Source organism: Agrobacterium sp. 22-3639C2 (assembly GCF_053522105.1).
This window is the reverse complement of the sequence record NZ_JBNWDB010000008.1, coordinates 57,672-173,014: the sequence shown is the minus strand read 5'-3', so window position 1 is coordinate 173,014 and position 115,343 is coordinate 57,672. Positions and strand designations below refer to the sequence as shown.

The 115,343-nt window shown below is 54.6% G+C and carries 100 protein-coding genes and 1 pseudogene (2 of these 101 cut by a window edge); 51 read left to right on the top strand and 50 right to left on the bottom strand.

The genetic code is table 11. The annotated features are described in order from the left end of the window. A protein-coding gene (locus ACQZ6D_RS26960; RefSeq protein WP_045023278.1) for a hypothetical protein crosses the window boundary here: on the bottom strand, positions 1-35 show its 5' portion. The gene continues 208 nt to the left of window position 1, outside the view; 35 of the gene's 243 nt are visible here — the first part of the coding sequence; the start codon lies at positions 33-35; the stop codon falls past the left edge of the window. A 439-nt stretch (positions 36-474) separates the two neighbouring features. Beyond that, a complete protein-coding gene (tzs, locus tag ACQZ6D_RS26955; RefSeq protein WP_010974913.1) occupies positions 475-1,206 on the bottom strand; it encodes a (dimethylallyl)adenosine tRNA methylthiotransferase in 732 nt (243 codons plus the stop codon). A gap of 835 nt (positions 1,207-2,041) precedes the next feature. Between tzs and virA the strand changes: the two genes are divergently transcribed. From virA to virG, 13 genes are all read left to right on the top strand, one after another. Then, positions 2,042-4,543 carry a two-component system sensor kinase VirA gene (gene virA / locus ACQZ6D_RS26950; RefSeq protein ID WP_045231713.1) on the top strand — a complete coding sequence of 834 codons (2,502 nt, stop codon included), beginning with the start codon at positions 2,042-2,044 and terminating at the stop codon, positions 4,541-4,543. A gap of 544 nt (positions 4,544-5,087) precedes the next feature. After that, positions 5,088-5,825 (top strand): type IV secretion system lytic transglycosylase VirB1, encoded by a 738-nt coding sequence (locus tag ACQZ6D_RS26945; RefSeq protein WP_045231712.1) that lies wholly within the window; start codon positions 5,088-5,090, stop codon positions 5,823-5,825. Then, on the top strand, positions 5,825-6,190 hold the full coding sequence (gene virB2 / locus ACQZ6D_RS26940; protein WP_010891502.1) for a pilin major subunit VirB2: 366 nt from the start codon (positions 5,825-5,827) through the stop codon (positions 6,188-6,190). Before ACQZ6D_RS26945 ends, virB2 begins: the two co-directional genes overlap by 1 nt. Then, positions 6,190-6,516, top strand: a complete 327-nt coding sequence (locus ACQZ6D_RS26935; protein ID WP_010891501.1) for a type IV secretion system protein VirB3 — start codon at positions 6,190-6,192, stop codon at positions 6,514-6,516. Before virB2 ends, ACQZ6D_RS26935 begins: the two co-directional genes overlap by 1 nt. Next, positions 6,516-8,885: a type IV secretion/conjugal transfer ATPase VirB4 gene (virB4, locus tag ACQZ6D_RS26930; protein ID WP_045231711.1), complete on the top strand. Its 2,370-nt coding sequence runs from the start codon at positions 6,516-6,518 to the stop codon at positions 8,883-8,885. Before ACQZ6D_RS26935 ends, virB4 begins: the two co-directional genes overlap by 1 nt. Positions 8,886-8,901: 16 nt before the next feature. Further along, complete coding sequence (gene virB5, locus ACQZ6D_RS26925; protein ID WP_010891499.1) at positions 8,902-9,564, top strand: pilin minor subunit VirB5; 663 nt, start codon at positions 8,902-8,904, stop codon at positions 9,562-9,564. 100 nt (positions 9,565-9,664) lie between these two features. Next, complete coding sequence (locus ACQZ6D_RS26920; protein ID WP_010891498.1) at positions 9,665-10,552, top strand: type IV secretion system protein; 888 nt, start codon at positions 9,665-9,667, stop codon at positions 10,550-10,552. A gap of 34 nt (positions 10,553-10,586) precedes the next feature. Beyond that, the gene (locus ACQZ6D_RS26915) at positions 10,587-10,754 is read left to right on the top strand and encodes a type IV secretion system lipoprotein VirB7 (protein ID WP_010891497.1); all 168 of its coding nucleotides are present in this window, start codon (positions 10,587-10,589) and stop codon (positions 10,752-10,754) included. Continuing rightward, a complete protein-coding gene (locus ACQZ6D_RS26910; RefSeq protein WP_010891496.1) occupies positions 10,741-11,454 on the top strand; it encodes a type IV secretion system protein VirB8 in 714 nt (237 codons plus the stop codon). The genes ACQZ6D_RS26915 and ACQZ6D_RS26910 overlap by 14 nt, the downstream gene beginning before the upstream one ends. Next, a complete protein-coding gene (gene virB9, locus ACQZ6D_RS26905; RefSeq protein WP_010891495.1) occupies positions 11,451-12,332 on the top strand; it encodes a P-type conjugative transfer protein VirB9 in 882 nt (293 codons plus the stop codon). Before ACQZ6D_RS26910 ends, virB9 begins: the two co-directional genes overlap by 4 nt. Beyond that, the gene (virB10, locus tag ACQZ6D_RS26900) at positions 12,329-13,462 is read left to right on the top strand and encodes a type IV secretion system protein VirB10 (protein WP_045231710.1); all 1,134 of its coding nucleotides are present in this window, start codon (positions 12,329-12,331) and stop codon (positions 13,460-13,462) included. The genes virB9 and virB10 overlap by 4 nt, the downstream gene beginning before the upstream one ends. A 40-nt stretch (positions 13,463-13,502) precedes the next feature. Next, entirely contained in the window at positions 13,503-14,537 is a 1,035-nt protein-coding gene (gene virB11 / locus ACQZ6D_RS26895; protein WP_010891493.1) for a P-type DNA transfer ATPase VirB11, read from the top strand. A 218-nt stretch (positions 14,538-14,755) separates the two neighbouring features. After that, on the top strand, positions 14,756-15,517 hold the full coding sequence (gene virG, locus ACQZ6D_RS26890) for a two-component system response regulator VirG (protein ID WP_010891492.1): 762 nt from the start codon (positions 14,756-14,758) through the stop codon (positions 15,515-15,517). A gap of 141 nt (positions 15,518-15,658) precedes the next feature. On the opposite strand, the gene ACQZ6D_RS26885 is transcribed toward virG, so the two are convergent. Beyond that, positions 15,659-16,267, bottom strand: coding sequence for a conjugal transfer protein VirC2 (locus tag ACQZ6D_RS26885; protein ID WP_045023999.1), 609 nt, complete (start codon positions 16,265-16,267; stop codon positions 15,659-15,661). A 2-nt stretch (positions 16,268-16,269) separates the two neighbouring features. Then, positions 16,270-16,965: a conjugal transfer ATPase VirC1 gene (locus tag ACQZ6D_RS26880; protein ID WP_010891490.1), complete on the bottom strand. Its 696-nt coding sequence runs from the start codon at positions 16,963-16,965 to the stop codon at positions 16,270-16,272. Between the two features lie 270 nt (positions 16,966-17,235). Here ACQZ6D_RS26880 and virD1 point away from each other — a divergent pair, with 270 nt between their 5' ends. The 9 genes from virD1 (at position 17,236) to ACQZ6D_RS26835 (ending at position 31,335) form a co-directional block, all read left to right on the top strand. Then, the gene (virD1, locus tag ACQZ6D_RS26875) at positions 17,236-17,679 is read left to right on the top strand and encodes a T-DNA border endonuclease subunit VirD1 (RefSeq protein ID WP_010891489.1); all 444 of its coding nucleotides are present in this window, start codon (positions 17,236-17,238) and stop codon (positions 17,677-17,679) included. A gap of 33 nt (positions 17,680-17,712) precedes the next feature. Beyond that, positions 17,713-19,056 (top strand): T-DNA border endonuclease VirD2, encoded by a 1,344-nt coding sequence (locus ACQZ6D_RS26870; RefSeq protein WP_045231709.1) that lies wholly within the window; start codon positions 17,713-17,715, stop codon positions 19,054-19,056. A gap of 302 nt (positions 19,057-19,358) precedes the next feature. After that, a complete protein-coding gene (locus tag ACQZ6D_RS26865) occupies positions 19,359-21,092 on the top strand; it encodes a protein virD3 (RefSeq protein WP_234903668.1) in 1,734 nt (577 codons plus the stop codon). A gap of 73 nt (positions 21,093-21,165) precedes the next feature. Further along, positions 21,166-23,172, top strand: coding sequence for a type IV secretion system ATPase VirD4 (gene virD4, locus ACQZ6D_RS26860; protein WP_045231707.1), 2,007 nt, complete (start codon positions 21,166-21,168; stop codon positions 23,170-23,172). A 111-nt stretch (positions 23,173-23,283) separates the two neighbouring features. Then, positions 23,284-25,809 carry a virA/G regulated protein gene (locus ACQZ6D_RS26855; RefSeq protein WP_045024003.1) on the top strand — a complete coding sequence of 842 codons (2,526 nt, stop codon included), beginning with the start codon at positions 23,284-23,286 and terminating at the stop codon, positions 25,807-25,809. A gap of 1,162 nt (positions 25,810-26,971) precedes the next feature. Next, positions 26,972-27,223, top strand: a complete 252-nt coding sequence (gene virE3 / locus ACQZ6D_RS26850; protein WP_010974776.1) for a type IV secretion system virulence effector VirE3 — start codon at positions 26,972-26,974, stop codon at positions 27,221-27,223. Positions 27,224-27,338: 115 nt separating this feature from the next. Beyond that, positions 27,339-27,530: a type IV secretion system effector chaperone VirE1 gene (gene virE1 / locus ACQZ6D_RS26845; protein WP_010891482.1), complete on the top strand. Its 192-nt coding sequence runs from the start codon at positions 27,339-27,341 to the stop codon at positions 27,528-27,530. Between the two features lie 13 nt (positions 27,531-27,543). Then, entirely contained in the window at positions 27,544-29,214 is a 1,671-nt protein-coding gene (locus ACQZ6D_RS26840; protein ID WP_045024005.1) for a type IV secretion system single-stranded DNA binding effector VirE2, read from the top strand. A gap of 66 nt (positions 29,215-29,280) precedes the next feature. Continuing rightward, a complete protein-coding gene (locus tag ACQZ6D_RS26835) occupies positions 29,281-31,335 on the top strand; it encodes a virA/G regulated protein (protein WP_045231705.1) in 2,055 nt (684 codons plus the stop codon). 510 nt (positions 31,336-31,845) lie between these two features. On the opposite strand, the gene ACQZ6D_RS26830 is transcribed toward ACQZ6D_RS26835, so the two are convergent. The 6 genes and pseudogenes from ACQZ6D_RS26830 to ACQZ6D_RS26805 form a co-directional block, all read right to left on the bottom strand. Next, complete coding sequence (locus ACQZ6D_RS26830; protein WP_421721600.1) at positions 31,846-32,529, bottom strand: autoinducer binding domain-containing protein; 684 nt, start codon at positions 32,527-32,529, stop codon at positions 31,846-31,848. Positions 32,530-32,600: 71 nt separating this feature from the next. Further along, a pseudogene (locus ACQZ6D_RS26825) lies at positions 32,601-33,236 on the bottom strand (sugar phosphate isomerase/epimerase family protein); the annotation flags it as partial. A 23-nt stretch (positions 33,237-33,259) separates the two neighbouring features. Beyond that, entirely contained in the window at positions 33,260-33,787 is a 528-nt protein-coding gene (locus tag ACQZ6D_RS26820) for an NUDIX hydrolase (protein WP_045231704.1), read from the bottom strand. A 36-nt stretch (positions 33,788-33,823) separates the two neighbouring features. Further along, positions 33,824-34,279 (bottom strand): inositol monophosphatase family protein, encoded by a 456-nt coding sequence (locus ACQZ6D_RS26815; RefSeq protein WP_045231761.1) that lies wholly within the window; start codon positions 34,277-34,279, stop codon positions 33,824-33,826. Then, the gene (locus ACQZ6D_RS26810; protein ID WP_010974926.1) at positions 34,272-34,556 is read right to left on the bottom strand and encodes an agrocinopine phosphodiesterase; all 285 of its coding nucleotides are present in this window, start codon (positions 34,554-34,556) and stop codon (positions 34,272-34,274) included. Before ACQZ6D_RS26810 ends, ACQZ6D_RS26815 begins: the two co-directional genes overlap by 8 nt. An 864-nt stretch (positions 34,557-35,420) precedes the next feature. Then, a complete protein-coding gene (locus ACQZ6D_RS26805) occupies positions 35,421-36,686 on the bottom strand; it encodes a glycerophosphodiester phosphodiesterase family protein (protein WP_045231703.1) in 1,266 nt (421 codons plus the stop codon). A gap of 771 nt (positions 36,687-37,457) precedes the next feature. Here ACQZ6D_RS26805 and ACQZ6D_RS26800 point away from each other — a divergent pair. After that, entirely contained in the window at positions 37,458-38,123 is a 666-nt protein-coding gene (locus tag ACQZ6D_RS26800) for a RolB family protein (protein ID WP_233283094.1), read from the top strand. A gap of 455 nt (positions 38,124-38,578) precedes the next feature. Here ACQZ6D_RS26800 and ACQZ6D_RS26795 read toward each other — a convergent pair whose 3' ends face one another. Beyond that, entirely contained in the window at positions 38,579-40,150 is a 1,572-nt protein-coding gene (locus ACQZ6D_RS26795) for a hypothetical protein (RefSeq protein WP_045231702.1), read from the bottom strand. Between the two features lie 1,054 nt (positions 40,151-41,204). Between ACQZ6D_RS26795 and ACQZ6D_RS26790 the strand changes: the two genes are divergently transcribed. From ACQZ6D_RS26790 to ACQZ6D_RS26780, 3 genes are all read left to right on the top strand, one after another. Further along, positions 41,205-41,921 carry a RolB family protein gene (locus ACQZ6D_RS26790; protein ID WP_045231701.1) on the top strand — a complete coding sequence of 239 codons (717 nt, stop codon included), beginning with the start codon at positions 41,205-41,207 and terminating at the stop codon, positions 41,919-41,921. 706 nt (positions 41,922-42,627) lie between these two features. Next, positions 42,628-43,323 (top strand): RolB family protein, encoded by a 696-nt coding sequence (locus tag ACQZ6D_RS26785; protein ID WP_010974818.1) that lies wholly within the window; start codon positions 42,628-42,630, stop codon positions 43,321-43,323. A 478-nt stretch (positions 43,324-43,801) separates the two neighbouring features. Next, positions 43,802-44,746: a RolB family protein gene (locus ACQZ6D_RS26780; protein WP_065687545.1), complete on the top strand. Its 945-nt coding sequence runs from the start codon at positions 43,802-43,804 to the stop codon at positions 44,744-44,746. An 814-nt stretch (positions 44,747-45,560) separates the two neighbouring features. Here ACQZ6D_RS26780 and ACQZ6D_RS26775 read toward each other — a convergent pair. Continuing rightward, entirely contained in the window at positions 45,561-46,490 is a 930-nt protein-coding gene (locus ACQZ6D_RS26775; protein WP_233278963.1) for an SDR family NAD(P)-dependent oxidoreductase, read from the bottom strand. A 237-nt stretch (positions 46,491-46,727) separates the two neighbouring features. Continuing rightward, positions 46,728-47,834: a glycerophosphodiester phosphodiesterase family protein gene (locus ACQZ6D_RS26770; RefSeq protein WP_045231699.1), complete on the bottom strand. Its 1,107-nt coding sequence runs from the start codon at positions 47,832-47,834 to the stop codon at positions 46,728-46,730. Positions 47,835-48,598: 764 nt separating this feature from the next. On the opposite strand from ACQZ6D_RS26770, the gene ACQZ6D_RS26765 reads away from it, so the two are divergent. Beyond that, positions 48,599-49,282 (top strand): RolB family protein, encoded by a 684-nt coding sequence (locus tag ACQZ6D_RS26765; RefSeq protein ID WP_081880123.1) that lies wholly within the window; start codon positions 48,599-48,601, stop codon positions 49,280-49,282. Between the two features lie 508 nt (positions 49,283-49,790). Here the strand turns inward: ACQZ6D_RS26765 and iaaH are convergent. Then, a complete protein-coding gene (iaaH, locus tag ACQZ6D_RS26760; protein ID WP_045231698.1) occupies positions 49,791-51,194 on the bottom strand; it encodes an indoleacetamide hydrolase in 1,404 nt (467 codons plus the stop codon). 339 nt (positions 51,195-51,533) lie between these two features. Here iaaH and ACQZ6D_RS26755 point away from each other — a divergent pair, with 339 nt between their 5' ends. Both ACQZ6D_RS26755 and ipt read left to right on the top strand, forming a co-directional pair. Further along, complete coding sequence (locus ACQZ6D_RS26755; RefSeq protein WP_045231697.1) at positions 51,534-53,801, top strand: FAD-dependent oxidoreductase; 2,268 nt, start codon at positions 51,534-51,536, stop codon at positions 53,799-53,801. Positions 53,802-54,503: 702 nt separating this feature from the next. Then, positions 54,504-55,223, top strand: a complete 720-nt coding sequence (gene ipt / locus ACQZ6D_RS26750) for an adenylate dimethylallyltransferase Ipt (RefSeq protein WP_032489582.1) — start codon at positions 54,504-54,506, stop codon at positions 55,221-55,223. A gap of 499 nt (positions 55,224-55,722) precedes the next feature. On the opposite strand, the gene ACQZ6D_RS26745 is transcribed toward ipt, so the two are convergent. Further along, positions 55,723-56,355 carry a RolB family protein gene (locus ACQZ6D_RS26745; RefSeq protein ID WP_045231696.1) on the bottom strand — a complete coding sequence of 211 codons (633 nt, stop codon included), beginning with the start codon at positions 56,353-56,355 and terminating at the stop codon, positions 55,723-55,725. 437 nt (positions 56,356-56,792) lie between these two features. Between ACQZ6D_RS26745 and ACQZ6D_RS26740 the strand changes: the two genes are divergently transcribed. Beyond that, positions 56,793-57,488: a RolB family protein gene (locus ACQZ6D_RS26740; protein WP_080803222.1), complete on the top strand. Its 696-nt coding sequence runs from the start codon at positions 56,793-56,795 to the stop codon at positions 57,486-57,488. A 424-nt stretch (positions 57,489-57,912) separates the two neighbouring features. Here the strand turns inward: ACQZ6D_RS26740 and nos are convergent, their stop codons facing one another. From nos to ACQZ6D_RS26705, 7 genes are all read right to left on the bottom strand, one after another. Further along, entirely contained in the window at positions 57,913-59,151 is a 1,239-nt protein-coding gene (gene nos / locus ACQZ6D_RS26735; protein WP_045231695.1) for a D-nopaline dehydrogenase, read from the bottom strand. A gap of 505 nt (positions 59,152-59,656) precedes the next feature. Then, entirely contained in the window at positions 59,657-60,721 is a 1,065-nt protein-coding gene (locus ACQZ6D_RS26730; RefSeq protein ID WP_045231694.1) for an ornithine cyclodeaminase, read from the bottom strand. Between the two features lie 47 nt (positions 60,722-60,768). Next, entirely contained in the window at positions 60,769-61,851 is a 1,083-nt protein-coding gene (locus ACQZ6D_RS26725) for an NAD/NADP octopine/nopaline dehydrogenase family protein (protein WP_045231693.1), read from the bottom strand. A gap of 75 nt (positions 61,852-61,926) precedes the next feature. Further along, positions 61,927-62,883, bottom strand: a complete 957-nt coding sequence (gene rocF / locus ACQZ6D_RS26720; protein ID WP_080803215.1) for an arginase — start codon at positions 62,881-62,883, stop codon at positions 61,927-61,929. Between the two features lie 47 nt (positions 62,884-62,930). Next, a complete protein-coding gene (locus ACQZ6D_RS26715) occupies positions 62,931-64,349 on the bottom strand; it encodes an FAD/NAD(P)-dependent oxidoreductase (protein ID WP_045231692.1) in 1,419 nt (472 codons plus the stop codon). Next, positions 64,346-64,639: a (2Fe-2S)-binding protein gene (locus ACQZ6D_RS26710; protein WP_045231691.1), complete on the bottom strand. Its 294-nt coding sequence runs from the start codon at positions 64,637-64,639 to the stop codon at positions 64,346-64,348. The genes ACQZ6D_RS26715 and ACQZ6D_RS26710 overlap by 4 nt, the downstream gene beginning before the upstream one ends. Continuing rightward, complete coding sequence (locus ACQZ6D_RS26705; RefSeq protein ID WP_045231690.1) at positions 64,636-65,754, bottom strand: NAD(P)/FAD-dependent oxidoreductase; 1,119 nt, start codon at positions 65,752-65,754, stop codon at positions 64,636-64,638. Before ACQZ6D_RS26705 ends, ACQZ6D_RS26710 begins: the two co-directional genes overlap by 4 nt. Positions 65,755-66,356: 602 nt before the next feature. Here ACQZ6D_RS26705 and ACQZ6D_RS26700 point away from each other — a divergent pair. Together ACQZ6D_RS26700 and ACQZ6D_RS26695 are read left to right on the top strand one after the other, a co-directional pair. Further along, positions 66,357-68,393: a hydantoinase/oxoprolinase family protein gene (locus ACQZ6D_RS26700; protein ID WP_045231689.1), complete on the top strand. Its 2,037-nt coding sequence runs from the start codon at positions 66,357-66,359 to the stop codon at positions 68,391-68,393. Positions 68,394-68,396: 3 nt separating this feature from the next. Then, a complete protein-coding gene (locus ACQZ6D_RS26695; protein ID WP_012654954.1) occupies positions 68,397-70,352 on the top strand; it encodes a hydantoinase B/oxoprolinase family protein in 1,956 nt (651 codons plus the stop codon). Between the two features lie 118 nt (positions 70,353-70,470). On the opposite strand, the gene ACQZ6D_RS26690 is transcribed toward ACQZ6D_RS26695, so the two are convergent. The 5 genes from ACQZ6D_RS26690 to nocP form a co-directional block, all read right to left on the bottom strand. Beyond that, entirely contained in the window at positions 70,471-71,391 is a 921-nt protein-coding gene (locus ACQZ6D_RS26690; RefSeq protein WP_012654955.1) for a LysR family transcriptional regulator, read from the bottom strand. Between the two features lie 114 nt (positions 71,392-71,505). Further along, the gene (gene nocM / locus ACQZ6D_RS26685) at positions 71,506-72,231 is read right to left on the bottom strand and encodes a nopaline ABC transporter permease NocM (RefSeq protein ID WP_012654956.1); all 726 of its coding nucleotides are present in this window, start codon (positions 72,229-72,231) and stop codon (positions 71,506-71,508) included. A gap of 1 nt (position 72,232) precedes the next feature. Then, positions 72,233-72,943 carry a nopaline ABC transporter permease NocQ gene (gene nocQ, locus ACQZ6D_RS26680; RefSeq protein ID WP_012654957.1) on the bottom strand — a complete coding sequence of 237 codons (711 nt, stop codon included), beginning with the start codon at positions 72,941-72,943 and terminating at the stop codon, positions 72,233-72,235. Positions 72,944-73,015: 72 nt separating this feature from the next. Further along, positions 73,016-73,867 carry a nopaline ABC transporter substrate-binding protein NocT gene (gene nocT, locus ACQZ6D_RS26675; RefSeq protein WP_012654958.1) on the bottom strand — a complete coding sequence of 284 codons (852 nt, stop codon included), beginning with the start codon at positions 73,865-73,867 and terminating at the stop codon, positions 73,016-73,018. Between the two features lie 65 nt (positions 73,868-73,932). Continuing rightward, positions 73,933-74,706, bottom strand: coding sequence for a nopaline ABC transporter ATP-binding protein NocP (gene nocP, locus ACQZ6D_RS26670; RefSeq protein WP_012654959.1), 774 nt, complete (start codon positions 74,704-74,706; stop codon positions 73,933-73,935). A 253-nt stretch (positions 74,707-74,959) separates the two neighbouring features. Here nocP and ACQZ6D_RS26665 point away from each other — a divergent pair, with 253 nt between their 5' ends. Continuing rightward, positions 74,960-75,862 (top strand): LysR family transcriptional regulator, encoded by a 903-nt coding sequence (locus ACQZ6D_RS26665; RefSeq protein WP_041723969.1) that lies wholly within the window; start codon positions 74,960-74,962, stop codon positions 75,860-75,862. A gap of 231 nt (positions 75,863-76,093) precedes the next feature. On the opposite strand, the gene trbI is transcribed toward ACQZ6D_RS26665, so the two are convergent. The 12 genes from trbI to traI are packed head-to-tail and all read right to left on the bottom strand — an operon-like array spanning position 76,094 to position 86,399. Next, positions 76,094-77,404, bottom strand: a complete 1,311-nt coding sequence (gene trbI, locus ACQZ6D_RS26660) for an IncP-type conjugal transfer protein TrbI (protein WP_012654961.1) — start codon at positions 77,402-77,404, stop codon at positions 76,094-76,096. 12 nt (positions 77,405-77,416) lie between these two features. Beyond that, a complete protein-coding gene (gene trbH / locus ACQZ6D_RS26655) occupies positions 77,417-77,893 on the bottom strand; it encodes a conjugal transfer protein TrbH (protein ID WP_012654962.1) in 477 nt (158 codons plus the stop codon). Further along, the gene (gene trbG / locus ACQZ6D_RS26650) at positions 77,893-78,747 is read right to left on the bottom strand and encodes a P-type conjugative transfer protein TrbG (protein WP_041724026.1); all 855 of its coding nucleotides are present in this window, start codon (positions 78,745-78,747) and stop codon (positions 77,893-77,895) included. Before trbG ends, trbH begins: the two co-directional genes overlap by 1 nt. A gap of 17 nt (positions 78,748-78,764) precedes the next feature. Continuing rightward, positions 78,765-79,427 carry a conjugal transfer protein TrbF gene (locus ACQZ6D_RS26645; RefSeq protein ID WP_012654964.1) on the bottom strand — a complete coding sequence of 221 codons (663 nt, stop codon included), beginning with the start codon at positions 79,425-79,427 and terminating at the stop codon, positions 78,765-78,767. Positions 79,428-79,441: 14 nt separating this feature from the next. Further along, positions 79,442-80,638, bottom strand: coding sequence for a P-type conjugative transfer protein TrbL (gene trbL / locus ACQZ6D_RS26640; RefSeq protein WP_012654965.1), 1,197 nt, complete (start codon positions 80,636-80,638; stop codon positions 79,442-79,444). Next, positions 80,632-80,850 carry an entry exclusion protein TrbK gene (gene trbK, locus ACQZ6D_RS26635; protein ID WP_012654966.1) on the bottom strand — a complete coding sequence of 73 codons (219 nt, stop codon included), beginning with the start codon at positions 80,848-80,850 and terminating at the stop codon, positions 80,632-80,634. The genes trbL and trbK overlap by 7 nt, the downstream gene beginning before the upstream one ends. Next, positions 80,847-81,656, bottom strand: a complete 810-nt coding sequence (gene trbJ, locus ACQZ6D_RS26630) for a P-type conjugative transfer protein TrbJ (protein WP_012654967.1) — start codon at positions 81,654-81,656, stop codon at positions 80,847-80,849. The genes trbK and trbJ overlap by 4 nt, the downstream gene beginning before the upstream one ends. Then, positions 81,628-84,096 carry a conjugal transfer protein TrbE gene (locus ACQZ6D_RS26625; protein WP_012654968.1) on the bottom strand — a complete coding sequence of 823 codons (2,469 nt, stop codon included), beginning with the start codon at positions 84,094-84,096 and terminating at the stop codon, positions 81,628-81,630. The genes trbJ and ACQZ6D_RS26625 overlap by 29 nt, the downstream gene beginning before the upstream one ends. A 10-nt stretch (positions 84,097-84,106) precedes the next feature. Next, positions 84,107-84,406, bottom strand: a complete 300-nt coding sequence (locus tag ACQZ6D_RS26620) for a conjugal transfer protein TrbD (protein ID WP_012654969.1) — start codon at positions 84,404-84,406, stop codon at positions 84,107-84,109. Continuing rightward, a complete protein-coding gene (trbC, locus tag ACQZ6D_RS26615) occupies positions 84,399-84,806 on the bottom strand; it encodes a conjugal transfer pilin TrbC (protein ID WP_012654970.1) in 408 nt (135 codons plus the stop codon). The genes ACQZ6D_RS26620 and trbC overlap by 8 nt, the downstream gene beginning before the upstream one ends. After that, positions 84,796-85,767, bottom strand: coding sequence for a P-type conjugative transfer ATPase TrbB (gene trbB / locus ACQZ6D_RS26610; RefSeq protein WP_012654971.1), 972 nt, complete (start codon positions 85,765-85,767; stop codon positions 84,796-84,798). Before trbB ends, trbC begins: the two co-directional genes overlap by 11 nt. Then, entirely contained in the window at positions 85,764-86,399 is a 636-nt protein-coding gene (traI, locus tag ACQZ6D_RS26605) for an acyl-homoserine-lactone synthase (protein ID WP_041723972.1), read from the bottom strand. Before traI ends, trbB begins: the two co-directional genes overlap by 4 nt. 363 nt (positions 86,400-86,762) lie before the next feature. On the opposite strand from traI, the gene repA reads away from it, so the two are divergent. The 3 genes from repA (at position 86,763) to repC (ending at position 90,754) form a co-directional block, all read left to right on the top strand. Further along, on the top strand, positions 86,763-87,980 hold the full coding sequence (repA, locus tag ACQZ6D_RS26600) for a plasmid partitioning protein RepA (protein WP_041724029.1): 1,218 nt from the start codon (positions 86,763-86,765) through the stop codon (positions 87,978-87,980). Between the two features lie 229 nt (positions 87,981-88,209). Then, positions 88,210-89,220, top strand: a complete 1,011-nt coding sequence (gene repB, locus ACQZ6D_RS26595; RefSeq protein WP_012654974.1) for a plasmid partitioning protein RepB — start codon at positions 88,210-88,212, stop codon at positions 89,218-89,220. A gap of 214 nt (positions 89,221-89,434) precedes the next feature. Continuing rightward, complete coding sequence (repC, locus tag ACQZ6D_RS26590) at positions 89,435-90,754, top strand: plasmid replication protein RepC (RefSeq protein WP_012654975.1); 1,320 nt, start codon at positions 89,435-89,437, stop codon at positions 90,752-90,754. Between the two features lie 8 nt (positions 90,755-90,762). Here the strand turns inward: repC and ACQZ6D_RS26585 are convergent, their stop codons facing one another. Continuing rightward, positions 90,763-91,704, bottom strand: a complete 942-nt coding sequence (locus tag ACQZ6D_RS26585; RefSeq protein WP_045231688.1) for a recombinase family protein — start codon at positions 91,702-91,704, stop codon at positions 90,763-90,765. Positions 91,705-91,986: 282 nt separating this feature from the next. Between ACQZ6D_RS26585 and ACQZ6D_RS26580 the strand changes: the two genes are divergently transcribed. Beyond that, positions 91,987-93,096 carry an RHE_PE00001 family protein gene (locus ACQZ6D_RS26580; protein WP_045231687.1) on the top strand — a complete coding sequence of 370 codons (1,110 nt, stop codon included), beginning with the start codon at positions 91,987-91,989 and terminating at the stop codon, positions 93,094-93,096. 180 nt (positions 93,097-93,276) lie between these two features. On the opposite strand, the gene ACQZ6D_RS26575 is transcribed toward ACQZ6D_RS26580, so the two are convergent. Beyond that, positions 93,277-95,787: a DEAD/DEAH box helicase gene (locus ACQZ6D_RS26575; RefSeq protein WP_045023411.1), complete on the bottom strand. Its 2,511-nt coding sequence runs from the start codon at positions 95,785-95,787 to the stop codon at positions 93,277-93,279. Positions 95,788-95,989: 202 nt separating this feature from the next. Further along, positions 95,990-97,177 carry a hypothetical protein gene (locus ACQZ6D_RS26570; protein WP_045023413.1) on the bottom strand — a complete coding sequence of 396 codons (1,188 nt, stop codon included), beginning with the start codon at positions 97,175-97,177 and terminating at the stop codon, positions 95,990-95,992. Positions 97,178-97,410: 233 nt separating this feature from the next. Between ACQZ6D_RS26570 and ACQZ6D_RS26565 the strand changes: the two genes are divergently transcribed. The 4 genes from ACQZ6D_RS26565 to ACQZ6D_RS26550 all read left to right on the top strand — a co-directional run bounded on the left by ACQZ6D_RS26565 (position 97,411) and on the right by ACQZ6D_RS26550 (position 100,214). Continuing rightward, positions 97,411-98,127, top strand: coding sequence for an antitoxin Xre/MbcA/ParS-like domain-containing protein (locus ACQZ6D_RS26565; RefSeq protein ID WP_045023415.1), 717 nt, complete (start codon positions 97,411-97,413; stop codon positions 98,125-98,127). 92 nt (positions 98,128-98,219) lie between these two features. Further along, positions 98,220-98,720: an RES family NAD+ phosphorylase gene (locus tag ACQZ6D_RS26560; RefSeq protein ID WP_234903667.1), complete on the top strand. Its 501-nt coding sequence runs from the start codon at positions 98,220-98,222 to the stop codon at positions 98,718-98,720. A 2-nt stretch (positions 98,721-98,722) separates the two neighbouring features. Continuing rightward, a complete protein-coding gene (locus tag ACQZ6D_RS26555) occupies positions 98,723-99,715 on the top strand; it encodes a hypothetical protein (protein WP_045231686.1) in 993 nt (330 codons plus the stop codon). 97 nt (positions 99,716-99,812) lie between these two features. Then, positions 99,813-100,214 (top strand): hypothetical protein, encoded by a 402-nt coding sequence (locus ACQZ6D_RS26550; protein ID WP_012654983.1) that lies wholly within the window; start codon positions 99,813-99,815, stop codon positions 100,212-100,214. Between the two features lie 28 nt (positions 100,215-100,242). On the opposite strand, the gene ACQZ6D_RS26545 is transcribed toward ACQZ6D_RS26550, so the two are convergent. Genes ACQZ6D_RS26545 through ACQZ6D_RS26535 form a run of 3 tightly spaced genes read right to left on the bottom strand, consistent with a single transcriptional unit; the run spans position 100,243 to position 101,854 of the window. Continuing rightward, positions 100,243-100,635, bottom strand: coding sequence for a hypothetical protein (locus ACQZ6D_RS26545; protein ID WP_045231685.1), 393 nt, complete (start codon positions 100,633-100,635; stop codon positions 100,243-100,245). 3 nt (positions 100,636-100,638) lie between these two features. Then, on the bottom strand, positions 100,639-100,932 hold the full coding sequence (locus ACQZ6D_RS26540) for a hypothetical protein (RefSeq protein WP_045231684.1): 294 nt from the start codon (positions 100,930-100,932) through the stop codon (positions 100,639-100,641). Positions 100,933-100,957: 25 nt separating this feature from the next. Continuing rightward, on the bottom strand, positions 100,958-101,854 hold the full coding sequence (locus ACQZ6D_RS26535) for a LysR substrate-binding domain-containing protein (protein ID WP_045023424.1): 897 nt from the start codon (positions 101,852-101,854) through the stop codon (positions 100,958-100,960). 117 nt (positions 101,855-101,971) lie between these two features. Here ACQZ6D_RS26535 and ACQZ6D_RS26530 point away from each other — a divergent pair, with 117 nt between their 5' ends. From ACQZ6D_RS26530 to ACQZ6D_RS26485, 10 genes are all read left to right on the top strand, one after another. Beyond that, positions 101,972-102,844, top strand: a complete 873-nt coding sequence (locus tag ACQZ6D_RS26530; protein WP_045231683.1) for a PhzF family phenazine biosynthesis protein — start codon at positions 101,972-101,974, stop codon at positions 102,842-102,844. A gap of 554 nt (positions 102,845-103,398) precedes the next feature. Beyond that, positions 103,399-104,223 carry an ABC transporter permease gene (locus tag ACQZ6D_RS26525; RefSeq protein WP_233278968.1) on the top strand — a complete coding sequence of 275 codons (825 nt, stop codon included), beginning with the start codon at positions 103,399-103,401 and terminating at the stop codon, positions 104,221-104,223. Between the two features lie 8 nt (positions 104,224-104,231). Then, positions 104,232-105,023: an ABC transporter ATP-binding protein gene (locus ACQZ6D_RS26520; RefSeq protein WP_172691133.1), complete on the top strand. Its 792-nt coding sequence runs from the start codon at positions 104,232-104,234 to the stop codon at positions 105,021-105,023. A gap of 26 nt (positions 105,024-105,049) precedes the next feature. Continuing rightward, positions 105,050-106,009, top strand: coding sequence for an aliphatic sulfonate ABC transporter substrate-binding protein (locus ACQZ6D_RS26515; RefSeq protein ID WP_045231682.1), 960 nt, complete (start codon positions 105,050-105,052; stop codon positions 106,007-106,009). 203 nt (positions 106,010-106,212) lie between these two features. Next, positions 106,213-107,094, top strand: coding sequence for an LLM class flavin-dependent oxidoreductase (locus tag ACQZ6D_RS26510; protein ID WP_045231680.1), 882 nt, complete (start codon positions 106,213-106,215; stop codon positions 107,092-107,094). After that, positions 107,091-108,338 carry an LLM class flavin-dependent oxidoreductase gene (locus ACQZ6D_RS26505; RefSeq protein ID WP_045231679.1) on the top strand — a complete coding sequence of 416 codons (1,248 nt, stop codon included), beginning with the start codon at positions 107,091-107,093 and terminating at the stop codon, positions 108,336-108,338. Before ACQZ6D_RS26510 ends, ACQZ6D_RS26505 begins: the two co-directional genes overlap by 4 nt. Continuing rightward, entirely contained in the window at positions 108,335-108,487 is a 153-nt protein-coding gene (locus ACQZ6D_RS26500) for a hypothetical protein (RefSeq protein WP_154965369.1), read from the top strand. The genes ACQZ6D_RS26505 and ACQZ6D_RS26500 overlap by 4 nt, the downstream gene beginning before the upstream one ends. Continuing rightward, positions 108,484-109,254, top strand: a complete 771-nt coding sequence (locus ACQZ6D_RS26495) for an SDR family NAD(P)-dependent oxidoreductase (protein WP_012654998.1) — start codon at positions 108,484-108,486, stop codon at positions 109,252-109,254. The genes ACQZ6D_RS26500 and ACQZ6D_RS26495 overlap by 4 nt, the downstream gene beginning before the upstream one ends. A gap of 159 nt (positions 109,255-109,413) precedes the next feature. Continuing rightward, positions 109,414-109,866: a GMC family oxidoreductase N-terminal domain-containing protein gene (locus ACQZ6D_RS26490; protein WP_448742103.1), complete on the top strand. Its 453-nt coding sequence runs from the start codon at positions 109,414-109,416 to the stop codon at positions 109,864-109,866. Continuing rightward, a complete protein-coding gene (locus tag ACQZ6D_RS26485) occupies positions 109,863-111,047 on the top strand; it encodes a GMC family oxidoreductase (protein ID WP_448742104.1) in 1,185 nt (394 codons plus the stop codon). Before ACQZ6D_RS26490 ends, ACQZ6D_RS26485 begins: the two co-directional genes overlap by 4 nt. A gap of 134 nt (positions 111,048-111,181) precedes the next feature. Here ACQZ6D_RS26485 and ACQZ6D_RS26480 read toward each other — a convergent pair whose 3' ends face one another. The 5 genes from ACQZ6D_RS26480 to ACQZ6D_RS26460 form a co-directional block, all read right to left on the bottom strand. After that, on the bottom strand, positions 111,182-112,078 hold the full coding sequence (locus ACQZ6D_RS26480; protein ID WP_049783284.1) for a haloalkane dehalogenase: 897 nt from the start codon (positions 112,076-112,078) through the stop codon (positions 111,182-111,184). A 14-nt stretch (positions 112,079-112,092) separates the two neighbouring features. Next, positions 112,093-112,716 (bottom strand): peroxidase-related enzyme, encoded by a 624-nt coding sequence (locus ACQZ6D_RS26475; protein WP_052816127.1) that lies wholly within the window; start codon positions 112,714-112,716, stop codon positions 112,093-112,095. Positions 112,717-112,855: 139 nt separating this feature from the next. Next, positions 112,856-114,061, bottom strand: a complete 1,206-nt coding sequence (locus tag ACQZ6D_RS26470; RefSeq protein ID WP_010974857.1) for an acyl-CoA dehydrogenase family protein — start codon at positions 114,059-114,061, stop codon at positions 112,856-112,858. Between the two features lie 53 nt (positions 114,062-114,114). Next, positions 114,115-114,684 carry a peroxidase-related enzyme gene (locus tag ACQZ6D_RS26465; RefSeq protein WP_010974858.1) on the bottom strand — a complete coding sequence of 190 codons (570 nt, stop codon included), beginning with the start codon at positions 114,682-114,684 and terminating at the stop codon, positions 114,115-114,117. Positions 114,685-114,840: 156 nt separating this feature from the next. Then, a protein-coding gene (locus ACQZ6D_RS26460; RefSeq protein ID WP_010974859.1) for an ABC transporter permease crosses the window boundary here: on the bottom strand, positions 114,841-115,343 show its 3' portion. The gene runs 532 nt beyond the window's last position; 503 of the gene's 1,035 nt are visible here — the last part of the coding sequence; its start codon lies off the right edge, out of view; the stop codon is at positions 114,841-114,843.

Here is a 115,343-nt window from a genome sequence, read left to right as displayed (position 1 = left end):
CCCAGGCGCTTATCTGATTTCTTTTGGTGCCCCATGTCATCGTACTCCTTATGTAAGCTTACCGACGATATGTGCAGTCCATCAGCAGTATAATGATTACAGGAGACCAAAGATTGGTTTCAAATGTAACCGAATAAGCCTGCTGTACGTAATGGCAATCGGTCGATATCAGTCGGCACAGCCACTCGTCTTGCTGAGATGCAATGTCGACGTGTAACCAAAATGACTTTGATGGAAGTCGACTTTGAAGCCTGACCGACGCCGGCTAATCGAAATCTGCAACTGCTGGAACTCGGAAGCGGCCAAATCCCTCGAGGACCGAGCGCCGGCCGAGGTGCTTCGAAAGAAATCACTTATTCAAATAAGATGTGCGAATAGCTTTGGCGCGCCGCATGTCGCGCTTGGAGGTGACGCCGACCGATGCTGCGCCGCCGATGGCCATCCAACGCGCAGGTCAAATGATGAAGCGGCGAATCACCGAATTCGCGTCAGCGTGACCGGGCAAACAGGCTGTCCTGCGCCATCTTCTGGCCACTGAGGAAAATCGCGCTCCTGCGAGAGCGCATGTTCAAGATATTCATTAGCTATGGCCTCTATGAGCTCTACGTGCCGCCCTGCATCAATATTTGGCAACTGGCTGATTGCGAGATCGTGTTTGCGCGCAAAACGAATTGCGCAGCGATATCCGTCGATATCTTCCAAAATCGGTCGAGCGGCAGGGTAGTTCCAGAGTTCCGCCAACTCCTCCAACAACGAGGGGCGATCTTCCCGGATGGCAAACATTTCCGCAACGCGTTGCTTGGCTCGGGTGAGAAAGGCGTCCGAATCCCCAAGACGTAGCCGCTTGACATGCCATTGAAAACCCGATCTCCAAAACGGACTTTTAGCCATGCAATTGAGAAGCGAAATCGACCCGCCCTCGAGAATAAGACCCTCTTCGGACTTCCGCCAATCCACTTCGAATATGAGTCGACGATGGGCACTCTCAGCGTCAAGGATGCCCTCGGTGAGGGGGCGGGAATCCAAATATATTCTCCGCGTTGATTGCAATTCCGATTCCAAAGGTCTTCCGCTACCTGTCGCGATTTGAGGACAGCATTGCACACGATCAAGGGCAACCACCGGCCACCCGGTTTCTTGTGCGATTTGGATCGCCATGTCCGTTTTGCCGCTGCAAGTCGGTCCGTAGATGAGATGGAGTAACATGTGCGCCTCATATAAATTTAATGGGATATCCCATCTGTTCCAAACCAGATTTTTCAATTCGGATTATGATGTTTTACTGCATGATTTTTACCAGCTTTACGCAATCTGCTGAACTAATATCGCGCTACATTTGTAATCGTACATTTTTGACGTTGCCGGCTCATTCGGCCATGAGAGTTTCCATCCCGTTGTCCTCCTGAACAATTGAGGAGTTTGGCCCCGACACCTGCTTATGGTGAATGCAGCGGACCCCGTTAACGCAACGTCGAAAAGCGGATAGGCGATTTGAGTAGGGAAGCCACATCGGCCGCGCGGTATGCTCCGTCAGCACCTGACAGTTCGTGTTGCAGCTTTGCTTGGTCACTGAAACGAAAAATGCCGCTGAAGAATATTTAACGGATATGCACACGAAAAAGCCGGTTGGGTCTCATATGCGCTGACGTCCTGGCTTCGTTTCGAAGCCGACAGCCTCTAAGGTGGTACGAACACAGACCTAATATCCGCTAGTGTCCGCGGCAGCCGCCACGGCAGTTCTCGCTGCGCATAGCATAGCAACTTGCCCTGTCGACGCATGATCAGCCATATTGTTAATGTCGACGATTTCATTTTTCTCGGTGCAAACGGCGACATCCCGACCATATCGATCCTACCAGCCACCGCGCGGAGTCAAAGAACACCTCGGCAACCGGAAACATCCATTGGAATGCCGAGGCTGTGTTTCATTTGAAACACACTGAGTCGACGTTTGTTGCTTCAAACCCATTTACAAACCCTACTGTGCGGCCTAAGGGCCACCGGGGTGGGACTGAGCGCTGGTACGAGGACGTAAGTGCGGATGAATGGAAGGTATTCACCGTCTCGGCAAGATTTCAAGACAGGCGCCAAGCCTTGGTCTATCCTGGCCTTGGTAGTTGCTGCAATGATTTTTGCCTTGATGGCGATTACGTCTTGGCAGGACAATGAAACCAATCGGGCGATCCTGACCCAATTGCGAGCTATTAACATCGACAGTGCTTCGCTGCAGCGGGATGTACTCCGCGCGGAAGCGGGTGTGGTGGCGAACTACCGGCCCATTATCTCCAGGTTGGGAGCTTTGCGGAAGAACCTGGAAAATTTGAAGCGACTATTTAAACAATCTCATCTTGTGATCGGCAATGATTTCTCTCAACTGCTCGACAAGCTAAAGGTGTCCGTGGATACGACCGACGCGGCCGTTGCAGCCTTCGGAGCGCAAAACGTGCTCCTGCAAGATTCGCTTGCCAGCTTCACTCGCGCGCTTAGTATTCTTCCCAAAATGTCGTCGACGGATCAGACGGTCGAAAATTCGAACGAATTGGGCAGCCTGATGCTGCAGTTTGTGCGTCAGCCAAGCCCAACACTCTCGTTGGAGATCAGTCACGAACTCGACATGCTCCAAAAAGCTAGCGGTGGGGCTGAAGTTCCTATCCGTATACTTGCACGCGAGGGTCGCGTCATCTTGTCGCTTTTGCCCCGTGTGAACGATGCCGTAAACATGATTCAGACCTCCGACACCGCTGAAATTGCCGAAAGATTGGAGCGCAAGTGTTTGGAGGCCTATAGCTTGCAAAGCGTGAGGGAGCAGCGGGCACGGATCTTCTTGGGTTCCGTTTCGGTGGGCCTTTGCATCTACATCATCTCACTGGTCTATAGGCTGCGTCGGAAAACGGCTTGGTTAACGCGGCGTTTGGATTACGAAGAGGTAATCAAAGAGATTGGGGTTTGTTTCGAGGGGCGAGGGGCCACAGCGTCGTCCCTCAATTCGTCCGCGCAAGCTGCGCTTGGAATTATTCAACGCTTCTTTAATGCGGAATCGTGTGCACTAGCATTGGTGGACCATGGTGACAGGTGGGCTGTCGAAAGTTTCGCTGCGAAGCTGCCTGAGCCCGTCTGGGAGGACCTCGCGCTACGCGAGATGGTTTCTCTTGCCAGAGCGGATGAGCGTGCGTCAGTATTCCGCATCATGTCGACGCGAAAGGTCAGCTGCCTTCCTCCGGAGACTCCGGGCGTTTCTATGCTGCTGGCACACAAATCTACGGATCAACTGATAGCGATTTGTTCCCTCGGTTACCAGGGCTATCGTCTGAAATCTTGTCCAGGCGAAGTTCAGCTTCTTGAACTCGCCACCGCCTGCCTCTGCCACTATATCGATGTTCGGCGTAAGCAGACCGAATGCGATATTCTGGAGAGGCGATTAGAGCATGCGGAACGTCTTCAGGCAGTTGGTACACTTGCTGGTGGAATAGCGCATGAGTTCAACAACATTTTGGGAGCAATCCTCGGGTACGCTGAAATGGCGCAAAACATGCTGCGTCGGTCATCTGTCACCCGAAGACACATTGACCAAATTATTTCGTCGGGTGACAGAGCCAGGCTCATTATCGATCAGATCTTGACTCTAAGTCGAAAACTAGAACGCGTGACAAAGCCGTTCAGTGTCTCCGAACTCGTAATGGAAATTGCTCCCTTATTGCGTGTTGCATTGCAGCGCAACATCGAGCTGAAGTTCAAGTTTGACGACAAGAAGAGCGTAGTCGAAGGAAGCCCGCTAGAGGTTCAGCAGATGCTGATGAATCTTTGCAAGAACGCTTCCCAGGCGTTTACCGCCGATGGTCAAATCGACATCATCGTTAGCCGAATTTTTGTATCTCGACAGAAAGTACTGGCGCATGGTGTTATGCCAGCTGGCGACTATGTTCTTCTTTCTGTCAGCGACGACGGTGAAGGCATTGCCGAAACTGTGCTCCCCCACATTTTTGAGCCTTTCTTTACAACACGCTCTTGCAGCGGCGGCACGGGTCTAGGTCTTGCTGCCGTGCACGGTCATGTCAGCGCGCTTGCAGGATATATTGACGTTACTTCAGCCGTAGGGCGAGGGACGCGCTTCGACATTTATCTACCTCCTTCCTCGAAGAAGCCCGTCAGCCCGGACGCGTTTTTTGGGCCCTGTAAAACACCGCGAGGCAACGGAGAAATTGTGGCATTGATTGAGCCAGATCCTGTCTTGCGGGAGGTGTACGAAGACAAGATCGCCGCTCTGGGCTATGAGCCGGTGGGCTTTAAGACATGTGCAGACCTTTGCAATTGGATATCAAAAGGCAAGCAAGCCGATCTGGTTCTAGTTGACCAATCGTCTCTTCCCGAGAATCAGAGTGCTACTGCTTTGCACGCAGCCTTCAAGACGGCGTCCATCATCATTGGAGGAAGTGATCTTAAAATGTCACTTTCCAGCGATGACATGACGTCCGCGCTTTTTCTGCCCAAACCTATATCCTCCAGGACGATGGCCTACGCGATTCGTACCAAGATCAAAGCCTAGAGTTGAGGATGTTTTTCAGGAGACTCGACCAGGGTAATCAGCACGTCTGTTCGGCGCGCCTATAGCTATGGTTTCTCGCAATCGCTTTGGGCAGTCGGTTGTGGCGGTGCGTCTTCTGAGACCCGAAGGTTGGCGATTATCTGCTGGAGGTCTTCGATACCGTCTTCGAAGAACAAGACATATGTTCGCTGAGCTCGGACATAGGATAGTCGGCATAGGCGGATACCCTCGCCACGCAAATGGCGCGATCGACACCCTGATCGGAGCCTGCGAAGTGCCACAGTTTATTGAAACCATCCCCCGTTCATTCCGCCCTGGAATTTCACTTCGACGGCATTCTAGATCCTCGCCGTTGTCTTAGAGAGCCATCTTTCGTCGCCGCACCCTTAAGTGCATGGAAAGCCGTTTTCGCTTCAAATGAAATCGAAAAGAAGAAAACAAAAATCCTAGAGTAACCGACCCTCCCGATAATCGTGAACATCAGATGACAGCATTTCTTCCGACCGAAGTGGCTGTGTTGGTTATGAGCTTGGGGAGATGGGGAATGTTGAAGGCAACAGGGCCGCTGTCGATTATCTTACTGGCCTCCACGTGCCCGTCGAGCGGTGCTGCCCCACTTTCATTTGCTGAGTTCAATAATTTTGCACGCGAATGCGCTCCATCCGTTGCTCCATCTACGCTTGCAGCGATCGCTCAGGTCGAAAGTCGCTTTGATCCGCTTGCTGTGCATGACAATACCACCGGCGAAACGCTTCACTGGCAGAACCAGGCTCAAGCAACGCAAGTCGTGATGGACCGTCTCGAAGCACGGCATTCGCTGGATGTTGGGCTCATGCAGATCAATTCCCGGAATTTTTCCGTGCTCGGTCTGACACCTGACGGAGCCCTTCAACCTTGCACGTCATTATCTGTCGCCGCAAACTTGCTTGGGAGCCGCTACGCTGGCGGCAACACGGCTGACGACGAGCAATTGTCGCTTCGTCGGGCAATCTCCGCCTATAACACCGGTGATTTTACGCACGGCTTCGCGAACGGCTACGTGCGAAAAGTTGAAACGGCCGCTCAACAGCTCGTCCCCCCGTTAACCGCGCGTCCAAAAGATGATCGTGAGAAGCCGGGATCCGAGGAAACATGGGATGTTTGGGGGGCATATAAGCGTCGTTCCCCGGAGGGCGGATCTGGCGGATCATCCGGTCCGCCTCCGCCGCCAGACGAGGACAACCGCAAATCCGAAGACGACGATCAACTCTTGTTCGACTTAAATCAAGGAGGTCCGCAATAATGCGATGCTTTGAAAGATACCGTGTACATCTGAATCGCCTCTCGCTCTCGAACGCGGTGATGCGCATGGTATCCGGCTATGCGCCGAGCGTGGTCGGTGCAATGGGGTGGAGCATTTTCTCCTCTGGGCCGGCCGCGGCCCAATCTGCAGGTGGCGGCACTGACCCAGCCACAATGGTTAACAACATATGCACGTTTATCCTTGGTCCGTTCGGCCAGTCACTCGCTGTTCTTGGCATCGTGGCCATCGGAATCTCCTGGATGTTCGGTCGCGCTTCACTCGGTCTCGTTGCCGGCGTCGTCGGCGGCATTGTCATCATGTTTGGAGCCAGCTTCCTGGGCAAAACGCTGACTGGAGGTGGCTAATGAATGATCGTCTGGAAGAAGCAACCCTTTACTTGGCGGCGACACGGCCCGCATTGTTTCTTGGCGTGCCGCTGACGTTGGCGGGGCTACTCGTGATGTTTGCCGGCTTTGTCATCGTCATCGTTCAGAACCCGCTGTACGAAGTCGTTCTCGTGCCCTTGTGGTTCGGAGCGCGGCTTGTGGTGGAACGAGACTATAACGCGGCCAGCGTCGTTCTTCTTTTTTTGCAGACGGCGGGAAGGAGCGTTGATGGTCTGATTTGGGGCGGCGCAAGCGTTAGCCCAAATCCAATCAAGGTTCCCGCGCGAGGGAGAGGAATGGCGTAATGCTCGGAGCAAGTGGCACAACCGAAAGGTCTGGCGAGGTCTATCTACCCTACGTCGGGCACCTCAGCGACCAGATTGTCCTTCTAGAAGATGGATCGATCATGACGATGGCGCACGTAAGTGGCATGGCCTTCGAACTCGAAGATGCCGAAATGCGCAATGCACGTTGCCGTGCATTTAATACGCTCTTGCGCAATATCGCTGATGATCATGTGTCAATATATGCTCACCTCGTACGTCATGACGATGTGCCGCCGTCACCCGCGCGACATTTCCGCAGCGCTTTTTCCGCCAGTCTGAGCGAAGCTTTTGAGGAGCGCGTTCTCTCCGGCAAACTCCTTCGCAATGACCACTTCCTTACGCTGATCGTGTCTCCCCGGGCCGCGCTTGGCAAAGTGAGGAGAAGGTTCACCAAACGCTACAGACAAAAAGAAAACGATCTCACAGCTCAAACCAGGAACCTGGAAGATCTCTGGCATCTTGTCGCTGGCGCTCTCGAAGCGTACGGCCTGCGTCGTCTTGGTATTCGTGAGAAGCAAGATGTGCTTTTTACGGAGGTTGGAGAAGCTCTGCGGCTGATAATGACTGGTCGATTCACGCCGGTTCCCGTCGTTAGCGGTTCGCTCGGCGCCTCGATCTATACCGACCGAGTTATTTGCGGCAAGCGGGGACTCGAGATCCGAACACCAAAAGATAGTTATGTGGGATCTATTTACTCGTTTCGCGAATACCCCGCAACGACGCGACCGGGTATGCTCAACGTGCTACTGTCTCTCGATTTTCCGCTTGTTCTGACGCAGAGCTTCTCGTTTCTGACTCGCTCGCAAGCCCACTCGAAGCTCAGCCTCAAGTCCAGCCAAATGTTGAGTTCTGGCGACAAAGCCGTCACCCAAATCAGCAGATTATCCGAGGCGGAGGACGCACTAGCGAGCAACGAATTCGTTATGGGGGCGCATCATTTGAGTCTTTGCATATATGCAAATGATCTCAATAGTCTTGCAGATAGAGGTGCCCGCGCCCGGACGCGATTGGCGGATGCGGGAGCTGTTGTTGTCCAAGAGGGCATCGGCATGGAGGCGGCTTATTGGTCGCAGCTGCCAGGCAACTATAAGTGGCGCACGCGTCCGGGAGCGATCACATCGCGCAACTTCGCTGGTTTAGTCTCATTCGAGAATTTTCCCGAGGGATCCGGCTCAGGTCACTGGGGCAACGCGATTGCGCGCTTTCGTACCAATGGTGGAACCCCTTTCGACTACATCCCGCACGAGCACGATGTCGGCATGACGGCGATATTCGGTCCCATCGGGAGGGGTAAAACGACGCTCATGACCTTTATCCTCGCGATGCTCGAGCAGAGCATGGTCGACCGCGCGGGTGCGGTTGTCCTCTTCGACAAGGACCGCGGCAGTGAGCTGCTGGTTCGCGCCACCGGGGGAACATATTTGGCGCTCCGTAGAGGAGCGCCGAGCGGATTGGCGCCATTGCGTGGCCTGGAAAATACAGCGGCTTCACATGATTTTCTGCGCGAATGGATCGTGGCGCTCATTGAGAGCGATGGCCGTGGAGGAATATCCCCCGAGGAAAATCGCCGTCTGGTGCGGGGTATCCATCGGCAGCTCTCGTTTGATCCCCACATGCGCTCAATCGCGGGGTTACGCGAATTTTTGTTGCATGGACCCGCCGAAGGGGCGGGAGCGAGACTCCAACGCTGGTGCCGTGGCAATGCACTAGGCTGGGCGTTCGACGGCGAGCTCGACGAAGTAAAGTTGGATCCTTCGATTACTGGTTTCGACATGACGCATCTTCTCGAATATGAGGAAGTATGCGCTGCCGCCGCAGCATATCTTCTGCACCGCATTGGAGCCATGGTTGACGGCCGTCGGTTTGTGATGAGTTGCGATGAGTTTCGCGCCTATTTGCTAAATCCTAAATTTGCGGCGGTCGTCGACAAGTTCCTGCTTACTGTCCGCAAAAACAATGGGATGCTGATACTGGCAACGCAGCAACCTGAGCATGTCCTGGAATCGCAGCTAGGCGCCAGTCTCGTCGCGCAATGTATGACGAAGATTTTCTATCCTTCACCCACGGCAGATCGATCGGCTTACATCGATGGACTGAAATGTACTGAAAAGGAATTTCAGGCGATCCGTGAAGACATGGCAGTAGGTAGCCGGAAGTTTCTGCTTAAACGAGAAAGCGGAAGCGTCGTCTGCGAATTCGATCTGCGGGAAATGCGCGAATATGTCGCCGTACTTTCGGGGCGCGCCAACACGGTGCGCTTCGCGGATCAGCTTCGCAAAGTACAGGGGGACAACCCATCAGCCTGGCTCAGCGAATTTATGGCTCGTTACCACGAGGCAAAAGATTGATCAAAGGTGGGGAACTATGAAGATCATGCAACTTGTTGCTGCGGCCATGGCCGTCAGCCTTCTTTCGGTCGGGCCCGCGCGGGCGCAGTTCGTTGTCAGCGATCCGGCGACGGAAGCTGAGACGCTGGCGACGGCGCTCGAGACTGCGGCAAATCTCGAACAGACCATAACGATGGTGGCGATGTTAACCTCGGCTTATGGCGTCACCGGCCTACTAACTTCGCTCAACCAAAAAAATCAGTATCCCTCGACCAGGGACTTGGACACGGAAATGTTTTCGCCGCGAATGCCAATGTCGACCACGGCACGTGCGATCACCACCGATACAGATCGCGCCGTAGTTGGTGGCGACGCTGAAGCGGATCTGTTGCGATCGCAGATCACCGGTTCCGCAAATAGCGCGGGCATTGCGGCTGACAACCTGGAGACGATGGACAAACGCTTAACAGCGAATGCCGAGACCTCGACACAGCTTTCTCGCTCTCGCAATATCATGCAGGCAACCGTTACCAACGGTTTGCTTCTCAAGCAGATCCATGACGCAATGATTCAAAATGTACAGGCGACCAGCTTGTTAACGATGACCACCGCGCAGGCTGGCCTTCATGAGGCGGAAGAGGCGGCCGCTCAACGTAAGGAGCATCAAAAGACTGCGGTCATCTTTGGGGCCGTCCCCTGAGACTGGGCGACTTATTCGTGCCGCCCATCTGCACATTTCAGGATGCGAGTTCATTGTATCCGACATTCTGCGACAAGCCAGTCAAGGTCAGGTCCAAACGATGAATTTCACGATCCCGGCGCCGTTTACGGCCATTCATACGATCTTCGATCTAGCCTTTACGACAAGCCTGGACACAATGCTTGGGACGATCCAAGAGGCGGTGAGCGCGCCATTGGTCGCCTGCGTCACTCTTTGGATTATCGTTCAGGGTATTCTGGTCATGCGTGGCGAAATCGACACGCGCGGCGGTATCACTCGGGTGATCACGGTCACCGTCGTTGTTGCCCTTGTCGTCGGGCAGGCCAACTACCACGACTATGTGGTTTCAGTCTTTGAAGAGACGATTCCAAACTTTATTCAGCAGTTTAGTGGCAGCGGCCTGCCTCTGCAGACCATTCCCGCTCAGCTCGATACAATGTTCGCCCTAACCCAGGCTGCATTTCAGAGAATTGCATCTGAAATCGGCCCGATGAATGACCAGGACATCCTTGCTTTCCAGGGGGCTCAGTGGGTCTTTTATGGCACGCTCTGGTCTGCCTTCGGAATCTACGACGCCGTCGGAATTCTCACGAAAGTGCTTCTGGCGATCGGCCCTTTGATCCTCACGGGATATATCTTTGATCGCACGCGCGACATCGCGGCAAAGTGGATCGGGCAACTTATCACCTATGGTCTCCTACTTCTCCTGCTAAACCTCGTGGCGACAATAGTCATCCTAACCGAAGCGACTGCACTCACGCTTATGCTTGGTGTAATCACCCTTGCCGGTACGACCGCGGCCAAGATCATTGGTCTTTACGAACTCGACATGTTCTTTCTGACTGGTGACGCACTCATTGTCGCTTTGCCGGCAATCGCCGGCAACATCGGAGGCAGTTATTGGAGCGGCGCGACCCAATCTGCCAACAGCTTGTACCGTCGCTTCGCTCAGGTCGAGCGTCGTTAGGTCCCGCAAAAAATTCACGTCGGTGGAGAACTCTATGAAATATTGCCTGCTGTGCCTGGCTCTCGCTTTAGGCGGCTGCCAGACAAACGATAAATTGGCGAGCTGCAAAGGCCCAATATTCCCGCTGAATGTGGGGCGATGGCAGCCTACGCCGTCAGATCTTCAGCTCAGCAACGTAGGTGGTCGCCATGAAGGGGTCTGAATACGCCTTGCTAGTAGCGCGGGAAACCCTGGCTGAGCACTACAAGGAAGTGGAAGCTTTCCAAACTGCGCGTGCGAAATCAGCGCGGCGCCTCTCCAAGGTCATTGCAGCTGTCGCAACCATCGCGGTTTTGGGGAATGTTGCGCAAGCCTTCACAATTGCCACCATGGTGCCGCTGATCAGGCTTGTGCCGGTATATCTATGGATACGGCCGGATGGCACCGTTGACAGCGAGGTGTCCGTCTCCCGATTGCCTGCAACTCAAGAGGAGGCCGTCGTTAACGCCTCACTGTGGGAGTATGTTCGGCTGCGCGAGAGCTATGATGCCGATACCGCCCAGTACGCCTATGACCTGGTCTCGAACTTCAGCGCCCCAATGGTGCGCCAAAATTATCAGCAATTCTTCAATTATCCCAATCCAACTTCGCCTCAAGTCATCCTCGGCAAACACGGCAGGCTAGAGGTCGAACACATCGCTTCGAATGATGTTACTCCGGGTGTGCAGCAAATTCGCTATAAGCGAACCCTCATCGTTGACGGCAAAATGCCGATGGCGAGCACTTGGACTGCTACGGTTCGTTATGAAAAGGTGACCAGCTTGCCCGGCAGATTGAGACTGACCAACCCGGGAGGCTTGGTTGTCACCTCCTACCAGACATCGGAAGATACCGTTTCGAACGCAGGCCACAGCGAACCATGACGAAAAAAGCATTTCTCACTCTGGCATGTTTACTTTTTGCGGCGATTGGCGCGAGGGCTGAAGACACGCCAACGGCGGGCAGACTTGATCCGCGCATGCGTTATCTCGCTTACAATCCCGATCAAGTGGTGCGCCTTTCAACGGCGGTTGGAGCCACTTTGGTTGTTACTTTCGGGGCTAACGAAACGGTGACAGCTGTTGCCGTTTCCAATAGCAAAGATCTCGCGGCCCTTCCACGCGGAAATTATCTTTTCTTCAAGGCTAGCAAGGTTCTCCCACCCCAGCCAGTGGTCGTGCTAACTGCGAGTGACGCCGGTATGCGACGCTACGTTTTCAGCATCTCTTCCAAGACGCTGCCGCACCTCGATAAAGAGCAGGCCGATCTCTACTATAGCGTACAATTCGCTTACCCTGCCGATGACGCAGCGGCTCGCCAGAAGGCGGCACAAGAGAAGGCTGTTGCAGACCGTATACGTGCGGAAGCGCAATATCAACAGAGAGCAGAGGGTTTATTGGAGCAGCCTGCCACGACCGTTGGTGCCGAGGACAAGAATTGGCACTATGTCGCTCAGGGCGATCGTTCGCTGTTGCCGCTCGAAGTCTTCGATGATGGATTTACGACGGTATTTCACTTCCCAGGTAATGTACGCATACCCTCCATCTACACGATAAATCCGGATGGAAAGGAAGCTGTCGCTAACTATTCAGTCAAAGGGAGCTATGTCGAGATTTCTTCGGTTTCCCGTGGTTGGCGTCTGAGGGATGGCCACACGGTATTATGCATTTGGAATACCGCCTACGATCCCGTCGGCCGCAGGCCGGAGACGGGCACTGTGAGGCCCGATGTGAAGCGCGTCCTAAAGGAGGTGAGAGGGTGAACGACGACAATCAGCAATCGGCGCATGATGTCGATGCGTCGGGGTCCCTGGTCTCCGACACACATCACCGGCGCCTTTCGGGGGCTCAAAAGTTGATCGTAGGAGGTGTAGTTCTCGCGCTATCACTTAGCCTCATTTGGCTTGGCGGGCGTGAAAAGAAGGAAAACGGGGACGCACCCCCGTCAACCATGATCGCCACGAACACCAAGCCATTTCATCCGGCTCCGATTGACGTTACACTTGATCCTCCGGCTGCCCAGGAAGCTGTTCAGCCGACTGCTCCTCCGCCAGCACGAAGTGAGCCGGAACGGCATGAGCCGCGGCCGGAAGAAACACCGATTTTTGCGTACACCAGTGGTGATCAAGGGACCAGCAAGCGCGTTCAACAAGGCGAAACGGACCGAAGACGCGAAGGCAATGGGGAAGACAGTCCTTTGCCGAAGGTCGAAGTGTCCGCCGAGAATGATCTCTCGATACGCATGAAGCCCACCGAGCTGCAGCCCACCAGGGCTACGCTCTTGCCTCATCCCGACTTCATGGTGACGGAGGGGACGATTATTCCATGTATCTTGCAAACGGCAATCGACACCAGTCTGGCAGGCTATGTAAAATGCGTGTTACCCTGGGATGTTCGTGGAACAACGAACAACGTTGTGCTTCTTGATCGCGGCACCACCGTTGTTGGCGAGATCCAGCGCGGTTTGCAACAGGGAGATACGCGTGTTTTTGTGCTCTGGGATCGGGCGGAGACACCCGACCATGCCATGATTTCGCTTGCGTCACCAAGCGCTGACGAACTCGGTCGCTCGGGATTGCCGGGCACCGTCGACAATCACTTCTGGCAGCGCTTTAGCGGGGCCATGCTCTTGAGTGTCGTCCAAGGTGCCTTCCAGGCAGCGAGCACCTACGCTGGCAGCTCGGGTGGAGGGACGAGCTTCAACAGCGTCCAGAATAACGGTGAACAAACGGCAGACACAGCCCTCAAGGCCACGATCAACATACCGCCAACCCTGAAGAAGAATCAGGGCGACACGGTCTCCATTTTTGTCGCACGGGATCTCGATTTCTCAGGCATATACCAGCTTCGTATGGCTGGTCGCGCGGCGCGGGGGCGGGATCGCCGTCCATAACGAATTCAACTTATCACTTACAGATGGAGATACGATACAAATGGAGGTGGATCCGCAATTACGAATCCTTCTCAAGCCAATTTTGGAATGGCTCGATGACCCGCGGACCGAAGAAGTTGCGATAAATCGACCTGGGGAGGCATTTGTGCGCCAGGCCGGCGCCTTCCTCAAGTTCCCTTTGCCTGTCTCCTATGACGATCTCGAAGATATCGCTATTTTAGCAGGCGCGCTGAGAAAACAGGACGTTGGACCACGCAACCCACTTTGCGCAACTGAACTTCCAGACGGCGAGCGGCTGCAAATCTGTTTGCCGCCGACGGTACCGTCGGGCACCGTCAGCTTGACGATTCGACGGCCAAGTTCCCGTGTTTCTAGTCTCAAAGAAGTCTCGTCCCGTTACGATGCTCCGAGGTGGAATCAGTGGAAGGGACGAAAAAAACGGCATGATCAGCATGATGAAGCTATCCTTCGGTACTATGACAACGGGGATCTGGAGGCGTTTCTGCACGCATGTGTCGTTGGTCGGTTGACGATGCTGCTTTGCGGACCCACCGGGAGTGGCAAGACAACGATGAGCAAGACCTTGATCAACGCTATCCCGCCGCAGGAAAGGCTGATTACCATCGAAGATACGCTCGAACTCGTCATTCCACACGAGAACCACGTAAGGCTGCTTTATTCTAAGAATGGGGCTGGGCTGGGCGCAGTGACCGCTGAGCACCTGCTACAGGCTAGCCTGCGCATGCGACCGGACCGAATACTGCTCGGCGAGATACGCGACGATGCCGCGTGGGCTTATCTGAGTGAAGTCGTCTCAGGGCATCCGGGATCGATTTCCACAATACATGGTGCCAATCCCGTCCAAGGTTTCAAAAAGCTATTTTCGCTCGTGAAAAGCAGCGCTCAGGGGGCTAGCTTGGAAGATCGCACCCTGATTGACATGCTCGCAACCGCAGTTGATGTCATCGTACCCTTCCGTGCCCACGGTGACATTTACGAGGTGGGCGAAATCTGGCTCGCTGCCGATGCGCGTCGGCGCGGTGAGACAATAGGCGATCTTCTTAACCAGCAGTAGTTGTGATCCATGTTTCTAAATGCCGCATGGCGCGTTGTAGAATTACGTTTGTAGCAATGCTCAGCAATCTTTGTCATAAAACGGAGACATCTAGTTTGCATTTCTGTCGTGCGCGGTTTGGTCGAAATCTTGCCGAAATGCCCGTGTAGTGAGAGAAAATTGACGAGTGGAGTCTAACGAATACAACCTTTACGTGTATAAATTCTGTTGAGCTGCAAATGGCTGGCCAGGATCCTAGATTGAGAGGTGAACCGTTGAAACACGTTCTTGTCATCGATGACGATGTCGCTATGCGGCATCTTATAGTCGAGTATCTTACGATCCATGCCTTTAAGGTGACTGCGGTAGCCGACAGCAAGCAGTTCAATCGTGTACTCTGCTCCGAGACGGTCGATGTCGTGGTCGTCGATCTTAATTTGGGTCGCGAAGATGGGCTTGAAATTGTTCGTAGTCTGGCCACGAAGTCCGATGTTCCAATCATAATTATTAGCGGCGCTCGCCTCGAAGAGGCGGACAAAGTTATTGCGCTCGAGTTGGGAGCAACCGATTTTATTGCCAAGCCTTTTGGGACGCGGGAATTTCTGGCGCGCATCCGTGTTGCGTTACGCGTGCGGCCCAGTGTCGCGCGAACCAAAGATCGACGCTCATTTAGTTTCGCTGACTGGACACTTAATCTCAGGCGACGCCGCTTGATTTCGGAAGAGGGCAGTGAGGTGAAACTCACGGCAGGTGAGTTTAATCTCCTGGTTGCTTTCCTGGAGAAGCCGCGCGACGTCCTATCCCGGGAGCAGCTTCTGATCGCCAGTCGGGTACGCGAGGAGGAGGTGTATGACAGAAGTATTGATGTCCTCATTTTGCGGCTGCGCCGGAAGCTTGAGGGGGATCCGACGACCCCTCAGTTGATCAAGACTGCAAGAGGTGCTGGCTATTTCTTTGACGCTGACGTGGATGTTTCGTACGGGGGTGTGATGGCGGCCTGAGGTAGAGGTGCATTTCGCCTTTAGCAATCTGTTCCCAACGTGAGCAGATTGCTATGCGGCTTGGCAAAGCTGCCTTTCCTCGGTACTATCCGAAAAACTCAGCACTGCGGAGTGATTGGATGGGTCCTATCTTTTGAGAGATCAGCTGTTCGTTGCCTTCTCCCGAGCAAAGAAACATGCAAGCGCTGCGGTAGCCAGCTTGTGGCCAAAAGCCCGGGCGGTCTCCAATCCCAATGGATCAAAGTGATTGCGAGCGACTTCTATTAGCGAGACCGGGAACATGCGGGAGGTCTGAACGATGATTGATTTTTCGAAAGCTGTGTGAGGGATCGGATAACTCTTCGGAGCCGCACGAAACGATCCATCCGCCAGCATGTTTTCAAAATCGCCAAGCGCACGGCGCAAGATCATTTGTAGCGACTTGGAAGGACTGTATTGCAGGATCAGGTTGTCATATATCTTCGATACTTCAGGCGCGGGCGGGCGCGCTGAAAGGAAGACCTGGATCTTTCCTGGCGCTGTCGTCGAACTCAAAGCATCCACGGTCAGCATCGATTGCTGATCAGAGCTGTGACAACGCTTGGCGGTGGCTGGGGCAGGTCGTCGATCTTCCTCGTCGAGATTTTCAGGCGGCTGCGGCAGGGTCGAGTTTTGGGTGGCAACAGGCAAAGAAGGATGGACGATTTCGGGTCGAGCGGCGGCAAGCCGCCTGGCCTCCCCGACAGACAAAGCGGGTTTGCGAATTCCCATCTTCACCCCTCCAAGGCTTCGCTAACCAATTTGGAGATAGTGACGAGTTCCTCCATGGCGATTCTGAGATTCCGTTCGAGGAGGCGCATTGTCGGATCGGTTCTCATATTCAGCAATGTGAGATGCAACATGCCACGTTCCTTCATCGCGGCAAATGCGTCTCTCTCGTGCATGGGAGACTGTACAACTGGAAGGCTTGCGAGCATGTCCGACATCGCGCGCTGCGATGTGGTCAATCGACCAACCGGCACGCGTTGGCGCAATACGGCTGTCGGAATTGCCAAGTTCTCGCTCAGCAGCAGTTCAATGACATAGCGGTAGGTCGACAATGCTTCATCGATATCGAGCGGAGTTAACATGGTCGGGATCAGAAGCAGGTTTGAGCTGGCAATGATCGTGTTGTTGAGTTCGCTCGAACCACCATGCGTATCGGCCAGCGCATAATCAAATCCCTGGAGTTCGGCGTCCTCATAGGCCGCCTCAAGGAGTGCCATTTCCTCGGCGGCGTAGACTTCGCAGAAGGAGCCCCAGGTATTGCTGCGAAGGGCGTTTTCTTTCCATCGCGTTAGTGGTCGGTTTTCATCAGCGTCGAAGAGAGCCAATCGTTTGCCGTCACTTGCAAAGGCGGCGCAAAGACCCATGAGTGCCGTGGTTTTGCCGGCTCCTCCCTTGAAGGAGCAAAATGTCAGAAGTTTCATGTCCTTATCCTGTCGATTTTGTGAAGCGGAAGTGCGTCTGTACTTTTATTTGTGTGTATGATTTTGCGATCATTCATGAGTAATGTAGTAATTACCTGATTTTATATTTCAATTTTATTGTAAAATAATTTCAATTGTAATAATATAAAAATAAATATCCCTTATGTGTTCTTGATTTCGTTTTGTATATGGCTAGATTCCCATCTGCCACGACGAGGAAATGCTACGGCGGGGCAAGTTCAGATCTTTCCGTCTTCTATGGAGGAAGCTATGTCGCAAGGCAGTAGGCCCACCTCAAGTGACATTGCCGTCAACCAGCGCGAATGCGTGAAGGTTGAAGGCTTCAAGGTCGTCAGTACCCGATTAAGATCGGCCGAATATGAGAGTTTTTCTCATCAGGCACGCTTGCTGGGCCTCTCCGACAGCATGGCCATACGGGTTGCGGTGCGCCGCATTGGTGGCTTTCTTGAAATCGACGCAGAGACTCGTCATAGGATGGAGGCCATACTACAATCCATAGGAACACTCTCAAGCAACATTGCCGCGCTGCTATCTGCCTATGCCGAAAATCCGACAATGGATTTGGAGGCTTTGCGAGCTGAACGTATCGCCTTCGGTAAATCTTTCGCTGACCTCGACGGCTTGCTCCGTTCCATTTTGTCCGTATCACGGCGGCGGATCGACGGTTGCTCGCTGCTGAAAGACGCCTTGTAGCACTGACGTAGCACTTGGCGGGGAACATATTCGATGCCCGATCGAGCTCAAGTTATCATTCGCATTGTGCCGGGAGGTGGCACCAAGACCCTTCAACAAATTATCAATCAGTTGGAGTATCTATCCCGGAAGGGCAGGCTGGAGCTGCAGCGTTCAGCCCGACATCTCGATATTCCCCTGCCACCGGATCAAATCCACGAACTTGCCCGAAGCTGGGTTCAAGAGACTGGAACTTATGACGAAAGTCAGCCAGACGAGGAAAGGCAACAGGAGTTGACCACCCATATTATTGTAAGCTTCCCCGCGGGTACAAGCCAGGTAGCGGCTTATGCGGCGAGCCGGGAGTGGGCAGCCGAGATGTTTGGGTCAGGCGCAGGGGGGGGCCGATACAACTATCTTACGGCCTTCCACATCGATCGCGACCACCCACATCTGCATGTCGTCGTCAATCGGCGCGAACTTTTAGGACACGGCTGGCTGAAGATATCTCGGCGCCATCCCCAACTGAATTACGACGCCCTGCGCATAAAGATGGCCGAGATTTCACTTCGTCATGGCATTGCCCTCGATGCGAGCCGACGAGCAGAACGTGGCATCACCGAGCGGCCGATCACTTATGCCCAATATCGGCGCCTTGAGCGGGAGCAGGCTCGCCAAATCCGTTTCGAAGACGCGGATTTGGAACAGTCGTCGCCGCAAGGAGATCATCCAGAATTCAGCCAACCTTTCGATACATCCCCATTTGAAGCATCCGCGGGCGGACCGGAGGACATGCCTCGGCCCAACAATCGGCAGAATGAGTCGCAAGTTCATCTCCAGGAGCCAGCTGGTGTCAGCAACGAAGCCGGTGTCCTTGTGCGGGTTGCATTGGAGACGGAGCGCCTTGCTCAACCATTCGTTTCCGAAACCATTCTCGCGGACGACATAGGGAGCGGCTCTTCGCGTGTTGCCGAGGGCCGTGTGGAGAGCGCAAACCGCACTCCCGATATTCCTCGCGCAGCAACTGGAGCTGCCACGCACACGACACACGACCGGCAGCGGCGTGCAAAGCGTCCTCATGATGACGACGGAGGGCCGAGTGGAGCAAAACGTGTGACATTGGAAGGCATCGCGGTTGGGCCCCAGGCGAACGCCGGCGAACAGGATGGCAGTAGTGGCCCCTTAGTACGGCAAGCTGGAACGTCTCGGCCATCTCCACCGACGGCCACGACGCGGGCCAGCACCGCAACCGATTCATTGTCTGCTACAGCCCACCTCCAGCAACGGAGAGGTGTCTCTTCAAAGCGTCCGCGTGAAGATGATGATGGAGAACCGAGTGAACGCAAACGCGAGAGAGATGAGCGCAGCAAGGACGGGCGTGGGGGAAATAGGAGATAGAGAAGGACCGAGTGATGGCAAATGAAGAGTTCACCAGACACTATGCGTGGCCCGCTCCTGTGGCTTCGAATGATGAAGGGCGTGGGACCGCGCGGATCCCCATCCAGGCACAATCAATCGTTGCTGGAGAAGACGGTCGGGACACTTCGGTCCCAACGGCTTTGTCGCGACCGCCAATTGAAGATATGCCGCACGGCGTCCAAGAAACATCGGCGAGTGGCGGACGACTGGGAGCGGCCCGTCTGCGGGATCCCGTAATCCCGCCAGGAATATCCGAAGCCCGCACGGACCTATCCGCAATTTTGCGGAAAAAAAGCGGTTCTTTCCGCACCGGTATGCAGTATCTGCGTGAGCTTGAACGGGAAAATCTTGATAAACAAGACAGGGAAGCCAGTGCGTTGCCAGATTTAAGTGCAAGGGGCATAAAGCGACCGCGCGAAATTGAGTATCCCGGCAATGCAAGCGGATTAACCATAAAGAGGCAAGTCGGCTTAGGCATAGAGATCAATACTATCTCGGCATCTTCTCCCGTGAACCGGGCCGCGCATTCGTCGAACTGGCAAGGCGCGCCGGAACAGGGCGTGTACAATGTTCAGCCATCGGCAGATAGAGCACAGAAATCTGCGCAGGAAAGTTCGACGTTTCCCGATGGCACTCCTGTTTCCGCTCTCTATTCAGGCCCACTCGCAGAATGGTTCGAGAGGGATACTGGCAGCGAGACGACCAGGAATTCAGGCAACACCATTTCGTCACCGCTCCGAGGGCTGGAGGAGTTCGGCGATTCCGCGGACAGCCGGTATCTTGGGCGCGAAGCTCAGAGTCTTTCAGTTACCGTAACAACGCCTAATTCGAATGCTGAGGCAAGTTCTCATAGCGCACACACTGAAACTCTCGACGATGTCAGCAGTGACCACTCGAGCGAACAGGGGAGGGGTCCCCTTGGCGCCGCAATCCTTGGATCCCATCATGACCTTTCACCGCGTGCACAGAAGTTATCACAAACAAACCGCGATTCCCCTGAACTGACCGACGCCGAACTGGCAAAAGTCGATGCGGTGTTCGAATCTCTCTCCAAGGGGCCCCCGGCCGGGGAGTGCGCCGCACCGGACTTTCGTGAGCGCGGACCAGGCGGCGCTTTCCAGAAAGAAGGCGTGTCCGACAGGGCGAACGGGGTGCCCACTAACTGGGAGGTACCTTTTGGTCGCGGTGGCGGGCATTCACCGCAAGCGCTGAGGTCCTCAGGAGTGGAGCTCGATGACTTCCCTGATTTCACCGAGGCCGAACTGGCAAAAATCGACGCACTAGTCGAATCTCACTCCAACAGATCTTTATCAGTGCGAAATATAGTACCAGATTTGCGCGGAGCGGGAGCAGACAACGTCTTCCGGAAAGAAGGCGTTGTCGAACGCGCGGAGAAGATGCCGATCGATAGTGTGAGTCTTACCAGACTGAATGGCGAGCGTTCACGTTCACTGAAGACATCGCAAGCAAGCCTTGAGGATTTCCCCGATCTAACCGATGCCGATCTGGCCCATATCGAAGAGTCGGAGCGGATCGCAAGAACTGCTGTTGAAAAGGGGAAGCAAAAAATCTCGACCGAAGCCGATACGCGGTTTGATTTGGGCAACTCTTCTGCACCCCGGGTTAGCCCTCGATCGGTTACCCCGTTGGTTCCCAATGCCAATCAGCCGATTACATCGTGGTTCTACGAGGCACAAAAGACTTGTGACAAATTGGTAGAGAACACTTACGTGAAGCCGGCCGTTGACAGTTCTAGGGCGCGAAATGACGTCGAAAACACCGCTGCCAGGCTTGGTGACCCTGCTCCTGCTTTGGGGCATGACAATCTTGGTAGAACTCACGCGTTTACGCCCGTTCGCGACGTGATGTCTAGACCCAGCGCGGACCGACAACTGGCTAGTCATGCGGCAGAACATTCGGCAATAGACGACATTTGGAAACGGGATGACCGTGATCGCAGGACACACCCTTATAGAGGATTGGATTCGCGTTCACGTGAAGGTTACGGGCGGTAAAGGCTGTGTTGTTCGCAGCAACACCCAAATCAAAAGCCCAATTTGCGATCGATCGAAGAATCTCGGTGAAGTGATGAATTCGAGCAAGACTACGCCCCAGCGTTTAGCTGTCAGCATCGTATGTTCGCTGGCAGCCGGTTTTTGCGCGGCAAGTCTCTATGTAACATTTCGCCATGGTTTCAATGGCGAAGCGATGATGACGTTTAGCGTCTTCGCCTTTTGGTACGAGACCCCGCTCTATATGGGTCATGCGACCCCCGTCTTCTATTGCGGTTTAGCCATTGTCGTCTCGACGTCTATTGTTGTGCTGTTAAGCCAACTTATCATATCGTTTCGCAATCACGAGCATCATGGCACGGCTCGTTGGGCGGGATTTGGCGAAATGCGGCACGCCGGTTACCTGCAGCGCTATAATCGTATCAAGGGGCCGATCTTTGGAAAGACGTGTGGCCCTCGTTGGTTCGGCAGTTATCTGACCAATGGCGAACAGCCTCACAGTCTTGTTGTCGCGCCAACGCGCGCCGGCAAAGGCGTTGGCGTCGTTATTCCGACGCTCCTAACCTTCAAGGGTTCGGTGATAGCCCTCGACGTCAAAGGCGAGCTTTTTGAGCTGACTTCCAGAGCACGCAAAGCGGGCGGCGACGCCGTTTTCAAGTTCTCACCTCTGGATCCAGAGCGACGGACTCATTGTTACAATCCCGTCCTCGATATTGCAGCTTTACCGCTCGAGCGGCAGTTTACCGAGACGCGCCGCCTCGCCGCAAACCTCATCACGGCCAAAGGCAAGGGAGCGGAAGGCTTTATCGACGGCGCGCGGGACCTTTTCGTTGCGGGCATCCTTACCTGTATTGAGCGCGGTACGCCAACAATTGGTGCGGTCTACGACTTATTTGCTCAACCTGGAGAGAAGTACAAACTTTTTGCGCACCTCGCGGAAGAAAGCCGAAATAAAGAGGCTCAGCGTATTTTCGACAATATGGCGGGTAACGACACGAAAATTTTGACTTCTTATACATCAGTGCTCGGCGACGGCGGACTTAACCTGTGGGCTGATCCATTGGTTAAAGCAGCGACAAGTCGATCAGATTTTTCCGTCTATGATCTGCGTCGGAAGAGGACCTGCGTCTATCTTTGCGTCAGTCCCAACGACCTCGAGGTCGTGGCGCCATTGATGCGCCTCCTTTTTCAGCAGGTCGTGTCAATTCTGCAGCGATCACTGCCAGGTAAAGATGAGCGGCATGAAGTTTTGTTTCTCCTTGACGAATTTAAACACCTGGGGAAGCTTGAGGCAATCGAGACCGCGATTACAACCATCGCCGGTTACAAAGGCCGCTTCATGTTTATTATTCAGAGTCTCTCGGCCTTGACGGGCACCTACGATGACGCGGGCAAACAAAACTTTCTCAGTAACACTGGCGTGCAAGTATTTATGGCCACGGCCGACGACGAAACACCGACCTATATCTCAAAAGCTATCGGCGACTATACGTTCAAGGCGCGTTCGACCTCATACAGTCAAGCCCGAATGTTCGATCATAACATCCAGATTTCCGATCAGGGGGCACCGCTTTTGCGCCCCGAACAAGTGCGCTTGCTTGACGATAACAATGAAATCGTCCTTATTAAAGGGCATCCGCCTCTCAAACTACGAAAGGTGCGATATTATTCCGATCGTATGCTGAGGCGCCTTTTCGAATGCCAAATTGGCGCCCTCCCTGAGCCCGCATCTTTGATGCTTTCGGAAGGTGTCCATCGGGATGGGCAAGACCTCAGTCAACATGCCGCCGTCACGGAGGCGCAGGGCTTAGGTGACATCGATTCGATACCTAATAATATGGAAGCCGCTACACCGCAAAACAGTGAAATGGATGACGAGCAGGACAGCCTCCCAACTGGAATTGACGTCCCCCAGGGCCTTATTGAAAGCGATGAGGTGAAAGAAGACGCCGGTGGCGTGGTGCCAGATTTCGGTGTTTCAGCTGAAATGGCTCCAGCTATGATTGCACAACAGCAGCTGCTGGAGCAGATCATTGCGCTTCAGCAACGATATGGACCCGCGTCCTCGCACTCGGTGAAATGACTTCAAGCTGCCTTTCACATTGGAATCATTCGATGCGGGGCGTCGTCAGATATTCCGGTTGTATCGAATGCGGAGCTAGACCCCGAGGTTGCCGATTAAGCAGATATCGCCATGAGACCGTCAGGAAACCCAAACGTCGATCTTAGCGGTTCGACTGCATCGCTTGCCGAAGTTCCCGCCGGAGCTACCCCTGTCCTTAATCTAATCGAGCCCAGGAACCGTCCGGCTGACGACTCGCTTGAGGGCCAAACCGATCGCGGCGAGCATCCATCTGCATCATTTGACTATGATGGCATGAAGCTTGGCGCCGCGGAGCGTGAAGCATACGAGAACTGGTGTCCATCGAACCGGCCTACATGGAAAGATCTGGTACTCAGGGCGCGCCTTGATGCAATCGACAGTTCCGCTTGGCTCCCCGATTTGGGCGAGGAGTCGCCTTTGATCTTCAGATATGAAGGGATTCCGCTGGGTGAGGGGGAACGGCAAGCCTACAAAGAATGGCAAGAGGACGCTCAGCCCACATGGGAAGACCTCGTTGTCAACGCACGAATGGCGGAACCTGATCCTTGTGCTGACATCGCAGACGAGCACAATCCCCTCAAAGAAGGCGAGGAGTTTCGGTCTGAAGCGTCGAAACGCAAGCGGAAAAAACCGATCGACCAGGACGAGAATTCTTCTACATCGTTTTACCATGACGGGATGAGGCTCGGAGAACCCGAGCGCGAGGCATATGATAACTGGGGCAACGCGGAGCCGCCCACGTGGAAAGACCTGGTACTTAAGGCGCGCCTTGATGCAATTGACAGCTCCGCCTGGCTCTTTGCTTCAGAAGGGTCTTCCTCGACTTTTGAGTATGAGGGAATTCCACTGGGTGAGGGGGAACGGCAAGCCTACAAAGAATGGCAAGAGGACGCTCAGCCCACGTGGGAGGACCTCGTCGTTAATGCACGCATGGCAGAACTCGACCATTCTTCTTGGATTACAGACGAGCACAATTCCCTTGAAGAAAACTTAGAGTTTGGGCCCGATGCAAGACAGGCCAGCCTGAAGGACTCGACCGACCAGCGGAAGAGTTCTTCCGCGTCATTTATCTATGATGGAATGAAGCTCGGGGAACCCGAGCATGCTGCATACGAGAACTGGAGCAAACCGGAACGACCGTCATGGGAAGCCCTCATCCTAGATGCGCGCCAGGCTTCCATAGCAAGCTCTTCGGTTTCGAATTCGTTACTTGCAAAGACATCCTCGCCAGTCTTTCTATACGAGGGAATGTCGCTAGGGGATGCGGAACGTCAAGCGTATGGAAGGTGGAGGCAGCCTGCCCAACCGCGATGGCAAAATCTTGTGGTGAACGCGCGCCTTGCGGATCTTGATCCGTTGGCCTGGATTCCCGATGAACATGATCCGTTTGCGGAAGCCGAGGCGCTTAGCCCCACTTCGCAATCGAGTGGCGCCAACAAGTCCAACCGCGCTTTGGGTAATCAATCAGATTCAGGCCGGCCCGCCTTCGCATATCTGGCAGCACAAGAGGCGAGTCACCTGCAATCACCGGCATGCTCACAATTGGAAACGAGGCGTGCATTAAATTTCGGGTCGCCTGGACCGGATGCAAATCCAACGGAAAGCATCGCCAAATGTAATCGTTTGGATGGCGTCAGTAAAATTAAGCGATTAGGCACCAAAGGCCGCCGGGCAGTAAACGCGACTATTCACGGCGGCAAGTTCGGTGCGCAAGGACTGTTGTCCGAAGATTGCGGACAAGCGGCTGAGCCCTCTCCGTCGGAACAAACTACTCGGCCGCGAACCGATAATATTGGTACCTATGCAAGCCGGAAAAACGAACGAGCTCGGCTGGCTACAGAGACCGGGAAATACGAATCGGAGCACATTTTCGGATTTAAGGTCGTCCACGATACTTTGCGGGCGACCAAAGAAGGCCGTCGTCTCGAAAGGCCAATGCCGGCATACCTCGAATACAAGGAGCTTCATCGGCAACACGTAGGGACAGGAAGAGGACGGACTGGACTGGTCGGGCGCGGATGGCCGGATGATGCGAGCTATCGCGCAGATCAAAGGGCAACCCTGTCGGACCCTGTTGCGTCCGCGGAAGGTGCAACAGCTTCAAATGGGTACCAGTTGAACCAGCTGGGCTACGCGCACCAGCTCGCCACCCATGGTCTCCAAAGTGAAACGCCCGATGGGGTTACCATGCCAATTCAAGTTGCGACAATTAGCTACAACTATACAGTGAGCCGTGATCCGGTCCTTTCACCACCCAGCAAAGAACAAGCGCCCCCATTGCTACACCTTGGGCCTCGTGGGCAAACGGAAGCTGTGCTTGCCCGCGAGACCGCATTGACCGGAAAATGGCCAACTCTCGAGCGTGAGTGTCAAGTGTATCAGCGGTTTTTGGCCCTGTACGACGTAAAGAAGGATCTGGACGCCAAACAACTTGGTGTACGGCAGAAAAAGCAGGCACTCGTTGCGGCGTTGAACCGGACCGCCGGCTTAATTGGCGCGTCACCTTTGGAAGCTCAATCGTCGACCGCTGAGGTTGAATATACTACCGACGAGCCCGATGAACGACGGGTTTATGATCCGCGCGATCGAGGCAGAGACAAAGCGTTCAATCGCTGACAAAGTCGCCTAGACAATGATTGTTACGGCCTTCGCAATCGATTTCTTGACAGCAGTGCCATTCAACTTTTGATCCACCATCTGCTTGTCTCGTCCCTGGAAAATAATCGGCGGAGAAACGCTCGACAGCTTCTATTGCCAAGCCCCGTGCGATCGATCGTAAGCGCACAATTCACCGCACCTATTCACAGAACAGCGAATGAAGGAGTCTGTGTCCACAAGGGAGACTGTGGACACAATGACATTGGATATCTTGAATGGTTCAGGGGGTCTTCGGGCTGTGAAGGTTCTTCCCAACGGGAAGCGGCGTTTCGATCCGGTCGAGAAAGACCGGCTGATCGACGCTGCAATGAAGCCCGGGGTATCGGTTGAGCGAACGCGAACTTGACACTCAAAGATTACGCGCCGCGGAACGCGCCCTCGATAAACAAGTCTGGCAGAATCCTCCCGTTAACCCCTCCCGGTCGCAACGAGGAGATGCCAATAGTCATCTTCGAAACGAACGCGATGAGCGGCTAGAGTCGGAGATGACGATCGCGCATCAAGCCGCTTCCGTCTCCGTTGGCGAGGATCGCCAAGCTCTTGATGCCGCTCGATCGACCTTGAATGAACTGCACAATTCGCCATCGTCGGATGATAGGGCAAACTTGAGTTCGCCGAGAGCCGAAATTTGCGACCGTACAACGTATCCGCCGTCTCCATCCCATTGAATACGGATATTCCTGAGCATTGAGGTCCGTGCCAATACGTCTCCGGCAAGAGCTGGAGATTTGGCATGGCGGATGATGAGGGATTTGCTGGGCGCTTTGAGATTGTCGAGGCGCGTCGAGGAATACTATCCCCCTCGACAAGCGAAGAGTCTGATCCGTAGGGTCGAGGCCGTGCAGAACACCGTAAACGCTAACGGCGGGATCCCGAACGACCAGTCATTGTGGCATTCCGAAAGAATTACATTCACACGGCACCGGTTACTCGATCACTATCTCCTGCGGCCTTATTCGATAAAGTCGTGCTAACTCCGTGACTTGGCAAGAATTACATATGAAACGCGATATTCGTTTAATGACGGAGGCTCGGATGGTAGATTCACCGAAGGCTCAATTCTATTAGGAGTCTTGATTGTGTCCGAAGAGTGACTGCCGCTGCAGCAGCCTAGAAAGCAATGCACGGTGATGATGTTGATCGGACGGCTTTCGTCCCGCGCAGGCTACCGGCTGAAGCCGCTTACGTCGATAGTCAAGTTGACCTGGCGGCAAACCGACAACCTCACTGTGTGACTTGTTTTGAGCGACTTTTGGTTCAAGAGAAAGATGAAAACCGTCGACGATTGTGGGCTTCCGGCAAAGCATGCGCCACGTCTGAAGAGAGTTGTGCAGGAGGCCCTACACTCGCACCGGGCCATTCGGGGCCATGAAGATGGAGCAAACCTTAATTTGCACCGATAATTTTCCGTTCGATGGATTTGGGCTGGGCAGGATCGGAGCGGAAGGCACTAGGAAAATCGTAATTTCTGTAGGAGAAACAATGATATGGTGATCATCAAGCTAAATGCGAATAAAAACATGCCTGTCTTGGCGGTTGAGAAGCCGCAAGAAATTCACAAAGAGGAGTTGAGCGACCATCACCAGTCAAATGGCTTTACGAGTTTGGATCTCGAAATGATTGAACTGGAGAATTTTGTCCTTCACTGCCCGCTCCCCGAAGAAAACCTAGCCGGCTAAAAGGAGTTAGACGATGGATCCAAAGGCCGAAGGCAATGGTGAAAATATCACTGAGACCGCAGCAGGCAATGTCGAAACTTCTGATTTCGTGAATTTGAAGCGCCAGAAGAGGGAGGGCGTAAATTCCACCGGGATGTCCGAAATTGATATGACGGGTAGCCAAGAAACTCCCGAACACAACATGCACGGAAGCCCGACTCACACGGATGATCTCGGCCCGCGGTTGGATGCGGACATGCTCGATTCTCAGTCAAGTCATGTTTCTAGCAGCGCTCAAGGCAATCGGTCTGAGGTTGAAAATGAGCTATCCAACTTATTCGCGAAGATGGCTTTACCAGGCCATGATCGGCGTACCGACGAGTATATTCTTGTGCGGCAAACCGGACAAGACAAGTTCGCAGGTACTACTAAAGGTAACCTCGATCATCTGCCCACCAAGGCGGAATTCAATGCGAGCTGCCGGCTCTATAGGGATGGAGTCGGCAACTACTATCCCCCGCCCCTCGCATTCGAGAGGATCGATATCCCGGAGCAATTGGCTGCACAATTGCATAACCTGGAGCCAAGAGAACAGAGTAAACAGTGTTTTCAGTACAAGTTGGAAGTCTGGAATCGCGCTCACGCAGAGATGGGCATCACTGGCACCGACATCTTCTATCAAACAGACAAGAATATTAAGCTCGACCGAAATTATAAATTGAGGCCTGAGGATAGATATATACAAACAGAGAAATACGGGCGCAGAGAAATTCAAAAACGCTATGAGCACCAGTTTCAAGCTGGTTCACTGCTGCCGGATATCTTAATCAAGACCCCGCAAAATGATATACATTTCTCGTACAGGTTTGCGGGCGACGCTTACGCTAACAAGCGATTTGAGGAATTCGAACGCGCAATCAAAACTAAATACGGTAGCGATACCGAGATCAAGCTCAAATCCAAATCTGGGATTATGCATGACTCCAAATATTTGGAATCATGGGAGCGGGGCAGTGCGGATATCCGTTTCGCAGAGTTCGCCGGCGAGAATCGAGCTCACAACAAGCAGTTTCCGGCTGCGACTGTGAATATGGGAAGGCAGCCAGATGGCCAGGGAGGGATGACTCGCGATCGCCATGTAAGCGTTGACTACCTATTGCAAAACCTACCCAACTCCCCTTGGACGCAAGCCTTGAAAGAGGGAAAGTTGTGGGATCGAGTTCAGGTCCTTGCTCGCGACGGAAACCGTTACATGTCACCTTCAAGACTGGAATATTCCGACCCCGAACACTTTACCCAACTGATGGATCAAGTTGGTCTGCCCGTGTCGATGGGTCGGCAAAGTCATGCGAATAGTGTCAAGTTTGAGCAGTTTGACAGACAGGCAGCGGTTATTGTTGCGGATGGCCCGAACTTACGTGAGGTTCCAGATTTGTCCCCGGAAAAGTTGCAACAACTGTCTCAAAAAGATGTCCTGATAGCGGATCGCAATGAAAAGGGGCAAAGAACCGGCACTTACACTAATGTTGTGGAATATGAGCGCCTGATGATGAAATTACCGAGCGACGCAGCGCAGCTTCTCGCTGAACCGTCCGATAGATATTCACGTGCTTTTGTCCGGCCGGAGCCAGCATTGCCCCCCATCAGTGACAGCCGGCGGACTTATGAAAGCCGACCGCGCGGCCCAACCGTAAACAGTCTGTAGATTTCCTGATACCGCGTCAGTGACGAAGCCCTTTAGTTCAAAATATGCATTTGAAAGGATTCAACAATGGTCGACACGACGAAGAAGAGTGTCGCGAAGTCGCTTACGGCTGACATGCGCCGTTCTGCTAAGCGGCTTTCTAAGCAAATGCGTAAAACCTCGCTTACTGAAGAGGAGGCAACAAGGAATCTAGCCCGGCTCGAAACGCCGGACCAGAAGCGAAAATATGTCGCCGATATGCAGATAATCGACAAGCTGGAAGACGGCTTTCGAGGCGAAATAAGCTATAAAATGCTTGGAAATAAACAGCTTCGGGTCGACAGCCCAAAAGAATTAACGCGCGAGCATGGTATAATAAGAAAAACAAGAAAGGTTCTGAAGCGTAACGCAGAGACTGGCAATGTTTACTTGGGTCTCCACGAAAAGAAGACCTGGAGGAGCGTTAGCAGCCATCTTTATGCCGAGGACGGTACACTTCGCGCGAAGCATGTGAAATACAAAGACGGACGCTTTGAAGAAAAATGGGAACGAGACGAAAATGGCCTGCTGTTCCGCACGCAGTTTGTCAACCGAAATCGGCTATTTCAACCTATTTCCGAGAAGGTCAGCACACCCTACCGGAGCGGACCGGAAAACCGGCTTTTTCGTGAACTAACCCGTCGAAAAGGTTCCAAGCAGGAAACTTTTGAGCGGGACGAAAAAGGCAACCTCGAGCTCATCGGCAGCAAACGTCTCGGCTTTTCCAAGAATTCGACGAAAGCCGTGGATCGTCAGACCTCTCAGACGACGATTCGAAAACTTGGTGGCGCATTCAGCAAATCTTATAGATCCCTGCTAGACACAGAGGGCAACGAACTTGGCCGAGATATATCGAGTCATCGACGGCTCTTCAACAAGCGATCGGCTGTCTACGATGAGGCTAGCGGGCAATTGACGAGCACCAAGCATACGTTCGGTAAGATCTACAAGAGTGAAACAGCGTATTTGAACGCTGATATCAAAAAAGTCTCAAAAAAGATACTCGGCGTGACGGTTCGTCGGAAACTGACGACGCTAAGTGAACAAGAACACGACGCTCAGAAGCTGCGAAATTCGGAATCCATTGAGCATAGGAAGGCTTGGCAAGAGCGCGCAGTTATCCCTAGATCGCCTCCACGGGAGACGGCAAATGTGGATTCGGCGCCGCAGTCGCATCTGGTCAACTCTCTTAGAGACGGCCGTCGTGATGAGGCTGAGCCTAGGGTTGTGCCTGCAAAAGACCGACGATTTGATGGCGTTATACAAAATTCACCCTTGTTTCGGCAACCGAACTCCGAGCGACGGGTCGGTTCCCAAACACTACCTCCATCGTCAAATGTGCGTGCCTTAGATCCAGTTTTTCCAAGGGAAGGCGCTAAGTCGGAAAAAGGGCCAGTGGCGGTCAATCTCCAGCGTGATAATGAAAGGGAAAAGCAAGAGGAAAAAAACCTCAGTGAGAGGCGGGGAAATCTCTTCCGGTCAAGCCGGTCAATAACAGAGATGTCGTTTCCCGGATCGCCGGAAAGAATAACGATGTTAGGTTTGCGGCGGGCCTCGATAAACCCATCCGCCGATCCGCAATCGCCGGTCGGCAGAACGGATTCCCAAGCGCCGCCGATGTCCTTATTTCCGATCAATAATCATCAGTCGGATCCAAACGAGCAAGAGCTCTTGAGTTTCCTGCATAGCGTGCCAGTCCCGCCGCCTTTGGAAGTACATGGCGCACCAGGCGGGCGTGTTGAGGACAGCCTCCGTGGAGCTTCCGGAGACAGCCTGGTGCGAACGAGTTCAGTGTCGGAGAGTGTGTTCGATGAACATTCGCAAGGGCCTTTGGAACGCGATCACTCGACCAATGCGACAAGTGAGCGCTTTGATCCGCAGGCTTTGTTTGGCGAACCGGGCTTGTCGCGCGTCTCAGAAACACGACCAGAACTCTCGATGCAAGGCGACCATTTGACAAATTCGGAACAGCAAGCGTTACTGAATGAACTGCTTAGTGTGCCATTACCGGGTCCTTTGCCGAAGGCGGATCATGAGCGACCGAGGGTTTTGGAAAGCTCACGGAGCCGAGAGCGCTCCATGTCAGGAGGGCTTTCACTTTAGAATGAAATTACCGATTCAAGTGTCCACCCAGTGGCTTGATTGAAACAGGCCAAGATGTGCGGAACACACCACTTCGAGGTGATGCTCGAGGAATAGTTCAGAGTTGTGACATCCCGCTGCGCAGCCTCTACGCATATTAGATGACTCTGCGAGAACGTTTGTGTAGCTTGCAATGTAGCTATGTTGAACCGCCAGCCCATAGGAGCAATGCCGTGAGTGTCTCATCAAAGCCCACCTGCCGTGTCGTGCGGCCCCGCGATACCTATGCCGGAAAACAGGGCTTCAGCGTAACCGATGTCCTACCCCCCCCGTTGTTCTCGCCGCCCTAATCTGTGATCGGCTTTCCATGGACGAGCAACGGGAGTTTCTCCATGGAGAGTACATTGGAGTTTCTCACAACCAGGAAGTCTGGACGTGAGATTCACCGGCATTGGCCGGACGAGGTCAAGGCGCAGATCGTTTCGGAAAGCTTGAGACCTGGCGCGCGATGGTGAATGAGGGCGCCGAGCGCTATGGATTGCGGGCGAACCGCCTTTCGACTTGGCGAACGATGGCGCGGCAGGGCAAGCTTGTTCTACCTGCACCCGATGACCCAGTGGAGTTCGCAGCGGTAGTCATCGATCCACCCGTTGCGGAGCCGCTGATCAATAAAACTAGCCGCCCTGAGATCATCGTCGGCGCTGTCACCATCCGCCTGGAAGAAGGTGCGTCTGCCGCCCGCATTGCCGCTATTGCGCGTGCCTGCGCGGTTCCGGCATGATCTTTCCGTCGAACCGCGTACGGATCATGGTCGCGACCAAGCCGGTCGACTTCCGTAAAGGTCATGATGGATTGGCGGCATTGGTCAAGAATGAGCTGCGCAAAGATGCCGTAATCGGCCGCATGCGCATAGAAGGCGCGCTCTTCCTTCGACAGCCCCGGCCGTTCCTGCTCCCCCGACCATGCGAAGACATGCTTCCTGGATCTTGCGCGTTTGACGACCGGATCGAGGGCGTCGAATTTCTTGTCGAAATAGGTTGATTGCCACTCGCGGTGATAGTTGGTCACCGCGATGATATGCTTGTGCTGGATGTGAAGGTAGGCAAAACCGGTGAAGCCGAAATGCTCGGCGAAGTCCGCGAGCCCGGTCTTCAGGATGCATTCATCGCCCTCGATTGCGGCAAGATCGGTCAACTTGTCCAGCCAGTGCTGCATTCCATACCCCCATCTGTGATTACAACTATCCTTGTCGTCGCGGTCCGCCTCGACAGTCGGCGACCGGGAGCCCCAAGGACCGGGGCCATGGCGCGCAACTGATCGCGGAAATCGAGGCCGCGATAGTTGGATTCCAGGTAGGCGTGGCTGAAGTCGATCAGGGCTACGACATCCGGATGATTGACGGCTTTCACCGTTGCGGCAACTTCGGCCGGAGTCTGACGATACTGGCCCGGCTCCGTTGTGAAAATATTCTCAAAGGCGATGCGAATACCGTACGCTTTGGCATGCTCGCCCAATTCGAGCAGCGCTTCGCATTGACGCTCGTCAGCGCCGGCGCGTTGAGCGATCTGATCGGCGCGCAGAAAGCCCGCGTGCTGGACGAGAACGCGGGCGTCGATGCTGTCGCAAATCTCGACCAGTGCCTTTGCAGCATCGACCTGGTGCCGGCGCGTTGCCGGGTCCATGAAGTTCGAGGACACGAGGCCGTGCACGGTATAGCGGAAGGAAAACGTCTCAAGAAGGGTTCTGAGCCGATCGGCACGCTCTTTGACGATGCGGCCACCCGCGATCAGATCGAGGCTGGAAAGGGCGAGTTCGACCGTGTCGACGCCGATTGCCTCAAGGCGGCGCAGCTCTCTCTCGAGGCTGTCAAGCTCGCCGTCCGTCGATGCCGTATTGAAGCCCGTTGCGATAATATTGTTCATAATGATTTCCAGTTCTGAGGCGCTTAACCCGCTTTGGAGGCGACGGCGGCGGCCCGTTGGATTTCTCGTTCTTCGAGCCTCGCAAAGAGGCCGCGTAGCTCCGGCTCGCCGACCGCCGATGCCGCCAGACGGGGACTGAACCATTGAAGGTCGCGTTGATGGCGTTCCGGAAAGTCGTCTTCCATCCGCTGGACATCGAGAAGATGGACCTGGACCATTGCCGGAATGAACTCGCCGTCACCAAGCCTCTTCACGTAGGTGTAATGACCCCAAGCCTTTTTTCGGACGCGTCCCCGGACACCAGCCTCCTCCCAGGCTTCCTGGCTTGCGACCTCATGCGGCTTCTTTTTCGCCATTGGCCAACCTTTGGGTATGACCCAGCGCCCGGTACCCCGGCTGGTAATAAGGAGAACCTCGATTGGGCCTGAACTGTCATCGGTTCGCCGATAGCAAATAGCGGCGTACTGGGTCCTGATTTCGCCGGTCCAGAGCTTGTCAGCTACCATTGCCAGTCGTGCTAAAGCTGTTTGTCCTGCAGGTTCACCGGGCATGGCGTGATCCACCCTCGAATTGAGAAAGCGTAGCGGTCATCCCTGGCGCGGGTGACCGTTCAACCGTGTTGGAACGGTCTTGCCGCCGACCAGAATCAGATCTCGAACAGGTGCATAAATCACGCCGAATGACGGACGACGGTTCCCGTACAGACCAATCGAGATCGCCCAATTCTGGCCGCCGCGGACGAAGTTGAATGTTCCGTCGATCGGATCGATGACCCACACGCGCCCGGAGGCGCCAGGAATCTCGCCACTTTCTTCACCCATGATGCCATCATCGGGGAACGCCTCCCGCAAGCTGCCAATCAGGAATGCCTCAACGTCCTTGTCGGCCTCGGTAACGAGGTCGAGGTGTCCCTTTGTCTCGACGGGAAGGCTCGACAGGGAACGAAAGTGATCGAGGGCACGCTCGCCGGCTTTGCGGGCGATCTTCTCGACAATGGCAGCGGTATCCTGCTCGGCAGACTTTGGCATATTCTGATCAGCCATTTGCTTCTTCTTTCAGCCTTGCAACCTGTGCGACATCGTCTCCGAGAAACTGGTCGAGCTCCCCGTCGCGGATTCCCTGGATAACCTGAGCTTCGACATTGATGCCGTACTGCATCAGCTTTTCATGATGTCCGGCTGGCAGGTAGCAGAATGCCGCGAAGCCCTTGTCTCGAAGCTGGCGCGCCTCGCCGCTGGCGAAGTGGTATATCTCGATGTTCATCGCATCGAGGTCGGCCTGGCGGGCAATAGCGGCAGGGTCGATCAGCCGGGAATGCATCAGGCCGACAGTCGGAACTTCGGGTCCCCGACCTGTACCATTCGGTGAGCAATGGATAGGGGAGTTGATATCGTCAACCGTTCACTTCTAAAGAAATAGCGCCACTCAGCTTCCTCAGCGGCTTTATCCAGCGATTTCCTATTATGTCGGCATAGTTCTCAAGATCGACAGCCTGTCACGGTTAAGCGAGAAATGAATAAGAAGGCTGATAATTCGGATCTCTGCGAGGGAGATGATATTTGATCACAGGCAGCAACGCTCTGTCATCGTTACAATCAACATGCTACCCTCCGCGAGATCATCCGTGTTTCAAACCCGGCAGCTTGGTTGCCGTTCTTCCGAATAGCATCGGTAACATGAGCAAAGTCTGCCGCCTTACAACGGCTCTCCCGCTGACGCCGTCCCGGACTGATGGGCTGCCTGTATCGAGTGGTGATTTTGTGCCGAGCTGCCGGTCGGGGAGCTGTTGGCTGGCTGGTGGCAGGATATATTGTGGTGTAAACAAATTGACGCTTAGACAACTTAATAACACATTGCGGACGTTTTTAATGTACTGAATTCACATCCGTTTGATACTTGTCTAAAATTGGCTGATTTCGAGTGCATCTATGCATAAAAACAATCTAATGACAATTATTACCAAGCATCAATGAGATGATGTGTGTGTCTATGTGTAAATATTGCGCGGAGTCATTACAGTTATAATTATTTTACGAGTTATTTAAAGTTATAAATACATTTATATACCAAGATATATAGACTATTATAAAATATGAAAATTATATAAGTAATTCAATATTACAGAGAATAGATAGATAACATAATTTACTTCCTATGTCTGATATACGGGATTCTATAATAATATCACGGTACAGATTTTCCATCTTGCTCTATAACGTCGAGATGGGGGCAGTGGTGATCAACCCTGCGGGGAACGCCTTTGTTACGCCATTCCCAGAATGACATCTCATCCTCAGATCGGTCTGATATAACCCAGTCGGCAATCGCTGCTGCATTGCCGGGTATTCCATAGCCACGGCGAATGTACTTTCGTTCATCTGTCTCGCGTGGCATCGGTCTCCCTGTCCTGATGTTAATTGAAAATTCTGCTTTCTCGCCATTTTCCAGTTGAGCGGAGAAATCGTAGCATCTTGTTGCAGTTGCCAGCTTAAGGTGTGGACGCATCTTTCGCACTTCTGGATTGTCCTTCACATAATAGGCAAGGCGTACTGCGGCGTAATCTGCGTTGAAGGCTCTAACGATTTCCGGTTTGTCACAGAGGCCCAGCTGCTCAGGTTTTACCCTGGCCATCACAATGTGAACTGCGACCACTCTCATCGGCTGCCTGAGCATCGAATCGATCCAGATTTTGCCGCCTTCATAAAGGTCCTCGACGGCGATGTCGCTAAGATCGATCAGTTTTGCCAACCTCGGAAGTTCTTGAGGAAAAATCACCGGCATGAGCGCGACGGTTTCCCTCCAATCAGGCTCAGGGCTAACCTGTTTGACCGCGTCAAAGAACGCTTCGCCGCTGGAGTACTCGAAGGTGTAAAAGAGAAGGACCACACGTTGACGGTATTTCGGACGGCGGCTTAGCCAAGCAGTGATAATGTGGGCTTCAAAGTCGCGACCATCTAAAAAGAAGGTTGCGCCTGGATTGACGTCGAAAACCTTATCCAAAAGAGGCTCAAGAAAAGGGATGATGTCGTTTGTTACGGTGTATGATTCTGTGATCTCACCATTTGAAACCTCTCGAATGATCACCGGTATATTCTTAACATCTGCTGAATGGAGTTCTCGGATCAGTCTATCCGGTAACGTGGAAATCCGCCAGGTATTGAAGTCGTGAGACACAACGGGCAAATTGTCAGAAGTTAGTGTCGTATCCAATTCAGAAAGATTTCGCCGTTCCATCCCTCCGAGGGCAGTCAGTAATGAGGTTTCGGTACACTCCTGTACGCCCTTCCCCAAGTTGTACATGCCCCGGTGTTCTATGACTTGAAGGGGCAGTTGCTCTTCAAGGCGTTCAAGAAGGTGTGGTACCGAATGACGAGCAAGCACCTCGTCTGAAGTTACGCCTGCTGGGAGATCCCACTGGATTTCCCACCTGGGCCATCCTGTATCCTTCACTGGGAAGGGTTTGCGCTGACAGAGTACCTGAAAAAAACCGGTTAAAAACTCGGAATGAACCGGAAATCAAAAGAAAGAAAAAGATGAACCTACATCCATATTTCGAGAAAAGCGTGTGTTCGAAACGTCGGTTCGGGCTAGAGCAGGAGGGTACCGAATGATCGCAGCCGCACAGAAAGAGCGCGGTTTAGTTTGTTATAGCAAGCGCTACACAGGTCGTTTGCCCAGTTTAAATGTATAAGACAAGACTGCCAGCTGGAAGTTGAGGAATAGCGTCTTAAATTCATCATGATATAAGCATGCGCGGGAATCCCGCTCCTTTTTTGAAAGCTAAGGTCAGTGTCGGCCGCAATGGCAGTGGATACCAGAATTTTCAAATCGTACTGTTCGACGGGTCTGACTTCTTTCAATCTAGGCCGCCGAAAGTATTTCTTATATAGGAGCACGTTTATCATTTGATGTTAGTACAAACACGTTTTCGCTGTCGGCAGATGGAGGTGCATAATTATAAAAGGATGATGCCTATAAAGAAGAGACTAATATTATAATATCGGCTATTATGACTAAGGAAATTTCTTGAAATTATTGCGTTATGGTTGAATTATTATTCTAGAGGCCCTGTATTTTTGCCGACATTACTAATTTTTATTATCTGCGGCAGTGTATAGAAGCCTCATACTTTACGGACGCGCGCTCTGCAGTTAAAGTCGCTAGATTGGCAGGGGGACCTGGGAAGCACCTCCAAAGTGCAGAATGTACTACGAACGACCCGTGTTCGACATAGTCGATACCTGGGAGATAAGAGAACGGGAGGTACTTAAACCCGTCCTGAGCGTAGCTGAAGAAGATTACTGCTATTTCGTGCAGAACACGGTTGCCTCCGCGCAGCGCTCCTGGGTTGATTTAGTCGCCAATCTTTTTAACTCTCCAGATTCTGACATTGATGACGCGCTGAATCGCTTTGCAGACGCGCCCTGCTTGCATGGGCCGACACTCGAGCCGATGAACCTGATACTCAAAGGTTCTCCGATGTATGTTTATTGCTCGTTCGAAGAGATGAGAAGTTGTGCAACCAAACGATTCTATGAGGGCATTTCGAATCGCGGCGTGGTGATTTGCACAGTTCCACCCTATGCTGAGGGGGTAACGAGAGATGATATGAGTGTCTGGCAAAATCAGGCCTGTGTGAATACCTGCAGCGGGAAGAACGATTTGGATGCATACATCGCATTCTTGCCAACCAGTTCGCTTCAGGAGTCGAGCTATTGGCACACGAAGAATGGTATCTATAGTTTCTTGGCACCGTCGCAAACGGATGCCTTTTGCTGCGAAATACTTTGTGTGGGGCGGGCTCTTTTTGAAGATAGGAGCCGTAAAGAGAAACTCAGAAATTGTTTGTTGAAGCTTCTCAATTACCGTCTCAAGCTGTTATTTTGATGGCAAATGAGTTTACTGGCCCAATATCTGGGGCTGAAAGGGAGTGAAGTTAAAAGGTCCGAATATATCTAATGGCGCTTACGCTTGGTCGGCTTTTTGCCCGCGGATTCACTATAAATAAATTGTAATGTCAGATTTTCAATCTGCGTATTATGATCTGTACGCTGGGTGTTTATTTTATTGTATGTCTTTTGCATATGGATTTTTGTATTGCGTATAACGTTATGTAATCATAATGAGATGAGCAACGGCCCATAAACAAGACGCTTTTATGCTGATGCAATGACAGTTTCTCTTAGAGGAAGATGTAATGAGCTCCGTATATGTAAAGTAATAATAGAATCTTTTTAAAACGTGAATGACTGCCGTGATGCTTTTGTGTGAAGATACATTGTGCGGTGGTTTTTTTGGATCACGCGTTTTTCTCCCTCCAGGTGAAGTGGACCAACAAAATATTAAGCTCCTGAACGATCATTGAGGAGTCTCGAGCCAACGTGCATGAATAGTCTCCCCCAAAGTTTGGGAAAAAGGCTCAGGAAAAAGATCAGTACGAAGGCTATCCAGAAATGAATGTTGGCGAACCCAGCAAGAAAAGATTTTTTCGTCAGAAGCCAGTAACTCGAATTGCCCAGCACGAATAAAGTGCTTGGAAAACTTACGCCGGCGGTTGCGGTGAAAAGGCGCAACAGATCGTGCGAGCTTTGCGAATTATCCATAACGTCAACAGCGGCCCGCGCAGCTAACGGCACAAGATTGGCCGCCGCAATAAGGCCTGAATAGGCATCGGTTGGAAACGTAGAGAGGCATATCAGGCCAGCCATCGTCAGGATTGCTACTAGTATGCCTGCTTTGCCTCCCCGAGGATTGCGGTCTTTATCGTCGGCAATATGGCCGACCCACCGGAGAACCCTCAGGGCATCTTCATGGTCTTGTTTGTGGTAACCGATCTGAATACGGAGACGGTTACTCACCTCAAAGGTGTCGAGCCAGGAATAGATGATGGTGCTGGAATTCCTCAATCTTGTGTATTCAGAAGTGAAATCGGAACTCTGAGCTGTAGAAATCCTTTTCATCCGCAAGAAAGAGTATTTTAATAAATCCCGGATGTTCTTCCTGTTCTGCATCAGCATTTGCCACAGAATGCATAGTGACGCCTTCCATGCTACATCTTTGGCGGTGTGAAATGTGGTTCCCTCATGTTGGGGCATAGCAATGGCGAATAAGCCAAAAATTAAAACTGGCAATCCTCCGAGGAAGACTTCGCAAGCCAGGTGAGCGGCGAGCCTCGTGTCCGCCCAAGGATAATCAAAAATCGCAAGCACCATAAGCTGTGTTTGCAGAGTAATAGGCCCAGAGCGCAAGACGGCAACTTCCGCTCCAAGTGAGGCAGATACTATGTCGGGCAGGACAACCGCCAACTGCATTATGACCAACCAAAGCCAGAACAGACCCCTCTCCGAAAGGGGTAGGTGGCATTTTAGTTGCCACCTCATTTCTTGCGTTTGAATGGATTGCGCGCTGCGACGCAGGTACTTTTTAACTTCTTTGGGCAGGCTGGGGAGTTCAAGAATAACTCGAAAGGCGTCGTCTCTTTCCTTGCGCGCTTGAGTGGCCCAAGCGTTTCGCGTGGATAGGGGCATGCGCATGAGGATATCCGTCAAGCTGTTCTCCGAACTGGCGAATGGACGATAAGATTTGTCGGCAATATCTTCATCAGGAATGACGGCCGGTTCCGGTGCTGCTCTTAAAGCAAACGCATCTACATGGTCATGGGCCGCTGGCTGGTGCGTTGAACAAAAGACCTGCTGCATATGATGTGATACCATGCCTTCATCTTCTGGCAGTGGAGTGACGGAATGGCCTCGAATGCAGTCTGCTTCTTGGCCGACATCGGTTTCCTCAGTGATGTAAGAGTAAGGTCCTCCCAAGAAGGGTGAAGGGAGGATTTTTCTGACATGGAGGGAGTGAAGCCAGCTGCTTTTGAGCTTTCTTTCTATCGCCTCAACCGGAGTGTTCTGGTTCTCCATTGATAACTTGGCACAGCTTGAGGCATCCAGGGAATGCAAAAGCTCCTTTATTAATTGTGCTCGGATCCACCGAATAAAAATGCACCGCGTGGGTCTCGGTCCTGTTTTGGCCTATAAGTCAAAGCAGCGGCGTCGACTAGACGATAGTCAGTTGTTTTTTTAAAGGAAAACGAGTTTTCTATTCGAAAAGAAAATGTGCCGTTCGCCTAATAATGATGCCAATGACTTAATCTGTACGACGGATCGTGTAATATTATAGAGCCAAGTGCGATTCAATGAATTTCAATTGTTGGTATTTCAGCGAATTTGTATTTTTCCATTTGGAATGGTATAACAGCACGTTCATAACGTTAAAGGAAAGGGGAGGCATATACGCGGAATATTTAACTGTATCAATGAAATTGAAATATTCAATCTGGCACGCAGAACCCACATCAACAGTTTAACTCGACTCTCGGAAAGCCAGCTATCATTCGAAAATCTGTCGCTTCCTCTAGCGCCGCTGTGATTGTAGGGCGAAATGACAAACTGCGCGACGTTGCCTGAATGACTGGCTGTATGGCATGGGACGCGTTCTTGAAAGAGAGTCGCTAAGATAAACCTCTCCAACCCAACCGAAACATGGTTGCTTCCGTGTTTCGAACACAGCAGTTTCACCTCATTGGGAGACTTGTTGAGAGATTTTCAAATTTGTCGGCAGGTTCGATTGCTGACTATTGATTTACACGAAAGTGTGAAAAACAAGTCCTTATCGTGGCAGTTGGTATGATGTTCAGGAGCAACGCAATTCAAAAGTGGACCCAGGCTGTTTCACGGGTCCCATCGCGGTGCCCAAATATCTGAGTAGCATCAAAGCTCTGGTGACGGTCAAATGAATTCGTCGGTGTTCTGGGAACAAGCGTTTGAAAATGTTGATATGCTCCTTCCCACTTTGACAAGTGCGGCACGAGCGAAATAGTAACCTAATCTTTCATTATTGCGATGTTTGACAATCACTGGGCAGGTGAGTGTTATAATAGAGGGCCATTAGCCTTCGGCCATGCACACCTCACTAATGTCTTACAATCAAAATATGATACCCTCAGGGGATGATCGCCCCGTTTTTCCGACAATTGATTTGTTCGCAAACACCTCCCTGGAAGAACTTCAGCAGAGCCTATGCGCGGCGGTCGCAAATTATAGGGATTTCCTCACTCGAAAGATTCTCCCCTTCCAGCAATCGTGGGTTGTCCGAGTCCTTTCCGAATCCGGCCTAGACGAAGAGACTCTGCGCGCAATCAAAAGCTGTGTCTTCACGCCGTGTTGCAGCATTCCTGGCGCCGTCCAGCCAGATAGAATTTGCCAACATGACTCACCAATCTACATCTACACCTCCCTGAATTTATTATCGCAATACGTCGAAGGAAAAACCCTATTGCGGTGCTATCGCAAATTTGTGCTGGCTTCATCACTCCCACCATACCGAACGGATATTCCAGCAGAGGAGCTCAAGAACGTACTCAACAGTATCTTGCCAGGCGCCTATAGCATGCCGCATGCCGTAAGCTGCTTCGTGGCCATTTTGCCCAGTAAGAAATTCACGATCAGCATGTCCAAAATCACCACCCGTGGTGGCGCGGAGGAGCATTTTGTCGTTTTCAGTAGAGAAGAGAACGACATAATCCCATACGACATCGTCGCAGTGGGGAAGACGCTGTTCTCCCAGTCGGACGAGGAATTTGGTTTGCCAAATCTCAGCTTCGATGAACTACAGAACCTTATCAGCACTTAATCTGTTTTCTATTCATGGATAGAAAACAACCCTAGTGTATGGGATCAATATAACCATGCTAGTGCCACTGTGTATCTCCCGATGAGACATGTAATGATATGGATGCATGTTTCATGCAAGGATAAGAATGCGATAAAAATAATTTGATAAAAATAAGTCCGTGATGCTTTTCTGAAACATCTTTGAGGAAGTATTATTTATTGAACAGATTTTACACAAATTGAAAATTCATCCTGGTGAAACAGCGTATTTTTTTGACAGAATCGTAATGATTCGTGAGACAATGTGGGCCATCGTTTTCGGGCATCGAAAGCTGGCTTCGTCACGAGCCAAGCGAAGGCACAAGCCTCAATTTTGCGATGAGCCAGGGAGGCACGCTACGTGTCTGTCAGCAATTATAGGACTATGGTGGATGCTTTTTGACAATGTGGCGATAAGGATCACCTCGATAAGCTCGAAACCTGCTTTATGTCATTCACATGTCAATTATCGAAAAAACGGCCCTACGCTCATCCAATAGTTAAGTAACGGGTCCTGTTTGTAGTTTAACAGACAGAAATTCTGTTTCCAAAAGGTATTTCAACAGTAGAAATCCGTAAAATTACCATGATCACCTTCCCTGCACATGCGTTTTTCAGCTATAAAGCAAGATTCAATCTCTGGGGCTCCAAAGAGCTCCGGATGCTTACACCCCGCATAAAGCTTAATGATGGTATATCAGCGTCCTGTTTTCACGGTGATTAGCCTGCTGCGGATCCGGAACCGCGAAGAGGCCAAGCTCGTGCTGATCGGAGCAGTCGTGGTTTATCGCAATTTTGTGGAACAAACCTTGGCTGATGCCCAAAAAAATTGGGTCAAGTCACTCGTACTCTACGACGATCCGGGTGATGCTGTGACCGGAATCCTGACATGGTTCAGCAGGTATGCATGCTTGCACGGACCGAGGTTGGGGCCGTTGGACACAATCGCCGTGAATGATAATCCGCTCTACATTTACTGTCCTCGCAGGAAGCTTGAGGAATATGCAAAAGAACGTATTGTGTCTTTTCATTCAGAGATCGGCTCGGTCGTGTGCTCCATGTCACCCTTCGATGCAGGCGTGACGCGTGAGAAGGTCCGCTATGGGCATAACCTGATATCCCCAGGGTCTTGCCTCCTTCCGGATGCTTTGGAAGCCTATGTCGCCTTTCTCCCGAGCAAGTCGTTTCTGAAATTGCCATATAGCGTTTATGAGGTTCACAATGATCGTTATGTTCATAAGTTCTTTGCGCTGCTCCCAGGATCCCGCTTTCATTTTGAAGTCGTAGCGGTTGGTTTGGCCTATCCCGCTGCTAAAAAAAGGCCTTCTGGTCTTGGAATTCTGCGTTGTTGCTTCACCGGAAAGACAAACACCTGCCTGTAAGAAACTAAGCGTTGGAATGAAGCCAGAAGGTCCGCATCGCCGTTTACCGGTTTATTGTGAAATATCTTTTAAGTTATGATAATCTGCTGTTGCACATCGGCAGCAGATCGTGGGCTATTGCCAGTATGTACTACGTTCTGTTTTCAAGCACTGTAGCATCTTTCTAAGCGAAATAAATTATCTCGTTTGTTTGTGTTTTTGAAACAAATATTCATACAGAACAGTGCGATATGTCGTAAAATAGTAAACATGCTGTTCAAAGTTCTTATCCCCAGGCAATTGCCTCGGATACCTATAGTTTTAAAAGAATACAATACATATAACGACATATACGTTTTGATGCCACACAAAGTCAATGAATAGCGGGAAATAGTCGTAAGCGAAAGTTATCTTGTGTGTGACGAACTGTGTAATTGGATGCAGGGTCTATTTAAAGCCTTTTGAGCGGATGAGGTGAAGACCATTTCTGCAAATAGATATGATGGTTCCACCACGTCCAGGCTTCGCTCCGCTTACTCTTGAATCTATTAATGACAGAATGGAAATGCATCTATTTTTGACCAGTGCATGCATCCTATATCATATCTATATCCGCGATAATCTCCTGATTTATCAGGAGATTTGGACGAAATACTGGCGGGGACGATTGGCAGAGAGCGCGCTAAAAAACGAAATTTCCGCGTTATTTCTTCGTCTCCCATTTCCTCGTCCGCCGACGCTTCAGTCCATCGCAGAGCAGGAGGTGATCTGTAAAGACGCGGCGCCAATCTATGTTTATTGTTCCCGGGAAGCTATGCTGAGTCATGTGCAGTCTAAGGATCTTTGCCAATTCGGAAGGGCGAACCTTCTCGCATGCACGTTAGCTCCTTACCGAACCGGAGTTACAATCGAAATGGTGCGATGTTTGTTCAAGCGTTTACACGATGGAAATCGCGTCGAAGCTGGAACCGGCGAAGAAGACTTGAGTCATTTTGTGGCCTTCCTTCCCACCACGGCTTTCCGGCGAGGGCCGCGGTTTTACCTGGGTGGCGAAAGTGTCCAATTCTTTCTACGAGAAGGAGGGTTGGAACTCCCTTGCCACATCATCGCGTTCGGTAGAGCGTTGTTCAGCGAAATACTAGCTGATGGCTCGTCCTGGGACTGGAAAAGCGTCGGGGAGAGTTCTCGTTTGAATCATGTTCGGGCCAGTGTCGAATTGTCACGCAACGTTCCAACGGCGGAGACAACTGATAATTGGGCCGAAGCGGCTTTAGGAGCCGACGCCGTGTACCCCGTGCGGCCTCCAAATCTGACCCCGACGCAAGATCATCCTTGCAAACCCTTGCTTTCGGGAAATCGAGTGCCGAATGAACGTCATAGACCTTGGAAGCGCTTCTTCAAGAAGCTCCGATCTGTTTCAAAGCATTTCTACTTTAATCGCTGAATCTGTATTAATTTGCTGTCTGGTTGTGCTTTCGCTTAAATAATTATCTATGTTCGAGTGCGGTCCTTGTGATGTTGTTGAAACAAATGTTTTATTGGCTGATATGGCCACCAATAAAAATTTTAAAATAGCGATCATGCTATATTGATAGAACATGGTTGTTTGCTACAGGTAATCAGATAGGTATTTAACAGGTATTATTTGTCGAACACAAACCCGATAATTTCGCAGTTCAATTATTGAATATCGAGAATCCGAGCGACTAAGTTTGAAGTGATTTCCCGAAATTATCGCATTTTTGAAAAAATCGTAAAGACAAATGGACGTGGCCAAGGGTCACCGAGTGCGGCGTGCCGCAAAAATAGAAATCTGGTCTCCAATTATGCCACTGCAATTTTCATTCGGCACCCTGCTAGGGGAAATTATCAATCGAGTACCCCATAGTTGGTGATCAATCCCATTGACTTTTTCATCTTGGCAGATGGTGACTCTGTTCAATCATTATTTTAGCTTGTTTGATTTTCTATGAAAGGCCCTCGGAATAATTATTTCCATAAGGTTCTAGTCGTTAAAGCTGTAGACAAAACTTAGGTCATCAGGGTTTTGATTTTCCCAGAGGCCTTCATTTTAATTAACTAAAATCCGTACTGTCTCAATACAAAAGGAAAATGATTAAATCAATAAAAACACTGAGGAGTAAAGGTTTTATTCATCATAATATTTAAAATTACACGGGAACAGACATAAAGAAAACATCAAGAGTTAATCAAACAGAGCACGCGACCCGCGCAACCTATATCTCCTCCGATTTCGTTTAACGCGTGGCTTCTTTCATACACAGCACCTCAATCTTTGGGACAAAAGCGTTGTTAGGACGCTCGATAGCCTGTCGAACAAGTTCAGCTATGTGCTCGGGCTGGATCTTACCATCATCCTCAATCTCATCAGTCCAAGCACTCATTTTTGTCGCCACATAGCCTGGGCATATTTCCATTGTTCTAACGCCGGACTCCCACCCAACATGCTGGGCTGTTTTCGTGAGACCTGAGAGGGCGTGTTTTGTCATGTTGTAACCAACGAACGAGTTCAGAACCCGCTGGCCTGACATGGAGTTGATATTGACGATCCGGCCAGATCCACTTTTCGCGAGCTGAGGCAGGCACAGCATGATCATCCTCAGCGGAGCCCCAGCGTTGATCTTCCACTGTCTCTCAAGCTGCTCATAGTCAATTCCCTCCGCAAGCGCTACCCGTGTTCCATCCCCAGCATTGTTAACAAGGCCATCTATCCTCCCAAATTTTATCATGGCCGTCGATACCCACTCCTCCATCGTTTGGAGGTCCTCAGCTTCAAAACGTGCGAAGTGAAGAGATTCATTCTGAAACCCAAAAGTGGCTTCCAGTTTTTCCACGCTACGCGCTCCTAAGCTCAAACGAAAACCACGCCGCATCAGGTTGTCGACGATGGCCTTGCCTATGCCTCCAGATGCACCAGTGACCAGAAACACCCCGCTGTCTCTAGTGTGGACGTTCCAAGATGAACCATCGAATTTGAAGTGGAGAACACACGCGTTACATCTTTGCATCGCGGTCAGCTCAACCCCGAGCAGTGTAGCAACTACTGAGAGTACACCGCCATGAGAAACGAAAAGAATATTCGACCGGCGGGCATGAGTCAGTGCTCCCGCCTCTCGAGCGGAAAAGAGTTCAGTTTTTTCACAATCAGGGTAATTTTCAACAAACATTTTCCGTGGACCGAGACCACCCTCATGCATGCCAAAGTGGCGCTCGCCACCAATGAGAATTATTGTAAATCTGGCGCGAAATAACAGAGATTTAACACGTCTAAAGTTATCTTCGAAATGTAGAAAATTACATATTCATTATAATGGACAACATACATCTCGAATAAAAAGATAGAATACGCGTGAACACATTGATATATCGAAATTAATAAACATATTGTTTCAATTACGAGACTTTTATTTTGACGTTTCTATATTAAGATCCAAGTGTGGACTTAGATGAGAAACTTCACGATCGATTCCTTGATTTCGCCATTCCCAGATAGCCATTTCATCTTCAGGTCGATCTGAGATTACCCAGTCCGCAATTGTTGCCGAATTTCCTGGTGTTCCTTTTCTCCAACGTATGTGTTTCCGCTCGTCTGTCTCATGACGTCGGGCCCTGCCTGTTTTAATGTCGATGGAGAACTCACCCCGCTCGCCGGAATCCAGGAGGGCTGCGAAGTCATAGCATCTAGTGACCGCAGCAAACTTCAGGTGAGGGCGTTTAGCTCTAATCATCGTATCCTCCTTGAGGTAATACGCGAGTCTCACTGCGGCTTGATCTGAATCGAAAGCCAACAAGACATCTTTATCGACAACTTGGCCCAGCAAATTTCTGGTCACCCCGGAGAAAACAACATGTGCCGCCACGATCCTCATGTCTTGCATTAGCATGGAATCAAACCAGGCTTTGCCTGCCAAATACAAATCATCGACTGTGGGTTCAGTAACTTGACGCAGACGGGCCAGTCGGCACAGTTCTTCAGGAAAAAGAGCGGGCATCAGGGAGATTGATTTCCTCCAAGCAGATGCGGGCTGGGCATTTAAAACTGCATCAACGAAGGCACCGCCGTGTGGGTATTCAAATGTATAGAAAAGTACAACAACTCTTTGATGGTATTCCGGCCGGTGGCTAAGCCAAGCCACAATCACGTGAGCATCGTAGTTCCTACCGTCTAGGAAAATGGTGGCATCTGGATTAGCCAAAAATACCTTGCTGAATATTTCAGTTAACAAAGGAATATGATCAATGGTTTCAAGATACTTGTCTTGTATTATCCCATTTGATACCTCTCGGATAATAACAGGTACATCCTTGATTTTTGACGAGTGAATTTCATTGAAAAGCTTATCTCCCAACTTTTCAGACACTCGCCAAGTGTTAAGATCATGAGAAACGATAGCTACATTATCTGAAGTTAAACAGACGTCCAACTCGCTCAGATTGCGTCCTCCTTGCCCGAGCGCGGCCAACAATGAGCTCGCGGTGCATTCTTGAATTCGTTTCCCTAAATTGAACATTCCTCTGTGCTCAATGACCTGTAAGGGCAGGTCTTCCTCGAGCCGTTCTAGAAGCCTTGGGACAGAATGGCGTGCGAGAACCTCGGGGGGAGTAACGTTTTCTGGTAGATCCCAATGGAGTGTCCAAGCCGGCCAAACGGTTCCTTCCACCTTGAGTGGCTTACGTTGACAAAGGACCTGCGCAAAAAAAACGGGAGGTTACGAAACGACATGGTGAGTAAAATATAAAGTACTCTTACATTCACAGCCATTTGCGAGCTAAAGCGAATTGCCGGGTGCACGGCGGGAATTGCAGCGATTTCGATCTAAAAGTGACAAGCAAAATTTGTCGTGGAGTATATAGATATTGCCAAATGGAGTACTTAAATAATGCACAAATGCTGACAGTTTTAGCTAATATTTTATTGTGGGGCATAACTTAGCTGGAATCACTCCACGGATAATCAGTCATTGTTATTTTCGGCGTCAATTTGTCGGCCACTATCCGATTAGTTGCGCAAATCTTCAAATTTTCGACCTCACATCACACCTTTGTCGGTGTTTTCAGCGAAAGGCAGGTCCCATTTTTGAAAAATCCTCCATCAAGATAAATAGTTTAATAGGGTAAAAGGACGAAATACTTCGGTGTTGAGATTCGACTCAATTAATTTCAAACCAATCCCGTGATTGATGCTATAGAGTCACCCAATATAAGGGGCACTGAAGCGCGTTTAATTATTGACTGTGACTGAAATTTACATTCAAAAATAAGTAACTAGTTCGATATGTATCACAGTCGACCGATATTCAACATTATCGGTAGCTCGAATATACAAGATCGGCGTCAACTTAAACTCGTCCTACGTCACACAGAGATTGCTTATCGCAGCTTTGCACAAGAGGATCTCATACCTGTTCGACGTTCCTGGATGAATTCCATCATTAATACTGATGTTCCCATTGATCCAGCTATAGATGAAGTGGTCAAGCGCTTTTGCGAAGTTGCTTGCTTGCCAGGCCCAGCAGGTATACCCCTGAATATTATACTAAAAGATTCTCTAATGTACGTTTATTGTTCGTTTCAAGAAATGCGAAGGTATGCATGCGAGCGATTTTATGAGGGCTTTTCCGGCAAAGGCGTGGTCATCTCCACCGTTCCACCCTATGCCCAAGGATTAACAAAAGAAACTATGAGGTGGTGGCAGAACGAGGTCTGTCAAATTACAAACAATGAAAAAAATGACTTGGATGCTTATATTGCTTTCCTTCCGAATACTTCGCTTCAGAACACAAGTTTCTCGCACGTGAAGATCGGCGGCGATACCTTCCTGGCGCCATCCCGGGCTGACCCTTTCTGTGTTGAAATAGTCGCGGTCGGCAAAGCTCTCTTTCAGGATAACGGGCTGAAAAAGGCACCCAAGGCGGGGTGGACAATGGCTCTCACCTCCTTGTTGAAGCGCTTGGTCTAATACGCACATCTGTGTGTGAGCGGGAATGAAGCAACAGTGTCCGATCGTAACGAAATGTGTCAAGTCTATGTAATGATAATAAGATGATGTAGCCTGCATGCAGATAATCAGTGTATTTCCAATATGTACTTTAATTACCGATGTCGTATCGTTGTGTGCTTTATGAATAATAAATTATTTACCATAGATGTATCTGATTAATATTTTGGTCTCGAGTCGCAGTATAACTTTTGAGCCGTTCTATCAATCAAAGCAAATTAAAGGTGCAGCCTATGTAAATTGCTAATTTAATTTTGCTTTAGAATCTAATTTACCACTGAATTATAATATAATGCTTATTCTAAGCTGTGAGAAGGATTAACTAAAAATTTTATATATCGATTTTTATTATATCAAGCAGATGTTTCGATCTTGGTGGCGACACAGACGCGCTGAGTATTCTATGAATTTCAAGAATAATTATAAATGAAGCGCAGATTTATTAGACAATAATTGGCGTGGTAAACAGCTAGTTCGGCACATCTGAGAAAGAACGAAAATTTATGGCTTTTTCTAATGCTGCCCCGATTGCTAACAGACGGTGGTCTGAACCCGCTAATCCATCAATTTCCATTCCAACAGGCAAGCGATCAGGTGTAAGGCCAACAGGAAGGCTCAACCCAGGTAGGCCTGCGTTGCTGCTTGGATCCACGTTTCGCACGTAGATCTTGAAAGTGTTCACCATTGAGCCATTGTGGATGACTGAGGAATCCTGACCTATGGCTTTGGCCGCCAAGGGTGCAGTTGGGAAGAGAATTGCATCTAACCGATAGAGTCTGAAGTAGTTGCGATAAGCGGCTTGGAGCCTTGGCCTGAAGGAGTGACGCGCCAGTTCATATTCAGCGTTGGAAATTTGATGTCCCTCAATTTGTGCGTTGACAATGTCCGCTACATCGGGACTACGAATTTCTTTGATAACGTCAGAAAAAGAAACTGTTCCCACAAACTCGTCGAGATACTGTTTTAGAGCGTGTGGAAATTCATAAAGTGCAATTGGCAAGCTGGCCCCGTTGTTCAGATCCTCCAGGTGGGGAATATTGGCTTCAACGAAGGTTACGCCTCTGTTGGCTAGCAAGCGAATCGTCGTTTCAGCTGCCAAGGCCACATCAGCATCAAGGTCACCGTAAAAGTAGGTAGTGGGGAGGCCGATCCGAAGCCCCTTCAGTGGCACGGGCGGAATTCTCGCCGGCCTTCGGGATATCACCTGGTCGAGAATTACAACATCGGCTACGCACTGCGCTATGATTCCGGCGGTGTCTCGGGTCGGACTAACCGGTATTATCCGATCTCCCGGATATCGACCAAGTGTCGGTCGAAATCCTACTACGCCACACAGGGCTGCGGGTAGGCGAACAGATGCACCGGTATCGGTGCCTATGCCGCCCAACATCAATCGGCTTGCCACCGCAGCAGCCACACCACCGCTTGAGCCTCCTGGTATCAGACCTGGATTCCACGGGTTCCGCACCGCCCCGGTGGCATAGTTGTTGCTCGTAATTCCAAACGATAACTCATGCATGTTTCCCGAAGCACCCGGCAGGGCTCCAGCTGAAAAAAGTCTTTCTGCGACGCGGGATGGTATCTTTGGCAAGTGGTTTATCAGTGCCGGCGTAGCAGCGCTGGTAGGAAATATGCCGGTCGCGATGTTCGCCTTAAAACAGAGTGGAATGCCGCAAAGACCTACTCCGGCGTTTCCATGGCGATCAATTTTTTTGGCGCTTCGCCGCAAGCCATCCCAGTCTGTAGCCAGAAGGGCATTCAATGCTTTTGCAGCTTCACAACGCGCGATTAGAGTTTCTACTAGTTCTAAGCATGAGTAGTCTTTCCGTCTTAGGCGTTCTAGGGTTTGTGCTAACGAGGTAATGGGCACCATCTTTCTGGATTGGGGATTTTAAGCCCATTTCAGATCAAATAAATATACCGCGCTTGGGCCCAAATTGCGCGATTATTGGAGGGAATTTCCCAATCACGGCGTATGATCCGAATTATTGGAGGTATTAAGGGCACTTTTTCAAACGGAAACAGTATTGTATCAATCAATATTCAACCTGATTGAGCGGCGAGTTGGACCCGCGTGAATATTCTATTGAAAAACGCCAAAATTGTCGCTTTCCATTGGGATGTCAATGCACAGTATGTTCCCCGATTTTCAACTTAAATAGAAACGGTTGATGTCTTTAGTTATCTACACAAAGACCAATCTTCCCTAGCAATGTCAGCCTCATCTCTTTTTGATAAACAATGCGATCATTTCTCTACCAAAATTGTGGATCTGATAATGGTCGACAAGCCTGATGAATTGGACCGCCGCGTTGCCGCAGCCTTCTCAGAACGAGAAGCTTCGAGGGAAAGAAGAATTACTCAAATTTCCGGCGAGTGCCGCGCTGGGTTAGCTTGCAAAAGGCTGGCCGACGGTCGCTTTCCGGAGATCTCAGCCGGTCAGAGGGTCGCAGTCCTCTCCGCTTACATCTATGTTGGCGAGGAAATTCTGAGGTGGATACTCGAACCAGAAGCTTCGGTGCGAACAAGAGTGAGTGGTCTCGTTGCCATCGACCTTGCACCATCTTGCATGGATATCTCCAGAGCTCAACTTCTCCAAACCATGAATTTGCTGAGTGGTAAAAGATGTGCACCCAGCGACCTTAGTCATTTCGTGGCCATTTCAATCTCTGAGACTGCCCGCTCCCGAACCCTGCAAATGGCGCCGTACGAAGAAGGCTCGTTGAAAAGCGTTACCGGGTTTACCGTAATCATTGAAGAGGCAGTACCATTTGACATGGTAGCTTATGGTCGAAACCTGATGCTGAAGGCTTCGGCAGGGTCCTTTCCAACGATCGACTTGCTCTACGACTACAGATTGTTTCTCGACAAATGTTCAGATAGTGGGCGGATCGGCTTCTTTCCAGAAGATGTTCCCAGGCCAAAAGTAGCGGTCATTGGGGCTGGCATTTCCGGGCTCGTGGTGGCAAGCGAACTGCTTCATGCTGGCGTAGACGATGTTACAATATATGAAGCAGGTGATCGGGTTGGAGGCAAGCTTTGGTCACATGCTTTCAAGGACGCTCCGAGCGTCGTGGCCGAAATGGGGGCGATGCGATTTCCTCCTGCTGCATCGTGCTTGTTTTTCTTCCTCGAGCGGTACGGTCTGTCTTCGATGAGGCCGTTCCCAAATCCCGGCACAGTCGACACTGACTTGGTCTACGAGGGTTGCCGATACATGTGGAAAGCCGGGCAGCAGCCACCGAAGTTGTTCCATCGCGTTTATAGCGGGTGGCATGCGTTCTTGAAGGACGGTTTCCTTGAGGGAGATATTGTGTTGGCTTCGCCTGATGCTATCACTGAGGCCTTGAAATTAGGGGACATTAGGCGGGCTCATGACGCCTGGCAAATTTGGCTGAACCGTTTCGGGAGGGAGTCGTTCTCTTCAGCGATAGAGAGGATCTTTCTGGGCACGCATCCTCCCGGTGGTGAAACATGGAGTTTCCCTCATGATTGGGACCTATTCAAGCTAATGGGAATAGGATCTGGCGGGTTTGGTCCAGTTTTTGAAAGCGGGTTTATTGAGATCCTTCGCTTGGTCATAAACGGATATGAAGAAAATCAGCGGATGTGCTCTGAAGGAATCTCAGAACTTCCACGTCGGATCGCCTCTCAAGTGGTTAATGGCGTGTCTGTAAGCCAGCGTATACGCCATGTTCAAGTCAGGGCGGTTGAGAAGGAAAAGACAAAAATAAAGATAAGGCTTAAGAGCGGGATATCTGAACTTTATGATAAGGTGGTGGTTACATCTGGACTCGCAAATATCCAACTCAGGCATCGTCTGACATCCGATACCACCATTTTTCGTGCACCAGTGAACCAAGCCGTTGATAACAGCCACATGACGGGCTCTTCAAAATTGTTCCTGCTGACTGAACGTAAATTTTGGTTTGACCATATGCTCCCGTCCTGTGTCCTCATGGACGGGGTCGCAAAAGCAGTGTATTGTCTGGACTATGAGCCGCAGGATCCGAACGGTAAAGGTGTGGTGCTCATCAGTTATACATGGGAGGACGACTCCCACAAGCTATTGGCGATCCCCGACAAAAAAGAGCGATTATGTCTGCTACGGGACGCAATTTCGAAATCGTTCCCGGCGTTTGCCCGGCATTTAGTTCCCGCTTGCGCTGATTACGACCAAAATGTTGTTCAACATGATTGGCTTACAGACGAGAATGCCGGCGGAGCTTTCAAACTCAACCGGCGTGGCGAGGATTTTTATTCTGAAGAACTTTTCTTTCAAGCGCTGGACATGACTAATGATACTGGAGTTTACTTGGCGGGTTGCAGTTGTTCCTTTACCGGTGGATGGGTGGAGGGCGCTATTCAGACCGCGTGTAATGCCGTCTGTGCAATTATCCACAATTGTGGAGGTGTTTTAGCAAAGGACAATCCTCTCGAACACTCTTGGAGGAGATATAACTACCGCAATAGAAATTAATCTGCGTATCCTGTTACAAGTATTGCACGTTTTATAAATTGCTATTAATGAATATTGATGTTTAACAACGAATATGATGGTGTAAATAAAATTTCTGTAATTCTATTAACCTCCATTATGTTGAGGTGCGCAGTAATATGTTGAGGTATAGTTAAAATATCAACTGTCGCGTTTATTGAATGGTAATATTATTCCAACGGTAGAATATCTTTGATTTTGTCACAATGACAACGACTGCAAGAAGTAAATAATAGACACCGTTGTTAAGGAATTGCTATCACATGTGCCTAACAATATGGACATATTTAAGTCAAATATGAAATAGTCGCCCTTATTTTGACGTCTCACCTAATCAACTATTACAAACGATTTCACTCTCTCGCCAGCAATGATGATAATCAGCGCAGACAAGTGGCAGTAAAGCGCGGAAAAACGTCCTCAAGTGGCATGAATAGCTGCCTCTATAGTGCTGATTTAGTCAGCCTTATTTTGACTTAAAGGCGCCTTCGTTGGTGACAAATTGCTTTCAAGGAAACAGCCGTGCCCCACACTTTGTTGAAAAACAAGTTGCCCTTTGGAGAGACGCTAAAGCCATTTGCTCTTCAATAAGGAATCTCGAGGAAGACAATATAACAGCCTGTGATGATACACTTCTCGAACCCAAAAAATATCAATTTGTATTCAAGATATCGCAAAACACTTATGGATCTCCGTCTAATTTTCGGTCCAACTTGTACAGGAAAGACATCGACCGCGATAGCTCTTGCCCAGCAAACCGGGCAGCCAGTCCTTTCTCTCGACCGGGTCCAATGCTGTCCTCAACTGTCAACCGGAAGCGGACGACCAACAGTGGAAGAACTGAAGGGCACGACCCGTCTATACCTTGATGAACAGCCTCTTGTGAAGGGTATCATCTCAGCCAAGCAAGCTCACGAGAGGCTGATCGCGGAGGTTTATAATAATGAGGCTCACGGTGGGCTTATTCTTGAGGGAGGATCTATCTCGTTGCTCAAGTGCATGGTGCAGAGCAGTTATTGGAGCAACGATTTTCGTTGGCGTATTATTCGCCACAAGTTAGCAGACGAGGAGACCTTCATGAAAGCGGCCAAGGCCAGAGTTAAGCAGATGTTGCACCCCGCTGCAGGCCTTTCTATCATCGAAGAGTTGGTTCATCTTTGGAATCAGCCTCAGCTGAGGCCCATACTGGAAGGGATTGATGGGTATCGATACGCCATGTTGTTTGCTAGCCAAAACCAGATCACACCCGATATGCTATTGCAGCTTGGCGCAGACATGGAGGATAAGTTGGCTCATGGGATCGCTCAGGAGTATCTCATCCATGCGCGCCGACAGGAACAGGAATTCCCTTCAATTAACGCAGTCGCTTTCGAAGGATTCGAGGGTCATCCGTTCGGAATGTAATAGGATCTCCTGGCGCCCTGGGGATTCGCTATGTTTGCGATTGGCAACGACGAACAGCCCTATCCGATGAAGACAAAAATCGCAGGACGAGTTGGTGGAAGGTATAGCCCAGGAGTATCTCAGCTATGCTCGCCTGCAGCATCGCCGCTACGCAATGCCAAAGATAGATCTATCTTTGCATAATAAAATACGATTAAGTATATTATGGAATGTTCGATTGGTATTTGTAGATGTTTTATTTTTCATGGGCGTGTTTCATTTTGTATTGTATTTTCATAGTTTTGAAACGAGACGTTTCATAAATAAAATTACGCACGACTAATAATAGTAATAATAATATGTGTTTGGGCCACAATTGCTGTATTTAGACCATATTAATTGCATTGCGAGAGACGAAAATGACGAATTTTATTTCGGTACTGGATGATATTAGAAACATGAAAAATAACAAGATTCAAAGCACGCGTTGATAGATCAAGTTTTCTGGTAACCGCGACACCTAACGTGTGAGATGGCACGATCCCAATGCGACAATGGGATAATGAATGAGATCGGATAATTGGAACTCTCTCGTTTCCTCTTCCTCTTCCTCTTCCTCTTCCTCTTCCTCGTTTTCGATACCTTCGTTATCCTCTCCTTCCTCAACATAATTACCTAGCCTGGCGTACCAACCATAACCTTGACCGCGGATTACATCAGTCCTGATCCGTATGAACAACTGGCTCATCAGGATCGCCAAAAAAAAGCTGTTTGTACTCGGACCGTGGTGGTAATTAACGAAGCCTCCTTGACCGCAACTCTGTTGCAAGATTGCGTTCATTTCTTGTGGATCCAATAGCCATGGGGGCATTGCGGTAGCTACTGTCCCGAAGGCCGGAGAGTTGGACGGTAATAGGCGATTGAGACCACACAATTGCGCTGTTACTTCATCGACGTAAACATAGGTGAGCCTCTGGTCTGAAAGGAGATACTCGTCATCGTACGCATTTGGGTTAACAACGGAGCGGTTAAAGTATACGAATTGTGACAGGGTGGATCTGAAATCGGTACGAGCCTGGCGCAAGTGTTGCCTCAACTCACTAACTCGTAGGATGCGTCTAAGATCGCGAACCTGCCAAGTAGGAACCGTCATTTCGTATATTGCCGATTTGCCGAGGGGCTGTGACAGAAATGGAGTGATGGTTCGTGTTCTTATAGTGAATGGGCAAGCGATTGTGGCCGACTCGATAGCATTTTCGTGAGTGCACTTGGTAGCCTCGTCAGGCAATCAGCGCGCAACAGTCGCCGCATGTGGAAATATTTCTCCAATCAGGAGCATTTTTCGCTAAATGTGTCATATTTTTTGTCTTTTTTGTCCCAAAAGTCGTGGATTGGGTAATTAGATCGCAGAATGTGGCAATTCTGCGCCGAACTGCTTTTTGACATTTACGCCCCAACTTTTTCTTCGGTGGGCCACCGTCGGCACGAATTTTTGTCTTTTTTAAAGAGCGCTTGGTGCAAATTTCAGATTTCAGAGAAGATATCTGTTCCGTCTGAGGCAAGTTTCTACTTCTCAATTACAAGTTGGAAATGGAATACAATCGTCCAATGTTCCGACCGAGATACGTCAAATTTGTATCTGATTCATCGTTGGGAGATTTCCGTCTTAGGGAATCTAGGGACGCATATGTAGGGTTTATCAATAGTACATTAGCTAGTGCTCAGAAAGTGTTGGAGGAATCAATTCTAAAAACTAAGGTTTGCGCAGCCGACGGGAGGTTAGCGCATTTTTCTGAAGCGCCGTGTCTGCGGGGTCCTTCTTTTGACACCTTGTATTCAGTGCTTCCCGGCACTGATTTGTGGTACGTCTACGGTAGTTCCGACGAAATTCATCGGTTTGTGGAGTGCGGAAAATTTTTGTGCACTACGGCTTCCAGATTTGTCGCCTGTACTGAATCGCCTTACACCGACGGAGTGACATCCCAGACGATATGGAAATGGCACAACCAGATCTCACCTGGCTCTCGGCTTTCCCTGAAGGATGTGGAGGCGTTTTTCGCTTTCCTGCCGAATGTATCGTTTTTCAAGACGAACTATTCACTTCTCGAAATCCATGGCATGCATCAGCGCAAGTTTCTTGCCCCAATCCCAAGTTCACGGTTTAGATGCGAAGTTGTCGCGTTTGGTGAGGCCTTTCCGCCGTCGCCTAAGCTCGTACCAGATGCGAAGATTGTCAGCGTTGAGAGGCTTTCTAAGTGGTCCTACGGTAGTTGTTTCCGGTGTTAGATTAGCGCAGAGTGTTGATTGTGGATGTGTATTGCTTTTCAAATATTAATGTTAACTGAATCTTGAGTGTGTTTTTAACGTTATATTATATCATGGGGTTTTTGTATTGTAATATAAAGTAATTCCGGATTGTGATAATTAGTAGTTAAGAATGTCTGTGTGAGGGGATTTCCTCTAGGAAAAATTTGATTTTATACGAAATTAACATCCTTTATTTTGTTGCTAGATTAATATAGAAAACATAAAAATAACAAAGTCGAAAGCACAAAAAACACACTTGATAAGAAAAATACGCGTTACATTTTACATAAATATGATAATTCAACAGAAATTATATTAGATGCATCGCAATACGGTGATAGGGGTGCGGACTTATGAACTTTATTACAAGAGGTTGGAACGAACTGCGTGGCGCACGTCTTCTTTACTTCATCATCTCATCCTTAACAAGTATGGTGGCACCAAAGCGGATCAAGTCTCCTGACCTGAAGTTACCAATCACGCTGGATGTTTTGTCAGTTGGCGGAAAGTTTGCCTTTCCCGCATGAATAATATTGATGAACGCGCGGGTGAGGGGCATCTCGATTTTGGTAATAGTTGCAATTGCCGCGATATCCTCCAATGAGCATAATTCCTCAGAAAAATAACGATGTTCCATGTTGTCAGGGCATGCATAATGCACGTTATGAGGTGATGGTGCGAGGCAATATTCCCTTAGGGTCGCATAATTAGTGCCATATTCATCATTGCATTCCTGCAAGAGAGAATTGAGATGCAACCCACACGCTTTGGCAACCTTCCGGCGCTCTTGGTCTACCTGCTCTTGAACATTGCAAACGTAAGTGTTGGATCCTTCACCATAAAAGAAAAAGTCCGTCTCGGCTCGTGGGGTTCGCTCGTCTAGTTCAAGAAGCCACTGCTCAGCTCTTTTGGTAAGGGAATTGACAGGGTCGCGCAATCTTCCGATGTTCATAACAGCGGCAATCGCATGAGTGATATAGTTGGAAAAGAACAGCACCTGCAATGGTGGGATGGGGATGATCCTAGCCGTAAATAGCTGGGCGAAGATGATCTTGATATCTTCGGGTAAATCGATGACGCCAACATCATTTCGATGAATTGGGAAACACGACAGTCCGAAAGAAGCTTTCATTTCCTTGATGTTGACCTTACATTTTTTTTTATCCGATAGCTTAGACGTTGTGGGCGAATTATCCGTCTCGAGTATTCGCTTGCATTGCAGCTGCCTCTCGTACTTCATGGAAAACCCATGGCCGCAGACGACGAGAATATCCTTTTCTGCGAGTTCACCGTTGAAGTTGGCTAGTTCACTGACGAAGCTGTCGTGAACGTCCGCACGGGTGACAATAATCAGTAGATGGCTGGAGCGAATAACTGCGAGCAGATCATCAGAGGCTGAGACCGTAAATGAACCGTTGATCACTCCCTCGGTGGTGACGACTCCTTCGTTGGCTTTGATTGCTGAGATCGATCCTGGATGATCCGCTGGTGCCCACAGAGCCGTGGAAACGTGCCGAGAGGCGAACCAAGCCGCTAATGCAGTCCCAGCGTGACCAGAACCGAGGACACCTACAGTCAAGGGAAGCGGATGATGACCTGCGGCTGGGACAGGTAGAGAAGTTGAGGATGAAGCGAGAGCCATTATCGAATATTTTGGTTGAGAGAGAATATGAGATATCTGATTGAGTTCCGAAAGGAATTTATGTCAAACGTCAGTTGCGTTGTGGCAAGAAACTCTTGCTGGCTGACAGTGACCTGAGGCGACTTTTGTACGCCCAACAGTGGTTTCTGACGTACGTGCTTAGCTCATTAAAACTCTAGCAGCCGGCGGCTGAGTGGCTCCTTCAACTTTAAAGTTCAATCCATCCCAAAATTAAAACGGCTTGTCCAACGTCATCGCCCCGGTCAATAGCGTGGCTGCCTTAAATTTTGCGCTCCTGATCGGTTTGTCATTTTCCGTAATCAATTGTAAATATCCAGTGTTTGACAGGATATATTGGCGGGTAAACCTAAGAGAAAAGAGCATTTATTAGAATATTTGTATGTTTGTAAGAGCGTGAAAGACTCATTCGATCGTTCGTTTGTATGTGCAAGCCCCATAGAGCCCGTTCTAGATGCTCGACGGTCCACGCGCTATTGGCATCTCTTCAACTTCCCAAAGTTCGGAAAGCCTGACGACGCAGCAACATTCCAAAGAGATCTCGAGGCTCGTCCGGATCGGCTATTAGGTCGAGTGGGCTGCTGTGGCTTGATCCCTCAACGCGGTCGCGGACGTAGCGCAGCGCCGAAAAATCCTCGATCGCAAATCCGACGCTGTCGAAAAGCGTGATTTGCTTGTCGCTCTTTCGGCCGACGTCCTGGCCAGTCATTACGCGCCAAAGTTCCGTCACAGGATGATCTGGCGCGAGTTGCTGGATCTCGCCTTCAATCCGGGTCTGTGGCGGAAACTCCACGAAAATATCCGAACGCAGCAAGATATCGCGGTGCATCTCGGTCTTGCCTGGGCAGTCGCCGCCGACGCCGTTGATGTGGACGCCGGGCCCGATCATATTGTCGCTCAGGATCGTGGCGTTGTGCTTGTCGGCCGTCGCTGTCGTAATGATATCGGCACCTTCGACCGCCTGTTCCGCAGAGGTGCACGCCTCGATCTGAAACCCGAACCGCTGGAGATTGCGGCTGCAGCGAGCTGTTGCCTCCGGGTCGATATCGTAAAGCCGTATCCGATCGATATGGAGCAGCGCCTTGAAGGCGAGCGCCTGGAACTCGCTCTGGGCACCGTTGCCGATCAGCGCCATCGTGCGCGCATCTTTACGCGCCAGATATTTTGCCGCGATCGCGGAGGTTGCGGCCGTTCGCAAGGCCGTCAGGATTGTCATTTCCGACAGCAGCAGCGGATAGCCGCTATCGACATCGGAGAGCACGCCGAACGCGGTCACCGTCTGGCGTCCCGACTTCGTGTTTTTCGGGTGGCCGTTGACGTATTTAAAGCCGTAGAGGGTGCCGTCGCTCGTCGGCATGAGTTCAATCACGCCGTCCCGCGAATGCGAGGCGATGCGTGGAATCTTGTCGAAGCTTTCCCAGCGCCGGAAATCTTCTTCAATGTAGCCGGCCAGTTGAACAAGGAAGTTCTCGACCCCGGTGCTGACCACCAGGTCCATCATGTTCTCAACACTGATGAACGGAACGATGTTGAGGTTGGCAATTGCGGGCATCTTTTGGCCCCCTTCATTGGTTTGATAGACTGTCGGACGAGCCCGGATCACACGGGTTCGTCCGTGATCGCGTACCCGGCGATTACCCGTTTCCTGAGCGTGGGCAGATCGAGCGGGCCGAGGTCTGGAAGCAGGTCGTTTTCTTCGGAGAAGTCGCGTCCGTAGCAGGCGCTTAAGATCTGCACGCCGCTTTCATGCAAGGGTGCAGACAGGCCGGCTGCTTTTGCCAGATGCAGGGTCGGGATCAGACCGAAGGGAACGTCCTCGAGCACGTAGCGAGTATCAACGCTCTTTGGGCCTGCCGGGTCGCTTCCGCGCTCGACCAGGATCGACGATATTTCCGAAACGGATTGGCCGGATATGTCGAACGACAATCGGAAGTGATCGAAGGTGGATCGGACCGTCTTGCCGAAGGCGGAAGCGATTGCCAGCCTCTCCAGATCGAGCGCCTCAAGGAAGCGGCCGACGGCAGGCGTGACGTTGGTGTTCTGACCCCATTCCTCAGCTCGCTCGATACGTGACAGATTGCACAGCGCGATGCCCATATGGTCCTGGGGATTGAGATTGCTCAATGCGATCGTGAGGATATCGTCCTTCACGTCGAAGCGATCACCGAACAGAGCGACACAGGTTTCGTGCGCCCGTCCTGCGAAACGTGCCGGCACGGTCGCCATATCGACCTTTGCCCGGATGGCGCCGATGTTGAACGTATCCGCCTCCCGCAGCTTGCATGTCAGCACAGTTGTGCTCCATGCCGTGATTGGGATCTCGATTCCACGCTCGGCCAACCCTTTGGCGAGGTAGAGCGCCGCAAAGGAAAGATGGGCGCTGATGATCACCGAATGACGTGCGCTGAGGTGCGGCAGAAGAGCGTCGAGAACAAAGCGGTGACCATAGGCGGGCAGCGCCAGCACGATCACATCGGCTTCGGCCAATTCCTGGGCGTTCGTGCAGATATGCGGGTGGAACTCCGTGATGATCGCACCCGTGATCTTCACCGGTGCGCCGGCAGAGAAAGCAGCAGTTCTTTCGCGTGAACGCGACCAGATCAATGGCTCATGTCCATTCTGCAAGAGGAACGCCGCATACCCAATGCCGATCGATCCTGCTCCGGCGATTCCAACCTTCATCTTCTTCCTCCTGGTTTCGAAGGGTTGTCTCAATGCGAGAGGCAAACCTCGATCGCACCGGGCCACACCCGGTGGTCAAAATGCTGTTGTCACCCTGTCGAACACGCGCCGGCCGAACAGGCTCGCGGCAAGATCGGTCATCAGTCGGGCCGTGCGCCCTCGCTCGTCCAGAAACGGATTGAGCTCCGCAAGGTCGAGCGAGGTGACGAGACCGCTGTCATGGAGCATCTCCATGATGAGGTGTGCCTCTCGGAAAGTCGCCCCGCCCGGAACCGTGGTGCCCACCGCCGGCGCAATCCCGGGATCGAGGAAGTCGACGTCGAGGCTGACGTGCAATCTGCCCTTGGCCTTGCTCACGCGGTCAAGAAAGACGCCCAGCGGGCGTATGACCCCTTGCTCGTCCAGAACCCGCGTGTCGGAGACTTCGATACCGATCTCGGCAACCCGGCGCCTTTCTTCCGGGTCGACCGAGCGAATTCCCATCATGGATACGTTGCGGGGATCCACACGCGCGGCCAGCGGCGGTAGTCCTTCGAAGCCAGGCTGGCCCGTATAGTAGGCGACCGGCGTGCCATGAAGATTGCCGCTTGCAGTCGTGTGTAGGGTATGCAGGTCTGGGTGCGCGTCCAGCCAGAGGACGAATTGCTCCCTGCCGAGTTCGGCCGCTCGTTCGGCCTCCCCGGAAACGGTACCGGCAGACATTGAGTGATCGCCGCCGAGAAAAACCGGAAGATCGCAGCTGCGGGCCATCTCCAGCGCCTTTTTGGAGAGACTGCGCGTCCATCCCACCAGAGCATCGAGGTTCTTCACCGCGGAATTGGTGTGACTGATTTCGGGCTCCGCCGTCGGCGTCGCATCTCCGAGATCAGTGACGGCCCAGCCCAGTTCCGTCAAAGCTCGCGACAAGCCGGCAGTCCGAAACGCATCAGGCCCCATCAGGCATCCGGGTTGGGATGCGCCGCTTTGAACGGGGGCTCCCGGGATTTGGCACGTCTTCAACTCATTCTCCTTGCGACGCCGTGAGGCGTTCATTTCTTGACTGCAAATCTGGTCACCACGCTGTGGCGATGTCAGAACGATCACTCATGTATCGACGCTGAAACGACTTCCTCGGCCTGCTGAGCTGCAAGCATCGATACCGTTAAGGGAACGAAGGGAGGCCGCGGATTGAACAGGCCGACCTCGCCAGCGGTCAGACCGGCGACGGACTTCACCAGTTCGTGCACCGGGTAGCCGCACTGCCTTCCCTGACAGGGACCCATGCCCGCGCGTGTAAAACTCTTCAGCTGGTTAGGGCCTCGGCAAGCGCCACGGACAGCAGCTTCCCTCAACACGCCCGCGCTCAACTCCTCGCACCGGCAGACGATCGTTTCGTCGTCCGGCTGGGTCCGCGCAATATTCGGCGGGTAGGCCCCATCCAGAAATCGCCGGAACGACTTTTGCCGGCCATGCTGTGCTCTCAGCGGTTTTGTCTCGGTATTCGCCTGAGCGGCCGTCAGGGCGCCGTCACGAAGAAGGATACCGGTCGCGGCGATCTCTCCTTCGATCTCGGCATTGACGGCGCCGCCGATCCGAGCACCGTCCCCGGCTATGTACAGTCCGTCCGGACCTGCGTTCATCCACTCGTCGCGCTCAAGCCGGAACGCTGACTGGCCGACATCCCACATCAGTTGCGCGCCGACCGACACGGCCAACTGATGGCTTGGCACCAGCCCCTCGTGTACAAGAAGGGATTTGACCTCCAATCGGTCGGACCTGCCGTTTGAAGTTTCGAACCGTACAGTTTCCAGTCGTCCGCTTCCTTCGGCGCTGATTTTGACCACGTTGCGTACGTGCCGAACGCCACTGAACTGCGGTAACCAGGCAATCCCTTTCAGGATTTGGCCGGGCTCCTTTAGCGCCCCGCGAAAACCGCGCAGCGAACGGCTGATGAGACCCCGAGGGGTCGTATCGAGATAAGCGACGGGCTTTGTCCCGGCGAGCCGCATCTGCTGCATGTATAGTAGGGGAAGAGGTCCGCTCCCGACCACGGCAACTGGCCCCCGTGGCAGTTGGCCCGCCGTCTTAAGGAGAATCTGTGCGGCGCCGACCGTCATGATGCCGGGTAGCGTCCAGCCGGTGAACGGAACCGGGCGTTCCTGTGCGCCCATAGCGAGCAAGAGATGCCGTCCCATGACAGAACGAATTTCTCCACCCTTTACATATTCCACCGTCCAACCCTGGCTGAGCCTGCTTACCTGAGCCTCCGGAATGTAGTCGGCGCCGCTGGCCAGGAATGCTTCGATTTGCCGGATGCCGCGTCGATATTCCGCCCCCAGAACGTTTATGACCGGGCTCGTCGCGTTGCTGCCGGCATTACGCCAGATCTGACCTCCGGGCTGTGATTGCGAATCCAGCAAGACGACGGATAGGCCGCCGCGCACAGCTCGCCTCGCGGCGGCCATGCCAGCGGGGCCAGCTCCGACGATTAACAGGTCGGCGCTCGAATTCGGGTTCATTTCAGCCTCTTCGGATGGTCATGGCGTTCGACCCTCATGCCGGCTTGAACCGTTTGCTGACAGCTTCGGATCGTGCCGATGTCTTCGATGTACACGATACATTCGAAACAGACGCCCATCATGCAGTAGGGCGCCCTGGGCTGGGCGGAAGGAAAGGAGGTCCGCGTATGGATGTCGTCCAGACGCAGAAAGACGGCGGCCAGAGGCTCCCCATCACGAGCGGTCACAGTTCGACCGTCGATGGTGATTTCCACGCTTGGGCCGGAGGGAAAGAGAACTTCACTCGTCACGCCGCGATCCCCATCTTGAATCTGCTGCCGCGGAAAGCGTCGTAGGATGGCTCCCTTCCATCGGCTGCCAACCAATCGGCAAAAGGACCCGCATGCAGAGCGGCAAGGGTGACGCCGGAATGGCATGCGACGACATGGATGCCGGGGTATCGCCGCGACCGATCGTAGACCGGCACCCCATCCGGGGTCAGCACGCGGAGTCCCGCCCATTGCCTTATGACACGCAACGCGCCGACGTCAGGCATCACACTGATCGCGCGATTGGCGATATGACGTGCGCCGCCAGCTGTCACATCGGTAGACCGGCCCACACGTTCATTCGTAACGCCGAGCTGAAACGTGCCCGTCATAGTCTGACGAATACCGCTGGCGGCGTAAGGAAATACCGGGGCGACCCGTTCCGTGATGAGAAGCTGCCCCTTTTCCGGAACGAGCAGAAGTGGAAGGTCCAGGCTCTTGGCAAAAGCCATGGAGTCATTTCCCGCTGCAATAATCACCCGCTCCGCTTCTATCGTGAGGCCATCCGTTGCCAGTCGGAAGCCACCAAGCGTGGGCGCGATGCTGTCGACGTGTTCGCCCGTCACCAAGGTTCCACCGAGGCGCACAAATCCCTCCAGCAAAGCGCGAAGGACCAGGAGAGGATTGACGTCACCGTCCATATGACTGAACGACGCTGAACACACCTTCGGCCCGAGACGGATGTCGGGAAGCATGCGCTCAAGGCGCGAGCGCTCCAGCATCTCGAAACGATAGTCAGGATGAATGGCAGCCATCTTTTCGCCGATGGCTTTTTCTTCTTCCGCCTGAGCTTCCGACACACAAAAGAGCAAACCACCGTTGCGGCGGTACTCTACGTCGACACCGGTCAGCTCTTTCAACTCGGAGGCAAAACCTGGCCACAGCTCAGCGCTTTGCCGCGTGATGCGATGATATTCAGGATATTCGTCGCCCTTGCCTTGAACCCAGATCAGGCCGAAATTTGTTCGGGACGCACGCAGCGCATCGTCCGCGCCATCGATGATGATCACCCGGCGCCCCAACTTGGCTAACCCGTATCCAATTGCGGCGCCCACTACGCCGCCGCCAACAATGGCCGTCTCGAACTCGTGATCCATTTAACCTTCTCACAATACGAAGGCTTCCGTGCCCGGGCGAAACGTTCGATCCGTGGCCATTAGCCCCCAGTGAGCCAGACGCATCCTTCAATCCTCGTGCGGTCGGCTATACAGTGTGTCCAGCTGTCGCCGTTTGACGGCCAAGTTTTGAGGACCTTCTTTGCTTCGGTTTCATCAGTCTTGAACAGATGATCACCATGTGAAGCGGGTCGATTGCAGATCTGGCTATCTTGGAATTCTTGCCTTCCAGCTTAGGGATAAGGCGTTGCCGTCCATGCTACAAGGGTAGTAATAGGCATACGGCGATGTTCAAATGTTATGAAGGCGGCATGGTCCTAGGGCCGTCGCGAGCGACAGGACGCGATCTCAGTCACCTTCGTCGCCCTCAGTTTCTATAAAGCAGGCGAGTCTCATCCGTTCCGATTGATTGCCGTTGCCAATCAATCGGTGGGATATGCAAATTCTCCAAGCGGAGTGAGCAGCGTATTCATCGCTGAAATATCGCGATGATCATTCCAGAACGGAGACAGGTTTCATGCAGATCAGAATAGATCGAAATACCCCGCAGGCCGACCAACTGAAGAAGCGAGGGTGAGCGGCAGATGCTTAGAATCGGCGTTGATATCGGTGGGACGTTCACAGATTTTTGCGGGTGGCGTGAAGGAGAGGACAGGATCGTCACTCTGAAGGTTCCTTCGACTCCTCCCGCTTTCGAAAACGGTTTCCGCGAGGGATTTGAAAAACTACTGGAACGGCTCGCGCCCGAGCCGGGCGAGGCGGCCTTCGTCATGCACGGCACCACGGTCAGCACGAATGCCGTAATCGAGCGAAAAGGCCCGAAGATCGCGTTCTTCGTAACGAAGGGATATAGGGATCTGCTCGAACTGCAGCGGATCGGCGTCCGCAACCCTCTGAACCTGTTCGAGACCCGAACCAGGCCGCTGATCGATCGCGAGATGGTTTTCGAGGTTGAGGAACGACTGCTGCGCGGCGGCTTGGTTCGAACCTCGATCGACGAGGCAGCAGTCGAGGCACTTGCCCGTCGTGTAGCCGACGCAGGTGCTGCCGGCTATGCGGTCGCGCTGCTTCACAGCTACGCCAACCCGCAGCATGAACAAGCGGTCGCGCGGGCTATCCGTAAAGCGGTCGGCGAAGATGCCGAGGTCAGCCTGTCCAGCGAGATCTGGCCGCGGATCGGAGAATACGAAAGAGCGATCGTCAGTGTGCTCAACGCTTTCGTGAAGCGCCGGATGAACGAGTATATCGGCGCGGTCGAAACTTATGTGGCTGAACGGTTGCCAGGGTCGCAACTTTTCGTCACACGCTCGAACGGTGGTGCGATGGCCGCCAGTGAGGCGCGCAACTTCCCCATCCATACACTTCTGTCGGGTCCGGCGTCTGGCGTGACGGCTGTGCAATATCTCGGCCGCGCCTTGCGCGAACACAACATCCTCACCATGGACATGGGTGGCACCAGCACTGACATCTCGCTCGTGCGCGATGGCGAAGCTCTCACCTCGACTTCGGCCGAGGTGGGTGAGTTTCCGGTTGTCATGCCAGTTACCAGCATCGAGGCGATCGGCGCAGGCGGCGGTTCGGTCGTCACGATTGATGGCGGGGTGTTGCGTATCGGCCCGCGCAGTGCTGGGTCCTATCCTGGCCCTGCCTGCTTCAGCCGAGGCGGCACGGAACCCACGCTGACCGATGCCTTTTTACTTGCGGGCTATTTGCCTGAAGCCCTTCTTGGCGGCGATATGCAGCTCGATCGTCATGCCGCCGAACGCGCTATGGCGCCGATTGCGGAGACTCTCAAGACGGACGTGCTCAGCGCCGCGGAAATGTGCGTCACCGTCGCAAGCTCCAACATGGTGGCCGGTGTCTTGCCTTATCTCGCACGCCAGGGCGTCGATCCCGAAGATCTGACGGTGCTCGTTTACGGCGGAGCTGGCGCGATCCAGGGGCCGCTCCTTGCGGCCGAGATCGGCGTGAACCGCGTTCTTGTGCCGGCGACACCTTCCGTATTCTGTGCCCTCGGGGGCCTTGTCTCTGATTTGAGCAATGACGCGCTCGAAACCGTCCACGGCCTTGATATCGATGGTTCTCTCATCGCGAAGAAGTTTCAGGTCCTTCGCGAGCAGGGAGCCGAATGGTTATCGCGGCAGGCACCGCCGGAGCGTCTCGTGTCGAAAACGTTCGAGTGCTGGGCTGAGATGCGCTACGTCGGGCAGTCCTTCCAGGTTGACGTGCGGCTGCCGGATACGGCGATCGAAGCGCACGACATTGCCGCAATGCATGCCGCCTTCCACCAAGAGCACGAACGGATCTACAGCCATGCCGACAAAGCGGCGCCAGTCGAATTCGTCGACCTGCGCATGCGCGTGCGTGGATCGATGTCGATACCTCAGCCCACAACACCTGAAACGTTCGGGGCTGGCGGTGCGCTCAAAACGGTTCGTTCGATGCGCTTCCACAACAAACTCATTCCCGAGGTACGCGTCTTCGATCGCGCATCTCTCACCCCCAACGATGCGATCCAGGGGCCGGCCGTCATCGAGCAGCGTGATGCGACGATCGTCGTTCCGCCAGAGTTCGTTGCCCGCGTTGGAGCCTTTGGCGCAATTCTCATGACCCGGAGCTGATCAATGGATGCCGTTCGTACTGCCGTCATGAACAATCGATTCAACGCGATTGTCGAAGAAGCCTCTGCCGCGATCTACCGCACCGCCCACACGACTTTCGTTAAGATCGTGCAGGATTATCAGTGTGCGATTGCGACTGCCGAAGGCGAAATGTTCGCTTATCCGATGTTGTCTGGCGTCAATGTCTTCGTCGGCTCCCCGTTGAAGCCGACGCTGGATGCCATCGGCCGGGAGAACCTGAAGCAAGGCGATATCATCATCACCAACGATCCCTTTGCCACGGACGGTCTGGTGACGCACCTGATGGACGTTACGCTGCTTTATCCGATCTTCTACGACGAGAAGCTGATCGCGATCGGCTGGGCATTTGTCCATGCGTCCGATATCGGCGGCGCCGTTCCAGGAAGTATCTCGCCAGCCTTCACGGAAGTATTCCAGGAGGGCCTCCGTGTCAGGCCAATGAAGCTCTACGAAGGAGGGGTGTTGAACGAAGCGATCAAGTCGATCTTCCAGGACAACAGCCGAATTCCGACCGAGTTGTGGGGCGACATTCAGGCCATGATCTCGGGCCTGAAGAGCATGGACCGGCGCGTCAGCGAGCTTTGCGAGCGATATGATCGTGAGAGTGTCGAGGAGGGGATGCAGGACGTCATCAACTACGCGGAGACCAAGGCCCGCGCGGTGATCAGGACGATTCGGGACGGTGTATATACCTTCTCGGACTATCTTGAAGGGATCCATGATGGTCAGCTGGCCTATTTCAGCGTGACCATGACGGTGAAGGACAGCGAGATCGAGGTTGATTTTACCGGCACGGATCCGCAATTGGCGGCCGCCTACAACCTGGTAACGGGGGCAACCACCCACCCCTACATTATCCAGTGCCTTTACGCCTACATCCTGACCGTTGATCCGCTGACGCCGCGCAACTCCGGTATCTTGCGGGCGATCCACGGCCATGCTCCGCGCGGCACGGTTCTCAACGCGGTCTATCCCGCATCCGGCGGGTCTCGTGCTGCATCAGCGACACGCGCCTACGACGTTATCCTGGGGTGCCTCAATCAGGCACTACCGGAGGGCCTTGCCGCAGCCGGTGGCGGTATGAGCGGGGTTATCGTCGTTTCGGCTCCCGATCCTCGTACAGGCCGTGACCGTGTCAACGTGGTGGGTACGATCGACGGCGGCGGCGGTGCCCGCCGTGGCGTTGACGGCCTGGACGGATCGGAAGTACGCTACTCACAGCGCAGCGTGCCAGTCGAAGTCATCGAGATCGAAACGGTGCTGGTCATGCGGGCGCTCCGCCTCGTGCCGGACAGTCGCCGCGCGGGAAGATTCGCCAGCGGCGCCGCGCTCGAAATCGAAATGGAAAACACGTCAAATCGCGCGGTCATAACGGTCAGAAACCTGAACCGGTTTGTGTTCGCGCCGTGGGGCTTCAAGGGGGGAGAGATCGGTCTTCTGGGTAAGGCAATCGTCAATCCTGGCCGACCCGATGAGCGATCGGTCGGCAAGATCTCGGTGCTGGAGCTCGGACAGGGCGATATTCTCAGGATCACCAGTTCCACAGGCGGGGCGTTCGGCGAACCTCTTGAGCGGGATGTGGCGGCGATCGCGCGCGAGATCGAAAACGGCATGATTTCCCCGGAGCGGGCCGCCGACGTCTATGCTGTCGTCTTCGACCGGGACGGTAAGATCGACGAGGCGGCGACCGCGGAACAACGCCGCGAACGCGGGAACCGAAAGTCAGACGACTTCAATTTCTGCATCGAACGCCAGCGTCAGGACCAGGTGTGGTCGCAGCAGACACGCAGGGAACTGGCATCGCGGGCATTGACCTATGAACAGCGCATCCGCAGCCAGCTCGTCGATCGCGTTCATCACCGCCTGTTGGCGAAAGGTGAACGGGTTGATGCCGGGAAACTGGATCAAGTCATCGCCGAAGAAGCCGGCCGGTTGTAGCGGCAATGGTCCTGTGATGGTAATCAGTTAGTATGAACGGTCGTCTGAAAGTGCGGCTATTGGAAGGGATGCCTCCTCCAGGGGCTCCCTTTGTTCATTCAGAATTTCACAAGCGCCGCTATTTTCGTGCTGAAATCAGGTTTTGCGCAGCCAACGTCGCAAACTCGACGAAAGGCAGTATCCCTGGAACCGGGCAATCTGGATTCCAGCCCACGGCCATCGAAATCTCGACGGACATATCGTCCACAACTCGGGTAACAACGCCGTCGGGGGCCATCGCAGACACCCACTCCGGCAGGAACGTGATCCCGACGCCGGCAGTCACCAGGGCCAGAGCTGTATTGGTGTCGGAGACCGCTATGTCGTTCTCGATCAGCAGGCCGGCGCCGACAAGTTGTTCGTATACAGTCTCAAAACACGATAGCTCGAAGCGCTTGAGCGCGAAAACACCGTGTCCGGCGAAATCTGATAATTTCAACGCGGTTTTTCTCGCAAGTACCGATTGGCGGGGCATGACGGCAACAAATCGTTCCGACAACAGGTGCTGAAACCGTACCAGATTGCTGTTGGATGGCGGTCGCATCAACCCGACATGGAAGTCACCGCGCTCGATCCCTCGCAGAAGCTCTATGGAATCGACCTCTTTGATGACAAGCCTAGTCCTGGGAAACCTTTGCCGGAAACGGCTCAAGATCAAGGGGAGCAATTGACTGGTGGCCGGGCTGATCGCTCCGATGATCAGCTCTTCTCCGCCGGGACTGAGACCGCCGGCTTCCAGCTTGGCATTGAGGATCGCCTCGTCGATTTTCAAAAGGATCTCGCGCGCGTGATCAAGGAATGATGCTCCCGCACGCGTCAGCTCCACGCGCCGCGTAGAGCGGATGAACAGTTGCACCCCCATAAGCTCTTCAAGCCGCTTGATCTGCTGGCTGAGCGTTGGCTGCGACATGTTCAGTCGGATCGCGGCTCTGCGGAAATGTAGTTCTTCAGCGGCAACGACAAAACAGCGGATGCTTCCAATTTCTATTTGATACGACATCTCCGCTCACCAATACAAAGCGACGTAACATTCAAACCCTAAGATTTGAATGTTACGTCGACATTCGCCCGAGCGCACTCTTTCGATCGGTAATCCAACGGGGATTTCCAAGTTCTAATGCGTCTCCACGGCCTTCGGAGCCGTTCCGCCCACCCGGGCGCGCATGTGCGGATTGAGCCACCACTCCGCCAGAATGACCAGGCGGCTGACAATGAACGTGATGAACAGGTAGATCGCACCGGCGACGATGAACACTTCGACCGGGCTGTAGGTGGCCGAGATGATCTGCTTCGCCAGACCGGTCACTTCGACGATAGTGATTGTCGAAGCAAGCGACGTCGATTTGATGATGAGCATGACTTCGTTGCCATAGGCCGGCAACGCTTGCCGGATGGCGATCGGGAACACGATTCTCCTAAACTGGAGAACTGTGGACATGCCGACAGCGCGCGCCGCTTCGATCTGCCCGAGAGGAACCGCCTGTATGCCGCCCCGGATGATTTCGCTGGTATAGGCCGCGGTATTGAGGGCCAGAGCGAGGATCGCACAAAACCACGGTTCGCGGAACGACGACCACAGACCAATTTCCGTGAGAAACCCTCTGAACTGAGCCGACCCGTAGTAAATCAGGAACATCTGCACCAGAAGTGGGGTCGATCGGATCAGGTAGACGTAGCCGTATGCTACCGAAGAAACGATGCGGTTTTTCGAAAGCCGCATAAGCGCGACAGGTACCGAAACAACAAATCCGATGAGGAGCGATATGAACGCGAGCGCCAGCGTCGTGGGGACGGCAGCAATGAGTTTGGGGAACGACTCGATGATGAGTTGAATATCCATATTATTGGCTCCTCACACCGCGGTTCGCCCACTTTTCAGCTTTAAGAAAGCCCCGATTTGACACGGAGGAAAGAACAAGGAAGATCACGAAGGCGGTGATATAGAAGGTAAAGGGCTGCTTCGTCGAACCTGCCCCCATCGCCGCTGTCCGCATGATTTCGACCAGGCCGACAACGGAAATTAGCGACGTGTCCTTGAGCGTGAACTGCCAGACATTTCCAAGGCCTGGGAGGGCGAACCTAGCCGCTTGTGGGATCAGCACCCGCCGCAGCCGCAGCCACGGACCCATCCCAATGGACTTCGCCGCTTCGATCTGGCCGGGGGGAACAGCGAGAACGGCAGCGCGAATGACCTCGGTGGCATATGCTCCGGCACTCACACTGATGCAGAGTACGCCGATCACGAAGATTTGAGGCTCGATGTACCCCTCGTATCCGAACAGTCCATTGGCGATGGTGCGCAGGAGTGTGCCGCCACCGAAGAATACCAAAAAGATGATGAGCAGTTCAGGGACGCCGCGAACGACCGTCGTATAGACGTCACCGAGCAGGCGTAGTGACCAGAAACGGGATAGTTTTGCCGCAGCGAAAATCGAACCAAAGATGATTCCGAAAAGGTACGAACAGGCTGCGACGACAACAGTCATCATCGCCCCGCGCACCAATTCATCGCCCCAGCCGGCATCTCCCCATTGCAATAGTGTCAAGTCCATCGACCACGCCTCAAGCTTGCTAAACAGATAGAGCGCCGGCCACACGAGTGCCGACGCTCCTATTGAAAGTAATTACTGCTTGGGAGACGCGTCGTAACCGAACCACTGTTGAGACAGCTTCTGAACGGTCCCATCGGCAATCGCGGAATCAATTGCTTTGTCGAACAAGGCTTTGAGATCGGTATCCTCTTTGCGGATGCCAACGCCGACACCCTTGCCGAACACTCCCCCCGTCATCCTCGGACCAAACATCTTCAGGTCCTTGTTGTCAGGCTTGTCCGTTAGCGGCTTCAGGAAGCTGACCGAAGCCAGGCTCGCGTCGATACGGCCGGCCTTCAGATCCATTACGACATTGTCGATGGTGTCATAGGTGGAAATCTGCACGCTCGGCATCATTTGTTTCATGAACGCTTCATGAGATGTACCGGCTTGAACGCCAAACTTCATGCCTTCGAAAACCTTGGTGAACTTATCCAACTCGGTTTTCTGCTCGGGGGTGATATTGTCGAGCGGAAGGTTCTCGAGTGCCACCGGGGTCTTCAGAAGTGGACTGTCCGCTGTCGTCAGGAACGTCATCGGCGTGAGGAGATACGGGCGGGAGAACGAAATGACCTTTTCGCGCGCCGGCTGAATTCCCATCGCCGCCATAATGGCATCGTAACGACCCGCCGTGAGAGAAGGAATGATCCCGTCCCAAGCCTGCTCGACGAATTTACATTCGATGTTCATGCGCTTGCAAAGGTCGTTTCCGAGATCGATGTCGAAGCCGATCAGTTTTCCGCCCGCATCCTTGAAGTTGTACGGCGCATAGGATCCTTCGGTTGCAATCGTAATGCTCTTGTAGTCCTTGGCCTGTGAGGGGCCTGCCGCGACGAGGACGCCGGTCACAACTGCCGCAAGCGCATTTAAGTTGAAGAATTTCATAACGTTCACCTCTGTTGCTGTTATTTTTTTATTTCGAGTGTTGACTCTTCTGCGCGCTTGCGCGCTCACAGAACGCTGGAGAGAAAGGCCCGACACCTTGGTGACGTCGGGTTCTGGAACACTTCTTGCGGCGTTCCCTGCTCTTCGATTTGCCCCTTTTCGAGAAAGAGAACCTTGCTCGATACGTCGCGAGCAAAACCCATTTCGTGCGTCACCACGACCATCGTCCGCCCCTCCTCGGCGAGCTTCCTGATCACCTTCAGGACTTCACCCACCAATTCCGGATCGAGGGCAGAGGTTGGTTCGTCGAAGAGAAGCGCGCTCGGCTGCATAGCCAGTGCGCGTGCGATGCTGACGCGCTGTTGTTGCCCACCTGACAATTGAGACGGGTAGGCGTCGTGCTTGTCGGCAATACCGACCTTGTCCAGGAAATCCATTGCACGGTCGCGCACGTCGCCCTTGGGCTGCTTGAGAACGTGTACGGGGCCTTCCATGACGTTCTGCAGGACAGTCATATGTCCCCACAGATTGAAGCTCTGAAACACCATGCCGAGTTGCATCCGCATGCGTTCGATCTTTTTGCGATCGACGCCGATCAATCGGCCAGCCGCATCCGTTTTGACGACGACCTCTTCCTGCCCGACAGCGATACGGCCCTTGTTCGGGGTTTCGAGGAAATTCATACAGCGCAGGAAAGTACTCTTACCGGACCCGGAGCTGCCGATAATCGAAACCACATCGCCTTTATTGGCCGTGAGTGAAATGCCCTTCAGAACTTCAAGCGTTCCGAAGTTCTTATGGATATCTTCTGCCACCAGGGTGGGCTGCGTACCGTCCATTCGCGTTCCCTTGTTCTATCATTCCCTATCCCTTGCGATGCAGCGAAAAACCGTGCCGTTAGCACGGCCGAGAATGGCGCAGCCGGCACCTGTCCGGCTTTCATTCTCAAAGGTGAAACACGTGTTCACGTGGCCACCGCGGTACATTCTTCGAGAGTAGGACCCAGTTTTCTATTGTTACTAAAAGCTTGCCTTCCATATCGCAAGGGCAGTAATAGGCATGCGCCCATGTGTATTTGTTATGGAGAAAGCAATGATTCAATCGCGTCAGTTAGAAGCGTTCCGGGCAGTCATGCTGACAGGAGGTATGACGTCAGCAGCGAATCTGGTGAGGATCACGCAGCCCGCGATCAGCCGGCTGATCAGGGATCTCGAAGAGGAAATTGGGATCAGCCTCTTCGAAAGAACGGGCAACCGGTTACGTCCTACGCGGGAGGCCGGTATTCTGTTCAAGGAAGTGTCGCGACATTTCAACGGGATTCAGCACATCGACAAAGTCGCGGCTGAACTGAAGAAGTCTCACATGGGGTCTCTAAGGGTCGCCTGTTATACGGCGCCGGCTCTGAGTTTTATGTCCGGCGTCATCCAGACGTTCATCGCCGATCGGCCCGACGTGTCGGTCTACCTCGACACGGTTCCCTCCCAGACGGTCCTCGAATTGGTCTCGCTCCAGCACTACGATCTCGGAATATCGATATTGGCTGGCGACTATCCTGGTCTCACCATTGAACCTGTCCCTTCGTTTCGTGCCGTCTGCCTGCTGCCGCCGGGGCATCGTCTCGAAGACAAGGAAACTGTTCATGCGACGGACCTTGAAGGAGAGTCATTGATTTGCCTCTCTCCGGTGAGCCTTCTACGGATGCAGACAGACGCCGCACTGGACAGCTGCGGCGTCCACTGTAACCGCAGGATAGAAAGTAGTCTGGCACTGAATCTCTGCGATCTGGTAAGCAGGGGAATGGGGGTTGGCATTGTCGACCCCTTCACTGCCGACTACTACAGTGCAAATCAGGTTATTCAGCGCTCCTTTGATCCGGTTGTCCCCTACCATTTTGCTATAGTTCTTCCGACTGACAGCCCGCCGCCGCGCTTGGTTAGCGAATTCCGGGCAGCGTTGCTCGATGCTTTGAAAGCCTTACCCTATGAAACCATTTGATCGTCAGGTTCGCCGCAAGTTGTCAAAGAAATCGGGTTCAGCCCGGTGTCGTGGCCGGAAAGGCTGGCGATGATCGCGATGGCCGTGGATGGTATCGCTTTCCCGAAAGCAACGAAATTGTTTGGACTTGGCACATCTCTGGCTCCCGGGGTGTGATGCGATCGGTTGGGCACTTTTGTCACGGTGTTATTTCCCCGAACGCGGCAGGGTCGTTGAGACTGGGCACGCGTCTCATCGATATGTTCCGGGGAAAACAATGTCCTGATCGACAAGGACATTGAATTTGTAACCAGGCCGGATCTCGATCGTCGGCTGTACGTCCATGTTTCTCTCGATGGTCCGGTCAGCGACACGACCGAAGGTTTCGGCAAAGTTCCGACGCGCCGCATCGGAGGCCGTATCCTGCGTCGCCAGTGTCGAACTCTGCGGAACCGCCATGTCAATCCCCGTGCCGATCACGGCAATGAGGATGGCCGAACCAAACGTCTGGAGCCACTTCCGATCCACCTTATCGCGGAAACCGCTGTAGCCCTGCGCGTCCGTCCCGGACATGCCGCCGATCTGCAGCGTCGAGCCATTCGGGAAGATGATGTCGGTCCAGACGACCAGCACCCGGCTCTGGCCGAACGACACTTTGCTGTCGTAACGGCCGAACAGTTTCGTACCCTGCGGGATCAGGAGGCGGTGTCCCGTCGCTGAATCGTAGACGTTCTGGCTCACCTGGGCGGTGATGCGCCCGGGAAGGTCGGAATTGATCCCGGTGATCAATGTCGCGGGAATGACTGAGCCGCGCTTGAGTTCGTAGAGCGACTGTTGGGGGACGACACGGTTCGGCAGGTAGCCAAGTTCCTTGAGGTCGGCATTGAAGAAATCCTCCTTCGACTTCTGGCCGTTCGGATCAACATTTTGCCCGCCGAGACCGGCACGAAGAGCGGCCGCGTAGAGGTCGGGCGCTCCGGGTGTCACCGCAGTGGAAACCCCGTTCGTTGTCGCTGCTGCCGTGTCGTTTGTGTCCGCTCCTCGCCCAGCGAACTTGCCGCGGTCGACCGCGATCGGCGAATCATAGGCGGCGTCATTGGCCTGCAGCCGGGCCATTCTCTGGCGCTGCCGCTCACGAAGATATTGCTCTTCCTGCTCGCGCTGCAAGCGGGCGCGCCAGACCTGTTCCGATTCCAGTTGCGGTTCCGGCCGCGCGTCTTCCCGTTGACCGGGCTGCGGCGTGAATGGATTGACGGAGCGCTTCTCTTCCTGCGTCTCGACCGGCGTCGGCTGCAGCGTCGTCACCTGCTGCGGTTCGCCGATGATGCCGTCCGAGACCCCACGTTTGATCTGGTCGGCGAAGGTTGACGCCGGATTGCCGGAGCTTGTGTCCGGTCCGGTGTCGCGGAAATATAGCCCTCTCGATGTCAGACCGTAGAAGATGACACCAAGGAAGGCGACGACCAGCACGACCACGACGATGATCGGCAGACGGTTAATCCGGCGCATGCCAGAGCCTGTCTCGTCGTTGGCAGTGCCGCCGAGCTTGAGCGATTGAACCATGACCGCCCTCCCCTAACCGCGCTTCATGACTGAGAGTGCGCTCGCCGGCTGCGCACCCGTCGTTGTGACGGTGTAGGCGCGGCCAAGCTCGACGCTGTTCGTAGAAAGGCGGGCCAGGAGCTGCCCCTCGAACGGAATGACGACATAGGCGAGCGGCACGGTGCGCGCAGCACCATCCGTCTTCTGGTCGGTCACCACCGCATAACCCCAGCCCTTCAGGGCTGCCTCGAGCGCCTGCCCGAAAGGCGAGCTGTCCTGCTTTAGCGAGACAGTCGTGGTCCCGGGGCCGATCTGCTCGGCGAGCCTGCTCACCATATCGCCGGCGATCGCGCTCGCCGCCTGGCCTGAGATCTCGGCAGGGGCATTGCTGGAGGTCAATTCTTCCGTTCCGCGCGACTGGCATCCGGAAAGGAGAAGGGCGAGGGCGCAGGCGGCGGCAGGGCCGCGGAGGGTGTGCAAGGCGCGCGCGAGAAAGGGGAAGCTTCGCATCACCGCCCTCCCCGCCGGATCGTCACCTTCTCCTGTCTCCAGCCGACGCCGGAGACCAGGACCGCGCGGTCGACGTGGTAGTCGACCACCATCATGTCGCCCTTCATCCGATAGTTGACGATGCGGTTCTGACCACCGGAGACGACAAACAGCACGGGCGCATCCTGGCCGGAGATCGTGCGCGGGAACTGGACGTAAGTCTTCTCCCCGTCCGAATAGACGCGCGTCGGCCGCCACCCTGCATTGCCCGATACAGAATAGGCAAAATTCAGTTGCTCGGCGGGAACGCCGGCGCCGGGAATGGTGCTGGCTTCCATCCGCGCGTTGATGTCAGCGAGCTTGATGGACACGTCTTCCGGATATTCGAAGCCAACACGTGCCATGTATTGTGTCTGGTGCGACTTGAGCTGGATATGGTAGGTGCGACGCGAGGTGGTCACCACCATCGAGGTGACAAGGTTGGACTCCGATGGCTTGACGATCAGGTGGATCGCCTGCCCTCCTGCCGCTCCCGATGTTGCGGGCTCAACCTTCCACCTAACGGTGTCGCCGACGAGTACGTCGCGAACGACCTCGCCGCCCTGGAGCTCGATGTCGCAGACCTGCAAAGGTGAGCAGACGACGGAGGGCTGCACTTCGCCATAGAGGAAGATCACCTTCCCGTCCGGTCCTTTCGTGACAAGCCCGCGTGAGTCGCGCCACTGGGTGGAAATCCCCATCCCCTTCGCTTCATTGGCGGTGACGCCATCAGCTGCGAGCGCGCGGGAGGAAAGAGAAGTCGGCAACGGCACGATTGCGGCAACGATCGCGGCGGCAGCCAGCCTGGCCGGAAAACGTCTCAGTCGAATGTTCATGTTCGGGGCCATGCCTTTCAAAGCTGCGCGGTCCAGTCGAGATCCCTAAGATAGAGTCCGATCGGGTTAAGCCGGATGACGCCCTCGTCCTGCGGCGGTGTAAGCGTCACGGTGGCGATCCCGCGGAACCGGCGCGTGGCGGTCTCCTTGCCGCGGCGATCGCGCTCGAACTCGGTCCAGTCGATCTGGTAGGACTGGTTCGACAGCGCGACAATGTTGTTGACCTCGACGGCGACGGTGGCGTTCTTCGCCTTCTCGAAGGGTGAGGAGGAGCGGAACCAGGCATTGATTTTTTCTGTCGCAGGGTCCGAGGTCCGAAGCAGCGCATAGGTGCGGTCGATATATTGTTTCTGCACGACAGCATCCGGCGACACCGACCGGAAGTTCGAAACAAAACTGCCAAGCGTGGCGCGCACCACACGCGGATCGGCATACTCGATCTGCTGCGGGAAACCGGCGCTTGAGGCCGTGCCGAGCTTGTCGACCTCGACGATATAGGGCACCAGCTTGACCTGAGTGCTCTGGTAGAGAGCGTAGCTGAAGCCGACCACCGCCATGGTCATCCCGGTGACGCCGACCAGACGCCAGGCCGCGGCGGCCTTCACATAGGAGCCGTAGCGCTCGTTCCATTCCGTTCTCGCTGCGATATAGGGATTGTCGGGCGGGGTGCGTCCGGCCATGCGCGGTCAGCCTCTTACTTGTTTTCGTTGACGGGTGGAGGCGGAGGAGGCGCCGAGGGCCTGCCGGATTGCCGGGTCTGATCAAGCTTGGCATTGGCGAGGCCGAGCAGAGAGCCGGCATAGGCGCCGGGCGAAGCGATCGCCTTTTCTCGTGCCGCAGAGCTTGCCGCCCATCCGGCGTTGCCGATGCCGGACGCCATGCCGCGAAGGGCTGCTCCCGCCATCGACGATCCCCCTGCCCTCGCCGAGCTCGCTGATTCTGCCCCCTTCATCGCGGCGCCCGCGCCAAGGAAGGCGCCACCGGCGGCGAAGGCGGCCGTCTGACCACCATGGCGGATCGCCTCCATGCCGCCTGAGACCGATGCGCCCTGCACGACGCCCTGGATGATCGGCGGCACATACATAGCGATGATGAAAACCACAACGGAGATGCCGGCGATGCCGATCGTGGTGATGAACTGGTCGGAGGTCGCCGTCGGCGCCTCGGCCAGCCCTATCAGAATGTCGGATCCGATCTTCGCGATCATCACCAACGCCATCAGCTTCATGCCGACCGAGAAGGCATAGACAAGGTAACGGACCGCGAAATCCTTGGTATAGGAGCTGCCACCCAAGCCGAGCATGATCATGCCGGCGAGGAGGCCCACATACATCTCGACCATGACGGCGACAAAGATCGCGGCGACGAGGCTGAAAGCGACGACGACAACGATCATCGCGAAGACCGCGGCGATCGCCAGTGCGTTGTCCTCCCACAGCCCGAACTTCGCCTGTTCCGACATTTTGGAGGCTACGCGGATACCCGCATCGAAGATGTTGGCCGGCGACGCGGAGCCCCCGCCGGCGCCGATCTGGAACAGGCTGTCCACCACCGCCTTCGCGAGCGCCGGGCCGCGATCGAGGATGAAGGCGAAGAGACCGATGAACATGATCCGACGCACGAGCTCGGCGAACCACGCGTCGAGGCTTGCCGCATTGATAGCCAGCCACACGGCAGCAATACCGATCTCGATCCCCGCGAGGATCCAGAACAGGGACCGTGCCGCGTTCATGATCGTCGTCTCCCAGCCCTTGGCGGCGGTGACGACCTGGTTCTCCAACGTGGTGAGCACGGAACCTTGCTGTGCGAGCGTCGGCGCTGTCGCAAGAGCCAGGATCGCGATGACGATGAAAGCGGTTTCGAGCTTGCGGGACGGGCGGACGACTACCATCGCGGCTTCATTTCCTGCCCGCCGCGCACGTCGCGATCCGGGTCGCCGCCGAGGAAGCGCTCCCGGTGGTCGCGCTGCGCTGCGCCAGAACCGGACGTCCCGGCCGGTGTTTCAGTCGCAGCATCCGGTTGGACCACCACCCAGACGATCATGCCGGCTCCGAAGGCGACCAGACCCGCGACTGCGAGGACGATGAGGATGCGCGGGCTCACCAGCGCGGCTCCATCGTCTGGCCGCCGCGAATGTCATTGGTCGGCGCGTTGAAGAATTTTTCGCGTCGGGCCTGGGCGAGGTCTTGTCTCGCCTGTTCCGACTGAAACCATGTTCCCATCATCGTGGTCTGCTGCGACACCAACCCACGCAGCTTCTGCATCTGTGCCACCTGCTGGGTGGCGATTTGGTGCCCCACCTGCAGGGCCTTCATCTGGCCGTCGGCGCTCTCCGACATCGAGCGCAGCGAGGACATGGTGGATTCCTCGCTAGAAAACTGCTCGGCCGTGAGGTTAGCCGCCTTCAGTGTGCCCGCGATGGTGTCGCGATTGGTGTCGGACCAGTTCTGATAGGTCGTTGAGAAGCTCTGGCCGCCCGGCAGGTTGCTCTTCATGTCGGCAAAACTCTGGAAGCGCTGCTTCACGACGTCGTCGATGTTGCCCATCGAAAAGGCGACGCCCTGCCCCTGCGCGACGATGTTCTGGAGCTTGTTGAGGTCGTTCTCGACCTGGCCCCAGATATGGGCCGGCAGTTGCGCGGTGTTCTGCAGCAGATTCTTGTAGATGTTGATCTGGTTCTGAATCTGCTCGGCAAGCTGGCTGATCTGGGTAATCTGATTGTTCACCTGCTCGGCGGACTTGCCGACGAGACTAATGAGCTCCGCATTGTTGGCGAGTTGGGTCCATTCGGTGGCCTGTCCGGTAACGCCGCCGGCATATGCGGTAAACGGCAGAGCGACCGGGACGATGATGGCCGTGATCATGGCGGCGCGCGCCGCTTCAAGCGGCCTGGAAAAGTGTTTCGGCATGGGCGATCCCCCTTTGCTGGAGCCAGTGCTTGGGCCAATCCGCCCCGTGTTGGAAGTGAAGGGCGCGGATGCGCTTCAGGTCCTCCTTGCCGGACGCACCGACGAAGGAAAGCGCTACGGGACCGAGCGACATATCGAACAGCCGGCGGCCCTCCGGCGAGGCGACGTAATATTCGCGTTTCGGCAGTGCGGTGGCGACGATCTCGATCTGTCGCTCATTGAAACCGATGCGCTCATAGAACTCGCGCGTCCCTGGCTCGCGTGCCGCGCCGTTGGGCAGACATATCTTGGTCGGGCAGGATTCCTTCAGCACGTCGATGATACCGGAGCGCTCGGCGTCGGAGATCGACTGCGTGGCGAGCACGACTGCGCAGTTGGCCTTGCGCAGAACCTTCAGCCATTCACGTATCTTGTCGCGGAACGTCGGATGACCGAGCATCAGCCAGGCCTCATCGAGAATAATGAGGCTGGGCGCCCCCGTCAGCCGCTTCTCGACCCGCCGGAACATATAGAGCAGGACCGGGACGAGATTGCGCTCACCCATATTCATCAGCTCCTCGACCTCGAAGCACTGGAAAGCGCCGAGCGCCAGTCCGTCCTGTTCGGCATCAAGCAACTGGCCCATCGGTCCATCGACCGTGTAGTGGTGCAGCGCATCCTTGATCTCGCGCATCTGCACACCGGAGACGAAGTCCGAGAGCGAGCGGCCGCGCGATTCCGCCATCAGGCCCAACTGCCTGGAAATGGCGTTGCGATAGTCAGGCGTAACCGTGACGCCCTGCAGGGCGACGAGCGTCTCGATCCACTCCGCCGCCCAGGCGCGGTCGCCGTCCGACGCGAGTTCGGCGAGCGGGCAGAAGGCCAGTCGCGGCGAAGCCCCCTCCCCTTCTCCGGACGCGTCCCCGCCGATTTCGTAGTGATCGCCGCCGATGGCGAGTGTCAGCGGCAACATCGACCGCCCCTTGTCGAAAGCGAATATCTGCGCATCCGCATAGCGCCGAAACTGCGCGGCGATCAGCGACAGCAAAGTCGATTTGCCCGAGCCGGTCGGGCCGAAGACCAGCGCATGCCCGACATCATCGACATGCAGGTTCAGGCGGAACGGCGTCGAGCCGCTGGCGACCTGCATGAGCGGCGGCGATCCCGGCGGATAGAACGGGCACGGTGCGATGGGGCTTCCGGACCAGACCGAGTTCAGCGGAATGAGGTCAGCGAGATTGCGCGTATTGACGAGCGGCTCGCGGATATTGGCATAGGAGACACCCGGCAGACTGCCCAGAAAGGCGTCAGTCGCGTTCAGCGTCTCGATCCGGGCGCCGAATCCTTCGGCCTGGATCAATCGACGGATCGCCTCGCACTTTTCCTGAAGCCGTTCTTGCTGTTCATCGAACAACACGATGACCGGCGTGTAATATCCATAAGCGACGAGCTGCGACGATGCCTCGGCGATTGCGTCCTCCGTCTCGGCCACCATCATCATGGCGTCCTGATCCACCGAACGGCTCTGGGTCTGGAAAAGCTGATCGAAGAACGGCCGCACCTTCTGCTGCCATTTCTTGCGGGTGCGCTCCAGCTTCTGGCGTGCCTCCTGCTCGTCGAGAAAAACGAAGCGCGACGACCACCGATAGGTGAGCGGCATCAGGTCGAGGCTGTTGAGGATCCCCGGCCAGCTCTCCGCGGCTAAGCCGTCAATGGCGACGACGCCGAGGAAGCGGTTCTCGACCGTCGGCGTCAGACCGTGCTGCAGCTCGGCCGTGACCAGCCAGTCAAGATACATCGGGATATCCGGGAGCCGGACTGGATGGTTCTCACCGGTGATGCAGAAGCGGATGAACTGGAACAGCTCGTCATAGCGGGCTATCCGGAAACCCCCGCGCTCTTCGGTTTCGCGCGTCACCATGCGGCGGATGGAGACGACATTGGCAAGGTACTGCTCAACCTCGCGGATCGAGGTCCGGAAAGACTCTAGCGCCGTGTCGGCATAGGTGGCCGAACGGCTGGCAGTGTCGGAATAGACGTAGCGCGCCAAGCCGGAGCGCCGAGGCTCGGGCGGCCGCCAGGTCAGGATCAGCGCGTGTCGGCTCTCGAAATGCCCGCTCTCCCTCTCGAAATGCGACCTGCGCTCCTTATCGATGGCGCGGGTGACGGGATCGGGAAAGTGGCAGGCGCCCTCTGCCGGATAGTCGATCGTCGGGACCCGCAAAGCCTCGACCTGGATCATCCAGCCCGAGCCCAGACGTGAGAGGATCATATTGATCTGCCGCGACACCTCGTTGCGCTCTGAGTCTGTCGAGCTTTCGCTGTCCGGGCCGGCAAAATACCAGCCGGCCGTCAGTGAGCCGTCCTTCAGAAGGATCACGCCATTGTCGACCAGGCCCGCATAAGGAACCAGATCGGCGAATGACGGTCCGGAGTGTCGGAAGAGTTTCAGTGCCACCATGTCCGCCTCTTCAGAACTTGCGCCACGGCGTCGAGGTCGTCCTGTAGATGGATCGATAGGACACGTGCCGCAGATAGACGCGGCGCATCAGCGGATCGGCCTTCGCCATCATGCGGAGAGCAGCAACCGCAACCAGCCAGATAGCCAAGCCGAACAGCGCGGCGTACCAGGTCAGCACCACGAAGATCAGGATCACGGCGGCAAGGCCGGTGAGCAGAACCAGCTCGCGGTCGGCGCCCATTAGCAGGTTCGGGCGTGATAGCGCCCGATGTATTCGAGAGCGGGCAAGATTGGAGCCGGGTTCAGCCATGAGCCCCCTCCCCTTCCGTTCGAAGCTCCGAAGACAGTTCGACATTCCAAGATCCGGCTCGCCCCTCAAACTCGCCGATCGAAGCGCCCGTCGCACCGAAGAGAGCGACGATCTGGGTCGCGCCGAGTAACACGCCGCCAACAAGGGCGACGTAACAAAGCCTCCTGGCGAAGTCGTTCAGTTCTCCCCCGAAGATCAGCATGGCACCGGCGATCGCCACCGCTGCGAGTGCGATGAATCCAGCCACCGGTCCCGTGATCGACTGTTGGATCTGTTGCAGCGGAGATTCCCACGGCAACCCACCCCCGCCCGAAGAGGCGAACGCCGGATTGACAATGCTGATCCAGGAGAAGGCGGCTAGCGCTGCAAGCGCAAGGGTGATTTGGGTCTTACGCGACATGGCTATCCTCATCGATTTGGGCGTAGTGTTCGGTCTGGTAACGGGAGTTTGCGAAACCCTCGATGTGGATGACTTCGCGGACCCGCCTCCCCTTCCCCGTTCGTTCGATCGAGACGATCAGATCGACAGCCTCGCCAATCACCTCCTGCATGGGCTGCTGGCTCGCTTCCGCGGTCAGTTGCTCGAGCCGGCGAAGAGCCGACATCGCCGTATTCGAATGGATGGTGGTGACCCCGCCCGGGTGCCCGGTGTTCCATGCCTTGAGCAGCGTAAGCGCCGCGCCGTCGCGGACCTCGCCGACGATGATGCGATCGGGTCGCAAGCGCATCGTACTCTTGAGAAGCCGAGCCATATCGATTGTGTCGCTTGTGTGGAGCGCAACGGCGTTCTCAGCCGCGCACTGGATCTCGGCGGTGTCCTCCAGAATGACGATCCTGTCGTCCGGCGCATTGGCGACGATTTCGGCAATGACTGCATTGGCGAGCGTCGTCTTTCCCGAGCCCGTGCCACCGGAAATCACGATGTTCATGCGAGACGCAATCGCGCTGCGCAGAACCGAGGCCTGCGCCTCCGTCATGATCTTGTGCTTCACATAATCGTCGAGCGGGATCAGGCGCGACGCGCGACGCCGGATCGTGAAGCTCGGTCCGGAAACGATCGGCGGCAGCAAGCCCTCGAAGCGGTGGCCGCCGATTGGCAATTCGCCGGAGATGATCGGCTGCTCGTCGTCGGCTTCGGATTGCAGTGCGTGGGCGACGCTGCCAATGATCACTTCCGCCGCGGCGGGGCTGAGGTGGCCTGCGGGGGCAACCCCATGACCCAGGCGCTCGATGAAGAGCTTGCCATCGGGGTTCAGCATGATCTCGACCACTGTCGCATCATCGAGGGCGACGCAGAGCTGGTCGCCGAGGGCGTCCTGGAGTTTGCGTACCAGACGCGAATGGGAGCGCAGCTGGGTCACGCGGCACTCCTGATCGCTGCCACGTCGATCCGGGGGATGGAATAATAGCCTGGAGGGCAAACCTGCTCGAAGCTGGCACGATCGGCCCGCAGGCTTCCCGCAATGGCGATGGTGTTGCTGATTGCGGCCGGTTGGCCGAGCCGTTGCATAGGCCAGCCCGCCCGCTTCAGGATACGCTCGAAGCGAAGATCGGTCGCCGTGACGATCTCGTTGTAGCCATTGGCCATAGACCATTCGATGATGCCGGCGAACAGGGTGAGCGTAGCGACATGCAACTGGCTTGCATCCCTCCGCGAGACAAGCGCGGTATCGACACAGAAGCGCGAGCTCTCGACCATCCCGGAATGCGCGACGAGCGAACCCGTTTCGAGGAGCTGGGGGAAAGTCTGCTCCAGCATCGTAGGGCCGAAAGCCGGAAGAAGACGGGCGCAGCCTGCGACAAGTCCACTATCGGTAATCGCCAGAAGGTAGGTTGGCTTGTAACCATCGTACTGGTCGCGCTCTTCCCCTTCTGTAATGGAGACTTCCCATTCCAGGCGGCCGCCGAACACCGTCGCGCGAAGACGGTGCATTTGTTTGAGGAAGCTTCGATTACGTTCGTATTGGTCCGGCGAGACTGTCAGTATCCGCATCATGATCTCCGCATGAACAGGTCATGCGGACAGAAATCATCTCACGGCGCGTTTGCCTACGTGCAGATTTGCACCTCAGGTGATTCTACCGAGTCGGCGTTCCAGGGCGCGAAATGCGAGCGGGTGAGGCCGGCCAGACACCATCAAGGTTGTGCGAATCTGCACTTGGTGCCACGTCGCACAGAAGAAGAGAATCGGTCTAACTCACAGATAGCATTTGAAGAATCGGCATTTAGTGTGATTTCGATTGAAACGGGCGTAACCTTTCATTAACCAAAAACGTCTTGCAACCTCACCCGCATTAGGTAATCGTCACGGATAAATGGCAATACGCGCCAATTAACCGTGACAAGAGATTACACCGTGAGCAAAGCCGCTGCCATATCCCGAAATGATCGCCCGTCGGTAGATGTCACCATTGGTGAGCATGCTGAGCAGCTCAGCTCTCAGCTTCAAGCGATGAGCGAGGCTTTGTTTCCTCCGACATCACACAAGAGCTTGCGCAAATTTACCTCGGGTGAAGCCGCACGTTTGATGAAAATATCTGACTCGACGCTTCGCAAGATGACACTGGCTGGCGAAGGGCCGCAACCTGAACTCGCCAGCAACGGGCGGCGCTTTTACACCCTCGGTCAGATAAATGAAATCCGGCAGATGCTTGCCGGCTCGACTCGAGGACGTGAAAGCATTGATTTTGTGCCTCATCGCCGAGGTTCTGAGCATTTGCAAGTCATTGCCGTAACCAACTTCAAAGGTGGCTCTGGGAAGACGACGACGTCCGCTCATCTTGCACAGTATCTGGCGTTGCAAGGTTACAGGGTTCTCGCAGTCGATCTCGATCCGCAGGCTAGTCTTTCAGCACTCCTCGGCGTTCTGCCAGAAACTGATGTCGGTGCAAACGAAACGCTCTATGCGGCTATTCGGTATGACGAGACACGTCGTCCGTTGCGAGATGTGATCCGACCGACGTATTTTGATGGTCTTCACCTTGTTCCTGGAAATCTCGAGCTTATGGAGTTCGAGCATACCACCCCGAAAGCATTGACTGACAAAGGTACGCGCGACGGATTGTTCTTCACTCGCGTGGCCCAAGCCTTTGATGAGGTCGCCGACGATTACGATGTCGTGGTCATCGACTGCCCTCCTCAGCTTGGGTTTCTGACTCTCAGCGGGTTGTGTGCTGCAACATCAATGGTAATCACCGTACATCCTCAGATGCTGGATATCGCTTCCATGAGCCAGTTTCTCCTCATGACACGCGACCTTCTGGGTGTCGTGAAAGAGGCGGGGGGCAATCTCCAGTACGATTTCATACGCTATCTCTTGACGCGCTATGAACCCCAGGACGCGCCGCAGACGAAAGTGGCGGCACTGCTGCGCAACATGTTCGAGGATCACGTCCTTACAAATCCTATGGTCAAGTCGGCAGCGGTGTCTGATGCCGGTTTAACCAAGCAGACCCTCTATGAGATAGGGCGAGAGAACCTTACGCGCTCGACATACGACCGGGCGATGGAATCTTTGGATGCCGTGAACTCCGAGATCGAGGCTTTGATCAAGACTGCGTGGGGGCGAGCATGATGATGGGTGGCGCGCTTCCCGTGGGGCTGTTGGGAGCTCCCAACCGTGATGTGTTGAATCGCCCACTGGGAAACGGGAGCTGGAAATATCGCGTTGGTTTGAGACACCGACGTATGCCCCTAGCTAGTTGGCCAGGGCTCAGTCGCCTTTTCCTGTTGGGAGCTCCCAACCAGGCGCGTGTGCAATCAAAAATCCGACGGCACGCACCCAAAACCAAGAGGCCGACATTATGAGCCGTAAAGACGCAATCGACTCCTTGTTTCTCAAGAAGCAACCTGCGACCGATAGAACAGCAGTCGACAAGTCAGCCGTTCGTGTTCGTACCGGAGCGATTTCGGCCATGGGTTCGTCATTGCAAGAGATGGCCGAGGGAGCAAAAGCTGCAGCTCGGCTGCAGGATCAACTGGCTGCGGGCGAAGCCGTCGTGTTCCTGGATCCATCCATGATCGACGGGTCGCCGATCGCGGATCGGCTGCCCGCGGACGTCGATCCGAAGTTCGAGCAGCTTGAGGCGAGCATTTCGCAGGAGGGGCAGCAGGTGCCGATTCTTGTCAGACCGCATCCTGAGGCTGCCGGTCGATATCAAATCGTATATGGAAGGCGGCGACTGCGCGCGGCAGTAAATCTGCGCAGAGAGGTTTCTGCAATTGTCCGAAATCTCACGGACCGTGAACTGGTCGTGGCCCAGGGCCGCGAAAATCTTGACCGTGCTGACCTCTCGTTCATTGAGAAGGCTCTCTTCGCCCTGCGCCTCGAAGATGCGGGTTTTGATCGGGCCACCATCATTGCCGCGCTTTCCACTGACAAGGCCGACCTCAGCCGCTACATAACGGTAGCCAGGGGCATACCGCTGAACCTTGCCACGCAAATTGGTCCAGCGTCGAAAGCGGGTCGATCGCGTTGGGTCGCACTTGCCGAGGGGCTTGGGAAGGCCAAGGCAACGGACGCAATCGAAGCGGTGCTTGAGTCAGAGCAGTTCAAGCACTCCGATAGCGATGCCCGCTTTGCCCTCATTTTTAACGCCGTTTCAAAGCCGCCCGCTAAGGCTCCAAAAAAGGTAAGGGCCTGGAGCACGCCAAAGGGGAAAAAGGCTGCGACGATCCGACAAGAAACCGGACGAACAGCTCTGGTTTTCGACGAGAGACTGGTGCCAACTTTTGGCGAATATGTCGCTGACCAGTTGGATAGTCTGTACGCCCAATTTATTGAAACAACCGGAGGAGGCAAGCTCGACCAATAGCCAGGGTTTCATCCAATTCAAAGCTTCGCTCGATTGAGATGGACTGGCTCTCACCGCAAAAGAAAAAGGCCCCCGAAACGGCGTTCCGGAAGACCTTCTCTGTAGTCTCGCAGCTAAGAGAATCGCATTTCCAGAAATCGTAGTCAAGGGTCCCGTAAGGGAAAGCGTCATTTCGACGGGCGGATTTCTATTGCCTAACAAAAGGTAAAAGGAAATGCAGACGCATATCTCAACGACGTCCTTTGGGCGGCGGCCGATGACACTCGGCCATCTTGCAAGCCAGATGGTCGCAAAAGCGGTCGCATCAGACGCTGTCGCCAACAAATGGCAGGTCTTCCAGCACATCCGTGAATCCCGGGAACTGATCGGAGCCACGGACCGCTCGCTCTCGATCCTGAACGCGCTGTTGACGTTTTACCCGGAGACCACCTTGACTGGTGGCGCCGAACTGGTCGTATGGCCTTCTAACGAGCAGCTGATGGCTCGCGCCAACGGCATGCCCGCCACGACACTGCGCCGGCATCTTGCCGTACTGGTTGATTGCGGGCTCATCATTCGCCGCGACAGTCCCAACGGCAAGCGATTCGCTCGCAAGGGAAGGGGAGGGGAGATCGAGCAGGCCTACGGCTTCGATCTGTCGCCGATCGTAGCGCGGGCCGAAGAGTTCCGAGATTTGGCCCAGGCGGTGCAAGCTGAAAAGAAGGCCTTCCGGGTCTCCAAGGAACGGCTGACTCTGCTTCGCCGCGACATCGTCAAAATGATCGAGACTGGCGTCGAAGAAGGCGTTCCCGGAGACTGGGGAAGAGTTACACAGACCTATCAGGGGATCATCGGCCGCTTGCCGCGCTCTGCACCCCGTCAGCTTGTCGAGAGTATTGGTCACGAACTTCAGGATCTCTGCACCGAGATACGTGACGTATTGGAATCATTTGCAAAAACAATGAAACTGGACGGCAATGAGTCCCATTTCGGTCGCCACAAACAGAATTCAAAACCAGACTCTAAATCTGAATCTGAATACGGCTCTGGAAAAAATGTAGAAGCGGGCGGCAGCGTTGCGGAAACCGACAAGGTGCGGAGCTTGCCGAAACGCGAGCTGCCTTTGGGGATAGTGATGGATGCCTGCCCCGAAATTCAGGAACTGGCCCAGGGAGGGACAATCCGGCATTGGCGGGACTTGCTGGCGGCGGCTGAGCTTGCCCGGCCGATGCTGGGGATTAGTCCGAGCGCCTGGCGGGAGGCCCGCGAAACCATGGGCGAGCAACACGCTGCGATCACGCTGGCGTCAATCTATCAGCGGGCCGGTCAGATCAACAACGCCGGCGGTTATCTCCGAAGCCTGACCGACCGGGCCAAGGACGGGAAGTTTTCGACTTGGCCGATGGTTATGGCGTTGCTCCGGGCGAAGCTGGACGAGCAGAAGAATGCAGCCGGCGCTGGAAAGCCGCGAACTGATGAGGAGGTCGAGGATGACAGCCGCCTCCACGTATCGGAATCGCTGCTGAAAAACCTGCGAAAGCCGAGATCATGGTGATCCCCTCGCTATTCAGCCGCCGCGATGTCGACCTCGGTGATCAACCCGGAACGTCGGGCGCGATCGATCAGGTTCTTGACGGACGAGGGCGACCATTTGGATCCACCGCGCGGCGTACGTTCGTGCAATCTTTCAAGCTGGACAGCGATCTCACGAAGCTTGAGGTCCGGGTTCGAAGAATGAATGCCAGCCACAAGCGTCATCAGGCGGTCTTCGGGAAGACGGGGCAGAGATTTTTTCAGCAGCGCCGGATCCGCCATGCGTTCAGACACCATCCACTTCACAGCTCGGCGAAGACGTTCTGGCGTCCATTCGAGGCCGCGCTGCTTGAGCACTCGTGCGATGTCGTCCCATGTGTGATCCGGCCGCATGCGCCGAACGGTCGGAAGCCATTGGTTCGCCGAGGCCTGGATGCGATCGCCATATGCCGCTTTCTGGGCCGCGGTCATCCTGGCCAACACCTCGGGGCGTTTTTCCCGGATGCCGGGGTTGCCGGAAAGCTTTCCCTTGGACTTGGCTGCCCGGATACCCGCCTTCGTTCGTTCGGAAATGAGCGCGCGTTCGAGCTGCGCCACGGCGCCGAGAACCTGAAGGGAAAACATTCCCTGCGGCGTCGACGTGTCGATGGGATCGCGCAACGACCGGAAATGCGCGCCCTTCACCGTCAGATCCTCGATAACCTCAAGCAGATGGCTGACCGAGCGCGCCAAACGATCAAGCCGTACCACAACAAGCGTGTCGCCGGCGACGATCTCGCGAACGAGTTTGGAAAGGGCAGGCCGGGCACGGGAGGCGCCGGATCCGTGTTCTTGGACGATCATATCGCACCCCGCCGATCGCAAATCGATTTCCTGGGCTTCCGTCGCTTGCTCGTCCGTAGACACGCGTGCATAGCCGATCAGCCGGCCCTGTGGTCGACGGGAAGCCTTATTCTTGGTGTTAGCAGCCATTTGCAGTGCCTGAGGAGTGTTAAAGAGCATTTTTCCAAACGTAGAGGATAAGGATAAACGATCGTTTGTAAACGTCTCTTGGTCCTTTGGAGTCAAAGTAAACACGTCGCAAGTGGCTGGAAAACAGTGGTTTTCATCGATGTCACGTCCATCGGCGCTAATCCTGTACAGTTCGAACGCCTTGGCAGCTCTAAATAGTACGCGCGCGAGAAAAAGTATCTGCTATGATTGAAGTGTATGCTATTATAGCTTCAAGATGGTCTAAATAGATACGTTAAAACAATGAGATATGAAATTGGCGATTTGCCTTTGACAGTGCTGCTTCCGGCTATCGCAAGGGCAGAAGATCAAATCGCGCGTCTGGACGAAATTGTTCGTCGCAGCCCCGTCAGGCAGGGCTTTACCGAAAGGTCTCACTTCACCGAGGCGGCCGCAAGCATGTGGATCGCAGGCGAGCTTGTCCACATCGAGGATCTCGTTCTCCACGACGCAAATCGGGATGTGCGTACCCCGACCCACGAAATCACCATCGCACATTCGATCCTGAGAGCGCGGCGGCGCATCGAAAAAGCTGACCCTGACTGGGCGACGAGCAGGGCTGGGATCGTAAACCTGGTGGGGCGGTCAGAGGGCTCTGCGGAACGAGAGTCGGTAGGGAAGGGGAGATCGCCCTTGCCCGCCGAACTGACGCTGAACGAAGAGGACAACTGTTTCGCCGCGGAGATGGCCGAAATCGATGCAGTTCTTGATCGGTCGACCCGCGCACTCGAAGCGGTGGTAACGGTGGAGGGCAGCAAGGCGGATCCTCTGATGGTCGGTGAGCTCGTTGTCCGGGATCCGGGATGGGACGAGGAAGGGCGCCTTTCGGCTTGGAGAGCGGTTCTGGCTCAGGCTGACGCCTTGCCGACTACCTTGGCGGCCGCAGTGATATGGGACGCATGGGAAAGCATGGAGCCATTGCAGCGGCAGCATTGGCTTGGTACCCAACTCGTGAATTCATATTTCCGGGTGCGCGGAAAGGTGTCCTCGCACCTGTTTGGCATCTGCTCCGGTCTTAAAGCTGTGCCGCGGGAACGGCGGCGATCACACAATCGCGTATCACGAGTGCTTGCCGGGCTGGATGCAATGGCGAGCAGCGCTGAACTGGCCATGAAGGAAGTCATTCGGCTGGGACAGGCGAGGGAGCACCTCGAGCGAAAACTGAAGGGAAAGCGCTCGTCCAGCAGTTTGCCGCGCGTTGTGGACTTGCTGATGACGCGACCGATCGTGTCCTCGTCGATGATAGTCAAGGAATTGAAGGTTAGCCATCGTGCGGCGCTCGATCTCGTCGCCGAACTCGGCGTTCGGGAAGTGACGGGGAGAGGAAGCTTCCGTGCATGGGGTGTGATTTGATGTGAAGGCGGCAAACATGGTCGGTGCGAGAATTGAACGAATTGAGGCGGTCGCGTCCTCGCGCGTTTAGATGTTTCTGGTCATAGAATTCCTTTTGTTTCGCGGCTCATTCGTGGCGACGCATGTCGCAAACGACACGCATTCGCCGCCGTAAAAATCCGCAGGAGAGGGCGGCAACGTTCATTTGAACTCAGTTAAATAGATCGTCTTGATGCCGTCCGGCGTTAGGCCAGTACGACGCAATTCAGCCTCACAGCGCTCTTGAAGAGCCTCCCTGTCTCCGGGTTGCCCAATTAGATAGACATAGAGATTGCGGACCGCTCCGACGAGCTTTGTCACTTCCTCCAATTTGAGGGCGTACGTTCCCTGGGTGCTTGCTTTCCGATCGGCGATGGGCTCCGGAAGCGCCGAAACCCGCAAAGACTGCCTTCCGGGATAGCATCGCCTGAACCATTGCTCGGCTTCTAGGAGTTGAGCATGGTCGTTCTTGTAGAGCGGGTTGTCCTTCTCCTTGTCGCTTTTGGCTTCTATGACGAAATCGAACAAACCGCTCGTTCGCCACAAAACATCAGGCCCTGTTTTGTGCACTGCTTCCGGCCGCTCGGCGTCAAAACCAAGATATGCTCCAAGGTTCTTTAACGCTTCCTCATATTGGAAAGGGGAGGCGTCGGGCACTAAAGCCGAGACCGCTTCGTTATAAGCAGGAATGAGCGATCCACGACGTTGATATTCGAGGATTCGGCTAACAATCGCCATGGATTGTGGACCAGCCATTGGTCGCGGAATGTAGGCCGGTCGGATGCGAGGTGGGATATGGTTGTTGTTGGTTGCGAAAGCTGACGTCTGAAGTCGCTGACCTTTGTGATCATCATTCATATGGAAAGCGATGCGAGCTGCCAACGAGGAAAGCCATGCCCTTCTCTGACCATCCTGGGCAAGGTCTGGTGAGGAAATCAGGTGTTCGAGTTCTTGAATGGCGCTTTCATACTGTCCCACTCTTTCCAGCCGGAAAGCCCTGCGCTCAGCACCGGCGACCTTCAGCGACAGTTCGTCGATCCCCGGGGGCCGGGTGGCGGCTGCCAACTCTGACGCATGGTAGGCAACCCAATCCGGATCCCTGTTCAAACACTTGAGCATCGTTTCGCCAATTTCCTGATAGCTGGCGACAGCCTCACTCACTTCCTGTCCCACGTTGAGTTGTACCCGGCTGCTCGCGGTCAGATGCTCAAGGTTCTTCTTGCGTCCGATCCATGCAACCAAATCGCTTCCCGTCAGGACGACCACGCAGAAATCGCCGCCCCCCCTAGAGCCGCGCCCTAGGCCCTGCTCGATCCGCTGGGCCAACAACGAGTTGACCGCGGAATCTGCAAGAACACTCGTCCGAAACATATCGTAGTCGGTCGTACCCTGTGGCAGGCCATCCATAATCAGCAGGCGGCAAGACTGACCAGCCAAATCAATGCCGTCGTACCGGTTAGCAAGAACGATCGGACCCTTGAACGATCCGGCCTGCATATCTTTTATACGGTGGCTAACCGCTTCACTTGTCTCTGGATATTCCGCAGTATCCAACCATCCTTTGGCAACGGTCCCGGACGGCGCCAAAATCGCGACGCCGGCGTAACCGGCAATCCATTTCGCGATCTGTTTAACCATCGGTGTGATAGCGACATTGCCGAGCGGCATCAGCTCGGGCACCAAGATCATGCGCTCGCCTACACCCGCGAGCGATGAAGACTGAATCGGTCTGCCAACTGCAGCAGGGGAGGCACCGAATGTGCGAACAATCTCGCTGTCGTCCGAAATCGTAGCAGACATGTAGATCCGGCGTTTAGCGTCATCGAACGTCGGAAGAAGATCAACCGGCGGAAAGGTGGGGGTGATCGTCACCGATTTGCGGCTGAAGAGGCAGTGGCACATGGCCAGATTGTCACGTAGGAGAGGCCATATGTAGGGATCGACGCCCTCGACATGCTGTGAAAGAAATTCCCGAACTTCGGGGACCTTGGACAGCCAAGCCCAGCTGGGGACCTCGATCACGCCGAAGTCCTTCCCCCTCGTGATGTCAGCAAAGGCGCCGCCTCGTCCGACCTCGTCGAACGCGCCCCTGAAACGATCCGCCATCTCCTGATAGACCTCGAGGTGGTCTTTCGATGTGATCGTCAGGCTGAATGCTTTACGAACAGAGGAAAGCGCGACGTGCGCGTCGTCTAAGATGATGCCTCCGACTTTCACTGCCGGTTTGGCGGAACCTCGAACACCAAATTTGCTGCGACCACTGAAAAGGCTCTCGTAGGCCCCCACGAGAACGGCGTTACCATCAAGAAACTCGGAGGCTAAAGGCTGCCCCCTCGTGTAGGGCACCGCGCGGATTCCATATTCAGTCGCTTTGGCAATAACCTGTTCGACGAGCTGGGTAGTTGGTGCGAGATAAAGAACGGGTTCACCGAGTTCATTCATGGTTGATTGTGCCATGAGAAGCGCAACCAGGGTCTTTCCTCCCCCCGTATGCAGTTTTACAACGACATCCTTGTCGTTTCTCCGGGATGGATACCAAGCATCGAGAGCTTCGGCTTGGCTAACATAAAGGTCATTGATCCCGACGGCTTTCGGCAGGGAATGAAAGATATCTCGTGGGGCGACGGGCTTCGGCTTTGCCTTGTCCTCGCGAAGCTTTTTGAAATCGACCACCTCTTGCCCCCCATTTTACCGACAGTTCTGCTTTAACAGATGTATGCCCAAGAGAGAGGCATTGAAAATACCTACTACTTAGAAAGACGTGTTGCAGGTTATTTTTTCGGCGGGCGTTACTGACGCCTAACGATATGGCAGGAGCAGGATGACAAACCATGTTTTCTGCATCCACTAATTCACAGACGTCCAAGGTTGAAAGTCAGAAATCAATTCTGTCCTCTCGCATTTCACCACCAAGGCCAAATAAATACATGGAGCCATAAAATGACAACAGATCGCTCCGCGGCGCACCGTCGATTCGTTGTGTTAGCGCCTCGGCCACCACGCCGACGTGCTTTACGAGTGCGTCCAGATGTTGCTTTGTTGGTTGGTTCCTATCTCCAAGCGCTGCCTTCAGCGCATACAGCCGTTCAAGCGGCGCTGGATGGGTCTCGGATACCGAAAACCGAGGTATGTCGAGAAATCGGGAGCCCAAAAGTTCAATTAAGTGGAGGAAGAGAAATATGTGATAGGCGCCGTTGGAAAGGCGGAGTTTTGCATCTTTATCCGACCCGATGGCTGTAATCGCGTGGAGGTCAGCACTGAATTCTAGATCGTGGTTATAGGTTTTTAGATCCTCCAGATTTTCGGTCGAAGATGCTTCTTCCATATGACCTAGAAGCAAATGACTAAACTCATGCCCGAATGTGAATTCGAGCATGTCGTCTACATCGCGCTTGATAGCAGCGTCCACACTCGCTGGAAGTTTAGCTCGCGGATCGATGTCAAAGTCCTGGGCTTCTGACCCTATCATCGTCCGCAGGGCGATTAAGGCTGCATCAATCCGGTCGCCCATCGGAAATTCATAGTGTGCGCCATGAAAACATACAGTCATGAAATAGAGGAAGTAGCGCAACGCTTCGGAGACGATGATCACCTCGCCTACCAGGGATTTTAAGCAAGCCGCGTTCACTTCCAGGGTTGGGACGTAGCCATATGGGATTGAGCGAGCGGATTTTCGTAAGGCCTTCGGCAGTCGCTCAAGATAGCGTCTCGGAGCCAAATTGACGGTTTCGTAATAGGACGTCAGAGTCCAAGGGCGACCGTTCTGCTGGAATGCACGCTTCCGGTGGGCAAGCACCCTCGTAACTCGAGGAGAATCGGCAACGGAGTTAGCCCGAATTCGCAGCAAGTAGTCATGCGCGCTTCTCAACGACCTCAGCCGGAGAATCTCATTCTTAGAGCAGAAGGGCGCATAAACCAGTTCTTCGTTGCTGAGATCTGGATCGCGTGGTTCGATCCCTGTGACGTAGAACTCGCCACGTTCATCGCCGATGATGAAACCATTCGCGGCGCGGCGCGCTCCGGGAAATTCCTTCAGCCATTTCCGTATTTCGTGCTCTTCCATTGCGAAACGACAACCCTCGTGCCAAGTAGAAAAATACGCAAACTAAAAAGTCCGATAGTAATACGCGAATAAGCCTAACTGCCCGTCTGTAAATCAGGTCGATAAAAAGAGGGTAAGTTTGCCATCAAATCTCTAAGGGCCTCAGTGCTGGCCGCTCCCGAATCTGAGGGCAACAATCTGGACAAATCGGACAATCCGCATTATCTTGGCTGTAGTCAAGAAGGAAGACGAAGATGGTTGCTGTCACCCGTAAAACGCAGATGGGCGCAAAGCTAGAAGTCAATCCAGCTGCGGTAGCCGATGTTCTCAAGGTTCTGGCCCGACACAATCCAGGCCTTTCAAAGCCGGCTCTTGCAGCGACTGGCAGGGTCATGGCCGTGGTCTCTGCGGTAGCAGCGCGCCTTTCTGTCGAGCAACAGCGTCGGATTGCCGACGACGAAACGGAACTCGCCCATATTGTGGAAGCCGCCGTCGCCGAACTGGCTGCGAAGCCAGGTCATGTGCTCGCGGAGGTATCGGTCGAAAAACCTGTGGAGGTCAGCCGAGGTGGTGGTCTGGGGCAATCGGTAGACATTGAGGAAGGGCGCCGCAGGCTCGACGAATTTGCGACGCCAACCCGCATCGAAGACTGGGCCGGTCCGGTCGCCGGTCCGGGCGATATCGAGAAGAAGTTCGGCACGAAGCGATCGACCCTGCACGACTGGCACAAGCGCGGAGCTGTCGTCGGTCTGCTCAGGGGCGAGCGAAAGCATGTCTTTCCCCTGGCTCAGTTTGTGGATGGTCGGCCGGTCGAGGGCATGCCTCAGGTCACCAAAATCATCCGCAATCCGCGTGTAGCGTGGCAATGGTTGATCCAGCCGAAGCCAAGCATAGGCGGAACGCCGCTCGACAATCTCAAGATGGGCAATCTGGACGAGGTTCTGGATGCAGCTGAGCGCGATTTTGGTTGAGCTGAATCGTGAAACTTGATCCCCAAACGGTTCGGGAGCTCGCGCTTGCCTTTCTCCCGCAATCTTATGTCCGCATTATACCTGTAGCCCACATGTCGACCCCGCTTGGCATGGGTTTCGGCCAATCGCGATTCTCGAGCCCCAACCAGATGTTCCGACTGCTTTATGCCGCATATGATCTCGCGACCGCGATTGCGGAGACGATTGTGCGCGACCGCTTCGAGGGGACCCAGGAGCGAGTGCTGGATGAGAGCGAAATCGAGGACTGGTCGGTCACTGAGGTGACGGCCACGGATGCTCTCATTCTTCTCGACCTGCGCACGACCGGCCTCCTGAGGTTGGGCGTCAGCACGGACGCAGCCCGGGGCAAGGAACATCAGGAAGGGCAGAGACTGAGCGAGTCGATCTTTCGATCCTATGCTGTCGATGGATTGCTCTATTCCTCACGCCTCACGGCGGCAGATTGCGTGGCGGTCTACGATCGAGCTGTCGGTGAGAAACTTGTCGCCTCTCCGGCGGTCGAGTTGGTTCGTCAAGCCGACCTGATACCCGCCCTGCGGTCTATCGGGGTGTCGATCCGGGCTGGGCGTTAGGCATGCCCGTTACAGTCACTTCCGCAAACTTCTCGGGGCGATTTACGGCGTTGAATGGCACGAAAACGTTGCCAGCGACACATGCCGACATCATCCGCTCGTTGCTGACCGTCGGCTATCCCAGCCGTCGAGCCGCTGTCCGTACCGTTGGCCCCTGGCGGGAGAAAATGCTGGTCGCGATGGCGACGGGCTATCTGGATGCCTCCTTGAACACGACGGCCTATTTTCGGAGTTTGGAGCAGTCGGAGAAGGTGGGGGTTTCGTTCCTTTTCGGCGAGGCATTCACGCACTGGTATGCTCAGAGTCAGATGAGCGTCCAGTATCTCGTGCATGTCGCCGGTCTTGCCTCCTGCCGATGGGGATCCCCATCGGCTCCGGTCGTGCCGAAGGCTGGCGCAGCGCCTCCTCCTCCAAAATCGCGTCCCGACTTTATCGGCATCAAGCGAAGGGAACGCCACGTGTTCGAGAGTAAGGGTCGCATCCGAGCGCCAGCCGCAAGCACCGTTGCGAAGGCACTGGGGCAGGTTTCGGCGCTTCACACGGTCAACGGACGGGCGCCGACCACGCGCTGTGCAAGCTTCTTCATGTTCAAGGCCGGTGGTGCAGAGGGCAGAGTGCTGGATCCGCCGGCAAAGGGTGACGGCATCACCGTGACGTTTGATCTCTTCGAAGCGATTACACGAGCCTACTCCTTTATCCTCGATCAGCCGGTACTTGATCTATCCGATCAGGTTGGTGCGGGTTATGTCGGCCGCGAGATCGATGATGGTGTGTTCTTGGGTATCGACAAGGAAATCCTTGCCTTGGTACAAGAGCGGCCCCCGACTGAAGCAACGCGTCGCAGGCGTGTCGCCCAGGTCTTCTCTGCCCTTGAAGATCGGTCGCAGAACTATGCGGGTCGGCAGGATAGAAGTGTTTCGTCCGGCCTTGACGGGGTCCTGCTTCTTGACCGCCGTTCGCCGCGCGCCCTTCGACGCTTCCGGACGCAGGGTTAAATGGCCGACTTTATGTCGGGGTGTTGGTTTCACCTCCTGACCAGCAATTTCATGTGATTTACGACAACCCTATAATTCCATCAGAGATGCTCGCTCCATGACGACCCTTCTCGGCCTCACCTATATCTCAAATGAAAAAGTGCCGCTCGCGGACCTGGACGACTATGTAACCGTCCACGTGCCGAGTGCTGGGTTTGATCAGCACCTCGGAAATCATTCACCATGGTTTTGGTCGATCGATAGGAGAGGCGGCGGCGTGGATTTCAAGCAAGGGAAATATGACTATTGGGTGCGCCGGGTCGGTTCCAACCAACCAATAGGTTTTCCGGTGCTGACATCGACCTCAAAAGAGGAGGGCTGGATCTCAGTCATGGACGGCCGACATCGCATAATGGCAATTGTCGATAGCGGTCGGCAGGCCTTTGCAGCGAGACTTCCCAGACCAATGCTGGGAACGGCGCAAATGATAATTCCAGGCCTCGAAATCTTTGATCTGTAGACTACAGACGGCGCCGAGGCGCCCCCTGTCAGACTCCTCCGTCGACGACCATCGAAGTCGGGAAGCCACCATGAGGCTTCGCAATGAACGCTAGGCGCGCTTTGCGGAGTGGCCACGTCTTATCTCGCCACCAGTAAAACTCCAGATGCGATCTGCCCTGCGCGCGGATTTCCGACTCGATATCGCGGCTCTCACGTGAACCCGGGACAGCAAGAAAAGTTCCCGTCACGATGCAACGGGTGCTGCCCCTTACAGTGGCCTCGGTGTCGAAGACGGCGTCGCTGATGCAAACGCCCATGAAATCCCTGCTGCGCTGGCCTTTAGGGGTCTCAATGATGAGATCACCAGACGTGCGGTCAAAGTAGATTTTCACTCGGCTGCCGATCTCAGGTGGCTGACGAGAGACGTGCGGTATATCCATTTTCTACTCCTCTGGAGACTGCGTTGGCACCTGTGGGACGGTCGCAAACACACCCGGGGAGCTGTCTTGCACCGCCGGTAGGTCGAAACGCGGATCAGTGAGATCGAGCGCGCCAGACCGCATCAGAGGCTTCTCGAGCCGATCGAATATCCATTTATCTGCCTGTGACGTGAGCGCCATATGCGGTTTTCTCATGATGGCGCGCCGCGGATTGAGATTGCCGCCACTGCCGGCGTTCAGATTGCGTTGAGTTGGCGCAAAAGAATCCGGACCAAGTTCGATCATCATATCGACCATGGACACGTCTGCCGAAAGAGGTCCGTTAATGACACATTGGCCCGAGCGATGCCTGAAACCACTCCCTAAGTGCGACGATGTCAGCTCTTGTTTCTAACCCAATAGCGCAGGCAAAGTGATAGGCATCTCCGGCAAGCTCCCCGGAAAAAGGCGCTATCAGCAAGCCCGCAGCAAGCGCATCCGCTACCAGAACCCGGCTGGCTATGACCACGCCTTGTCCCGCGATAGCCGCCTGGACGGCTAGCATGCTATCGGGAAAGCGGGGTCCGACACTGGTGTCGACGTCGGCCACACCGGCCTGCGCGCACCAGCGCAACCAGTCTGGTTCCGGCGAGGGCCGGTTTCGTCCGTCGATATGAATCAGTATAGCGCGCCGCAGATCATCAGGGTGGGACAGACCGAGCCGTGCGCTACAAACGGGTGTCATCACGTCACGGCAAAGGTAGGTACTGACCACGCCGGGGAAGGGACCACGCCCGTAACGTATTGCAGTCTCGACACCACCCGCCCGCAAGTCCTCGACGGAGTTCGACGTATGCAGCCGGAGATCGATCATCGGAACAGCCTGGCGGAGCGTGTCCATCCGCGGCACCAGCCAGTGGCTGAGAAAAGCAGTGGTGGATGAGAGGGTGACTGTCGTCGGGGTCGTATCTGCCAGCAGTCGCGTGACTGCTCTTTCGATTTCGCCGAAACCAGAGGCCGTCGCCTCGTACAGGGTCTTGCCCTGCGGCGTTAACGTCACCGCTCTCGGCGACCGGTCCAGGACGCGCAGGCCCATATGGGCTTCGAGTTGCTTGATCTGATGGCTGATGGCCGTCGGCGTCACCGAGAGTTCTTCAGCCGCCGCCTTGAAACTCGCCCGCCGTGCAGCGGCTTCGAAAGCGCGAAGGGCGGACAATGGCGGCAAGCGAGAGCGACTCATGCTGAATCCAGTTCACCTTGAAGCTGAGTAATTTGACTTTTTCTATTTGTATAAGCGGCTGTACAGTGCTGATCGTCAAACCCTATCAAAATAAACTCATTCAAGGCAGCAGGGAAAATGGTCGAACTGGTCGCAGGTCTCATTGATGTCTTCGCAGACGCGCCATTGACCGGCAATCCGCTCGCGGTGGTGCAGGACGCCGACGACCTTACCGATGATGTGATGCGGCGGATCGCCGGTGAATTCAATCAGGCCGAGACCACCTTCATACTTCGGAGCGCACGTGCCGATTGGAAACTGCGGTCGTTCACCGCAAGCGGTGCGGAAGTGTTCGGTGCGGGCCACAACGCACTCGGTGCGTGGCTCTGGCTAGGAGAACATGGGAATCTCGGTTCGCTGACGACCGCCCGGACCTTTCAGCAGGAGATCGGTCAGGATGTTCTGCCGATCGAGCTCGAATTGATCGGCGGTCGCGTCCACGGCCGCATGCGCCAGGCGCCGCTGCGCTTGTCGGACCCGCTCAGTGATGTCGCGCCTCTCGCCGACGCCCTTGGCCTCGGTCTGGGCGACATTCTGTCAGAACCGCCGCCACGTCCCGCTGACACCGGCGCGGCTCATCTGATGGTGCGCGTTCGCAATGCCGGCACGGTTGACGAGGCGCGACCCGATGCCGGCAAGCTCCTCGCCGTTCTGAGAAAGACGGCGGCGGAAGGCTGCTATGTCTATGCGTTCGATGCCGAAGCACCGAACACTGCCTACGCCCGGTTCTTCAATCCAACCGTTGGCCTGTGGGAAGATTCTGCGACCGGAACCGCCGCTGGCCCTCTGGCGGCGTATCTTGCAGCCACGGGAAACCTCAGGAACAACGAATTGGTGATCGAACAAGGTACCAAGATGGGCCGCCGCAGCATTCTGCATATCCGGCTGAAGCCCGAACCGGAACTCTCCGGGACAGGCATTGTCGTGTTGAGAGGCGTGATCCGGCTTTAATGCTTGCACCCGGTCCTAGCGCCCGTACCGATCCTTCAAACTCCAGCAAGCCGGCGCTGTGACGTCTCCTGGTTCTGGGGCGACGACTTTATCGTGCTGCCGCCCTTTATGCGAGCCAACGGCGCTCTCTTCCTCGAACACGTGATGCCAATTCTTTAGGATCGCGGCATTTTCCATAACGACTGTACCGGCGGCGCCGACGCGAGACTTTTGCCCTGCCGCTCCCCAAAGCCAGTACGTGATGGCCCGCAGCAAAAAATCTGCATTTGAACAACTTAGAAAACTCACTTTGCTTCCTCGTGCCCATAAAAGAGAACAACATTTCATGACTTTATACATAGATTTTATAGACTGGCAGGCTCAGGCTCGTTTTAAGTCCATACCGTAAGGCACGCGGAAAACGAGGTTCACCCTACAATTGCGACGAGGAGGTTGGATGACAGCCAACGGTCTGTCCATTCTGGTGCGTTCAATTCGAGAGACGCCCTTCTCCTCGGCTCTCATTTCCTGGACGCCAAACGCAACGTCGTGGCAGCCGGGAGGGCGGAGGGATCGTGAGTAAGCAAGCTGTCTCTACCACCATTGGTCATTCAGTTCCGTCGTATCGCCCGTTCGCGCTCCTCTCCGCGTTCGCCGTTCGAGTGGGGCCGCTTGTGGTGCTCGTCACCGTTTGGCAGGTGGCATGTGATTTTGGAGCCGTGCGACCCGTGTTGCTGCCGGCCCCATCAACCATCGTTCGCACCATATGGAACATGACATTGAGTGGGGAGCTTGCCGAGCATGTGGCGGTAAGCAGCGCCCGTGTGCTCCAAGGATTCGGCATCGCCGCTGTGCTCGCCCTCGCGCTTGGCATCGTTATGGGGCTCATCGGGCCGTTGAACCGGCTGGCTGATCTAATGGTGCAGGTGTTAAAACCCATCCCGCCTATTGCCTGGATCCCGCTGTCCATCCTGTGGTTCGGTATTGGGGAGGAGGCCAAAATTTTCATCATCGTCCTCGGCGCCTTTTTTCCCATTTTAGTAAGCACTCTTGACGCTGTCCATCAGACTGATGTCCGCTATGTGGAACTAGCTCGGGTGCTGGAAGTGCCACGGCTCAACTTCATCCGTCAGGTGATGATCCCCGGCGCCCTGCCGCAGATCATGTCGGGGCTCAGGCTCGGCATCACCATGTCTTGGATGTGTGTTGTGGCAGCCGAGCTGATCGCAGCATCGAGTGGCATCGGATTCCTCATCATGGACGGCCGCGTAATGTCGAATGCCAGCGTTGTGCTTGCGGGAATGATTACCCTCGGCGTCCTTGGCAAGCTGACCGACGATGCCTTACGCTTCGCTGAGCGACGTCTGGTGCGCTGGCGCGCCGGCTTCAGCGGGTTATGAGGGGTGATATGACCGCTGCCGCATTCCCTACAACACCCCCCGCCGCTACCGATCATACGCTGCTGGTCCAGGGCGTCTCCAAAAGCTTCAGTCGGCCTGACGGGTCGGAAGTGCGTGCTCTGGACCATGTGGATCTCGTTGTACGGGACGGCAGCGTCACCTGCATCATCGGTGCAAGCGGCTGCGGCAAGAGTACCCTGTTGCGCATCGTCGCTGGCTTGGAACCACAGTTCGGCGGGACGGTGCTGCTGGGCGGTCGGCCGCTGAAGGGACCGGGCCTCGACCGAGGCATCGTGTTCCAGGACCACCGCCTCGTTCCCTGGATGACGGTGGAGGCGAACATCGCCTTCAGTCTCCACCGTTTGCCCAAGGCGGAGCAGCGGCGAGTCGTGACTGAGAAGTTGAAGCTGGTGGGCCTTGAAGGATTTGGGCGGTCCTATCCGCACCAACTGTCCGGTGGTATGGCGCAGCGCGTCGCCATCGCGCGCGCGCTTGCGCACCAGCCGGAGTTGCTGCTGCTGGACGAGCCCTTCGGTGCGCTCGATGCGCTGACCCGCCTCCAGATGCAGGACGAGGTGCTGCGCATCCGCCATACTGACAATCTGACCACCGTGCTCATCACACATGACATCGAGGAGGCCATCTATCTCGCAGACGAGATCGTGGTGTTCTCTGATCGTCCCGGCCGTGTACGTGCGCGGTTTACCGTGGAGCTGCCCCATCCGCGCGACCGCGGCGATCCCGCCTTCGCCCGTCTGCGCCATGAGTTGCATGCCCAGTTTTTCCACCACCGCAATTAGCTCATTTTGAAAGAAAGTCGTCCAAGATGCTAAAAAACATTGCCAAAACTGCCACTGCCTTGGTCGCCGCCGCACTTCTCTGGTCCGGTTCCGCTGCAGCGGAGACCGTAAACATTGGATTCATGCCGTTCGTGCCTTATTCCGCCATCCTGCTGGCCAAACAAAAAGGTTGGGTAGATGAGGAGTTTACCAAGGCCGGCTTGAAGGACGTGGAGGTAAAGTGGCACCAGTTCGCGGGCGGTCCGCCGGTGAACGAGGCCTTCGCCTCGGGCGCTCTCGACATTGCCGCGCTGGGCGACACGCCCTCCCTCATCGCCTTCGCCAATGGCATCGATACTCGCTTTGTAGGCCTCGCCTGCAAGGGGGCCAAGGCTGAGGCGCTGGTAGTGCTCAAGGACAGTTCGGTGAAGACAGTGAAAGACTTGAAGGGCAAGAAGGTCGCCACCCTGCGCGGCGGCAATGTACATGAGCTGCTGGTGCTGGTGCTGGCCGAGGCCGGCCTGAAGATTTCCGACGTGGAGTTTCTCAATCTTGGCCTGCAGGACATGGGCATCGCCCTTACCAAGGGCGACGTCGATGCCGTCCTGGTGTGGGAACCGCTACTTACCAAATTGGACAGCGAGGGTGTCTCGCGTACCCTGCGAGACGGCGCCGGCCTGAAGAGTAACCTCAACCCGATAGTCGCCTTAGGCAGCTTCGCCGCCAAGCATCCGGATGTGCTGAAGGCATATTTGCAGGCGGTAAAGCGCGGGGCCGAGGCATTGCGCTCTGATCCGGCCGGTTCAGCCCAGGTCCTCGCGCCGGTAGTGGGCCTGACGCCAAAGCAGACTGAGCTCGCCTTCTCCCGTTTCGAGTGGAAACCGACCGTAACCGAGGCGGATCAGGCAGAGCTGGCGGATTCCGTGAAGTTCCTCCTGGACAACCACTTCATCAGGCAAACCTTCGAAGTATCCAACTTCGCGGATCAGGCCTTTTTCAATTTCTAACGCGAGGCAGAGGATGCCCGAGAAAATCAGGTCAAATGCGTTTCTTATGAATACCACCGGTCACCTCGTTCCGAGGCTTTGGCGGCATCCGGAGGATCAGACCCGGAACTATTGCGATCTTGATTTTTCGACCAAAAACGCACGTTCACGCGACTTGGGTCTGGTCAGCAATACGAACACGCGTTCAGCGAAATGAGAAGGGTATGTTGATGGGCGTTCGCCAAGTATTCGGTCTTGGGCTGATGATATCAGACCCAATCACTACGGCAGATCTTGTTACGGTCGCCCGAACGGCTGAAAAGGCTGGGTTCACGACACTGACTATCGGGGGCAGGGAAACCATCCTGGATCCAACAACAATCCTGGCCGCGCTGGCGGCCAGGACCGAGCAGATCGGGCTGGTTGCGGCGGTGAACGTCGATACGGCTCTGCCTTATGATTTTGCACGCCGTCTGGCGTCTCTTGATCACCTCTCGAGTGGACGGGCAGGCTGGAAGCCATATTCGACTGCCGATGAGCCTGACGAAGCCCGGATCGCGGAGTTCGTGCATGCCGTCAGCCACCTCCTGGATAGCTGGGATGACGATGCCGCCGTTTACGACAAGGAGAGTGGAATTTATGTCGACATCAGCAAGGTTCATCGGCTCGATCACATCGGGGAATATTATAGGGTAGCTGGCCCGCTCGATATACCACGCGCCCCTCAAGGTCGACCGGTCCTGGTTCGAGAGGTCCTCGCTGCCGATCTTGCCGAAGGCGCATGGCCCACGGCGGACATCATTGAAATCGTTCCGGTCCCCGGTCAGAGCACGAACAAGCCCCTCGCACCTCGTGCCGAGGGAAATACCACCCTCCTAAGTATCGTTGCAGACACTGGCGATCTCGCGTCGATGCATGCACTGCTCAACGATGGGGACGTTGATGGAGCGACTGTCCGTGTAGCGCCACGGATCGATGCCGTCGCGCGGGCGGCGAGAGATATTGGGTTATGGTCAAAGCCGCGCGGAAGCAATTTGCGTGACACGCTTGGGTTATCCCGTCCGGAAAGCCTGTTTGCCCTTAGAAGAAATGGAGTTTCCGCATGACCAGCCGTCCTCTCGCTCTTCTGGTCAATCCCCTGCTGTGCGGCCACCACGAGGCAGCCTGGCGGACGGAACGCGCACAGCCCGAGCGGATTCACAGTCTCGATTACTTCCAGCAACTCGCCCGGACTGCCGAACGTGGACGATTCGACGCCGTGTTCATGGCCGACTTTTTCATCTTCAATCCTGCGGTCATGTACAGCCCGCGTTGGGAAGTCGAACCCGTCACGCTCTTGTCTGCGGTCGCTCAAGCAACCGAGAATCTCGGTTTCATCGCCACGGGCTCGGCGATCTTCTCCGATCCGGTTGAGGTCGCCCGGGTCTTTTCGACCTTCGACCATGCCACTGGAGGCCGCGCTGCCTGGAACATCGTGACCTCGGGCGAGCCGGCGGCCGGTGCCAACTACGGCCTCGATAAGCCGATCCCCCATGCCGAGCGCTATGAATTGGGCGCGCGCAACACAGAACAGGTGCTCGCATACTGGGACGGCGCACCGGTCCCCGACGATGTTGCACCGATTGCCCGTCCGGTCCAGGGCCGCCCGGTTCTGGTGCAGGCCGGGTCTTCCGCCACGGGGCGAGATTTCGCGGCCCGTTTCGCCGAACTGGTGTTTAGCGCCCAATGGAATTTCGAAGCTGGCAGGGACTTCAGAAATGACCTTAGGCGCCGCGCCGTGACGCATGGCCGAAACCCCGATGATGTGCGTCTTATCCTGGGCCTCAGCTTTGTCATCGGCTCCACCGAGGCAGAGGCCCGCAGCAAGAAGAAGGCGCTTGACGACTTGATCCTGCCCCACGCCTCACATGGCTGGTTACAGAGTTTCGGTATCGACCTGACCGCGTTCGATTTCGACGAGCCCCTGCCGCGGACACTCGGGAACATCGATCTGTATGAGGGCATCAAGAGCCGCTTTTCGGTCATTTCATCCCTGGTTGACAGCACATCGCCACTAACCATCCGGCAACTGGCCAGCGCCTTGGCCGGAAGCCGCGGCCATCATCTTGTTATCGGCACGCCGGAACAAATCGCTGATGCGGCAGAAACCTGGTTTGTGGGAGGGGCGACGGACGGATTTATGGTGATGCCCCATGAATTGCCTGCGGAATTCGAGTTGTTTGTGGACGAGGTCATCCCGATCCTGCGTCGTCGAGGCCTCGTGGATCGCGATTATCGTGGACATACGCTTCGCGAGAACCTTGGGCTGCCCATCAGCCCGCCCGCGCCGTCATGGGCATTCCAGACATGAATATCGAACAGGGTTCCACCGGACAGCGGCGGCACAATTCCGAGCATGTTCGGGATACGCACGTCTTTAAAGACCTGTCAGTCGATTACGGACTTGCAAGCGGCGTGCAGGGCTCGCGTTCGCATCCCATGATGGTGGGCCTGTCATGACATATCCTTCGCAAATCCCCAACATCTCGACGCTGTTTGACCTTTCCGGTCGGAGGGCCGTCATCACGGGCGGCGCTCGGGGGATCGGGCGCGCTATCGCTGACGGCTTCTTAGAAGTGGGAGCTGATGTCGTCTGCATCGACCGTGGATGGGAAAGCTCTGACCTCCCGGCCGATAACCGGCAGATTGTCACGGCCGATCTTAGCGACCGTAGCGACCTGAAGCGCGGATTCGATGAAGCTGTGGAGCGACTGGGGGGCCAGATCGATGTCCTTGTCAACAACGCAGGCATCTGGGACGACACGCCGTCGCTCGATATGGAGCTTGAGATGTGGGACAGGATCATCGAGGTCAATCTGACTGCGGCCTTCGCGCTGAGCAGGCATGCAGCCAGGCTGATGCTTCCCCGAGGCCGCGGACGAATAATAAACATTGGCTCCATCCGCAGTCTGAGGGGAGGCCACAATGCGGCTGCCTATGCAGCCAGCAAGGGAGGGATCGCCTTGCTCACTCAGACCTTGTCGAATGAATGGGCACCTTCAGGACTAAGGGTCAATGCCATAGCGCCCGGCGCTATGGTCACCGCCCTGACTGAAAAGCTGCGCCACGATCCTGAAGTGGTCACCCGCTTCATCGAGCGCATCCCTGCCAGAAGATGGGGATCGCCCGCCGATGTGGCGGGCCTGGCGATCTTCCTGGCCAGCGACGCCTCCGATTATGTCACTGGTGCAATCATCCCCTGCGACGGGGGGTTCCTTGCCGGTTAATCGAGCGAAACACGTTTTTCTGGAAAAGCAGAGACCGGACCAAAGGAAAACAGGAACTGATGAAGTGGTCTCAATCCACGCAGCGCTGGCTCGTTCGAGGCGAAACGGTTCAACAGGAACGCCGGTAAAGTTTCATTCTCAACACGTGGGAAGAAAATCTTGAAGCAAGTAGAAGCTGATGAATTCGATTTCATCGTCGTCGGAGGAGGATCCGCTGGCGCTGCCGTCGCTGCAAGATTGGCTGAGCGTGCGGACTTGCGGGTTCTGCTCCTGGAAGCTGGTCGACAGCAGTCCGGCATCCGGTTCCGGCTGCCGATATTGACTCCGTTCGCGCTTGCGAAAGAGGATGCAGTCTGGAACTTCACGACATTGCCTGAACCCGGCCTCAATGGCAGGGAACTTGTCTGGCCGCGCGGCAGGGGACTTGGGGGTTCCTCTCTCATCAATGGCATGCTCTGGGTACGGGGAGACCCGGTGGAGTATGACCTCTGGGCTGCCTCAGGCTGTACCGGCTGGTCTTATGGCGATCTGCTGGATTTCTTCAAGCGCAGCGAAACATACATTCCCGGTGATCCGGTGATCCGGCGAGCAGAGGGCAGCGCGGGGCTGTGACGGTTACCAGGCACCGTCCAGCAGATCCTCTCTCTGATGCCTTCCTGAAGGCTTGCGGTAACATGCAGGTATCACAGCAGGATGATTACAATGCGGGTATTTCGGAAGGCGCAGGCTATCTCCAGTTCAACCAGCGCCGGGGATTGCGTCATGGCACAGACCGTGCCTATCTCTCGCCCGCCAGCAGGTGTGCTAACCTGACCATTCGCGAAGGCGCTGTTGCAAACCGCATCCTCTTCGAAGGGAAGAGAGCGATCGGGGTGGAGTATCGCGCGGCTGATGGCCTGAGATGTGCCATCGCACGGCGGGAGGTCGTTCTATCCTGCGGCACCGTCCAATCCCCGAAGCTGCTTGAGCTTTCGGGTATAGGGGACGGTGAGGTGCTTGGCCGGGCAGGTATCGTGCCACTGGTGCACCTCCCGGGCGTCGGAGAAAATCTGCGCGATCACCTTAATGTGCGCGTCGGATTTCGTACCCGTTTCCGCGGCACCCTGAATGATGTCCAACACAGCTACGTCTGGAAGGTACGCGCCATGCTTTGCTGGCTTGCGCGAGGCGGCGGTCCCCTATCTACCATAGGGGCGACAGCCCATGCATTTGTGAGAACCCGGTCGGACCTCGAACGGGCGGACGTGAAAATCCAGATGCTGCATTTCAGTGCACCCCACAATACCGGAAATATCAGCGGACGTCTGGATGAGTTTCCCGGCTTCAGCATCTCGACGTTCGTCCTGAGGCCGAATTCGACGGGTTCCAGCCACATCCGGTCGGGCGCCGCCGCGGAGCCGCCGGCGATCGTTGCGAACTACCTTTCACACGAGGAGGATCTCCGCTCGATGCTCGGTGCCTTTCGATTCATCAACAGAATTGCCTCGGATTCGGTCTTTGATGATCTTATGGTCTCACGGGACAACGACCTCGCGGGTCTGCAGAGCGATCAGGACATCCTGGAATGGGCAAAAACAACCGGTCTGACGTCCTACCATCCCATCGGAACGTGCAAGATGGGTACGGATTCCGCAAGCGTCGTCGATCCGAGACTGAGAGTGATCGGTGTTGACGGACTGAGAGTCGTTGATGCGTCCGTCATGCCGACAATGCCATCCTCCAACACGCACGGACCCACCGTCATGATTGGGGAGAAGGGGGCGGCAATGATCCTGGAGGATAGTTTGTCGTGATAGTCGTTCGACATTGACAGGTTCAGCGTCTGTGGGTGCCGCCCAAATTCAGAAGGAGAATATTTTGATCCGAGACCTGGACCTGGTTCGCAATGACTTTTCTGTTTGATTAGGGATGATTGGTAACGTTCTGCCTAATTTCCTGCAATGCGTGTTAGCCATGCATCCAGGAGGCGTGCGATCGTCTCGGGTTGCTCTTCTTGTACGAAATGGATCCCAGCGCCTGCTGCTTCTATTTCCAAATTACGGATGGTAACCTGACTCCACTTCAATATGGCATCGGTGAGTAGAAAACCAGGTTTGAATGTCAGCAGTAGCTTGGGAGTATCGCTCGTATTGAGCCAGTTTACCGCCTGTTCCAGGAATGCCACAGTGCTTGCTGGCTCGCCATCCACAGGAAGATTGCGTGGTCCTGCGAGTATCGCCTTGCGCGAGTGCGGCGTCGGAAACGGCGTTTGGTATTGCCTTAGGTCCTCCGGCGCCAAAGGGGTAAGGAAAAACCAGGGGAAAAGCTCAGTCAGGAAGCGGTTTTCCTGCTGAACGAAGATTTCACCTTCGCCCGGTTGGCGCAGCTTCGCCCGGCGGGTGACGAATTCCGGTGACAGATCCACCGAATCAATGTTCCGTAACACTGGCTCGAAAAAGGCCACGGCTCGGACGCGGTCTGGATTCCGGCTGGCCCAGTTTAGTCCAAACGCTGCGCCATAATCCTGCAGAACCAGCGTCACATTCCTTAGGTCGAGGGCGTCGAACCAAGCGTCAACGTAACGCTGCTGATTCTCCAATGTGTATTCGATATCAGGCTTGCTAGATTGGCCGTACCCGATCAGATCGACGGCCAATAGCCGACCGTGTCCATGGAGACGGCGGAATATGTGGCGCCACAGATAGGAACTCGTGGGATTGCCGTGGAGAAAGACGATTGGCGCACCTGAACCATGTTCAACCGTGTGGATTTGCAGGCCGAATGCCGGCACATCATACGCTTTCGCGCCGTCACCAAAGGCGGAATGTGGTGATTTCTCAGTCATGTGACGGTGTTCCTTCAAGCCGAAACGAAGAACTGAGGGTCGGGAAGCACGTTCAATGCTATGGTCAAACGATTGCCGTAGGAGAAGAAAGCAGAGACTTCCAGCACCTCCAGAATCGCGGGTTCGCTGAAGCCAATTGCTCGGAGCCGGGCGAAGTCGTCACTGCCCACACTATGGGGCGTAGTGGCCAGCTTCTGCGCCAAATCGGCCAGCGCTCGCTCGCGTGGTGCCAACGTCACATCATTATGGTTTCGAGCAATCCGGTCCGCCAACACACGATCTCCAAGGGCGGCTGCCAACGCCGGGCGGTGGTTGAACACGCAATAGCTGCAGCCTGTCGCTACAGACGTCACGACTGCGATCAACTCACGCTCGGATGCGCTGAGATGGCTGTTGCTCTGGTCGAACAGGTGCTCATAGAAGGCCATAATACGCAGAGCGGTACCCGGATTGGCAGACAGCGCCGTCAGGAAATTCGGGACAAAACCGAACTTCTTTCGAATCCTCATATGGATGTCGCGCAATTTCTGGGGCAGTTCGTCCTCTGTCGGAACGCGAAGACGCGAAATGGGCTCTTCCAACTGCCCGGTCGATACGGGAGATGAAGTGACGGAATGGGGCGCTGTTGCCTGGCTCATAATGGAAAGTCTCCCGATTGTGGGGTTGAAGTCGAGATCGCTGTTAAAATCCCTTTGCGGCGACTACGTCCCCGATCGCCACGATGCGTCGAGTAGCAATGAGTCCGCCACGCCAACGAATCTTGCAAAGATCGCCATGTCATTCGGCGGCTTGCGCTGCCGGAGGAAAGACGCCGAGATGGATCTGGCCAATGAGGTCGTGGGTCGCGTCGCTGTTCGGCGGATGGAAGGGGCCGGAACGGACGTCGCGCGTCAGCCGCTCCAGTTCGTTTCGACGGAGCAACGAGCTAGCGCCGGCAACCTTGCTGGCGCGATCAACGATCCGGAGTGCCCCATCGACAGCGTGCTGTTTGGCGCCAAGCAATTTGGTTGGCCAGAGTAGCCCGTGATCCACGCCCTCGGTCCATTCCGCCGCTACGCGGCTGAGAAAAGCCCAAATACTATCGAGTTCTATAGAAGCCTTGGCGATTTCGACCTGTGTTTGCGGATGATGGGCATAGGTCCGACCGGAGAGTGCCGGAGAAACGCGGGATTTAGCCGTTTCCACCGCGATGTCGAACGCGCGATTGGCAATGCCGTAGTACACAGCACCGATCGGAAGAACAGCCGAAGCAATGATGCCGTCAACAAAAGGATCGTTCGGCGGGCCGGCTGGAAGCACGCGCGTTACATAAGGTTTTGCCGCGATCACTCCCTCCAGGATTGTATCATCACTCCGCGTCGCGCGCACGCCATGCGAATCCCAGGTTTCTCGTGTGTGGTGCCCGGGATCCTGCCGGCGAATAAAAGCATGGACAATTTTTGGTGTGGCTGGATCGCTTGCATCGAGTGCATGGATTCCGAGCCAGTCCCAGACGGGTGAAAGAGAGGTAAAAATCTTCCGTCCGTGAAAGCGGTAGCCACCGTCGGCGAGTGGTTCGGCCACCACGTTGGAGCCTGCGAGGCCAAGATCGTTGCCTGGCTCGCCATGGCCGGCTGCAAAGATCCGACCCGCTGCCGCCTCTTCGAGGATCCAGTCGGTTGAGTGATCGCCACGGCGCCAGAGATAAGCAGCAGTACCGATCCAATAGAGGTGCATGTTGATTGCCAGTGCCGTGGCGGGTGCATGATAAGAAAGCCGCGCCTGTTCGGCCAGTACCTGTGACAGGGTCAGCCCCCGGCCCCCGAATTCCACCGGCAGTGCTGCCTGTAGGTACCCGACTGCTTTGAGATCGGCGAGATCCTCAAAAAAGAAGCGGTTTTCCCGGTCATAATCCGCAGCGCGACTTTGAAAAGTGTGAAGCAAGACTTCATCAAGGAGATGTTGGCCTGCCTCCAATTTTGTATCAAGGGAATAAGTGCCCATACTGATCCTTTAGTCCTCCTTGAGTCTTAAACGGACTATTGGAAAATCGGTTATTATGAGAAGAATTTATCATCCGGAAGGATCCCCAAAGATATAGTGACCCTGTTGGTGTGATTGAACCAGGAAGCTGTTTCAACAGCCTCCAATAATTCTTCATCGGAAAGCTCAAGATCCCTGAGCTTCTCGAAGTCGGCTTGCGAGATAGTTTTGGGGCTTAGAGTCACCTTGACCGCCAAATCAGCTAAAGCCCGCTGTCGCTTTGACAAGTCGGCGAGATGGTAGTCGAGCGCGACCCGACGAGCAAAACCCGGATCATTGAGCAGGTCGCCAAAGGCGCGCGTGTGATGAATCTCGCAAACGCCACATCCGTTCGTCGCTGAGACAACCACGGCGATTAACTCGCGATCCTGTAGCGGCAACCGCCTGCCCGTCGCCGCGAACAGATGCTCGAAATGACCGGTGAAGCGGCGAGCTGTGTCAGGATTGAGCGAAAGCGCCCGAACCCAGTTCTCATGGTGGTGACGATCAACTAAAGCCTGAATATCTTCAGGCAGTTCGGATTCGTCCGGAATGCGCAAACGGGAAATCCGCTGGCTCCGAGCCAGCCCGTCGATCGTTGTCATGCCATTCTCCGTCGATATTGAGGGGGCGACTGAATAAACGGAAGTCAGTTCTCTATTAATATTGTCTATTAAAAATATAGACGAACTAGACGAATCTAATTTCGCACGCGTGGGGAGAAAAACTTTCTCATCGCCGTTGCTTGGGGCACTGTGTCGTCATTTCACGATGTCTTGAAGGCTGACGCGGTCGATCGTCGTGAGCACGGCAATCACAATAACAACGCCCTTGACGATTTCCTGGGTGAACGTGCTGACGCCAGAAACGTTCAGGCCGTTGCTCAGGATAGTGATAAGCGCGACCCCGAGCAGGGTGCGCTGTGCGCCGCCGACCCCGCCTGTAAGTGCCGTGCCGCCAACGACGATTGCAGCGACTGTGTCGAGAAGATACCCGTCCCCGATTGAGGGGGTAGCGGAACCCAAACGCGACAACAGAAAGAACCCACCGATCGCAGCGAGTGTGCTTGAAAGCACAAACGCATAGGTCTTGTAGCGGTTGATAGCGATGCCGCTCAGTTTCGCGACACGCTCGCCAGCCCCTATCGCGACGATGTACCGGCCGAACCGGGTATGGGACGTTGTCAGGCTCAGCACGAGCCAAAGCAGCAGCGAAAGGAGAAGGACGTTGGGCACCCGCGGGATTATCTGCCCGTTGGCGAGCA

Bases quoted from the DNA above. Each gene is read 5' to 3' on its own strand.
- ACQZ6D_RS26745 (WP_045231696.1), bottom strand. From the start codon at position 56,355: ATGACGGTTCCTACTTGGCAGGTTCGCGATCTTAGACGCATCCTACGA.
- ACQZ6D_RS26480 (WP_049783284.1), bottom strand. From the start codon at position 112,078: ATGACTGAGAAATCACCACATTCCGCCTTTGGTGACGGCGCGAAAGCG.
- ACQZ6D_RS26855 (WP_045024003.1), top strand. From the start codon at position 23,284: ATGAGACCGTCAGGAAACCCAAACGTCGATCTTAGCGGTTCGACTGCA.
- virE3 (WP_010974776.1), top strand. From the start codon at position 26,972: ATGCACGGTGATGATGTTGATCGGACGGCTTTCGTCCCGCGCAGGCTA.
- traI (WP_041723972.1), bottom strand. From the start codon at position 86,399: ATGCGGATACTGACAGTCTCGCCGGACCAATACGAACGTAATCGAAGC.
- ACQZ6D_RS26700 (WP_045231689.1), top strand. From the start codon at position 66,357: ATGCTTAGAATCGGCGTTGATATCGGTGGGACGTTCACAGATTTTTGC.
- ACQZ6D_RS26560 (WP_234903667.1), top strand. From the start codon at position 98,220: ATGTCGACCCCGCTTGGCATGGGTTTCGGCCAATCGCGATTCTCGAGC.
- ACQZ6D_RS26920 (WP_010891498.1), top strand. From the start codon at position 9,665: ATGAATTTCACGATCCCGGCGCCGTTTACGGCCATTCATACGATCTTC.
- ACQZ6D_RS26730 (WP_045231694.1), bottom strand. From the start codon at position 60,721: ATGCCCGCAATTGCCAACCTCAACATCGTTCCGTTCATCAGTGTTGAG.
- trbL (WP_012654965.1), bottom strand. From the start codon at position 80,638: ATGGTAGTCGTCCGCCCGTCCCGCAAGCTCGAAACCGCTTTCATCGTC.
- nocQ (WP_012654957.1), bottom strand. From the start codon at position 72,943: ATGGACTTGACACTATTGCAATGGGGAGATGCCGGCTGGGGCGATGAA.
- ACQZ6D_RS26555 (WP_045231686.1), top strand. From the start codon at position 98,723: ATGCCCGTTACAGTCACTTCCGCAAACTTCTCGGGGCGATTTACGGCG.
- ACQZ6D_RS26765 (WP_081880123.1), top strand. From the start codon at position 48,599: ATGTATCACAGTCGACCGATATTCAACATTATCGGTAGCTCGAATATA.
- ACQZ6D_RS26915 (WP_010891497.1), top strand. From the start codon at position 10,587: ATGAAATATTGCCTGCTGTGCCTGGCTCTCGCTTTAGGCGGCTGCCAG.
- ACQZ6D_RS26770 (WP_045231699.1), bottom strand. From the start codon at position 47,834: ATGTTCAATTTAGGGAAACGAATTCAAGAATGCACCGCGAGCTCATTG.
- ACQZ6D_RS26565 (WP_045023415.1), top strand. From the start codon at position 97,411: ATGGTTGCTGTCACCCGTAAAACGCAGATGGGCGCAAAGCTAGAAGTC.
- ACQZ6D_RS26580 (WP_045231687.1), top strand. From the start codon at position 91,987: ATGAGATATGAAATTGGCGATTTGCCTTTGACAGTGCTGCTTCCGGCT.
- nocT (WP_012654958.1), bottom strand. From the start codon at position 73,867: ATGAAATTCTTCAACTTAAATGCGCTTGCGGCAGTTGTGACCGGCGTC.
- ACQZ6D_RS26625 (WP_012654968.1), bottom strand. From the start codon at position 84,096: ATGGTGGCACTGAAACTCTTCCGACACTCCGGACCGTCATTCGCCGAT.
- ACQZ6D_RS26510 (WP_045231680.1), top strand. From the start codon at position 106,213: ATGTTGATGGGCGTTCGCCAAGTATTCGGTCTTGGGCTGATGATATCA.
- ACQZ6D_RS26530 (WP_045231683.1), top strand. From the start codon at position 101,972: ATGGTCGAACTGGTCGCAGGTCTCATTGATGTCTTCGCAGACGCGCCA.
- ACQZ6D_RS26465 (WP_010974858.1), bottom strand. From the start codon at position 114,684: ATGACAACGATCGACGGGCTGGCTCGGAGCCAGCGGATTTCCCGTTTG.
- trbC (WP_012654970.1), bottom strand. From the start codon at position 84,806: ATGTCGCGTAAGACCCAAATCACCCTTGCGCTTGCAGCGCTAGCCGCC.
- ACQZ6D_RS26785 (WP_010974818.1), top strand. From the start codon at position 42,628: ATGATGGTATATCAGCGTCCTGTTTTCACGGTGATTAGCCTGCTGCGG.
- ACQZ6D_RS26840 (WP_045024005.1), top strand. From the start codon at position 27,544: ATGGATCCAAAGGCCGAAGGCAATGGTGAAAATATCACTGAGACCGCA.
- repB (WP_012654974.1), top strand. From the start codon at position 88,210: ATGAGCCGTAAAGACGCAATCGACTCCTTGTTTCTCAAGAAGCAACCT.
- nocM (WP_012654956.1), bottom strand. From the start codon at position 72,231: ATGGATATTCAACTCATCATCGAGTCGTTCCCCAAACTCATTGCTGCC.
- ACQZ6D_RS26910 (WP_010891496.1), top strand. From the start codon at position 10,741: ATGAAGGGGTCTGAATACGCCTTGCTAGTAGCGCGGGAAACCCTGGCT.
- virB9 (WP_010891495.1), top strand. From the start codon at position 11,451: ATGACGAAAAAAGCATTTCTCACTCTGGCATGTTTACTTTTTGCGGCG.
- ACQZ6D_RS26495 (WP_012654998.1), top strand. From the start codon at position 108,484: ATGACATATCCTTCGCAAATCCCCAACATCTCGACGCTGTTTGACCTT.
- virA (WP_045231713.1), top strand. From the start codon at position 2,042: ATGAATGGAAGGTATTCACCGTCTCGGCAAGATTTCAAGACAGGCGCC.
- ACQZ6D_RS26690 (WP_012654955.1), bottom strand. From the start codon at position 71,391: ATGTCGTATCAAATAGAAATTGGAAGCATCCGCTGTTTTGTCGTTGCC.
- ACQZ6D_RS26820 (WP_045231704.1), bottom strand. From the start codon at position 33,787: ATGCCCGGTGAACCTGCAGGACAAACAGCTTTAGCACGACTGGCAATG.
- iaaH (WP_045231698.1), bottom strand. From the start codon at position 51,194: ATGGTGCCCATTACCTCGTTAGCACAAACCCTAGAACGCCTAAGACGG.
- ACQZ6D_RS26775 (WP_233278963.1), bottom strand. From the start codon at position 46,490: ATGTTTGTTGAAAATTACCCTGATTGTGAAAAAACTGAACTCTTTTCC.
- virD1 (WP_010891489.1), top strand. From the start codon at position 17,236: ATGTCGCAAGGCAGTAGGCCCACCTCAAGTGACATTGCCGTCAACCAG.
- ACQZ6D_RS26520 (WP_172691133.1), top strand. From the start codon at position 104,232: ATGACCGCTGCCGCATTCCCTACAACACCCCCCGCCGCTACCGATCAT.
- repC (WP_012654975.1), top strand. From the start codon at position 89,435: ATGCAGACGCATATCTCAACGACGTCCTTTGGGCGGCGGCCGATGACA.
- ACQZ6D_RS26620 (WP_012654969.1), bottom strand. From the start codon at position 84,406: ATGGCTGAACCCGGCTCCAATCTTGCCCGCTCTCGAATACATCGGGCG.
- ACQZ6D_RS26535 (WP_045023424.1), bottom strand. From the start codon at position 101,854: ATGAGTCGCTCTCGCTTGCCGCCATTGTCCGCCCTTCGCGCTTTCGAA.
- rocF (WP_080803215.1), bottom strand. From the start codon at position 62,883: ATGAACGCCTCACGGCGTCGCAAGGAGAATGAGTTGAAGACGTGCCAA.
- virB5 (WP_010891499.1), top strand. From the start codon at position 8,902: ATGAAGATCATGCAACTTGTTGCTGCGGCCATGGCCGTCAGCCTTCTT.
- virG (WP_010891492.1), top strand. From the start codon at position 14,756: ATGGCTGGCCAGGATCCTAGATTGAGAGGTGAACCGTTGAAACACGTT.
- ACQZ6D_RS26715 (WP_045231692.1), bottom strand. From the start codon at position 64,349: ATGAACCCGAATTCGAGCGCCGACCTGTTAATCGTCGGAGCTGGCCCC.
- virE1 (WP_010891482.1), top strand. From the start codon at position 27,339: ATGGTGATCATCAAGCTAAATGCGAATAAAAACATGCCTGTCTTGGCG.
- ACQZ6D_RS26790 (WP_045231701.1), top strand. From the start codon at position 41,205: ATGTCTTACAATCAAAATATGATACCCTCAGGGGATGATCGCCCCGTT.
- ACQZ6D_RS26585 (WP_045231688.1), bottom strand. From the start codon at position 91,704: ATGGCTGCTAACACCAAGAATAAGGCTTCCCGTCGACCACAGGGCCGG.
- ACQZ6D_RS26470 (WP_010974857.1), bottom strand. From the start codon at position 114,061: ATGGGCACTTATTCCCTTGATACAAAATTGGAGGCAGGCCAACATCTC.
- ACQZ6D_RS26515 (WP_045231682.1), top strand. From the start codon at position 105,050: ATGCTAAAAAACATTGCCAAAACTGCCACTGCCTTGGTCGCCGCCGCA.
- ACQZ6D_RS26880 (WP_010891490.1), bottom strand. From the start codon at position 16,965: ATGAAACTTCTGACATTTTGCTCCTTCAAGGGAGGAGCCGGCAAAACC.
- ACQZ6D_RS26570 (WP_045023413.1), bottom strand. From the start codon at position 97,177: ATGGAAGAGCACGAAATACGGAAATGGCTGAAGGAATTTCCCGGAGCG.
- ACQZ6D_RS26545 (WP_045231685.1), bottom strand. From the start codon at position 100,635: ATGGATATACCGCACGTCTCTCGTCAGCCACCTGAGATCGGCAGCCGA.
- ACQZ6D_RS26815 (WP_045231761.1), bottom strand. From the start codon at position 34,279: ATGGCTGATCAGAATATGCCAAAGTCTGCCGAGCAGGATACCGCTGCC.
- trbG (WP_041724026.1), bottom strand. From the start codon at position 78,747: ATGAACATTCGACTGAGACGTTTTCCGGCCAGGCTGGCTGCCGCCGCG.
- ACQZ6D_RS26475 (WP_052816127.1), bottom strand. From the start codon at position 112,716: ATGAGCCAGGCAACAGCGCCCCATTCCGTCACTTCATCTCCCGTATCG.
- virB2 (WP_010891502.1), top strand. From the start codon at position 5,825: ATGCGATGCTTTGAAAGATACCGTGTACATCTGAATCGCCTCTCGCTC.
- ACQZ6D_RS26795 (WP_045231702.1), bottom strand. From the start codon at position 40,150: ATGGAGAACCAGAACACTCCGGTTGAGGCGATAGAAAGAAAGCTCAAA.
- ACQZ6D_RS26780 (WP_065687545.1), top strand. From the start codon at position 43,802: ATGATGGTTCCACCACGTCCAGGCTTCGCTCCGCTTACTCTTGAATCT.
- ACQZ6D_RS26830 (WP_421721600.1), bottom strand. From the start codon at position 32,529: ATGCAGCACTGGCTGGACAAGTTGACCGATCTTGCCGCAATCGAGGGC.
- ACQZ6D_RS26755 (WP_045231697.1), top strand. From the start codon at position 51,534: ATGTCAGCCTCATCTCTTTTTGATAAACAATGCGATCATTTCTCTACC.
- ACQZ6D_RS26725 (WP_045231693.1), bottom strand. From the start codon at position 61,851: ATGAAGGTTGGAATCGCCGGAGCAGGATCGATCGGCATTGGGTATGCG.
- ACQZ6D_RS26935 (WP_010891501.1), top strand. From the start codon at position 6,190: ATGAATGATCGTCTGGAAGAAGCAACCCTTTACTTGGCGGCGACACGG.
- ACQZ6D_RS26695 (WP_012654954.1), top strand. From the start codon at position 68,397: ATGGATGCCGTTCGTACTGCCGTCATGAACAATCGATTCAACGCGATT.
- trbI (WP_012654961.1), bottom strand. From the start codon at position 77,404: ATGGTTCAATCGCTCAAGCTCGGCGGCACTGCCAACGACGAGACAGGC.
- ACQZ6D_RS26885 (WP_045023999.1), bottom strand. From the start codon at position 16,267: ATGGGAATTCGCAAACCCGCTTTGTCTGTCGGGGAGGCCAGGCGGCTT.
- ACQZ6D_RS26835 (WP_045231705.1), top strand. From the start codon at position 29,281: ATGGTCGACACGACGAAGAAGAGTGTCGCGAAGTCGCTTACGGCTGAC.
- ACQZ6D_RS26870 (WP_045231709.1), top strand. From the start codon at position 17,713: ATGCCCGATCGAGCTCAAGTTATCATTCGCATTGTGCCGGGAGGTGGC.
- trbH (WP_012654962.1), bottom strand. From the start codon at position 77,893: ATGCGAAGCTTCCCCTTTCTCGCGCGCGCCTTGCACACCCTCCGCGGC.
- ACQZ6D_RS26810 (WP_010974926.1), bottom strand. From the start codon at position 34,556: ATGCATTCCCGGCTGATCGACCCTGCCGCTATTGCCCGCCAGGCCGAC.
- nocP (WP_012654959.1), bottom strand. From the start codon at position 74,706: ATGGACGGTACGCAGCCCACCCTGGTGGCAGAAGATATCCATAAGAAC.
- ACQZ6D_RS26540 (WP_045231684.1), bottom strand. From the start codon at position 100,932: ATGGTCGATATGATGATCGAACTTGGTCCGGATTCTTTTGCGCCAACT.
- virD4 (WP_045231707.1), top strand. From the start codon at position 21,166: ATGAATTCGAGCAAGACTACGCCCCAGCGTTTAGCTGTCAGCATCGTA.
- ACQZ6D_RS26705 (WP_045231690.1), bottom strand. From the start codon at position 65,754: ATGGATCACGAGTTCGAGACGGCCATTGTTGGCGGCGGCGTAGTGGGC.
- ACQZ6D_RS26945 (WP_045231712.1), top strand. From the start codon at position 5,088: ATGTTGAAGGCAACAGGGCCGCTGTCGATTATCTTACTGGCCTCCACG.
- nos (WP_045231695.1), bottom strand. From the start codon at position 59,151: ATGGCTCTCGCTTCATCCTCAACTTCTCTACCTGTCCCAGCCGCAGGT.
- ACQZ6D_RS26500 (WP_154965369.1), top strand. From the start codon at position 108,335: ATGAATATCGAACAGGGTTCCACCGGACAGCGGCGGCACAATTCCGAG.
- ACQZ6D_RS26645 (WP_012654964.1), bottom strand. From the start codon at position 79,427: ATGGCCGGACGCACCCCGCCCGACAATCCCTATATCGCAGCGAGAACG.
- ACQZ6D_RS26740 (WP_080803222.1), top strand. From the start codon at position 56,793: ATGGAATACAATCGTCCAATGTTCCGACCGAGATACGTCAAATTTGTA.
- ACQZ6D_RS26665 (WP_041723969.1), top strand. From the start codon at position 74,960: ATGATTCAATCGCGTCAGTTAGAAGCGTTCCGGGCAGTCATGCTGACA.
- virB11 (WP_010891493.1), top strand. From the start codon at position 13,503: ATGGAGGTGGATCCGCAATTACGAATCCTTCTCAAGCCAATTTTGGAA.
- tzs (WP_010974913.1), bottom strand. From the start codon at position 1,206: ATGTTACTCCATCTCATCTACGGACCGACTTGCAGCGGCAAAACGGAC.
- ACQZ6D_RS26550 (WP_012654983.1), top strand. From the start codon at position 99,813: ATGACGACCCTTCTCGGCCTCACCTATATCTCAAATGAAAAAGTGCCG.
- ACQZ6D_RS26505 (WP_045231679.1), top strand. From the start codon at position 107,091: ATGACCAGCCGTCCTCTCGCTCTTCTGGTCAATCCCCTGCTGTGCGGC.
- virB4 (WP_045231711.1), top strand. From the start codon at position 6,516: ATGCTCGGAGCAAGTGGCACAACCGAAAGGTCTGGCGAGGTCTATCTA.
- ipt (WP_032489582.1), top strand. From the start codon at position 54,504: ATGGATCTCCGTCTAATTTTCGGTCCAACTTGTACAGGAAAGACATCG.
- trbJ (WP_012654967.1), bottom strand. From the start codon at position 81,656: ATGCCGAAACACTTTTCCAGGCCGCTTGAAGCGGCGCGCGCCGCCATG.